This window comes from Nonomuraea sp. B19D2 (assembly GCF_040137845.1).
GTDB lineage: Bacteria > Actinomycetota > Actinomycetes > Streptosporangiales > Streptosporangiaceae > Nonomuraea.
Genome location: NZ_JBEFAK010000011.1, coordinates 1 through 115343, shown reverse-complemented (window position 1 = coordinate 115343; position 115343 = coordinate 1). Strand labels below are relative to the sequence as shown.

Genomic DNA, 115343 nt, shown 5'->3' with positions numbered 1-115343 from the left:
GGACGAAGCCTGCTTCTCCGCCGTGGAGCCCGGTGTCGAGTCGCTCTGCCCGAACGGCCAGACGTCCCAGACGGGCGCGGGCTCGGCCGCCGCCACGACGGCGAAGTGCCTGGCGGACGGCGTGAACCTGTGCGAGCACGGCAGCCACGTCGCGGGCATCGCGGCCGGCACCGGAGGGGTGGCGCCGGGCGCGAACATCGTGGCCGTGCAGGTGTTCAGCCGGGTCAACGACGAGGACGTCTGCGGCGAGCCCTCGTGCCTGCTGGCGTTCGAGTCGTCGCTGCGGCAGGCCATGGACTACGTGGCGACCCTGAACCAGCCGATCGCCGCGGTGAACCTCAGCCTGGGCGGCGAGCTCTCGGAGACCGGCTGCGACGCCAGCGAGGAAGGCGCGATCTTCAAACCGAAGATCGACGCCCTGCTGACCAAGGGCATCGCGACCGTGGTGGCCGCGGGGAACGAGTACTTCGAAGGGGCGTCGTACCCGGCCTGCATCTCCTCCGCGGTGGCCGTCGGGGCGAACGACAACAACGACGCCATCGCGGACTTCTCCAACCGCGGCGCCATCGTGGACCTGTTCGCGCCGGGCGTGGACGTCGAGTCGTCCGTCCCGGACAACCGGACGGCCGTGTTCAGCGGCACCTCGATGGCGACCCCGCACGTGGCCGGCGCGCTTGCGCTGATGAAGGCGGCCTCGCCGAACACGCCGATGGCCGATCTGATCAACACGCTGAAAACCACTGGCAGGCCGTACGCGTACCAGGCCAACGGTACGCAGGTCACCACGCCGCGCCTGGACCTGGCGGCGGCCCTGGCCGGGGCGTCGCCGCAGCCGACCATCACGCAGTCGCCGCCGGCCGAGGACGCCCCCGTGCCGGACCCGTCGGACAGCAGCGGCCCCAGCCCCGAGCCCGACGAGCCGAGTGACCCGGCGCCGGAGCAGCCCTCGGCCTCCAGCTCGCCGGTCCCGCTGCCCACGGTCACCGTGACCGTGACGGTCACGCCGACCCCGAAGGCCACCGCGCAGGTCTGCACGCGGGGCACCGCCGCGACGAAGCTGACGGCCGCCAATTGGGCCGCGGAGATCCACCGCAGCAGCGGCACGATCCCGGACGCCACGCTCACCTGCTACCTGAAGCTGATCGGCAAGTCGAGCAAGGTGTTCCCCGAGGTGACGAAGGCGTCCTCGCTCGGCAAGGCGTACCGGGTGCTGAAGAACACCAGGACCAGCAAGGCCAAGCTGGACAGCGCGCTGCTCACGACCTGGCTGAACTGGGCCCACGGCACGAACGGCACCACGAAGCTGACCGCCGCCGAGAAGGTGCGGCTGAGCGGCAAGTCGTCCGCTGCGGCGCTGAGGAAGGCGGCGAAAAACATTAAGTAGCGGGCTCTGAGCCCGCATGAAGCAAAAATGCCTCCAACGTTTCTCCGGTCCACATACGCCACTGACATCACTGTTGTCGCAGGTGGGGAAGTATGCGGCTGTACACGAGCCGGGATCCTGGAGGAACACGTGAGGCTACGATCTCTGCTGGGCGGCGCCCTGGCGCTGGTCGCGACGTCCGCCGTGCTCTGTGCCGCCCCGGCGCTCCTGGCCGAGACCGAGCCTCCGGCGCCCCGGTCCGGCGCGGGCAACGGGCCGCTCATCAGCCCCGCGCTCGTCGCGGAGGTACGGACGACGTCCAGGGTGCGCTCCATCATCCAGGTCAAGCCCGGGCAGAGCGTCGAAGCCGTCGCCAAGGACCTCGAGCAGGCCTCCTCGACCAGCCGGGTCCTGGAGGCCACGTCCTCGCCGCACTTCTTCGTCGCCGAGGTGGACAGCGCGACGCTCGCGAAGCTCGAGCAGGACGAGCGGGTCCAGGCCGTCTACAAGGACGAGCTGCGCACGCCCGCACTCGCCACCAGCACCGCCCTCATCCACTCGGATCGGGCGAACCAGGCGGGCTGGACCGGAAAGGGCACCACGGTCGCCATTCTGGACACGGGGATCGACCGGGACCATCCATTCCTCGCCGGCCGGATCGCTGACGAGGCGTGCTTCTCCTCCTCCGACCCCCGCGACGGCACCGTCTCGCTCTGCCCGAACAACCAGCACACTCAGACCGGCCCCGGCGCGGCCGACGCCGAGACGGCCCAGTGCATCGTCAGGGGCGCGAACGCCTGTTCCCACGGCACGCACGTGGCCGGCATCGCCGCCGGCCGGATGACCCCGGGCGCGCCCGCCAGCGGCGTCGCCCCCGAGGCGCGCATCCTGCCGATCCAGGTCTTCACCCGCATCGACAACGCGGCGACCTGCCTCATCGGCAACACTCCCCCGCCGTGCTTCCTCAGCTACATCTCCGACGAGAAGCTGGCGCTCGAGTACGTCGCGCGGGCGGTCACGACCCACAACATCGCCGCGGTGAACCTGAGCCTCGGCGGCGGCGGCCCGTTCACTCAGGCATGTGACGCGGACGCGGTCGCCGCCGCGGTCAAGCCCGAGTTCGACACGCTGGTGAGCCTGGGCGTGGCTCCCGTGGTGGCGGCGGGCAACAACGGCTTCGCGGACGGCATCGTCGCCCCCGCCTGCCTCTCCAGCGCCATCGCGGTGGGCGCCACCGACGACTACGACCGCCTGGCCGGCTTCACCAACCGGGGTTCGCTGCTCGACCTGTTCGCGCCGGGCGTGGGCATCACCTCCTCTGCGCCCGACGACACGTACGCGGTGCACAGCGGCACCTCGATGGCCGCGCCGCACGTGACGGGGATGTTCGCGCTGATGAAGCAGGCGTACCCCGGCTTCACGGTCGCGCAGAGCCTGCAGCACCTGCAGGGGACGGGCGCGGCGATCCGGTACTTCGCCGCAGGCGCCCCCGTGACCACGGCCAGGATCGACGCGGAGCACGCCACCGCGGCCGCCCACGCGTGATGCTCTGACATCAGTTGCCCCATTAACTACACTTCTGCAACAAACACCCCCGATCCCCCCGGAGGAACAGTTGAGACTCCCGTCTCTACTGGCCGGTGCCATCGCGTTAGCCGCTACCTCGGCCGCGCTGGTCGCCACACCCGCCCTCGCCGACCCCGACTCCAAGATCGACCCCGCGATCAACGCGAGCGGCGAGCACCGCGCCATCGTCCGCGTGCAACAACCCGCACAGGTGGCGTCCGTGCAATCCACCGCGGAGGCGGTCAAGCGGGACAAGAAGAACGTCTACGCGGAGCCACCCGCCGAGGTGGCGGGCAAGCTGGACTTCTTCGTCTACCGCGGCACCCGCGCCGAACTCGAGAAGATCGCCGAGCAGTCCGACGTCGTCTCCATCCGCAAGGACCGGCTCAACGAGCCCTCGCTGGTGGAGAGCATCCCGCTGATCGGCGCGGACCGTGCCCACCGGCAGGGCTTCACGGGCAGGGGCACGGCCGTCGCGATCCTCGACTCCGGCATCGACAACGACCACCCCGCCTTCGGCAACCGCATCGTCGCCCAGGCCTGCTTCTCGGCCGCCGACCCGGCCGACAACTCCACGCCGCTGTGCCCGAACGGCAGCCAGTTCCAGATCGGTGACGGCGCGGCCGACGCCGAGACGGCCGCGTGCATGACGGGCGCCCCGCAGCCCCAGTACGGCCTGTGCTACCACGGCACGCACGTCGCGGGCATCACGGCCGGCCAGGCCACCGCCGACTTCCCGGCCGCCGGCGTGGCGCCCAAGGCCAAGATCGTCCCGGTGCAGGTGTTCAGCCGCTTCGACGGCTCCCCGTACTGCGCCGGCCGCCCGGTCTGCATCCTGGCGTACGACTCCTCGATCCTGACCGGCATGGCGTACGCGGACCTGCTGGCCGACCAGTACGACATCGCCTCCGTCAACCTGAGCCTGGGCGGCGGCCAGTACACCGAGGCCTGCGACGAGGGCGACGGGGCCGACTTCAAGGCCGAGGTCGACAAGCTCCTCGCCAAGGGCACCGCCACGGTGGTCGCGTCGGGCAACAACGGCTGGGACGCGGCGGTGTCGTGGCCCGCGTGCGTCTCGAACACGATCGCGGTGGGCGCCACGGACAAGAAGGACGCGATCGCCTCCTTCTCGAACCGGGGGGCGCTGCTCGACGTGTTCGCGCCCGGGGTGGCGATCAAGGCGGCGATCACGGGGAACACGTACGCGACGCTGAACGGCACGTCCATGGCCGCCCCGCACGTGACGGGCGCCCTGGCCCTGCTCCACCAGAAGCGGCGCCACGTGGGGGTGGACCAGCTGGTCGACCTGTTGAAGCGCACGGGCAAGCCGATCACGTACACGAGCGCGGGGACGGAGGTCACGACGCCCCGCATCAACGTGTACGCGGCCCTGCACAGCCGCTAGGTCCGCACCGGGGCGACGGGCGGGTGATGCGCCCGTCGCCCCGGAAAACCGCTAGATCACTTCCCGGAGCACGTCGTCGACCGGGGTGGCGCTCACGCCGAGGATCTTCTCGGTCTCGGAGAAGTCGATGACGAAGGGGTGGCCGGGCTTCTCGAGCACTTCGTGCATTTCCGCCCAGAACGGCTCGGTGAACTCGAGCAGGGTCAGGTCGCGTTCGGTCATCGCCTCCATCCGCGGCTTCGGCGCCCCCGCGAGCTCGGCGAGTCGCCCCGCCAGTTCCCGCACCGACAGGGTCGAGGTGGGTACGTGCCAGGCCCGGCCGAACGCCTGCTCCCTGCGGCTCGCGGCGACCAGCGTACGCGCGGTGTCGCCGATCGCCGAGTAACTGTGCGGCACGTCGAGTTCCTGCGGCACCAGGGCAAGCCTGCCTTCAAGGACCTGCCGCTGCACCATGAGGCTGAACACCGAGAAGGCGCCGGCGCCGTAGAACTGGGCGGCCCGCACCTCGGTGACCTTCACCCCTGAGGCGGCGGCTTCCTCCCACACCAGCGCCCTGGCCCGCCCCTTGGGCCCGGTCGCGGTCAGCGGGAAGTCCGGCCTGATCGGCCCCTGCACCGGCCCGTAGGCGTAGAGGTTGCCGAGCATGACGTAGTCGGCCCCGGTCCGCCGCACCGCGCTGAGCAGCGACGCCGACAGGATCGGAAATTGCTCGGGCCAGGTGTGGTACGGCGGCGCGGCGGTGGTGAACAGCGTGTCCGCGCCCTCGGCCAGCTCGGTGAGCCGATCGGTGTCGGTCGCGTCCGCGGCTACCTTCTCGACGAGCGGGTGGTCGGGCCCGCCGCCGGCGCGGCTGATCATCCGTACCCGCTCGCCGTCCTCGGCCAGCAGCAGAGCGGTCCTCGACGCGGCGGCCCCGCGACCCACGATCACATGAAATTTCATGATTACAACGGTGCCGACCTGCGGCCTCGTAGCATAGAGGCCTGAATGCCAAGTATCCGGAGGATCTGGCCATGCACCGCATCGCCGCCGTCATCGTGCCCCCTGTGCTGAGCTTCGACATCTCGATCCCGCTCATGGTGTTCGACAACGGCTCCCACTACGACGTGCGCGTCTGTACGGCGCGGCCCGGCCGGGTGCCGACCGTCGGCGGTCCCGACGTGGTGGTGACGGACGGCCTGGAGGCGATGGAGGGCGCCGACACCGTGATCGCCGTCGGCAGCGGCGGCGAGCAGGCTCCCACGGAGGTCCTCGACGCCTTGCGGAAGGCCGCGGCCCGCGGAGCCCGGATCGCCTCGCTGTGCACGGGCGCATTCGTGCTGGCCCAGGCCGGCCTGCTCGACAGGCGCCGCGCCACCACCCACTGGGGGCTGGCCGGCGACCTCGCCGCCCGCTTCCCGTCGATCGATGTCCGGCCCGACGTCCTGTTCGTCGAGGACGGCGGCATCTTCACCTCGGCGGGCGCCGCGGCCGCCATTGACCTGTGCCTGCATCTGATCAGGCTCGACTACGGAGCGGCGGTGGCCAACGTGGCGGCGCGGCTCGCGGTCGTCTCCCCCGTACGGCCCGGTGGCCAGGCCCAGTTCATCGAGACGCCGCTGCCTCCCGAGCGCGGCACCTCACTCGCCCCCACCCGGGCGTGGGCGCTCGAGCACCTCGACCGCCCGCTCGCCCTGGCCGACCTGGCCGGTCACGCCAAGGTGAGCGTGCGGACGCTGACCAGGCGCTTCCACGCGGAGACCGGGCTGAGCCCGCTCCAGTGGCTGCTGCACCGGCGCGTGGACCGGGCCAGGGAACTGCTGGAGACCACCGAGCTGCCCATGGATCAGGTCGCCGGGAAGAGCGGTCTGGGCAGCGCGGACTCCCTCCGCAAGCACCTGGTCAGCCGGGTCGGGCTCACTCCCACGGCCTACCGTGCGAGCTTCACCCGGGTGGGGTGAGCGCGGGGTGAGCCGGCGGTGAGCCCTCCCGAGCAGGCTCTGCGTCATGAAGAACAGCAACATCCTGATCTCCGGCGCCTCCGTCGCCGGCCCCGCGCTCGCCTACTGGCTCCGCCGCCACGGCTTCAACCCCACGATCGTGGAGCGCGCCCCCGCGCTGCGCGACGGCGGCTACGCCGTCGACTTCCGCGGCGAGGCGCACCTGTCGATCCTGCGCCGCATGGGCATACTGACCGACCTCGAACGCGCCCGCACCGGCATGGGCTCCATGTCGTACGTCAACAGCGCGGGCAAGCCACAGGGCGAAATGCCCGCCGACCTCTTCGCCGGGGACATCGAGATCCTCCGGGGCGACCTGGCACGCATTCTCTACGACGCCACCAAGGAGCACACCGAGTACATCTTCGGCGACTCCATCACCTCGCTCGCCGAGGACGACCACGGCGTGACCGTCGCCTTCGAACGCACCCCGCCCCGCAGGTTCGACCTGGTGATCGGCGCCGACGGGCTGCACTCCAACACCCGCCGCCTGACGTTCGGGCCGGAGGAGCGGTTCGTCAAGCACCTCGGCGTCTACTGCGCGATCTTCACCACGGCCAACCACCTCGGGCTCGACCACACCGGGCACGCCTACCGCACCGCGGGCAGGCTGGTCGCGATGTACAGCTCCCGCCACAACACCGAGGCCAAGGCCGTCTTCTACTTCGGCTCCCCGCTGCTGGACCTCGACCGCCGCGACGTGGCCAGGCAGCAGGCCGTTCTCGCGGAGCACTTCACGGGCAACGGCTGGCAGAGCGACCGCCTGCTGCAGGACATGCGGCACGCGCCCGACTTCTACTTCGACTCGGTCGGCCAGGTCCGCATGGACTCCTGGACGCGAGGCCGGGTCGCCCTGGTCGGCGACGCCGCCTACTGCCCCTCTTCCCTGTCGGGCATGGGCACGGGGCTCGCCGTGGTCGGCGCGTACGTCCTGGCGGGCGAGCTGGCCGCCGCGCACGGCGACCACCATGTCGCGTTCGCCCGCTACGAGGAGGAGGTGCGTGAGTACGCGGCCGGCTGCCAGAAGATGGGCGACGGCGTCGCCAACCTCATGGTTCCGTCAAGCCGTTTCATGGCCGGGCTGCTCAACCGCTACTACAGGCTCATGCCCTACCTGCCGGGGAAGAACATGGTCTCCAAGATCGCCCGCAGGACCGCCGAGAACATCACGCTACGCGACTACAGGGACGTCGCCCGGCGATAGCGGTCACCGGGGCCCCACTTCCAAACAGCTGAGCGCATCTCAAATCGTGTCGCTTAGGGTGGCATCTATGGAGGCAGGCAAGGCGATCTTCGAAACCGTGGAAAAACTTCGCCAGCGGCGCACCGCCCCGCTGGTGCTGGAGCTCGATCTCACAGAGGGTCTCACCGAGGGCCCGCCGACGGACCCGCTCTCCGCGGTGCTGTCCATGCGCAAGACGCGCCTGTCCGACGTCCTGTCCGGCCTCAAGCGGGCCAGGCAGGACTCCAGGGTCAAGGCCCTGGTGGTGAAGATCGGCAGCAACCCGCTGGGCCTGGCCATGGTGCAGGAGCTGCGCCAGGCGGTGATCCACTTCAGAGCCTCGGGCAAGCTGACCGTCGCCTTCGCCGAGACGTTCGGGGAGTTCGGCGGCGGCACGGTGCCCTACTACCTGGCCTCCGCCTTCGAACGCGTCTACCTGCAGCCCAGCGGCGACGTCGGGCTGACCGGGGTGGCGCTGGAGCAGCGCTTCGTCAAGGGGGCGCTGACCAAGCTGGGAGTGGGGTACGAGGCGGGGCAGCGGCACGAGTACAAGACCGCCGTCAACACCTTCACCCAGGACCACATGACCGACCCGCACCGCGAGTCCATGAGCCGCATCGTCGAGTCGGTCACCGAGAGCCTCATCACGGGTATCGCCGACGGGCGCCGGCTCGACCCAGGCAAGGTCCGCGAGCTGATCGACCGCGGCCCGTTCACCGCCGGCGAGGCGGAGGAGGCCGGGCTGGTCGACCGGCTCGCGTACCGGGACGAGGTGTACGACGAGGTCAAGCAGGCGGCGGGCGACGACGCGCACCTCCTGTACGTGTCCCGGTACACCAGGGGCGCGGCCGTGAAGAAGCTGCCGCACCCGACGGCGGACGGGATCGCGCTCATCCACGGCACCGGCATGATCAGGACCGGCCGCAGCGGGCGCAGCCCGCTCGGCGGTGGCGGGGCGATGGGCTCCGACACGATCAGCGCCGCCTTCCGCGCGGCCAGGCGGGACCAGCACGTCAAGGCCGTCGTGTTCCGGGTGGACAGCCCCGGCGGCTCGTACGTGGCCTCCGACACGGTGTGGCGCGAGGTGATCCTGACGCGCAAGGTCAAGCCGGTGATCGTCTCCATGGGCGACCTGGCTGCCTCCGGCGGCTACTTCATCGCGATGGCCGCCGACGTGATCGTGGCCCAGCCCGGCACGCTGACGGGCTCGATCGGCGTGTACGGCGGCAAGCCGGTCCTTTCCGAAATGCTCGAAAAAATCGGGATAAATTCGGAAATGGTCGCCGAGGGGACCAACGCCGGCATGTTCTCCACCTCCCGCGGCTTCTCCCCCGAACAGTGGGAACGCGTGAACGCCTGGCTCGACCGGATCTACTACGACTTCGTGGGCAAGGTGGCTCAGAGCCGGGACCTCACCCGGGAGCGCGCGCACGAGCTGGCCCGCGGCCGCGTGTGGACCGGCGCCGACGCGCACGCCGGCGGGCTCGTGGACGAGCTGGGCGGCCTGGAGGACGCGCTGGCCCTGGCCAGGAAGCGCACCGGCCTCGCCGACGACGCCCCCGTCCGCACCTATCCTCGGCTCAACCCGCTGGAGCGGCTGCGCGGACCCGAGTCCAGCGAGGACAAGTCCGCCGCCCTGGCCCGGATCCGGCTCGACGCGTGGGGACCACTCGCCCGCCTCTCCGCAGAGCTCGGCCTCCCGGCCGCGGGTCCCCTTCTCCTGCCTGACTGGTACGTGCTCCGCTGACGCCTCGACCTGGGCGGATGTTGCGCATCACGTCCCTGCCGCACGGTAGCGGCCGCGGAGCCGTACCAGGGGTTGGAGCGATGGGTTGACGTAGGCGACGGAGACGACGGTGGCGACGAAGAGCGTGTGATCTCCGGCCGGGACCACCTTGGTGGTCTCGGCCTCCAGGGCGGCCACCCCGCCCTCCACCACCAGCGCGTCCGTGTGCTCGCCCCGATGGTGCGGAGTGCCCGCCAGCAGCAGCCGGGCGCTGGGCCGGCCGGCGGTGGCGAAACGGCTGGCGATGGCCGCCTGGCCGGACGACAGGAGGGAGGCCGCCCAGCGGTCCTGGCGGAGCAGGACCTCGTTGAGATAGCCGCCGCTGGCCAGGCTCACCAGCACGAGCGGGGGCTCCAGCGAGACCGACATCAGCGCCGACACCGTGGCGCCCAGGTCGTCGCGCCCGTCGCGTACGGTCACCACCGCCACCCCGGCCGCGAGCTGCGCCATCGCCTCCGTGAACTCGCTCACAGAGACAGTCTCCGCGAAGTCGCAGCGCAACCGGAACGTGAGGGCCCCCGACGAGCGGGAACCCTCACCGGCGTCAGCCGAGGCCGTTGGAGGTCAGCCATTCCTTGGCCACCGTGGCGGGCTCGTCCTTGTTGACGGAGATCTTCTGCATCATGTCCAGGAGGGACTGCGTCGACAGCTTCGCCGAGACGGCGTTCAGCGTGGTCTTGATCGTGTCGGTCGCGCCCGCCTTGAAGAGCAGCGGCGTCACGTTCTGGGCGGGGAAGATGTTCTTGGGGTCCTGCAGCGGCACGAGGTTGTTCGCCGTCATCTTGGGGTCGGTGGTGAACACGTTGCCGACCTGGATCGTGCCGTCCTTGATCGCGTCAGCGGTGGTCGGGCCCGTGGGCTTCCACTCCTTGAACTCGATCCCGTAGACCTCCTTGAAGCGCGCCTCCCACCGCTTCTTGAACTCGGGCGGGCCGCCCACGATGAAGTTCTTGGAGACCTTGGCCAGGTCCTCCATGGTGTTCAGCGACTGCTTGGTCTGGGTGTCCTTGGTGATCGACAGGCTGTCCTTGTCCTCGGCCGGCGAGGAGTCGAGGACCTCCAGCTCGGCCGGCAGCTTCTCCTTCAGCGCGGCGTTGACCTCGTCGGTGGTCGCGGCCGTGTTCTTCAGGTCGACGAAGGCCAGCAGGTTGCCGTTGTACTCGGGCACGATCGTCAGGCCGCCGCTCTTGACCTGGTCGTACACGGCCTCGCGGCTGCCGATGCGCACCTTCTCCTCGACCTGCACGCCCTTGGCCTCAAGCGCCTGGGCGTAGATGGAACTGAGCAGCGCGCTCTCGTCGAAGTCGAACGACCCGATGACGGCCTTGCCCCCGCCCGCGCCCGAAGCCGAACCACTGGGCGCCGCGCTCGAGGTGTCGAGCGGATTGCCTCCAGTGCTACCGCCGCCGCCACCGCAGGCGGCCAGCCCGAGCATCGCTGACATGAGCACCGCAGCGATGCCGTACTTGCGTCCCATTTCGATTTTCCCTTCTAAAGCGGGAGGTAATAGGGGAGACTATCGAACCTTCAGCCTCCGGCTCACCCCCGGGGAGACCGTCATTCTCTGGGCGAGCGTGAACAGTACCTGCACTACGAGGGCGAACAGCACAATCAGTACTGAACCCCCGACAACGCTCGCGTAATCCTTCGTCGCGAAACCGTCGATCACGTACCTTCCGAGGCCGCCGAGTCCCGTGTACGCGGCCACGGTGGTGGTGGCCACGACCTGGATCGCCGACAACCGGCAGCCCAGCAGGATCAGCGGCAGCGCGACCGGCACGAGCACCCGTCCGAGCACCTGCCCGCCGCGCAGCCCCATCCCGTACGCGGCGTCCCGCAGCTCGGGATCGACCCCCTTGATGCCCTCGAACGTGTTGACGAGGATCGGCGGGATCGAGAGCAGCACCAGCGGGATGATCACCGGCCAGATCGAGGCCGTGCCCAGCAGCAGCACGAACATCACCAGCAGGCCGAGCGTGGGCAGCGCCCTGGCCAGGTTCGCGGAGACGACGATGATCACCTCGCCCCGGCCCGTGTGGCCGATCACCAGCCCCAGCGGCACCGCGATCAGCGCGGCCAGCACCAGCGCCAGCGCCGAGAACTCGAAATGCTCCAGCAGGCGCATGGGGATGCCGGAAGAGCCCGACCAGTTGTCGCCGTTCCCGAAGAAGTCGGCCAGCCAGCCGAAGAACGCGGTCAGCCAGCTCACGAACCCGTCCCCTTTCGTGCCCGTACCCATGGAGTGAGCAGCCGCTGCGCCAGCACCAGCAGCCCGTCGGCGATCAGCGCCAGTGCCACGATCAGCACGATGCCGACGATCACGGGCGGCATGAACGGGTTCTGGTACGCCCGCGTGAACAGCCCGCCGAGCCCTCCTTGCCCGATCAGCGCACCCACGCTGACCAGGCTGATGCTGGAGACCGCCACCACCCGCAGCCCCGCCAGCACCACGGGGACGGCGATCGGCAGCTCCACCGCGATCAGCCTGCGCAATGGCGTGAACCCCATCGCGACGGCCGACTGCCGCACGTGGTCGGGCACCGAGCCCAGCCCGTCCACGACGGCCGGGATGAGCACGGCCATGCCGTAGAAGGTCAGCGGGATGATCACAGTGGTCTGCGACAACCCGGTCACCGAGATCAGCAGCATGAAGACGGGGAGCGAGGGAAGCGCGTAGACGACGTTCATGAAGCCGGAAGTGGGCTGGTAGAGCCAGCGCCAGCGCACGCAGGCGAGCCCCAGCGGCAGCGCGACGACCAGCGCGACCAGGATCGGCACCAGGGACATGGTCAGGTGGTCGATGAGCAGGTTCTTGATGCTGTCGACCCGGCCGGTGTCCCAGTTGCGCCCGATCCACTCCCAGATGGAAGGGGGACCGTCAGCCATCTGCCGCCTCCGCGAGCGCCTCGTCGAGCGCCTCCCTCGTGGCCACACCGACGACCTTGCCCTGGTCGTCCACGGCCACGGCGCAGCCGGACGGCGACAGCAGCGCCGCGTCGAGCGCCGTGCGCATCGAGTCACGCCCGTGCACGAAGGTCCCGTACGGCTCCAGCTCGTCGGGCCGCGACGCGGAGACCCACCCGGTCGGCCGGCCGTCCGCGTCCATGACGAGCCGCCACGGCTCGTCCTCGGTGCCGGTCAGGTCGGTACGCAACCGCAGCCCCTCCGTCGAGACGAACTGCAGCCGCCTGATCCCCCTGTCATGCCCGAGGAACTCCCGCACGAAGTCGTCGGCCGGTTCGGACAGCAGCGTCTTGGGGCTGGCGATCTGCGCCAGCTTGCCGCCCACCCGCAGCACCGCCACGCGGTCGCCCAGCTTGATGGCCTCGTCGATGTCGTGGGTGACGAACACGATGGTCTTGTTCAGCTCGGACTGGAGCCTGAGCAGCTCGTCCTGCAGGCTCGTGCGCACCACCGGGTCCACCGCGCTGAACGGCTCGTCCATGAGCAGCACGGGCGGGTCCGCGGCCAGCGCCCTGGCCACGCCCACGCGCTGCTGCTGACCGCCCGAGAGCTGGAACGGGTAGCGCCCGGCGAGCGCGGGGTCGAGGCCGACGCGTTCGAGCAGCTCCATGGCCCTGGCGCGGGCCTTCTTCTTGTCCCAGCCGAGCAGGTAGGGGACAGTGGCGATGTTGTCGACGATCTTCCGGTGCGGGAACAGCCCGGCCTGCTGGATGACGTACCCGATGCCGCGCCGCAGCGTCGGCGGGTCGATGCCCTGCACGGGCGTGCCGTCGAGGAGGATCTGGCCCTCGGAGGCGTCGATCATGCGATTGATCATCCGGAGCGAGGTCGTTTTCCCGCAGCCCGAGGGGCCGACGAGCACGGTGATCTCACCCGTGGGCGCCTCGAGGTCGAGGCGGTCCACGGCGACCGTTCCGTCCGGATAGCGTTTGGTGACAGCGTCGAATGTGATCACGCGCGAACTCTCGCTTCAGGCTCCTGTGGCAGGGGTCGCAGCCCCCTGCCACGACCGCCGCATGATCTCTTGGATGCACAGACTACGGCGGTCTGAAGCGCCCTGTCGTCCCCGGTACCGCCTGAAGCGTTTCAGTTGACCTGGATATTTACCCCAAATCCGGAACTGATAGTGCGCCGGACCATGGTGTGTTGGCATGATTACCTCCACGAACTTCTGACGCATACCTCCACAAAGTCCTGACGCGCATCCCTCACCCTCAGCGTCCGCCCAAAGCAAGAGGATCGGCCCGTGTCCCAGCCGCTCACCGATCAGCATCAACGCGCCGAGTTGATCGCAGAGCTCTACGACCGCCATGCCGCCGGGCTGTTCGCGTACTGCGCCGACCAGCTGGGCGACCTCGGCTCCGCGTCCGACGTCCTGGTGTCCCTGTTCTCCAGCGTCGCCGGGTTCCCCTCCCCCGCGGAGCCGCCCCGCGCCGCTCTCTACGCGTTCGCCCGCCGCGAGATCCACCGGCGGGACATCGTCTACGCGCCGCCCGCCGTCGACCCCCTGATCGACCCGGCCACCGCGCTGGTCGAGCGCACCCTGCGCGAGCTGCGTCCGCATCAGCGCGAGGTGCTGGTGTTGTGCGCGGTGTGCGGGCTGAGCAAGGCGGAGCTGGCGTGGGTGCTCGAGGTCGCGCCGGACACCGCCGAGGAGCTGGCGGTGGGCGCCGGCCAGCACTTCAGGCAGGCCCTGGGGGCGGCGCTCGCCTCGACGGGGGTCCGCATCCCCAAGCCGGTCGCCGACGTGTACGGCGCGCTGCAGGTCGCCCCGCTCCGCGACGTCCTCGGCCGCCTCCCCTGGCCCCAGCCGCCGGGCGCGCTCCGCATCCATTTCCTCGGCTCCCGTACGGCAGCCCCGGGCCCGCTGTTCGTCAAGCCCCGCTGGCCCAGCCCTCCGGTCTGGCCCCAGCCCCCCGTGACCGACCCGGACCCGGCGACCAGCACGGTCCTTTTCCCGGCGGAGCTCCTGACGCCACCCTCGGCTTCGCGGCCCACCGAACACGAGGCCACCACGGCCCCCATGCCCAAGCTCCGCGATTCCGCGGACTCGTCCCTGCCCCTCAGGGACCCGTTGGGTTCTGCCCCGCCCCTCAGGGATCCTCTGGCAGCCTTCGACGACACGCGGCCCTACCCGCGGAGCCCGCGGGGCTCTGTGCCGCCTGACGAGCGCCCGTTCTTCCTGGATCCGCCCGAGCCCGCCGGCGGCCTGGAGCCTTTCGCCACCGGCGACGTGATCTTACCCAAGGACGCCCCTGAGCCCTTCGCGACCGGCGACGTGCTCTTACCCAGAGACGTCCCGAAGCCGTTCGCGGCGGACGACGGTGACATCCTCGCCCCCAGAGACGTCCTGGTGCACAAGGGCCCGGCCCGACCGCTCCCGCAACCGCCGCGGACAGACGAGCCCACCCGCGATGCGGCACCGCTGTTCCGCCCCCGCACGAAGCCCTCCAGACGCACCGATCCGGCCACCCCGGCCAGGCCCACCGAGCCGATCTACCGGCTACCTCCGCACGACGAGGAACCCCCAACCGCCCCGCGCGAAGAAACCTCAGTAACCTTCACCTCGCGCACCTCGCGCGAGAAGCCCTCGACCGCGCACGGCTCCCGCGAAAAGCCCTCGACCGCCGGCACCTCACGCCAGAAGGCGCCCCAGAGCACCCCCGCTCCGTCCACTCCATCGGCCCTGTCCGCTCCCTCGGCTCCTTCTGCCCTGTCCGCTCCTTCGGCTCCTTCGGCTCCTTTGGCTCCTTCGGCTTCGCCGGCTCCACAGCCTTCTCTCCTGGCCCCGCGCCCGGTCCGTGCCCGGCCGATGCCCAAGAAGCGGCCGGAGTACCGGGCCCGGCCCGAGAAGGTACGGCGCCGCAAGGACCGGCATCTGGACTGGGCCTGGGAGGCCGTCGGGTTCCTGATCTGCGTGGCGATCGCAATGATCGTCTTCTTCTCCGTGCCCATGTTCGTGCATCCATGAGGACCTACCGCGCAGTACGTCTGAAGCGCAGACCACCGTGCCACCGCGCGATCTTCGCTATCAGGTGTAGCGATCACGCTGATCCACGACGACGAGCAGGCGGTGGGCGGCCGTCACTGCCGTGGCCGCCAGCCAGTCATACGCTCGCTGCTACGCGACCTTGATCGAGTGAGGTCCGACGCTGACGGTAATGTCCACCTAGTGCGGTGGCGTAAGCGCGGAGGGTCTCCAACTCCATGGCCGCGAGGTCACCGTTCTCGATCTGTGCTCCTTGAGGTGATGGCCGGCTACGTAGGCATTCAGTTCCGCCCTAGCCTGGGCCTGGCGTTCGGGGTCGGCAAGTTCAGGGTGGCGGCGGTGCGCCTCGGCGTTCCCCCGAGAGTCAGGACCACTTCGGCGACGGCGGCCTCATCCTGCTGCCCACGTCCGGCCACTCTCCGGGCCACGTGTGCGTGCTGCTGCGCCTGGATACCGGCAGCGTGCTGTTCATGGAAGACACTCTCTACACGCCGCCCCATCTGGCCACAGAGCAGGTAAGGCAGAGGACGATCGGCGGCGCCGACACCGCCCACGAGCTCGAGGCCGCCCGGCGCATCCAGCAGCTGCTGGCCTCGGATCCCAGGATCGTGCCGCTGTTCGCGCACGACAACAACCGCTACCAGTTCGACCTGGGTCGCCTCCGTGTTCGCTCAAGGGGTGCCGGGCGCGGCCGGGGCAGCCAGGTAGGAGCGGTCGAAGGCCGCCTGAGTACCGGCCCATGCGGTGTTGTCGGCTTGGTAGGCCGCTATGACGTCGCTGACCGTGGTGCCGGTCATGGTCGCGACGTGGTCCACCACGTCAGGTGAGAGGCCTTCGGTGCGGGCCAGGAACCCGATCGCCTCGGTGAGGTCGTCGTGGTCCTCGCGCAGGAGACGTTGTTCGATCCATCGGGTGAATCCGCTGTGGAAGCGGGTCACCGCAGCAGCTCGTTCGCACGTCATAGCTCCCTCTATGGGCCGATATGTCGGAAAGTATCCTTCCCTTTCGACACTGGTTAACGGAGGAACGTGACATGGACGAACAGCATTGGCTGGCAGACCGGTTCGCCGAGCATCGCTCGCATCTGCGCGCTGTGGCATTTCGGATGCTCGGCTCGCTGAGTGAGGCCGACGACGCGCTGCAGGAGGCCTGGCTGCGTGCCAGCCGCGCCGATGTCAGCCAGGTGGAGAACATGGCCGGATGGCTGACCACGGTAGTGGCTCGGGTGTGCTTGAACATGCTGCGCTCACGCGGTCAGCGCCACGAGGAACTGCTGGACATCCAGGCGGCCGATCCGCTGCTCGGCCCCGCGTCGGCGGGTATTCCCGAACAAGAGGTGGTGATGGCCGACTCGGTGGGGGTGGCGCTGCTGGTGGTGCTTGACACCCTGAGTCCGGCCGAGCGGCTCGCCTTCGTGTTGCACGATCTGTTCGCCGTGCCGTTTGAGGAGATCGCCCCCATGCTGGAGCGATCACCGGAGGCGACCCGGCAACTGGCCAGCCGTGCGCGTCGCCGTGTCAAGGGTGCCGCACCCGTGCCGCACGTCGATCTGACCCGTCAGCGGGAGATCGTCGAGGCCTTCCTGTCGGCCACTCGCGGCCAGGATTTCCGAGCGCTGATCACACTGCTCCACCCCGAGGTCACGCTCCGAGCGGACAGGGTCGTCATGCTGACCGCCGAACCCGTGGTGGTGGCTGGAGCCGAGCCCGTCGCCAAGGGCGCGATGGCCGCCATGCAGCGGGCCCAGTTCACCGGACCCGCCCTCCTCGACGGCGCCGTTGGCCTGGTGATGGCTCCCCACGGCCACCTGCGGGTGGCACTCACCTTCACGATCGTCGACGGCCTCATCACCGCCATCGACGTCATCGCGGAACCCGATCGTCTCGATCGACTCAATCTGGCAGTCCTCGACTGACAGAGGTGGGGAGGCGGATCGCTGCGATCCACCTCCTCACCGCCATGCATATGACGCACATCACAGCCACCGTCGGTCACATCGCCGAACGGCGGCGGGTCAAGGCAGTGACGGACTCACCGATCACCGCCGCTGCGGCCCTGCCCAGCGTCATCCAAGCAAGGAGCACCCATGGTTCACATCATCGTCACCGTTCTGGCCGCCGCCTGGGTGGGTTTCTCCGCCTACGCCATCCTCACCCGCGCCGCGTGGGTCGTCCAACCGCTGGAATCGTACGGTGTCCCCGCCTCATGGTGGCCCTGGCTCGGCGCCGCCAAGGCCGCAGGGGCAGCGGGCCTGCTGGTCGGCCTGTTCGTGCCTGTGATCGGCACCCTGGCCGGGATCGGCCTGGTGGTGTACTTCGTCGGGGCCGTTATTACGGTGCTCCGCGCCCGCTCCTACAAGACTGTCGTTTACCCGATCCTGTACCTCGTCCCGGTGGTCGCCGCCCTCCTGCTGGGAGCCGCCGCCTGAGCCCACAGCCAGAGCCCAGGCCGACTGTCCACCCAGAACCACCCCGGTTGTCCTCGCCGCGCGGGGGAAACCGGGGTTTCAGTTTTCATGACAGTGACCATCTGTCGCGAGCGGCGGGAAGTGATCACGTCCGATCCGGTCGGGTAGCCGGGAGGGATCTCACCTCCCGGCTCCCACAGATCCGTACGTAAACCTCTCGGTTTATACGGCTCTTGTCACCCTGGTCACCAGACGGCGGGCATGGTGGTGATCCAGCGCCAGTGCGCGTACAGCCTCGGGTACTGCTTGGTGACCCTCAGCCACGCCTGGTGGGCCTTCTTCCTCGCCCGCAACCGTTTGTACTTCGAGCGGACCCAGCGCATCAGATAGGCGTTGATGCGCGTCAGGAGCCGATACAGCTTCGACCGGTAAAACCGACCGTAGTACCGCATCCAACCCGCCACGATCGGATTGATCGCCTTGGCGAGTTCTTGCTCAGTGAGATTGACCCGCTGGTGCAGCCGCCATCCACGGACGACGGCACCGAGCCTTTTGAGGGCGTCATTGCTGATCGCAGGCAGGAAGCTGAGAAACCGCCTCCCGTACTTGTCCTGCGCCTGCCTCGGCTGGAACGTGAACCCCAGGAACGTGAACGCGACATGTTCGTACGAGCCACGCCGTGATTGGTCCTTGCAGTACACGATCCGGGTCTTGTCGGGATGCAGTCGCAGCCCAACGTCCTCCATCCTGTTCCCAAGCGCTGCCAGAACCCTGCGGGCCTGATCCTCGCTGCCGGCAGCGCTCCACCGCGTCCAGGGCCGATTTCCCGGGCCGGTAGCCGTAGGAGTCCTCATGGAAAACAGGATCCACGCGAATTCCCAGATGCCTGGCTACCACGGTCTGGGCAACCCGGTCGGCGACCGTGGGAATACCGAGCATTCTCATGCCGCCACCGTGCTGTTTCGGAATCTCCACCGCACGCACCGGAGGGGGAAAGTATGTCCCCGATGACATCCGATTCCAGATCTTGTACAGGTTTCCCTGAAGATCAGCCTCGAAGTCGTCGATGGACTGCCCGTCCACCCCCGGCGCACCCCTATTCGCCTTCACCTCACACCAGGACTCCCAGACCTCCCGCTTCGAGATATCGAACGGCTTGCCTTGCGCTTTCAGCTCGTCCACCCAGTTCCTCCCGGATATCCCGGTTGACCGACCGAACAACAGCCACGGATGACCCGGCCCCTTTGCTCCGCCCTCATTACAGGGGCATCGCCGCTACTACGAGCCGGTCCGCCGACGTGCCCCGCGACGGTACTCAAGGCCCTACAGGGCGCACCTGACTCGGGCACTCCCTCTCGCCACCCAGGAGGGTGATCAGTGTCGGGGCACGCCTTCTCACGTTCCACGCGGGAGCAGCAGACCGGACTCGCGTCGCCTCCATGCCGGGCACCGCCTGGCCAATAAACGGGCGCCCGCCAGACTTATCCCGGATCCGCTTCCACGCCCCAGTTTCGATGCCATCTGTAGATTTTCGACACGTCAGCAGCGATTCGCTTGCGCTCGCCTTTCCGGTCCCCACCTGACGCCTCGCAGGCGCCTTTTCCTCGATCGCTCACCACGACGGTCTTCAGCCAACGCAGCACGAGGCGGTTTGGAATCTCCCCCCGCAGGGCGACTCCGAAGGGCCATGACCTTCATCTCCCACGCAGCATTGCAATCAGAGATGTCTGCCTACATAACACTCCTCCTGCATTCGTGACACACGGAAGCGATCTTCCGGCACCTGTCGTCGATGCTGCTCAGCCGTACTCGTGAACACTCCCGGTTTGGCAGAGCGCGGAGGGGTTCCCCCGATGGGGGTCGCGATCCCCTTCCGCCCGGGCGGCTGAGGCCAGCTCCTCACGCGTGCACCGACGTCCGCCGTTCTTGACGGCGCGCTCGGATGGGCCGACGGGCTCGCCCATGGCCATGGGACACGGCCCAGCCGTTCGCCAAGCCGAAGATCCGGCAATCCTTGGGAGAGTGATGACGAGTCTTGCCAGTCTGGGGCTGACCGCCGAACAGGAACGTCTCTACCGGTATCTGCTGCGTCACCCGCATCCCGACCCGGACACCATCGACCTGGTCATGCCCGAGGCTCGCCGCGTGCTCGCCGAACTCGAAACGCTCGGCCTGATCGACGGGTCGATGACCTCGCTCGCCCCGGCCACCGCCATCGATCTGCTGGTACGGCGGCGCGTGGAGCAGGCCCAGTGTGACCTCGCTCAGCTGGCTGTGGCGTGGGACGTGCTCACCGAACTGACCGAGGAGCACCGCAGCGGCCGCCCCATCCATCTGGCCGAGCACATCCCGGACGGGCCGGCCGTCGTCCGGCGCATCTTCGGGCTCCTGGCCGCCGAGGCCGGCGACCTCGCACACCTGAAAGGGCGCGCGTTCTACGACGGAGCCGGTGACCTGCTGGCTCCTTTCGAGCGCCTCCTGCTGCGCGGGCTGCGCAGCCGTACCCTGTTCCCCGTCCAGGCGCTGGAAGATCCCGCCCAGGAGCCGTACGCCCGCAAGTGGCACGCCGTGGGCGACCTGCACCGGGTCACCCCCGAGCCGATCTGGGACCTGGCGATCGTCAACCGGTCGGTCGCCTTCGTCCAGGCCGACCCCGCGGACCCTGAGGCGGGCGCGCTGCAGATCCGCCAGCCCGGCGTGGTGGCCATGCTCGCCGACGTCTTCGACGGCATGTGGGAACGCGCCCGCGACCTGGACGACCTGCCCCTGTCCTCGATCGAGCAGCAGGTCCTGCACACGCTCACCCGCCACGACACCGACGAGGCCGCCGCCCGCTCACTCAACATCTCCGTCCGCAAGTTCCGCTCCCACGTCGCCGACCTCATGGCCCGTCTGGGCGCCTCCACCCGCTTCCAGGCCGCCCTGCTGGCCAAGGAACACGGCTGGCTATGACGCTCAAGTTCGTTGGGGCCGTGCTGGGCATGGACCGGGGCGGCTGATCTCCCGCAGCCAGCTCTGCCGGATCATCGAGATGTCCGGATCGCCGGGCCTGGCGGTGGGTTTGCCTCGCTTGCCCCGGGCGCCGAGATCGGCCAGGTCCAGCGTCAGCAGGCTTGCCGGCTCCACCCCGCGGAACCGGTCGAACGCCGCCACCACCCGGAACGTCTCGCGCAGCAGCGCATCGACGTTGGCCGTGGCCCGCCGCGGCGACGCCTCCAGCGACAACGCCGGGCACGGTAGCCGCAAACACTTCGCGCGCCTGTCCGGCGGCGATCTCTTCGGCGGACAGGGCGGCGAATGCCGCGCGGAACGCGCCGCAGAGCACGGTGATCGGGGCGCCTGGCGGCTGGGAGGCCAGTGCCTCGATGAGAGGCGGGAAGTTGTAGCCGCGCTCGCGGAAGAGCCTGAACGCTTCACGCAGGATCGTCCCCTGGTCCTGGCCTTCTTGCGTTTGCGCAGTCCGATCCCAGCCACGTAGAAAATCCTACCGCACACACAAATGACGGTATGCTCTCATAAAATAGCAAGCTCTCATATTCGTCGGATCAGGGAACTCGGAGGTGCCCGTCATGGGCCATGACATCAACGGCCTGCACCACGTCGGCCACATCGTGCAAGACATGGACCAGGCGATGGAGCGGTACCGACAGCTCGGCTTCACCGTGGCTGCCCCCGCCTATCCCGTCATGTCAGCCACACCGGAAGGCCCCGCGGAGCCGTTTGGCGTAGCCAACGCCCACGTGCACTTCCCGTGCAGTTTCGTCGAACTGGTGGCCGTCATCGATGACACCGGTCGCATGCCCGGCAACGCGCGCCCGATCCCGTTGCAGGTACCCGACGACAAGGTGCCGGGGCTGAGGGCCGCCATCCGCGCCACCGCAGCCAACATCACATCCTTTCTGCAACGCTTCCAAGGCGTACACATCGTGATCGCCGACACGCCCGACATCGACTGCGTGGCCGCACGGCTGACGGCCGATGGCGTCAGCCACGGTGGCGTGCATGACATCCAGCGGCCCGTCGAGACCCCCACGGGGACCACGATGGAGCCTGCTCGCTACCTGGAGATCTCCGACCCCGATCTGTCACCAGGACGCGTGCCGGAAGGCAGGATCGGGTTCGCCGAGAACAGGCCGGTCAAGGCGCCCCAGGACCAGCAGCACACCAACCATCCCAACGGCGCGACCGGGCTGGTCGAATGCGTGCTGTGCGTGGCCGACACGGCACTGCCCGAGTTGGAGCGCCGCTACGGAAGCTACTTCGGTCGGGCGCGACATGGTCGGGTAACGCGTTTCGACCGGGCGAACGTCACCGTCGTGGCCGCATCGGCGCTCGCCGACCTGCTGCCCGGTGAGCACCCGGCGGCCCTGCCGGCGTTTGTCGCCTACGCGGTAGCCGTACGCGACCTTTCCGCCGCCGAAAAGCTTCTGCGCGACAACGACGTCCCGGTCACCCGAACCGGCCCCGCGGAGATGTTCGTGCCCACCAGCGCCGCCCTGGGTGTCGCGATCATCTTCCGCCAGGACGGCTGAGGCCGCCGACTCACCCTCTGAACCCTCGTCATACGCGACGTGTCGGCCGGCATCGACCCCGGCCGACACGTCGCGCATGATGGGCGGGGCTGAATCGGTACTTTGCGCCCCTGCACCGGCATCCCGCTCTACCTGCTCATCCTGCTCGACGAGAAGTACGAGATCATCGAGGTGAAGGAGTTCCATCTCGATGCCGTAGCCTCCGAATACAGGCTTCATCGGGTACGCCAGTCAGACCTCGAACTGGAACTCCCTATCAGGATGACTATCCCGTTTCTCGCACTGACCGCTCCCTAAACGTTGCCCTGTGCCCGTTGCGTGCTCGTACGGTCGGTGACCGACGGGGACTCATGACCACTCGATCGGCATGTGCTCAGGCCGGCAGGCCACGGCCGCCCGAACGTTGTCATGCCCCCACCAGCGTCATGAGGTCCTTGAGGCCGGTTTCAGACTCGGCGGCCGGTATCAGGTTTCAACGAGCCCGGCGCACCGCCCGAATCGCTCATGTCAGGTCAGCGTGTGATCGTGTCGTTTCTCTGCCGTCGAAGACGGTCCGACACTCGGATAGCCGCTATGAGCCCAAAGTCTGCCGGAGCGGCTGGACTCGTTAAGAGTGATTAGTAGCGCTGAGGTCCGGGGTCAGGCACCTGATCTCTTCTGCGTGAGCGGAGTCGGCTGCAGACGTCAGAGACGAGCGTCAGGCGTTGATCGAGCTGCCGAGGGCGCTGCCCGCCAGCCAGTCCTCCCACGACTTGTCCCACGGCGTCGGACCGTTGCCGAACTGGAGCTTGCGCGACGTCCCCGTGACCTTGATGATGTCCCCGCGCTGCGTGAACTCGTAGAACCAGCGGGCGTTGGCGGGGCTGGCGTTCACGCAGCCGTGGCTGACGTTGCGGTTGCCCTGCGCGCCGGTCGACCAGGGTGCCGCGTGGAAGAACATGCCGCTGTAGGTCATCCTGACGTTCCACTTGGTGTGCGCGAAGTACTCGCCCGGCCTGCCGATGGTGGCCGAGTCCATGAGCATGTCCGCGGCCTTCTCCTGGGCGATCATGACGCCGGAGTAGCTCTCGTCGCCCGGCTTCCCCAGGCTGACCGGGATGGTCTTGACGACCTCGCCGTTCTCCCGCACGACCGCCTTGTGGGTCGAGTTGCGGATCTTGGTGATGTGCTCGGGCCCGACGGTGAAGGTCAAGCTGCGGTCCTTGGTGCCCCACAGGTTCCGTCCGACCCGCAGGCCGGCCAGGTGGGCTACCACTGTGACCTGCTCGCCGACCGGCCAGTACTCCCGCGGCCTGAACTGGACCTCCCGGTCGCTCACCCAGCTCCACGCACCCTCGACCGGCTTGGACATCCGCACCACCAGCGACCGCTCGACCGCGGCCCGGTCCTCGCGCGCGGCGACCGGCTGCGACAACAGGAGCTGCACAGGCATCCCGACGCCGACCTTCTCGCCGTCCAGCGGCGACATACCGCTCTCAAGCACCCGCTTCGGCTTGAGCGTGGTGAACTCGGCCTGCGCCGTGACCGGCTTTCCGTCCGTGCCGGTGGCCCGCACGCTCACCGTGTACGCCGTTGACGGCTTCAACGGCCACCTGGGCCGCCACGTCCCGTCCGCGCCCGTGCTCCCGCTCACCTCACGTCCCTTGGCGTCCGCGACGGTCACCTTGGCGACCCTGCCGTCGGTGATCTTGACGCCGATCCCGGTATCCGGAGGGACCTTCTCCGCGCCGTCAGCGGGCGTGATCGCCAGCTTGGCCGCCAGGCCCTGCTCCTGCTGCTTCTCGGGTGACGTGTTGGAGCCGCCCCAGGTGCAGCCTGAGGTCAGGAGCAGCACCACCGTGAACGTGCTGACGAATATGGTCCCGCCATTCCGCATCGCCGACGCCTCCAGACCCCCGACAAATAGGCATATTTCAGACTAGACAGTCTGTTAATGACACGGAGCGCATTATGCCCATAACTTTAGGTAATCATGCGGAGATGCCTCACCGAATGGTGACTCGATGCGAGATCCACCCTGAACGTGGCGTGCCGCCGGACGTTCCGGAGCTGGCCGACGCCGTCAGGTGGCGGCGCCGGCGCCGCGATGACTGCTTCGTCGCCGGCATACTGTGGCGCTGGCGGGATCACCGACGCAGATGCGTGGCAGCTATGCGGTACTTCTGCTCTGCCTGGGACAGCAGTCCGGCGCGATCCACGAACCTCCGAGCTGATCGGGGCGTTCGTAGCGCAGCTCGCCACTATTACTGAGGCACTTCCCTGCTGGTCAGCGGTCGCCTGGGACGGAGACCAGCTCCTCACTAGGATCACGGGACATGGAACCCCTGCAAGGGACCCGCGGCATCCTCTACGTGATCGCGTGCGGCGCGCCTGCCGCCGGCGATGTCCATCACCTGGTACCCCTTGCCCAGGCGGCTGGGTGGCGGGTGCATGTGGTCACCACGCCGATGGGCGAACGCTTCGTCAATGTTCCGGAATTGGAGCTCCTGACTGGGGACCTGGTCCGCAGCACGTATCGCATGCCGCAGGACCCCAAGGGCCTGCCTCCCGCCGACGCCGTGATCGTCGCTCCGGCCACCTTCAACACGATCAACAAGTGGGCGAACGGCATCGCCGACACCTTCGCCGTCGGGCTGCTGTGCGAGGTGATGGGGTTTGACGTCCCGATCCTGGCCGTTCCGCTGCTGAAGGACGCTCTCGCCCGGCACATCGCGTTCGAGCGGAGCCTGGACACGCTTCGGGAGATGGGCGTGCAAGTCCTGTTCGATCCGTCCACCCCGCCGCAGTCCCGCATGCCATCCTGGGAACGCATCATGCAGGAGCTGCACGCCGTTGTCGGGGAGCGACAGATGCAGGGGTGATGGCATGGACGCGCGCAGGGAGATCGGTCAGCGGATCGCCCGGGCACGCCGTCGCCGTGGACTGTCCCAAGCAGTCCTGTCCGGCCTCGTCGGCCGTTCCGAGAGCTGGCTGAGCCAGGTGGAGCGCGGGCAGCGCGCCGTGGACAACCACACCGTGCTCAACACTATCGCTGACATCCTCGGCCTGCCCGTAGACGAACTCACCGTGAAGAAGACGAACGCGATGACGCGCTACCAGGCAGCATCGGCCATCCGGCAGGCGATGATGAGCTACGACGGCCTCTCCTCCCTCATCGATCCCCAGCACGCCCAAGGCTCCCCCCGAGAGCATCGTGTGGCTGCGGCACGAGATCCGCCGCGTGAACCGCCTCTACCAGGCCACCCATTACGACGAGGCCGGCAGGCGGTTGCCTGGTCTGATCGTGGCCACCGAACTGGGGAGCCGCCATGCCCCCGCCGCCCAGCGCCAGGCGTACCAGACCCTTCGCTCGCTGACCTACCACTCCGCAACCACGACCCTGCGCCGCGTGGGAGAGGCGGAACTCGCCTGGGTAGCTGCTGACCGCTCGCTGGCCGCCGCGCAAGAAGCGGACAGGCCCCTCCTCGCCGCCGTGAGCGCCTACCGGCTCGGCTACGTCCTGGTACGGCTTCGTGAGACGGAACGCGCACTGCACCTGGTTCTCCAGGCGGCCGACGCGTTGCAGCGTGCCACCAGGCGCCCCACTCCGCGCACACTGCCCATCGTCGGCGCGCTCTACCTGGTCGCCGTAACCGCCGCCGCTGCCGCGTACGACCAAGCCTCGGTGCGCGCCTTCCTCGCCCAGGCTCGACAGGTCGCCGACACTCTCGGCGAAGACCGCAACGACTTCTGGACCGCCTTCGGCACGACCAACGTGACCATTCACGAGATCTCGGCGGCTGTCGAGTTCGGCGACACCCGGCGAGCGATCGACAGAGGCGAAACCCTCAACCTGGCACACCTATCTGGCGGCCTGGTCGGACGCCGCGCCCAAGTGCACCTGGACCTCGCCCCGCGCCTACGCCTTGCAGCGCAAGGACGCCGCGTCGGTCAACATGCTCCTCGAAGCCGAACGGCTCTCGCCCGAACTCGTTCGCTACGGCGGCCGTCCCCGCGAGTTGCTGACCCAACTGCTCAAGCGGGAGCACCGTGCCAGCACCCCGCAGCTTCGCGGGCTGGCTCGCCGGGTGGGCATCGTCTGACCCGCACTTTTGTGCGGCTTCTTGACCTTCACCGACGTGCGGGTTCCCCGTTGACCCGCGCCTACGGTTCCTCCTGCGTGGCGTGACCAGAGGCCACGTCCCCCGACAGGAGGGAACATCACATGCGGCACGAACAGAGAAACGCGCGGAATCGGTGCGCCTGCTGCCCCGAGCCGCGTCAACCGGTAGGCCTCGATCCCGCACGCGCGACAGTTCGGCCCCTCTCGGCGCTGGAAACCGCCGACAAACTCCGCGCGGCCTTGGCGCGCATGGAGATCTCCGCCGACGTCCACGAAGGGCGCGGGCTCGCGCTCGTGTCGGTGTGGACCGGGCTCGTGGTCTGGACGGATGGCTTCTGGTACCGGTGGTGGACCGGACGTCGCTCCAGGATGGGCCGCTGGTTGTACGCACATCATTCCGCCTTCGAGCCGGAGCGGGCCGCGCGCAGGATCGCTGCTCGGTATGCCGAACTCCGCCGAGTGGCCGTGGGTGTGTCATGACGGTTGGCGAAGGCTGCCTGAGTCCGCATGTACCCATGGCCCGACGTGATCACGTCCGCCTCACGTGGCTGGATCCATGTGGCGCCTTGGATCGCATCCGCGTCGTGGCATGGACGTGCACCTGCCGGGCCGTGTTCTACGAGCTGTGCGAGGGCGGCGGTCGGACACTCATCCGCCGCATCCTCCAGGCCGAAACCGGAGACGTGGTTCACGAGACCCACCAGTGCTCGATCGTTGAAGCTCGCGCGATCTGGGCGGCACTGCTGTCAGGAGAGGCCCGGTAGACAGGCACGGCGGCTGGGATTGCTCCGAGTGCCGTCCGGGTCGTACGTCAGCTCGTCTTCGACTTGCTGTCGATGCAGGATCCCGCCTCGGCTGACAGTGATGATCTACATGAGCGCTTCCCGCCAGAGTCTGACCCATCGTCTGACAGTGTGCTCATCGGCCAGCGAGTGGCCCACGGGCGTCTGTTCCAGGGTGGGCATCAGGCGCATCCCGGGACGAGCGCGAAGGCGATGCCCACCCGGAGTGGGGTCCAGCAGGCCGACCATCCCAGACAGGCGACGGGCGGGCGAGCCCCCACCTGCCCCAGTCTTCTCGCGTGTGCGTGAAGGATGTCACCCTCCCTCTGTAATCTCTAGGGGACAGGAAGGGAGCTGGCATGACTGCACAACCGCAGGATTTCGACTCCGTCGGTGCACCTCTGCCTGAGAAGAACCTGCGGACCATCCGTGCTGCGCTGGTCGTCCCAGAAGATCGTGAGGCTTTTGACGCCGGGCTCAAGGCCGTGCTCGACGAGGTCAGGGTGAGCCTGGATCTCGGAGCGCTGAACACCTTCGTGCACCGCTGGTGGATTTCCGCATGTGACACCGCCAAGGATCCCGAGGGGCGCCGACAGATGCACATCCGAGCCCAGCAGGCGCTGGCCGGCGAACCTGTGCCGCAGGGAAGGCCATGGCGGGAGATCCTTGCTGCTCGTGGGATCGATGTCTAGGTGTTCAAGCTCATCATCGATCCCGTAGCCGAGAAACAGATCGCCGCACTACCCGATCATGCACTACGTCCGCTCGCGGAGCTGTTCGCGCTGCTGGAGACTGCTCCTTGGAGCGGAGACCCGTACAACTCCAAGAACCCCAGAGCGAACATGCTTACCCATCCGTTCGGGGAACGTGGGCTCGCCACCTATGTGGTCCTGGACCGGCAGCGCGAGGTCTATCTCGTCCGCATCGAATGGCCGTAGGCCCGCGTCCGCTGCGTGCCCGTTCTCGTAGCGATCAGCGGGGACCCACGGATTCTCGGCCAGCGTCCGCCCAGATCAGCAATCCCTTGCGCAGAGGGCTTGATATCGCAAGAATTCCCAAGCTGACAGCACGGGTTCGATTTTCTCGTCGCCCGCGCTCAGAGCGAAGAGCCGGGGGCAGGGATTGATTTCCTACCTGGCTTTGTTTGTGGCAAGGGATCGTCTTCGACTTTCACAGGTGATCGTCGCCCCCAACGATGGGCCACTCGCTCCCAGGCCGATGTCGCCGCCGGCCAGGCTCCCGATGGTACGGTGGCCGTGATCGGTGCGGTTCCGAGCCGTGCTTGAGACCCGCTTCAGAGCTTGGTGTTCTTCCCGAGTCTCCCTCGGGCCTGAGTCATTACATCGGGATGAGGATCCTCAGCGAGAACCTGTAAGACGGTTTCCGGGGTGGTGGGCCATGCGGCCAGCCACCACCGTACGTTGACCGAGCGATCACGGGTCAGGCGTAGCAGTTCGCCATGAGGGAGCTTCCCTGATTGCACCGCGGCCGCGCGCACGGCTGCGGACCTGTCGTTGACGAGAAGGCGGTGCCAATCCATCGTGGTGAGCGGGTTCCGAGTCGCGCCGGCGCGGACCTTGGGATCGGCGTCAGCTATCAGAGTGGCGAGGATGGCCGGGTCATCGGTGTGCGCTGCCAGGCCCGCGCGGACATTTGGGGAGCGGTCTCCGGCGAGTGCCGCGTTCGTCTCCTCATCCAGTCCTCGGCTCTCGGCGAGCAACCGGCGCAGATCCTCGTCCGGGGACCGGCAGATGGCACGGTGGACCTCGACATCGGCGGCAGGATGGTCCGGCAGCGACCATCGGACCGACCCGTGAGGATCTTCCACCAAGGCGACCAGAACAACGGGTGGACAGGCGGGATTCTCAACAAGGATCTGACGGGTCTTCAGATCCGGGTCCCCGGCCAGTGCGCCAAACAATCCGTCCGGCGCGTCACGTCGAGCCGCCAGGGCACGCCTGACCGTGCGGGAGGGGTCCGCGGCCATGGCTTCGAGAATCTCTGGGGGTGTGGCGGGATCGCCTGCCACGGCCAGCCGGACCTCGACCTTCTTGTGGCGGGCGCGTACGTCCAGGTCAGCCTTGCCGATTGCGCTATCCGCTTCGGAAGCCATTGAGCCTAGCTGCACTGTTGAGTCCTTCCTTGAATTGAGCCGCATCATCGCAGCCGTCACTGACAGCGGGAGCGCCAGAAGGTGACAGCGTGAGAACCGCACAGCCCAGATCGGAAAGGTGTCAGTCCCTACTGCGAAGATCGCCCGGAGTTTGATCCTCCAGGAAAGGCGAGTCGATGAGCGACGCGACGGCAGCAGAGTACGAATGGCTTCATCAGGAGTTCACTGACGGTGCCGGCGACATCTGGCTCTGCATCAGCTTCGTGCAAGGCTTACTTCCCCGCGAGGTTCTGCGTCGGATCGATGTCATCCCCGGAACCGTCGGCGAATTCGGGGTCGAGGCTTATGCGGCGGATGGCGGAACGGCCCTGATCGACTACGGATGGGGCACGTCGGTGAACGCGGCACCAAGGCTGCTGTCGTCGGGCACGACCATGGCCACGGTGGTCGCCAACATCAAGAGCGACGACCTCAGCCTCCTCGTCGACGGGGGCTTGATCACCAAGCTTTGCCTGTACGCCTACTCCTTTCGCCACGGAGAAGTTCCCGAGCACCTCCTTCGTCACCTTCAGGAACTGGGCCTCGACAGGGATGATCTGACCGAAGACCCCATCCCCAGTGCTCTCGCCTTCGCGTCCCGCGCCACCGGTGTGCGTTTCACGCGCCGGCACTTCGCCCAAGACGCGCTGACCGGCGCAAGCGACCACCTCCAGTGACACCCGTACCGTTGCCACGTTTCCTCGCCGCCTACGTCGTGATCTTTATCATGTGCCAGATCCCTGCCGGAAAAGACGGGGAACCACGGTCACTCACGCTAAACGAGCAGCCGCGTCTACCTCGACCTGACGACGGGCAAGCTCTGGAGACGCAAGACGTGAATCCCGAGCTTTCCGCGGTGGTTAGAGAAGGTTGCCGTCCGCGCGGTCCATCGCCGACGCCTGCCGGAACCTGCTCGCGGTATCCAATTCAAGACACGAGCAGGAACGCCATGCGTCCACAGCGAAGCGTCTCGGGCTCAGACGGGTTCCCGGGGAGATTATCGGGCAACAGCGCTGATGACAGATGTCGCCGGCGATTATGCAACCTAAGTTGCCTTAATTTATGCAACCTCGGTAGCCTACACTGATGATGAGGAAGCGGGATCTGGAGCGGCGGATGCGCAAGCTCGCCAAGGAGTATGGCGTACCCGTTCACTCCACCGAAGGCGGCAGCCACACCAAGTGGCATGCCGGTTCGGAGGCGATGCCTGTGCCTCGCCACTCGGAGGTCAACGAGCGCACGGCGAAAGGAATCTTGGAGAACTGGGAGAGCATCCTCGCTGAGGTCGCGAAGGAGCAGGAGGAGCAGTGAGCAAGCGCGACGCCTACACCATCACCGCCAGTAGGAGCGACGGCTGGTGGGCTTTGACCGTCTCCGGACCGGGCCTCAAGCGCAGCTACCACACACAGGTGAAGCGCTTGGAGCAAGCTGAGGAGATGGCGCGTGACCTGGTGGCCACGATGCTGGATGTGGACGTCTCCGAGATTGACGCCGGCTTCGAATTGACTGTGGCCGACGATGAAGTGGCTACAGAACTGGAGGCCACGCTGGTGACCCGCCTCGCGGCGACTCTCGTCAAACAAAAGGCTGCAGAAGCGACGCAAGCTACGGCAGCTGATCTGGCGCGAAGAGGTTACGTCCACCGCGACATTGGTTACCTGCTTGGCATGTCACATCAGGCCGTTGGGAAGCTGCTGAACGAGGTGGAGAGGGGGACGGCCGCTTCTGCCGACGATGCCGGCACACGTTCCCAAGCGCTTTCCTCCCTTAAGGACATGTTCGATCGGCTTGCCATGACGCATGACACGGAAGCGCTGTTGAAGTCTTATCTGCTCGATGCGGCCGAAGGCGATCCAATGGATCTCAAGCTGGACAGGCTCAGGGCATTGGGAGAGCGGCTGCGCCATCGCAGACGGCGGAGGTTGACAGGCGCCTGAGCACGCAACTTATCAGCAGGTACATGGTCGGCTATAAGGCTTGTAGTTGCCGTCAATCCCCCAAAGGCTCAACGTCCGCGAGGAGATTCAGATGCCAACCCCAGAAACGACGCGGTATCAGAGGCGGGAGTACGGACCTCGGTGCCGCGAAGCTGGTTGGATGGGGCCCGGATCCAGCAGGCCAACCCGGTAACTGGGTAAGGGGTGGGCGATGGCGCCGCAAGGCGCGGGGGGTGCGCCGACAGGCGCCTCAATATGAAACGCCTGACCCCCCGAGCGCGGAGCGCCCCCTGGCGAAGACCTTTGCGCGCCGGCAGGCGCGGCCCGGGACGAGCGAAAGCGAGGCCCGTCCGGGGTGGGGTCCAGCAGGCCGACCACCCGGACGGGCAACGGGTGGGCGCTCGTCGGCCCACCTACCCGTTGGTTACTCGGCTGAGAGGATCAGGCCGCTTGTCGGTACGCCTGTGCCCGCCGTGACCAGTACGTTCCGCACGTTCGTGAGCTGGTTGGCCGCCGTTCCCCTGATCTGGCGTACCGCCTCCGCTATGCCGTTCATGCCGTGAATGTAGGCCTCCCCCAGCTGGCCCCCATGTGGGTTGACCGGGAGCTTGCCGGCCAGCTCTATGGTCCCCTCCCTGAGGAAGTCCGGGGCCTCTCCTCGGTCGCAGAAGCCCAGTTCCTCGAGTTGGGCCAGGACGAACGGGGTGAAGTGGTCGTACAGGATGGCCGTTTGGATGTCTTTGGGGGATAAGTCGGACATGTTCCAGAGTTGGCGGCCTACCAAAGACATTTCGGGGAGGCCTGTCATGTCGTCTCTGTAATAGCTGGTCATCATCATCTGGCCGGCGGCCGAGCCCTGCGCCGCTGCCGCGATGAGGGCGGGTGATCTGCGTAGGTCGCGGGCCCGCTCTGCCGACGTGACGACCAGGGCCACCGCGCCATCGCTCTCCTGGCAGCAGTCGAGCAGGTGCAGCGGCTCCACGATCCACCTGGACGCCTGGTGCTCCTCCAGCGTGATGGGGCGCTGGTAGAACCAGGCGGCCGGATTGGTGGCCGCGTGCCGGCGCATGGCCACCGCCACCCGGCCGAAGTCCTCCGAGGTCGCGCCGTACGCATGCATGTAGCGGCGCGCGAACATCGCCACCCACGCCGCGGGCGTCATCAGGCCGAACGGCACGTGCCAGCTCATCTCCAGGCCCTGCGAGGTGGGCTCGCCGGTCAGGCGGCTGTTGGGCTGGCCGAAGCGGCGGCCCGAGCGCTCGTTGAAGGCGCGGTAGCAGACGACCGTCCGCGCCGTTCCCGTGGCCACCGCCATGGCGGCGTGTGCCACGGTCCCGCAGGCCGCGCCGCCGCCGTACTCGACCCGCGAGAAGAACGTCAGGTCCCCGATCCCCGTCTCCCTGGCCACGGCGATCTCCTGGTTGGAGTCCTGGGTGTACGTCACCATGCCGTCCACGTCACCAGGTGACAGGCCCGCGTCGTCCAGTGCCGACAGCACGGCCTCGGCGGCGAGCCGCAGCTCCGAACGCCCCGACTGTTTGCTGAACTCGGTGGCGCCGATGCCGGCTATCGCTGTACGGCCGCTCAACACCGCGTACCCTCCTCGACCAGGGTGACGGTTCCTGTGGCGTGGTCCCCCAGGCTCACCTTGCCCCGTACCTCCACCGTGAGCCGGCCGTCCGCGCGTGACACGACCGTCCCGTTGAAGGACAAGCGGTCCCCCGCGTACGCCGGCACGCCCAGCTTGACCGCGATGCGCTCGATGACGGCCTCGGGACCCGCCCAGTCGGTGACGTACCGCTCGACCAGGCCCATGGTGGTCAGGATGTTGAGGAAGATGTCCTTCGAGCCCTGGGCCCGGGCGCCCTCGACGTCATGGTGGACCGGCGTGAAGTCCATGGTGGCCAGGGCCGTGGAGATGACCACGGTGGGCGTGAGGTCGATGGTCAGCTCCGGCAGGGCCGCTCCGATCTCCATCACGCCTCCCCTGTCGTCCACATCGGGAGGACGAGCTGGTCGTCCATCCGCCGGTACGTCACGCGTAACGGCATGCCGACCACCACTTCCTCGATCGGGCAGTCCACGACGTTTCCGACAATCCGTACGCCCTCCGGCAGCTCCACCACGCCCACCACGAACGGCGTCTCCCTGCCCGGCACCGGGGGGTGATGGTGGACGACGTAGCTGTAGAGGGTTCCCCGACCGCTCACGACCGTGTGGGAGCGGTTGGCCGAGCGGCAGCGGGGGCACATCGGGCCGGGCGGGTGGCGGAGCTCGCCGCAGTCGGCGCAGGTCTGGATGCGGAGCTCGCCCTGCTTCACGCCTTCCCAGAAGAACGCGGTGTCCTGGTTGATGGCGGGTTGGAGAGGGTACGTCCCGCCGCGTTCCCCGGCCCGTGGGCGAAATTTCAGGACCCGGAAGAGCATTTCGGCGACCGGCTCGTCGTCCTCGCTGCTGTACCAGGTGACCGTCCAGGTGGCGAAGAACCCCACCCCCAGAGCCGTCCGCTTGGGCCCGGCCAGGTCCGTGAACCGGGTGGCCGGGATCAGCCGCTCCCCGATCCGCGCGTACCGGTGGTAGGTCTGCTCGCAGTTCGTCGCCACCACGCCCGGGTAGCCGCTCGCGTCGAGCGCGGCCATCATGTCGTCCACCGGCGAACGGTCCTTGGCCGAACGCCGCACGCCCGGCATCGTCCACACCTGGGCCATCGCGGGTGGAGCGACCCCCTTCTCCAGGTACGCGGGGTTCTCGTCCCCCATGGCGTCCAGCCAGTGCCTGATCATGGGGGCGTTCACGGGGTCGCGCGCCGGCGTGCCGCGTACCTCCCCCAGCGCCGCCTGCTTGCCGGCCAGCTCGTGCAGCTCCTCGTCGCCCATGGGAAGAGTCATCGCGGCGGCCTCGGCAGGCTCAGGCCGAGCATGGCGATCAGCTCCCGCTGCACCTCGTTCACCCCGCCGCCGAACGTCAGCACCACCGCCCCCTTCACCCCGTGGTCCATGCGTTCGAGCAGCTCGGCCGTCTCCGGGTCGGACGGGTCTCCGTACCTGGACAGGATGTCGCCGACGAGCCTGCCGATCTCCTGCATGCGTTCGGAGCCGTAGATCTTGGTGGCCGAGGCGTCGGGCGCGCCCAGCCAGCCGAGGTCCATGTTCGCGGCGACCTGCCAGTTCAGCAGCTCGTTGGTGCGGAAGGCCGCCCACACTCTGGCCAGCGCCCGCCGTACGTCCGGATTCGCCGCCAGCCCCGTGCGGCGGGCCCAGGTGAGGAAGCGGTCATAGGTCTGCCCGAGGTTGCCTGCCGGGCCGAGCGTGACGCGTTCGTGGTTGAGCTGGTTGACGATCAGGTCCCAGCCCCGGTCCACCTCGCCGACCACCATGTTCACGGGGACGCGTACGTCGCTGTAGTAGGTGGCGTTGGTGTGGTGGCGGCCGTCCATGGTGACGATCGGCGTCCACGAGAAGCCGGGATCGTCCGTGGAGGCGATCATCATGGTGATGCCCTTGTGCTTCTTGGCCTCGGGGTTCGTGCGGGCGGCCAGCCAGATGTACTGGGCGTAGTGCGCGCCGCTGGTGAAGACCTTCTGGCCGTTGACGACGTAGTGCTCGCCGTCCAGCACCGCCGTGGTACGCAGGGAGGCCAGGTCGGTGCCGGCCTCGGGCTCGCTGTAGCCGATGGCGAAGTGGCACTCCCCGGCGAGGATGCGCGGCAGGAAGAGGTCCTTCTGCTCCTGCGTGCCGTACTGCATGAGTGTCGGCCCCACGGTCTGCACCGTGATGATCGGGTACGGGACGCCCGCCCGGGCTATCTCGTTGGCGAAGATCTGCTGCTCGAGGGGGCCGTAACCGCCTCCGCCGTACTCCTTGGGCCAGCCGAGACCCAGCTTGCCGTCGCGGCCGAGGCGGCGGCAGTGCTCCATGTACGCCTCGCCGAACGGGTCCTCGGCGATCTTCCTGCGGTCATCGGCGGTGAGGCAGCCCTGAAAGTACTCGCGGAGCTCGTCCCGCAGTGCGCGCTGGGCGGGGGTCAGGTCGATCAGCATCAGACGAGCGCTCCGATCAGGTCGAGCTGGGCGTCTGCGCCGCCGAGCAGGTGGGACAGGTGCTTGGCCTGGGCGAAGTAGCGATGCAGCGGGTACGTCACGTCCAGCCCCAGGCCGCCGTGCAGGTGCTGGCAGGTGTAGAGGGCCCTGAACGCCTCGCTGACGTGGTACGCGGCAAGCGCCAGGTCCTGGTCGGCCGGCAGGCCCTCCCCCAGGCGCCAGACCGCCGACCACATGGCCACGTCCAGGGCCCGCGCCGCGATGTAGACGTCGGCGATCTGCATGGTCACGGCCTGGAACTCGGCCAGCGCCCGGCCGAACTGCTTCCTCGTCCTGACGTATCCGGTGGTCAGCTCCAGGGCGCCGGCCAGCACGCCACTGGCCTGGGCGGCCACGGCCGCCATGAACAGCCGCCTGGCTCCGGTGACCGCCTCGGGGCCCGCGACCCGCTCGGCCGGGGTGCCGTCCAGCACGATTGTGGCGGCGGGCTCGCCGGTGGAGGTGTACTCCGGGGTGGCGGACGGCGACCCGACCAGGAACAAGCCCTCGTCGGCGCCGATCAGCACCGGGGCCTCGGGGTAGGGCACCGAGACCTTGCGGCCGGTCAACGCCCAGCCGCCGTCAACAGTCCTGGCGGCGGTCAGGGGCGGGTCGGCCAGTGCCCTCCCGGGCTCGCGAAGCGCGACAGTGGCCCCAGAGCTCAAGCGGCGCTGCTGGTCAAGGGTGCCGAAGTGGGCCAGGGTCAGCGTGCTCACCAACGTGGGCAGCGCGGGCACCGGGGCCGCGCGCGCACCCACCTCCCGCAGCACCACGGCCATCTCAACCGGCCCGAGCCCGGCTCCGCCCGCCTCCTCCGGCACGCACACGCTCATGAGCCCGGCCTGCCGCAATCGCTCGCCGTCCTCTTTGGCCAGCACCTCGGCCGCCAACTTCCGCAGGTCCTGTTGGGTTTCGTCCAGGTTGAAGTCCATTCACGTCTCCAAGAGGTGTTGCCTGCCGTGCCGTACGAACTCCTCCTCGATCCCCTTGACGTCCGCGTGGGTCAGCGGCCGGAGCCCCGAACCCGTGCGCCGCCAGACCGGGTCGGCGGTGCGCCAGCCCTCGCGGGCGAGGACCCGTTTGAGGACCTTGTGCGAGGGCGTCTGGGGCAGATCCCCAGAAAGGCGGATAAATCGAGGCAAGGACTTTGCACCCAGATCGCGGCGCGAAGCGAGGAACGCCGTGAACGCGTCCGGGTCGAAGCCGCCCTCCAGCACGAGCGCCGCCATGACCTGGTCGCCGGCCGCCGGGTCGGGCACCGGATAGACCGCCGCCTCCACCACCCCGGCGAACTCCCTCAGCGCCGCCTCGATGGGCGCGACGGCCAGGTTCTCGCCGTCCACGCGCAGGCGTTCGGTGCCGCGCCCGGCGAAGAACACGTAGCCGTCCTCGTCCGCGTACGCCAGGTCGCCCGACCAGAACGCGCCGTCCTTGATGCGCTCGGCGTCCGCCTCCGGGTCGTTGTAGTAGCCCTCGAACAATCCCGGCCCGGCGACGTTGACCAGCTCGCCGACGGCCTCCTCCGCGTTGAGCAGGCGGCCGTCCTCGATGCGGCCCGGCAGGCACGGGCTCCCGGTCACGGGGTTGAGTATCCGGACGCCTGCCGGCAGCCGCCCGAGGCATCCTGGCGGCCCGGACGGGTCGGGGCTGAGCGAGATGGCCGTCTCCGTGGAACCGAAGGCGTCGATCACCCGGCACCCGAACCGCTCCCCGAACCTCCTGGTCGCCACCGCGCTGCCCTCGTTCCCGAACGCGAGCCGCAGCGGATTGTCGGCGTCGTCCGCGCGTTCCGGAGTGGCCAGGACATAGGAGAGCGCTTTGCCGACATAGTGCAGGTACGTGCAGCCGTACCGTCTGATGTCCGGCAGCAGGCCCGACGCGGAGAACCGGCGCCGCAGCACCAGCGCCGCCCCCGACGCCACGGCCGGGGCGTAGGCGGCCATCAGGGCGCCGGAGTGGAACAGCGGCATCGAGCAGTACACGACGTCGGCAGGCGTGAGCCGCGCCCCCAGGCTCATCCCGGGCAGGGCGAGCTTGCGCTGTGTGATCCGCACGGCGCGGGGGCGGCCCGAGGTGCCGGAGGTGAAGATCAGCATCACGAGGTCCCCGGGCGCATCCTCCGGCGTGGCAGGCGGCTCGAGCCCGGCCGCGGACAGGGGCATCGCGTCCACCCCCAGCGCCTCGGACACCTGACCGGCCGCCGACGCATAGGGGTCGTCGGCCAGGAGCAGGTCCACATCGGTGGCGCGGGCGTCGCGGATCAGCTCATCGACCGACCGCGTCGGGTTCAGCGCGACGACCACGTGCCCGGACAGCGCCGCCCCGCCCACGAGGAACACCAGCTCCGGGACGTTCTCGCTGAGCACCCCGACGTGCAACCGGGCCCCATGCCCGGACAGCCAGGCCCCGGCAGCCCGGCAGGCGGCCACATGCTCGCGCCACGACCACGCCTTGTCCTCGAACATCAGCCCAGGTCGATCGTCCCCGGCCCGTGCGAGGAGCAGGGCCGCCAGCGTGTCCGCGGTCATCCAGGGCCTCCACCAAGCGCTCGGCCAACCGATCGCAAACTAGAACAGATTCTAATATCTGTCCAGTGCCACCCCATGCCGATAAGTCGGGACATATGCCTGTAACGCCGAAGACATGGGGCTATACGGCCACTTTGTGACCCGCGAGTAACAAGCCGCGATATCAAGAAATCAGATAACGTGTTCTTATGCGTACCACGCACGCGACGATCGCCGCGCCCTCCAGCGACACCGAGGGGACCATGGAGAGCCACCCCACGACGGGCGGGCACAGCGTCCGTACGCGCAGCCAGCACCAACGCCGCAAGCGCATCGTCCAGGCGGCCGCCGCACTCGCCTCGCGCGGCGGGGTCGAGGCCATGCAGATGCGCACGGTGGCCGAGCGCGCGGGCGTGGCGCTCGGCACCCTCTACCGCTACTTCCCCTCCAAGATGGACCTGGTGGTGGCGGTGGTCGGCGAGGAGATCGACCTGCTGGAAAGCAGCATCGAGCGCAGGCCGCCCGGGGCCGCCACCCCGTCGAGCCGCGCGGTGGACGTGCTGATGAGAGCGACGCGCGGGCTCATGCGCGAGCCGGAGCTGGCCGACGCGCTCATCCGCTCGCTGATCATGGCAGAGGTGCAGACGCCGTTCGGCGAGCGCATGACGGGGCTGCTGCTACGCGTCTCGGCCGACGGCCTGAGCCTCGAAGACGCGAGCGAGGAGCAGCTCGACCTCGCGGGCTCCCTGGCCAGCGTGTGGGTGCAGGAGCTCCTCGAGATGCTGCGCGGCCGCCGCACCTACGACCAGATCCAGCGCCGCATCGAAACCGCCGCGGCAAGGCTGCTCGCCGGCATCTGAGAGCGTCATTTCCCGCTGTGGGTAGTCGTCGCGAACGTACGGCGGTACGCATGTGGTGAGACCCCCACCGCGGCCTGCAGATGTTGCCTGAGGGAGGCCGGTGTTCCGAAACCGGCTCGGTCCGCGATGCGGTCCACCGGGAGATCGCTGGTCTCCAGTAGCTGTCTGGCCAGGGCGACGCGCTGCTGGATCAGCCACTGGCCCGGGCTCATCCCCACCTCCTGCCGGAAATGCCGGGTGAACGTGCGCCTGCTCATCCCGGCATGGCTCGCCAGGTCGTCCAACTGGAGCGGGGTGCCGAGCCGTTCCATGGCCCAGGCCCTGGTGGGGGCGGTGCCGACGCTGGACGGCTCGGGCACCGGGTGCTCGATGTACTGCGCCTGGCCGCCGTCCCGCCACGGCGGCACCACGCACATCCTGGCCACCTGGTTGGCGACCCGGCTGCCGTGGTCGCGGCGGACGAGGTGGAGGCAGAGGTCGACCCCGGCCGATGCGCCGGCCGAGGTCAGCACGTCGCCGTCGTCCACGAAGAGCACGTCCGCGTCCACCCGGACCTTCGGGAACGCGGCGGCGAACCGCCTGGCATCACGCCAGTGCGTGGTCGCCGGACGTCCGTCGAGCAGGCCCGCGGCCGCCAGCACGAACGTACCGAGACAGATGGAGACGATCCTGGCGCCGGGCCGGATCCTGGCGAGCGCTCCAGCGAGCGGGGCGGGCAGCGCGTCCTTGGTCGTGACCTCGGAGTACCATCCCGCGGCGGGCAGCACCACCGTGTCCGCACTCTCCAGCGCGCTCGCGTCGTGCTCGACCAGGACCGAGTAGTCGGCGGCGGTGGCGACGGGCCTGCCGTCGGGCGTGCAGGTGACCACCTCGTAGAGCGGCTCGCCGCCGGCGCCCTGCGCGACGCCGAAAATCCGGGAGGGAACGCTCAACTCGAACGGGATGATCCCGTCAACGGCGAGAACGACGACTCGATGCATGGCCCGATCTTTACACAGAATGGCCTTTGGGCCACTCGCGAGCTTGGCGCCTCTCTTAGCAGGCTGGTCCCATGAAGATGAAAGCGATCAGCCAGGACACCCTGGGTGGCCCAGAAGTGCTGAAGATGGTCGAGGTGGAAAAGCCGGTGCCCGGCCCGACCGAGGTGCTGGTGCGAGTCGAGGCGGCCGGGCTGAACCCGACCGACTGGAAGACCCGCGCGGGCGGCGGCTCCCTGACGGACGGGCCACCGTTCGTGCTCGGGTGGGAGGTCTCGGGCGTGGTCGAGGACTCCGGCGTCGGGCAGGCGCTCTACAAGCCGGGCGACGAGGTGTTCGGCATGCTGAAGTACCCGGACGCGCACGGTGCCTTCGCCGAGTACGTGACCGCGCCGTCCCGGCATTTCGCGCGCAAGCCCGCCAACATCGACCATGTCCATGCGGCGGGGATCCCGCTCGCGGGGCTGACCGCGTACCAGGCGCTCGTGGACGTCGCCGGGCTGAAGGGCGGGCAGCGCGTGCTGATTCACGCCGCCGCGGGCGGGGTGGGGCATCTCGCGGTCCAGATCGCCAAGGCGCGTGGCGCGTACGTCATCGGGACGGCCAGCGCGGCGAAGCACGAGTTCCTGCGCGATCTGGGCGCCGACGAGCTGGTCGACTACCGGAACGAGGACTTCGCCGAGGTCGTGCGGGACGTGGACGTGGTGCTCGACGCCATCGGCGGCGACTACGGCGCGCGCTCGCTGCGCACCATGCGGGCGGGTGGCACGCTCGTCTCGATCGTGCTCAGCAAGCTTGACGCGAGCGACCGGGCGAAGGCCGACGAGCTGGGCATCCGCTCGGCGACCATGCTGGTTGAGCCGGACCAGGCCGCGATGCGCGCGCTCGCGGCCCTGGTGGAGGCGGGCCGGCTGCGGGTGGAGATCGCCGCCGCCCTCCCGCTGGCCGAGGCCGCCAAGGCCCACGAGCTCGGCGAGACGAACCGCACCACCGGCAAGATCGTCCTCACTGTCGTCCACTGACCTCTGGGGGTCAGCGGCCCGCGTGGAGTGGGAGCTCGTCGTGGGCCTCCTCAGCAGGCTCAGGGCGTTCCGGCTTGAGCACCGTGAGCGCGATGACGAAGGACACCGCGACGAGGGCCGTCCCGATCAGGAACGCGAGCTGGTACCCGCCGGTCAGCGCCTCCGCCTCGGACCGGCCCTCGGCGGCGAGCCGGCCGGTCCGGGTGGCCGACAGCGTGGCCAGCACGGCCAGCCCCATCGCGGCGCCCACCTGCGTGGTCGTGTTCACCAGGCCCGAGGCCAGCCCGGCGTCGTCCCGCGTGGCGCCGGACATGGCCAGCGCGGCCAGCGCCGGGAACGCGCCGCTGATTCCCACACCGAGCAGCAGCGTCGCGGGCAGCACGGCCACCAGGTAACTCCCGCCCACCGGGACCCGGGCGAACAGCGCCAGCCCGGCGGCGATCAGCGCCAGCCCGCCCAGCAGGGTGGTCCTGGCGCCGAACCGGGTGACCAGCCGCTCGGAGTAACGCAGCGACAACACCCCCATCAGGACACTCTGCGGCAGGAACGCCAGGCCCGTGGCGAGCGAGTCGTACCCGAGCACCCGCTGCAGATACAGCGTCCCCAGGAAGAACATCCCGAACATGCCGGCCACGGTCAGCGCCTGGATGGCGTTCGCGCCGGAGACGTTCGCGGAGCGGAAGATCCGCAGCGGGACCAGCGGCTCGCGGGCCGTGGCCTCGCGCAGCACGAACAGCAGGAGCAGCAGAACGGAGGCGCCCCCGAGCGACAGCGTCTGCGCCGAGCCCCAGCCCAGCTCGGCGGCGGGCTTGACGATCGTGTAGACCCCCAGCATCAGGGCCGCGGTGATCAGTACGGCGCCCAGCAGGTCGGCGCCCCGGCCGAGGCCGACGCCCCGGTCCCTGGGCAGCAGCTGCATCGACGCCACCCCGGTGGCCAGCCCGATGGGGATGTTGACGAAGAAGATCCAGTGCCAGTTGATGCCCTGCGTGAGCACGCCACCGGCCAGCAGTCCGATCGAGCCGCCCGCGGAGGCGACGAAGCTGTAGAAGCCGAGGGCCTTGGCACGCTCGCGCGGCTCGGGGAACATGGTGACGATCACGCCCAGGATGACGGCCGAGGTCATCGCGCCGCCGACGCCCTGCACGAACCGCGCGGCGATCAGCACCTCCTGGCTGCCCGCCAGCCCGCACGCCAGCGAGGCCAGCACGAACACCGCCAGCCCGGCGAGGAAGACGCCCCTGCGCGAGGTCAGGTCCCCCAGCCGGCCCGCCAGGAGCAGCAGGCCCCCGAAGGCGATCAGGTACGCGTTCACGACCCAGGCGAGGCTGGACTGGGTGAAGCCCAGGTCGTTCTGGATCGCGGGCAGCGCCACGTTCACCACGGTGACGTCGAGGACGATCATCAGCATTCCGGTGCACAGCACGGCCAGCGCCATCCAGCGCGAAACGTTCGAAATCATGGTCATTCCCTTGGCCCGCAAATGGTTCGCCTTAATGGACCGGCCGTGCGGTGGAAACTCATCGGCTTGTCAGTGGCGAGGTCTATACAGAGAGGTATGACCGACAAGCCGACAACCGAGGAGTTCCTCCAGCAGGCTGATCCGATGCGGCGCGAGCTGCTCGCGCACTGCTACCGGATGATGGGCTCGGTGCACGACGCGGAGGACCTCGTCCAGGAGACGTACCTGCGCGCGTGGCGGGCCTACGACGGCTTCGAGGGGCGCTCCTCGCTGCGTACGTGGCTCTATCGCATCGCCACCAGCGCCTGCCTGACCGCGCTCGACAGCCGCGGCAGGCGGCCGCTCCCCACCGGTCTCGGCGCCCCCAGCACCGAACCGGCCGCTCCCCTGGTGCAGAACAACGAGGTGCCGTGGCTGGAGCCCGTGCCCGACGCGCTGGCGGGCGCGGCCGGCGACGACCCCGCCTCGATCGTGACCTCGCGCGAGAGCATCAGGCTCGCCCTCATCGCCGCGCTGCAGCACCTGCCGCCCCGGCAGCGCGCGGTGCTGGTCCTGCGCGACGTGCTCAAGTGGAAGGCCGCCGAGGTGGCCGAGGCGCTTGAGACGTCCACCGCGGCCGTCAACAGCATCCTCCAGCGGGCCCGCGCCCAGCTCAACCAGGTGCAGCCGAGCCCCGACGACCCGGTCGAGCCGCTGTCGCCCGAGCAGCGGGCCCAGCTCGAGCGTTACGTGGCGGCATTCGAGAACTACGACTTCGACAACCTGGTCTCCCAGTTCACCAAGGACGCGATCTGGGAGATGCCGCCCTTCGTCGGCTGGTACCAGGGGACGGAGACGATCGTGGAGCTCATGAAGACGCGGTGCCCCGCCAAGGGCCCCGGCGATCTCAAGCTGGTGCCGGCCGCCGCCAACGGGCAGCCGGCCTTCGCCATGTACTTGCGCGAGGACGGCGTCTACCGGCAGTTCTCGCTCATGGTGGTGACGTTCTCCGGGGAGCGGATCAGCCACGGCGTCATGTTCTTCGAGAAGAAACTGTTCGAGACGTTCGGCCTGCCGGAGGTGCTGGAGGGTTCCGCGACAAAGTAGAACGCGTTACAGTCGGTGCCAGAGCATCGTTCTGGAGGCGACTGTGGGCACACCTGTGATCGTCGAGGCCGTTCGCACTCCCATCGGCAAGCAGGCGGGCTGGCTGGCCGGGCTCAAGCCACAACAGGTCCTGGCCACCGCGATGAACGGGCTCGTCCAGCGCTCGGGGATCGATCCTGCGGTCGTCGGCCAGGTCTTCGCCGGGTGCGTGACGCAGGCGGGCGAGCAGGGCGGGCACGTCGGGCGATACTCGTGGCTGTATGCCGGGCTGCCGTACACGGCCGGGGTGACGACCGTGGACGCGCAGTGCGGGTCGTCGCAGCAGGCGGTGCACCTCGCGGCGGCGTTGGTGAGCTCGGGCGTGATCGAGGCGGGCATCGGGTGCGGCGTCGAGGTGATGAGCCGGGCCCCGCTCGGCAGCAACGTGGCGCCGGCCAGGGCCAAGCCGGACGACTGGAGCGTCGACCTGCCCGACCAGTTCACCGCCGCCGAGCGGATCGCGCGGCGGCGCGGGCTGACGCGGGAGCGGCTCGACTGGTTCGGGGCGCGCTCGCAGCGGCTGGCGGCCAAGGCATGGGCCGACGGGCGGTTCGAGCGGGAGATCGTACCCGTCGGGGACGTACGCAGGGACCAGGGACTACGCGAGACCACGGTCGAGACACTGGCCAAGCTCAAGCCCGTCGCCGAGGGCGCGCTGCACACCGCGGGCACCTCGTCGCAGATCTCCGACGGCGCCGCGGCCGTGCTGGTGATGAGCGAGGAGGCGGCCGCACGGAACGGGCTGCGGCCCAGGGCGCGGATCCTGGCGCAGGCGCTCGTGGGCGCGGAGCCGCACTACCATCTGGACGGGCCGGTGGAGGCCACGGCCAAGGTGCTGGCGGCGGCCGGGATGACGATCGGCGACATCGACAGGTTCGAGGTGAACGAGGCGTTCGCGTCGGTTGTGCTGTCGTGGGCGAGCGTGCACGAGCCCGACTTCGACCGCGTCAACGTCAACGGAGGCGCCATCGCTCTCGGGCATCCGGTCGGCGCCACGGGCGCGCGGCTGATCACCACGGCGCTGCACGAGCTGGAGCGCTCCGATTCGGCCACCGCCCTGGTCACGATGTGCGCCGGCGGTGCGCTGGCCACGGCCACCGTCCTGGAGCGGGTCGGTTAGCACAACGAGATGGGGCGCATGAAGAGCAGACGCAGGCCGTACTCCGAGCAGCGGCCGCAGGACCTCGGCGGCGGGGTGTGGAGCGTGCCGGTGCCGATCCCGGGCAATCCGCTCGGCTACACCCTCGTCTACGCCCTCGAGTCGCCCAAGGGGCCGGTGCTGGTCGACGCCGGGTGGAACCATCCGGACGCCTGGGAGGCGCTCAGCGGCGGGCTCGCGGCGCTCGGGCTCGACGTGAGCACGGTACGCGGGGTGGTCGTCACCCATTTCCATCCCGACCACGCCGGGCTCGCCGGGCGGGTCAAAGAGCGGTCCGGGGCGTGGATCGCCATGCACGAGAATGACGCGGCGCTGGTCAGGCTCATGCACGAGTATCCGCCCGACGAGCACGAGAGCTTCCAGTCCGACATGCTCAGGCGGGCGGGCGCCGACCCCCGCGAGGTGCGGCAGGCGGTGAGCCGCCCGACGCCGCCCGCCCTGCCCGACCGCGAGCTGCGCGACGGCGACCTGGTGGACCTGCCGGGGCGCAAGCTGCGGGCCGTGCACACGCCCGGCCACACCCCCGGGCACATCTGCCTGCACCTGGAGGACGCTGACCGGCTGTTCACCGGCGACCACGTCCTCCCCGACATCACTCCCCACGTCGGGATATATCCGTACGACCGGGACGATGTCGATCCATTGGGTGACTTCCTGGACTCCTTGGCCCGGGTCGGCGAGCTGGGGCCGCTCGACGCCCTCCCCGCACATGAGTGGATATTTCCGGATGTGGCCGCGCGAGCCGCCGAGATCCGCCACCATCACGAGGAGAAGCTCGAACGGCTGCGCGCCCTCCTGGCCCAGCGGCCGGAGCCGCAGACCATCTGGGAGGTCGCCGCGATGATGACGTGGAACAGGCCATGGGACGACCTGTCCCCCATGCTGAGAGGCATGGCGGCCGGAGAGGCGGCGGCGCACCTGCGCGCCCTGGAGGCCAGGGGTGAGGTTCGCCGGGTCCCCGGTGTCGATCCGGTCCGCTTCCAGGCTCTAGACTCCTAGACATCCGATGTCTAGGGAGAGAAGCGTGGCGGTCACCGACGCGGCCATCGACAAGATCAAGCAGATGATCGTCTCCGGCGAGCTGGCTCCAGGCGACCGGCTGCCCAAGGAGGCCGACCTCGCCGAGCGCCTCGGCCTGTCACGCAACTCGCTGCGTGAGGCCGTACGCGCACTGTCCCTGATCAACGTGCTCGACGTACGTCAGGGCGATGGCACGTACGTCACCAGCCTGGAGCCGCGCCTGCTGCTCGACACCATGTCGTTCGTGCTCGATCTGCACCGCGACGACACGGTGATCCAGTTCTTCGAGGTCAGGCGCATCCTGGAGCCGGCCGCCACGGCGATGGCGACCGAGCTGATGACCGATGAGGACATCGCGGAGCTGCGCATGATCCTCGAGTCGCTGCCCGCCGAGCCCACGGTCGAGGAGCTGGTGGCCAACGACCTCCAGTTCCACCACCGGATCGCGCGGGGATCGGGCAACAGCGTGCTCTGCTCGTTCATCGAGAGCCTGTCAGGTCCGACCACTCGGGCCCGGATCTGGCGCGGGCTCACGCAGGAGGGCGCGATGGAGAAGACGCGGGAGCAGCACTCCGCGATCTACGAGGCCATCGCCGCCCGCCAGGCCGACGTCGCCCGCTCCTGGGCGACCGTGCACGTGGCGGGCGTGGAGTCGTGGCTGCGCAAGGCGCTGGAGCTGGACTGATCACCGGGCACATGCCGTCGTACGGCGCTGTGGCTGCTCAAGGACCTCGAAACCCGTTCACGAGGCTTTCACGACGTTGAACGAGATGGGCGGGAGCACCACGTTCAGCCGGTCCCCGTCGATCGTCGCGCCGACGACCGCGGCGGCGGCCACGTCGTACTCCTCCTCGATGATGCGCGGCGCGTGCGCCCAGTCGAGGCTGCCCTCGCCGCCGAACAGGCTGTGCGACCAGACGTTCCACTCGTCGAAGGAGACCTTGAGCCGCTTGCGGCTGCCGAGCTTGGCCGCCACGTGGTCGGCCGTCGCCACCACGCCCTGGATCTGCTGCTCCATCTCCACCGCCGAGGCCAGGTTGGCCCATCTTTACATCGTTGTATTCAACGTTGTAAAGAACCGCATACACTTTCTGCCCATGGACAAAGCTCGCGTCGGCCTCAAGGACGTGGCCCGCCTGGCCGGCGTCTCGGTGAAGACCGTTTCCAACGTGGTGAACGGCTACGTGCACGTCACACCGGCTACCAGGACCCGGGTCGAGGCGGCCATCAAGGAGCTCGACTACCGGCCCAACCTGTCGGCCAGGAACCTGCGGCAGGGCCGCACCGGGATCATCGCCCTGGCCGTGCCCGAGCTGGACACCCCGTACTTCGCGGAGCTGGCCAGGTTCGTGGTGGCGGCGGCGGAGGAGCGGGGGCTGACGGTGCTGATCGACCATACGGGCGCCTCCCGCGAGCGGGAGCAGCTCGTCGCCGAGGGCTTCCGCGCCCGCCTGATCGACGGCCTGATCTTCAGCCCGCTGGCCCTGACGCCCGAGGACCTGGCCGCCCGCATGGACGACACGCCGATGGTGCTGTTGGGCGAGCGGATCTACGAAGGTCCGGCCGACCACATCGTGGTGGACAACGTGGCGGCGGCCAAGGAGGCGACCCTGCACCTGGTCTCGCTCGGCCGCCGCCGCATCGCCGCCATCGGGGCCAAGGACGACGAGGCGGCGGAGACGTCCCGGCTGCGCCTCGAGGGCTACCGCCGGGCACTGGAGGAGGCGGGGCTGCCGCAGGACGACCGGCTGGTGGTCCCCGTGGAGGCGTACCACCGGGCGGACGGGGCCCGCGCGATGGCCGAGCTGCTCGACTCCGGCGCGGCGCCCGACGCGGTCTTCTGCTTCAGCGACCTCCTGGCCCTGGGCGCCCTGAGGACCTTGCTCGAGCGCGGCCTCGCGGTGCCGGGTGACGTGGCGCTGGCCGGCTTCGACGACATCGAGGACGGCCGGTACGGCACCCCCACCCTGACCACGATCTCCCCCGACAAGCAGGCGATCGCCGGCCAGGCGGTGGACCTGCTGGCCGAGCGCATGGCCGACGTATCCAGAGAGGCACGTGAGATCCGGGTGCCGTACCGGTTGATGATCCGGGAAAGCACGGGCGGGTAGTACCCCTGTCGTGTCCGACAAACTGGAGCGATACCGGAGTAAACGCGACGCCAGCCGCACCCCCGAGCCCATCCCCTCGTCGCCGCCCTCCACCGGAGCCGGCAACGCGTTCGTCATCCAGGAGCACCACGCCCGCTCCCTCCACTGGGACCTGCGCCTGGAGCGCGACGGCGTCCTCGTCTCCTGGGCCGTCCCGAAGGGCCTGCCTGCCGACCCCGGCACGAACCACCTGGCCGTGCGGACGGAGGACCACCCGATGGAGTACCTCACGTTCCACGGCGAGATCCCCAAGGGCGAGTACGGCGGCGGCACGATGACCATCTGGGACACCGGCACGTACGAGACGGAGAAGTGGTCGGACCGCGAGGTCAAGTTCGTCCTGCACGGGAAACGAGCCTCCGGGCGTTTCGTGCTCTTCCAGACGCGGGGGAAGAACTGGATGATCCACCGCATGGACGCCCTGGCCCGGGACCCGTTCCCGCAGGTCGGGCCCATGCTTCCCACGGAACGCGCCAAACCGCCGAAAGACGTCTCTGCCTACGCGTTCGAGTTCGCGTGGGGCGGGCGGCGCCTGCTCGTGCCCATCGAGGGCGGGCGCACCACGGCCGCGCGCGAGCATCCGTGGCTGCGGGAGCTGGCGAGGTCGTTCGGCAGCCGCACGGCGATGCTGGACGGGGAACTGGCCACGCTGGGGGGCGCCGAGATCCTGGTGTTCTACGACCTGCTGTACGACGACGGCCATTCGCTGGTCGGCCAGCCGTACACGGTCCGGCGGGCGGCGCTGGAGGCGCTGGAGCTGGCGGGCGGCCACTGGCAGACCGCCCCGTCGTGGCCGGGCGAGGCGGACCCCGTACGCCGGGCCGCCCGCGAGCAGGGCCTGCCCGGGATCGTGGCCAAGCGCCTCGACTCCCCGTACGAGCCCGGGCCGTCGAAGTCCTGGCTGTTCCTCCCCTCCTGACCCCGACCCGGGCGGACCGGGGCGCGGTGCGTGGCGACCCCTCCGCTGTCGAGCCGCGGTAACGACCTTGACCTCAGCGCCACGGCCGCCGCTCGCGAGGGACGGCCGCACGCCCGCCCGCCGATGGGACAGCGAGCCGCCCCACTCCGGAGCAGCCGCGGCGTCCGGCGGCAGCGCCGTCGCCGGGCCTGGCCAGGGACGGCCCTACCGTCCGGCGGCCGTAAAGCCCTGCGGCCTCAGCCGGCCCCTTCCGACGACAGCAGGCCCTCCGACTTCAGCTCCTCCCACACCTCGTCCGGGACCGGGCGGGACCACAGGGCTGCGTTCGTGGTGACCTCCTCGGGCGAGCGGGCGCCCAGGACGACCGAGGCGACGGCCGGGTGGCACAGGGGGAAGGCCATGGCCGCCTGGGGCAGCGTGACGCCGTGGCGCTCGCAGACCTCCGCGATCCTCGTCGCCTTCTCCAGCAGCGGCGCCGGAGCGGGCTGGTAGTTGTACGTGCCCGACGGCCGCGGCGTGGCCAGGATGCCGCTGTTGAAGACGCCCGCCGCCAGCACCCTGACCCCGCGCCGGACGCACTCCTCAAGGAGCGGCAGGCCGGACTGGTCGAGCAGGGTGTAGCGGCCCGCGAGCATGACGACGTCGATGGAGGTCTCCTGGACGAAGCGCAGCGGCGCCTGCCACTGGTTCATCCCGACGCCGATCGCCTTCACCACGCCCTGCGCCCGCAGCTCGGCCAGCGCCGGGTACGCCTCCGCGAGCGCCTGCTCGAGGTGGTCATCGGGGTCATGGATGAGTGCGATGTCGACGGACGGGAGCCCGAGGCGGGCCAGGGACTCCTCCAGTGACCTGCGTACGCCGTCGCCGGAGAAGTCCCACACCCGTTGGAGCTCGGCGGACACGTCGAAGCCCTCGTCGTCGCGGCCGCCCTGCGATGGCGCGGGCACCAGCAGGCGCCCGACCTTCGTGGAAAGGACGTAGCCCGAGCGGCCTTCGAGAGCGGCGCCGAGGCGGCGCTCCGAGAGGCCGAGCCCGTAGTGGGGCGCGGTGTCGAACAGGCGCACCCCGCTGTCCCACGCCGCGTCGATCGTGGCGCGCGCCTGCTCCTCCGGCACCTCCTGGAACAGGTTGCCGATCGGAGCCCCGCCGAAGCCGTGACGCGACAACTCGAGCCCGCCGGCCCGAGACCCACCTTCGGAGCCGGTCCGAGGCTCATCGATCCCGCTCAATCCTGTGCCTTTCCGCCCGCGATCCGGCTGATCATCAGTGCAACGAGGATGATCCCGCCGTAGATCACCGGCTGCCAGAAGCCCGAGACGCCGATGAGGGTCAAGATGTTCTGGACAAGACCGATCACCAGCACGCCGGTGAGCGCCCCCAGGATCGTGCCCTTGCCGCCGTCCATGCTCACGCCGCCGATGACCGCCGCCGCGAACACCATGAAGATCCATCCGACACCCTGGTTGTTGCCGATCGCCCCGAGGCGGCCGGTCTCCAGGATCCCGGCCAGCGCCGCCAGCGTGCCGCCCAGGATGAACACCCCGTACAGCACCCGATCCACCCGGATGCCGGCGGCGCGGGCAGCGTCGGCGTTGCCGCCGATCGCGTAGAGCGCGCGGCCGAGCCTCAGGTAGCCCAGGCCGAAGATGCCCGCCGCGAACAGCGCCCCGGCGATCCAGATGGCGGCGGGCAGGCCGAGCCACACGGCGCTGCCCAGGTAGAGGATCGAGTCGGGGAGCTGGAAGAGCGTCTTGCCCTCCGTCGGCCCCTGCAGGAAGCCGTGCAGGATGATCAGCATCGCCAGCGTGACGATGAACGCCGACAGCTGGAACCTGATGATCAGGAAGCCGTTGAACGCCCCGATGGCCGCGCCGATCAGCAGGGCCAGCGGGATCACCAGCGCGCCCGGCAGCCCGATGCCGAAGCCGCCGGCCGCCGCCGGGATCACCAGCATCACCGCGATGGCCGGCGCGGTGCCGACCGTCGACTCCAGCGAGAGGTCGAACTTGCCGGCGATGAGGATCATCGCCTCCGCCAGCACGAGGAGCGAGATCGCCGCCTGCTGCTGGAGCACGTTCGTGAGGTTGCCCGCCGTCAGGAAGGTCGGGTCGAGGAACGCGCCCACGACGAGCAGGATCACGATCACCGGCACCAGCGTCAGGTCACGGAACCTGGCCAGGCGCACCCGAGGGGCCGGCGCAGTCAAAGTGGTCAATCTTCTATGCCTTCCATCACGGCCACGAGCTCGTGGTCCGTCCAGCCACGCGGCACGTCCTTCACGACCCTGCCGTGGAACATCACCAGCACCCTGTCGCAAATGCGCAGGTCGTCGAGCTCATCGGAGACCACCACGGCCCCGGCTCCGCGCTCGACTGCGTCCTCGACGGCGCCGAGCAGGGCCTGTTTGGCCTTGACGTCGACGCCGGCGGTCGGGTTGATCACGACCAGTACGGTCGGGTCGTCCACGAGCGCCCGCGCGAACACCACTTTCTGCGCGTTACCTCCGGACAGATCGCCGACCGGCTGGTCGGGCCCTTCCGTCTTGATGTCGAGGTTTTTGATCAGCTCGCCGGCCTTGGCCCGGCGGCGCGCCGGCGACACGATCCCATACCGGCCCAGCTTGCGGGCGATCGGGAACGTGGCGTTCTCCCCCACCGAGAGCAGCGGGACGAAGCCCTCGTGGTGGCGGTCCTCCGGCACGAACCCGAGGCCGGCCCTCATGGCGGCGGGCACGTCACCCGGCTTGACCTGGGTGCCGTTGACCGTGACCGTGCCGGAGTCGGCTTTGCGCAGCCCGACCAGGGTCTCGGCCAGGCCGACCTTGCCGCTGCTCGCGGATCCGGCCAGGCCGACGACCTCACCCGATTTAACGGAAATATCAACATCTGCGTAGCGGCCGCCGAGCGAGAGGCCCTCGCCCGACAGCACCACCGTGGCGCCGGGCGTGCGGGCGCGCGACTCGTACGCCACCGTGGCCTCGCCCGTCATCGCGGCGACCAGCTCGTCGTGCGGGAGGCCGGCCACCGGCCTGGTCACGATGTGCCGCGCGTCGCGGAAGACCGTGACGCTCTGGCAGATCTCGTAGACCTCGTCGAGGTGGTGGGAGATGTACATCATCGTGACGCCCTGCTCGCGCAGCGAGCGCATGCGGGCGAACAGCCGCTCGATGGCCGGCCCGTCGAGCCTGGCGGTCGGCTCGTCGAGGATGATGAACCTGGCGCCGAACGACAGCGCGCGGGCGATCTCCACGAGCTGGCGCTGCTCGACGGTCAGGTCGCCGGCCAGCGCCTGCGCGTCGACGTCCACCTCGTACGTCTCCAGCAGCTCGCGAGCCCTGGTCCGCAGCGCCCGCCAGTTGATCTTGGCGCCCATGGTCGCCTGGCGGTTGAGGAAGAGGTTCTCCGCGACCGTGAGCGCAGGGATGATCGTGGACTTCTGGTAGACGCAGGCGACGCGCTGCCGCCAGGCGTCACGGTCGGCGAGGGCGGGCGCCGGCTCTCCCGAGAACAGCACCTCGCCCTCATCGGCCGGCTGGAGCCCGGTGAGGATCGACACCAGGGTGGACTTCCCCGCGCCGTTCCTGCCGACGAGCGCATGGGTCTCGCCCTCGGCGATCGCGATCCCCGCGCCGTTGAGCGCGACGGTCGGGCCGAAGCGCTTGACGACATTTCGAGCTTCAACGTGATTTTTCATCACTTGACCTGATTACCCCAAAGGCTCTTGTCGTCCACGTTGTCCTTTGTCACGAGCGGCGCGGCGAGCTGGTCCTCCAGGCCGTTCGGGAGCTGGATGATCGTGCTGTCGTGGTCGGTCGGGCCGGGCTTGAACGTCTTGCCCTCCAACGCGGCCTTGGCGTAGAAGAGCGCGTACTTGGCATACAGGTCGGCCGGCTGCGACACCGTGGCGTCGATGTCGCCCCTGCGGATCGCCTCGTACTCCTGGGGGATGCCGTCGTTCGACACCACGAAGATGTGCTTGGGGTCGCTCGGCGGGAAGAGCAGACCCTTCTGCTTCAGCGTCTGCAGGGTCGGGGCCAGGTGGGCGCCGCCGGCGTGCATATAGATGCCCTTGATGTCAGGGTTCTGCTCGAGGCGGGTCTGCAACATGGACGCGGCCTTGCTGCCCTCCCACTCGGTGGGCTCGCTGAACACCGTGATGCCGGGGAACTTGGTCTTCATGCACTCGAGGAACGCCTCCGACCTGTCACGGCCGTTGATCGAGCTGAGCGCGCCCTGGAGCTGCACGACCTTGCCCTTGCCGCCCAGCTTCTGTCCGAGGAACTCGCAGGCCTTCGTCCCGTACGCGCGGTTGTCGGCGCGTACGACCATGTAGACCTTGCCCTTGTCCGGACGGGTGTCGACGGTCACGACGGGGATCTTCTTGTTCTCCAGCTGCTGCAGGAGGTTGGCGACTGCGCCGGTGTCCTGCGGGGCCATGACGATCGTCTTGGCGCCCTGACCGATCAGCGCCTGCACGTTGTTGACCAGCTTGGCCACGTCGTTCTGCGAGTTGGTGGGGGTCATGAGGTCCACCTTGAGCTCGCCGGCCATTTGAGGGACGTACTTGATGTAGGAGTTCCAGAAGTCGGAGTCGGCCCGCGGGTGGTCAATGCCGATCTTCCCGCCGCCGCCACCTCCTCCCGTCGTTGCGCCGGAGCCACACGCGGTGACGACCGCCAAGAGGGCCGCCGCCGCGACCGCCGATCCGAACTTCATGGGGGGTTACCTTTCTTAGTGGTTTGCCCTGATCCGGAGCCCCTGCATGCCGCCGTCGACCGCGAGCGCGGTCCCGGTGGTCGCGCCGGCTTCTGGGCTGGCGAGGTAGGCGATCGCCGCGGCGACCTCCTCCGCGCTGACCAGGCGGCCCATTGGCTGCCTGGCGTTGAGTGCGGCCCGCTCCGCCTCGGGGTCGTCGGCCGTGTCGAGCAGCCTGCCGACCCACGGGGTGTCCGCGGTGCCCGGGTTGACGCAGTTGACCCGAATGCCCTCATGGATGTAGTCCGCGGCCATCGCGAGCGTCAGCGACAGCACCGCGCCCTTGGTCGCGCTGTAGAGCGCCCGCTGCGGCAGCCCGGCGGTGGCCGCGACCGAGCAGGTGTTGACGATCGAGGCGTGCTCGGACCTCCTGAGGTACGGCAGCGCCGCCCGCGCGACCCGGACCATGCCGAGCACGTTGACGTCGAACACCTTCTGCCACTCGCTGTCCGGGTTGTCCTCGATGGTGCCCTGCGCGCCGATGCCCGCGTTGTTGACGAGCACATCGATGCCGCCCAGGCGGTCGGCGGCCTCCGCCACCGCGGCGCGCACCCCCGCGTCATCCGTCACGTCGACCTTGATCCCGATGAACGGCTCGCCGGGCGGGTTGACGTCGAGGCAGGCGACCTTCATGCCGCGCTCGGTGAGCAGGGTGGCCGCGGCCAGGCCGATGCCCGAACCGCCGCCGGTCACGATCGCTTTCAGGCTCACACGTCCCTCCAGACCTCGCCGCCGGGGAACGTGTGGGCGGCAATCGACTCCGCGTGCATCTCCGCGCTGAAGCCGGGCTTGGACGGTGCCACGTACCTGCCGTTGCGAATGACGACCGGGTCCACGAAGTGCTCGTGGAGGTGGTCGACGTACTCGATCACGCGGTTGTCCATGGAGCCGGTGACGGCCGCGTAGTCGAACATCGACAGGTGCTGCACCAGCTCGCACAGCCCGACACCGCCCGCGTGCGGGCACACCGGCACGCCGAACTTGGCCGCCAGCAGCAGGATCGCGAGGTTCTCGTTGACGCCGCCGACCCTGGCCGAGTCGATCTGCAGGTAGGAGATGGCGTTGGCCTGCAGGAGCTGCTTGAACACGATGCGGTTCTGGACGTGCTCGCCGGTGGCCACCGGGATGGGCTCGATGCCCCTGGCGATGGCGGCGTGGCCGAGCACGTCGTCGGGGCTGGTCGGCTCCTCGACCCAGTGGGGGTTGAACTCGCGCAGCGCGTTGATCCACTCGATGCCGGAGCCGACGTCCCAGCGCTGGTTGGCGTCGACCGCGATCGGGAAGTCGGGGCCGCAGACCTCGCGGGCCACCCTGAAGCGGCGCCGGTCGTCGTCGAGGTCGGCGCCGACCTTGAGCTTGATCTGCTTGAAGCCCTGGCTGAGCGCCTCCTTGCACAGCTTGCGCAGCTTCTCGTCGCCGTAGCCCAGCCACCCGGGGGACGTCGTGTAGGCGGGGTAGCCGTCCTCGATGAGCCGGCTTATCCGCTCTTCCTTCCCCTCCTCCGCGTCTCTCAGAATCTGAAGGGCTTCGTCGCGCGTCAGGGCGTCGCTCAGGTAGCGGAAGTCGACGAGATCGACGATCTCCTCGGGGGACATCTCGGACAGCAGCCGCCACAACGGCTTGCCCGCCCGCTTGGCCTTGAGGTCCCACAGGGCGTTGACCACGGCGGAGATCGCCATGTGCATGACGCCTTTCTCCGGGCCCAGCCAGCGCAGCTGCGAGTCGTTGACCATGTCCTTGTAGAGGGTGCCGAGGTCTTCGACGTCCCTGCCGAGCACGTAAGGCCGGAGCGCGCTGATGGCCGCGGTCTGGATGTCGTTGCCGCGCCCGATCGTGAACGCGAACCCGTGCCCCTCGAACCCGTCGTCGGTCTTGAGCACGACATAGGCCGCGGAGTAGTCGGGATCGGGATTCATCGCATCCGAGCCGTCGAGCTCGCGCGAGGTCGGGAAGCGCACGTCGTGCGTGTCCATCCCGATGATCCGGTACGAGCCTGGAGTCGTCATGCCTGCCCCACCGTCTGGCGCTGCCGCCCGAGCCCTTCGATCTCCAGCTCCATCACGTCACCCGCACGCAGGTACGGCTGCCCCGGCATGCCCATCGCCACGCCGGCGGGCGTGCCCGTGTTGATCACGTCGCCCGGCTCCAGGACCATGAACTGGCTCAGATAGCGCACGATCTCGGCCACATCGAAGATCATGTTCTTCGTGTCGCCATCCTGGCGCGTCTCGCCGTTCACCCAGAGCCGCAGGGCCAGGCTCTGCGGGTCGGCCACCTCGTCCGCCGGCACCAGCCAGGGGCCGAGCGGGTTGAACGTCTCGCACGACTTGCCCTTGTCCCACTGGCCGCCGCGTTCGAGCTGGAACTCGCGCTCGGAGACGTCATTGGAGATCGCGTACCCGGCGATCACACCGAGCGCCTCCTCCCGGCTGCCCAGGTAGCGGGCCTCCTGCCCGATGACGATCGCCAGCTCCACCTCCCAGTCGGTCTTCACGCTGCCCCGGGGGACGAGCACCTCGTCGTACGGACCGATGACGGTGTTGGGCGCCTTCATGAACACGACCGGCTCGGCCGGCACATCCAGCCCGGACTCGGCGGCGTGGTCGCTGTAGTTCAGGCCGATACAGACGACCTTGCCTGGACGCGCGACCGGGGCGCCGATGCGCAGCTCCTCGGCGTCTACGACGGGCAGGGCACCGCGCTCGAGCGCGTCCCGGACGCGCGCCACTCCCCCGGAAGCGAGGAAAGCCCCATCGATCTCGGGCTCTCCGATGTCGCGCAGGTTACCGGCATCGTCCATGACCACCGGACGTTCCTGACCGACAGGTCCTACTCGCAGCAGCTTCACACCGCATCCTTCACATATACATCGGATGTCTCGTTTCATGATGCTCGTGCGACCAGCCGGAGGATGTCAAGGGTGCCGAGTGGGATACATCCGATCCGTGACCTCGAAAGACATCCCCAAGAGCCGGTCAACGCCTGTGAATCGACTTAACCGCTCCGATGGCTGCGTTCACATACACGAATGTACGCCCTCCAAAACATCGGAGGTAAAACCCGCCCCAAGGCGCGCCGCCGGAGCGGTTGCGCGCAGGTCACGGCTGCGACCAGTACACCTACCCGCAATCAAAACGGCACACCCACGCCCCTACCCCGCGATCCGGCTTTCGAAGATCGCCAAGCCGCCGATCGACCCGAACAGACACCACGCCGCACCCACCTCAGACGACGTCAGGTCACCAGAGACCCACAAAGCCCTGTCGGCGCCCGCAACTCATTGCCGCCGCCACATGCAGCCATCACGCAACTACATTCCTCCTTGACGACCGTACAGGGACGTAATAGAACACGTTTCAATAGGCATTTAACCAAGCGCTTGATCAAGAGGGTGAATCGGGTGCACATCGACCTCGTCGACAGGGACATTTACGCGACAACCGGACCACCACTCGAACAGCTAGCCTGGCTTCGCGCGAACTCCCCCGTTCACTGGCACGAGGGCGCGCCCGGCTTCTGGGCCGTCACCCGATACGAGGACGTGGTCCACGTATCGCGGCACTCGGACATGTTCTCCTCGCACAGGAAGCTCGCCCTGTTCGAAGAGCTGACCCAGGAGCAGATCGATCTTCAGCGTCACATGATGCTCAACCAGGACCCGCCCGAGCACACGAAACGGCGTTCCCTGGTCAACCGGGGCTTCACCCCGCGCACGATCGGAGCTCTCGAAGAGCACATCCGTGACATCTGCGACGACCTCCTCGACAAGTGCACCGGCGAGATCGACTTCGTCACCGAAGTCGCCGCGCCGCTGCCTCTGTATGTGATCTGCGAGCTGCTCGGCGCGCCCGTGGCCGACCGCGACAAGCTCTTCACCTGGTCCAACCGCATGATCGGCAGCCAGGACCCCGACTACTCGGAGAGCCCCGAGGAGGCGTCGGCCGCCGCCATGGAGGTCTACGCCTACGCCAACGAGCTCGCGACGCGGCGCAGGGACACCCCGAAGAACGACATCGTCACCAAGCTGCTCCAGCCCGACGAGCATGGCGAGACGCTCGACCAGAACGACTTCAACCTCTTCATCCTCCTGCTGGCGGTGGCCGGCAACGAGACCACCCGCAACGCGGCCTCTGGCGGCATGCTCGCCCTCTTCGAGCACCCGGACCAGTGGGACCGCCTGGTCGCCGACCCCACCCTCGCCAAGACCGCCTCCGACGAGATCGTCCGCTGGATCTCCCCGGTCAATCTCTTCCGCCGCACCTCCACCACCGACCAGGTGCTGGGCGGGCAGGAGATCAAGGCCAACGACAAGGTCGTCGTCTTCTACGCCTCCGCCAACCGCGACGCCACGGTCTTCCCCCACCCCGAGGTCTTCGACATCACCCGCGACCCGAACCCGCACATCGGCTTCGGCGGCGGCGGCGCCCACTTCTGCCTCGGCAACCACCTGGCCAAACTCGAACTCCGCATCCTCTTCGAACAACTGGCCCGCCGCCGCCCCAACCTCCGCCAAACGGGCCCGGCGCGCCGGTTGCGCTCGAACTTCATCAACGGCATCAAGGAACTCCCCGTCGCGGTCGGGTAATCGGACGCGGGAACGGCGGCGGGCGGCGCGGATGCGGCGGAGGATACGGTTGGTGCGTTCCGGTCCGGGCTGCCAGCCGCGCTCGATCAGGGCGTCGGCCACGTGTTGGAGGAGGTCGGCGAGCTGGCCGGGGATGACGTCCCGCCGGACGGCGATCACGCGCCAGCCCCGTCGCCGGAGCTCCGCACGGCGATCGGCGTCGCGTTGCTGGTCGGCAGCCGCGGTGTGGTGCTCCTGGCCGTCGTACTCGACTGCGATCTTGAACTCCTCCCAGCCCAGATCGAGGTACGCGAACCGGTCTCCGTCCAACTCGACCCTGATCTGGGTGGCGGGCCTGGGAAGGCCGCCCTCGACGAGGATGCCCCTGAGCCAGCTCTCTCTGGGAGAGGCGGCGCCCCGGTCGGCCAGTCCGAGCGTGTCACGCAGCCGCCAGGAGTTGAACGGGCGATGCCACAGGGCTTCGAGATCGACACCCCTGCGGGCGAACTGGTCGAGGATCGCCACCGCCTCCATGCGCGGCAGCCAGCGGGCGCAGTCGAGGGCTGTGCGCTCCATGGTGGTGAGGCGGACGCCTTTGTGCGTGGTGATGTCCTCGGGCGGAAGGGGTGCCATGTAGGTGACGCAGCCGGGGAGCGCCAGATGGCTGGGGCCGGTCAGCTCTATGGGCCAGTCAGCTTCCGAGGCTGCCAAGACGTTCAGGCCCCAGATGTGCGCGGCCGTCTGGCGGCAGGCGACGGCCTGCGGGACCGCTCGGGTGACTCGGCCGGCGCGCTCGATCACGGAGGGGCGAAGGGCCGCAAGCGGATGGTCATCCTCCTCTCGGATGGGCGGCGTGTCATCGGGAGGCGCCGCCTCGGAAGGGAGCGCCTCGGAAGGGAGCGCCTCGGAAGGGAGCGCCTCGGGAGGGGGTGCTCCTTCGGGCCGGGCACCGACCGGCTCTCCTCCAGAGGCGTCGGGGTCGATGGTCGGATTGCTCTGGAAGGCCATGCGTGCGGCTGCGCTGAGGGTGAGTGGCGAGGGCGAGAGGTGGGGCTGAGGCATGGCGCCTAGGGTGCTACGGCGGGCTATCCCGCCGGGCGACCGAATGGGGTTCTGTGGACGACGTCGACTTTTCCACAATCAGGGAGGCGCTGCGGGCCGCCTGGCACCGCCCCTTTCGCTGACGATCGCCTCATGTTTGTGGCAGAGCTTGCGTTGAACGGCGACTGAGAGGGTTAGCCGGCCCGCTCTTTTGTGGGGTCTCCACAACGCAGCAGCCCAGCCATGCGCGATGCGGGACATTGGTATATCTGGCGGCAATCGAGCAGGGTTGAAACAGGTGCAGGCGACGCTCCGGAACCCGGACGTCGCCTCATGCGCGTAGAGGTATTGGGAGGCTCAGCCGGTGTTCAGTCGTGTCGCCATCGTCAATCGTGGAGAGGCCGCGATGCGGCTCATCCACGCCGTCCGTGATCTTTCGGCGGAGACCGGGACGCGGATCGAGACGGTCGCCCTCTACACTGACGCCGACCGCAACGCGACCTTCGTCCGAGAAGCGGACATCTCCTACTCGCTGGGTCCCGCCTCGGCCCGCCCGTACCTCGACCACGCCGTCCTGGAGCAGGCGCTGATGGAGACCGGGGCCGACGCCGCGTGGGTCGGCTGGGGGTTCGTCGCCGAGGATCCGGCGTTCGCCGAGTTGTGCGAGAAGATCGGCGTCACCTTCGTCGGGCCGAGCGCGGAGGCGATGCGCAAGCTCGGTGACAAGATCGGCGCCAAGCTCATCGCCGAGGAGGTCGGCGTCCCGGTCGCGCCGTGGAGCCGCGGCGAGGTCGCCACCCTCGAGGACGCGCTGCGCGCCGGCGACGAGATCGGCTATCCGCTGATGCTCAAGGCGACCGCGGGCGGCGGCGGGCGCGGCATCCGCATGGTCGCCTCGAAGGAGGAGCTGGCCGACGCCTACGAGCGCACCAGCCTGGAGGCGCTTCGCGCATTCGGCTCCGGCGTGGTCTTCCTGGAACGCCTGGTCACCGGCGCCAGGCATGTCGAGGTCCAGGTCATCGCCGACGGGCAGGGCACCGCGTGGGCGCTGGGCGTCCGTGACTGCTCAGTGCAACGGCGCAACCAGAAGATCATCGAGGAGTCCGCCTCGCCGGTCCTGTCGATCGAGCAGACCGCCGAGCTGAAGGAGTCGGCCGAGCGGCTCGCGGTGGCCGTAGGCTACTGCGGCGCCTGCACCGTCGAGTTCCTCTACCATCCCGGCGAGAAGCTGTTCGCCTTCCTCGAGGTCAACACCCGGCTGCAGGTCGAGCACCCGATCACCGAGATCACCACCGGCACCGACCTGGTCCGGCTGCAGTTGCACGTGGCGAGCGGCGGGAGGCTGGAAGGCCCCCAGCCGGTCGAGGCCGGCCACGCCGTCGAGGCCCGGCTCAACGCCGAGGACCCCGACCGTGACTTCGCGCCCGCCCCGGGCCGTATCGCGCGCCTGGTGCTGCCCACCGGGCCCGGCATCCGCGTGGACACCGGAGTCAGCGAGGGCGACACCATCCCGGCCGACTTCGACTCGATGATCGCGAAGATCATCGCCTATGGTCGCGACCGCGAGCAGGCGCTGGGCCGGCTGCGCCGCGCGATGGCCGAGACCACGGTGATCATCGAGGGCGGCGCCACCAACAAGAGCTTCGTGCTCGATCTGCTCGACCAGCCGGAGGTGATCGACGCGAACGCCGACACCGGCTGGATCGACCGTGTGCGTGCCGCGGGCCGCCTGGTCAGCCACCGGCACTCGGCGATCGCCTTGGCCGCCGCCGCGATCGAGGCCTACCAGGACGAGGAGGAAGTCAGCATCCAGCGGCTGCTGTCCACCGCGCACGGTGGGCGCCCGCAGGTGCAGCACGACTCGGGCCGCCCGCTGGAGCTCAAGCTCCGCGGCGTCGGCTATCGGGTGAGCGTGGCCCGGGTCGGACACAGGCGGTTCCGCGTCGGCATCTCCGCAGGCGGTGACGTACACCCGGCGGACGTCTCGGTCGAGCGGTTCGACGCGCACAGCGGCCACATCGTGGTCAACGGCCGCCGGTTCCGGCTGGTGTCGGCCACGCACGGGCCGATCCACCTGGTCGAGGTGGACGGCGTGACGCACCGGATCAGCCGCGACGAGGGCGGTGTCGTCCGCTCTCCCGCGCCCGCGCTGGTGGTCGCGACACCGCTGTCGGCCGGCGACGAGGTCGAGTCGGGCGCGCCGATCCTGGTGCTGGAGAGCATGAAGATGGAGACGGTGCTGCGCGCGCCGTTCCGCGCCCGCGTCCGTGAGTGCTCGGTGTCGGTGGGCAGTCAGGTCGAGACCGGCGCGCCGCTGATGCGGCTGGAGCCGCTGCCCGACGGGGGCGCCAAGGAGGCGGAGTCGCCCGCCGGAGCCGTCGAGATCGAACTGCCCGCGGAGCCCGCGGGGGCAGCCGCGGCCGAGCAGCTCGAACGCGGCCTGCAGGACCTGCGCAGCCTGCTGCTCGGCTTCGACGCCGACCCACACGACCGCGAGCGGGTGCTGCCGGCCTACCTGGCCGCACGCGCCGAGCTGAGTGAGCGGCCGATCAAGGGCGAGCTGGACCTGCTCACCGTGTTCGCCGACCTGTCCGAGCTGAGCCGCAACAAGCCGGGCGGCGAGCTCAGCGTGGAGCCTGACAGCCAGGTGCACAGCCCGCGCGAGTTCTTCCACAGCTTCCTGCAGAGCCTCGATGTCGAGCGCGCCGGCGTCACGGAAAGCTTCCAGGCCAAGCTCACCAAGGTCCTGGCCCACTACGGCATCGCCGACCTCGAGCGCACGCCGGAGCTGGAGGCCGCAGTTTTCCGGATCTTCCTGGCCCAGCAGCGGATGAGCACCGGCGTCGCGATCGTGTCGCAACTGCTGCGCCAGTGGCTGGCCGACGCGCCGCCGTTCGAGCCACTCAGCGAGCGCGCAGGGCTCGCCCTCGAGCACCTGGTCGAGGCCACACAGGTGCGCTTCCCCACGGTGTCCGACCTGGCCCGCGGCGTGGTGTTCCGCTGGTTCGCCCAGCCGCTGCTGCGCCGCAACCGCGCCAAGGTCTACGCCGCGGTACGCAAGGAGCTGCGTCACCTGGACCGCAACCCGGACGCGCCGGACCGCGCCGAGCGGATCCAGGTCATGGTGGCCAGCGCCGAGCCGCTGGTCCGTCTGATCGGTCAGCGGATCGGCCGGCCAGGACGCGACCACGCGCCGCTGCTGGAGGTGCTGACCCGCCGCTACTACGGCAACCGCGGACTCGCCGAAGTCACCGCGGTCGACGCCGCCGGTTGCCGGCTCGTCACCGCCGAGCACACCGGGCCGGGTGGGGCGACCCGCGTGGTCACCACCGCCGTCGACATCGCCGCCCTGCCCGACGCCATCGGCGCCGTCGCCACGTTCGCCGCCGACGTCGCCGGGCAAGAGCTGGTCGCCGACCTCTACGTCACGTGGGAGGGCCAGCCGGACGCCGACACGATGGCGGTGCGGCTCGGACAGCTCCTCGCCGAGCACGCGCAGCCTGAGGGTGTCCGCCGGATCACCATCATCGTCGCCGGCACCAGCGGCGCCGTGATGCACCACCACTTCACCTTCCGGCCCGACGGCGCGGGTTTGGCGGAGGACCGGCTGATCCGCGGCCTGCACCCGCAGATCGCACAGCGCCTGCAGTTGCAGCGGCTGCGCGAGTTCGACCTCACTCGGCTGCCGTCCGCGGACGAGGAGATCTATCTGTTCAAGGCCGTCGCGAAGAGCAACCCGGCCGACGAGCGACTCATCGCGATGGGCCAGGTCCGCGACCTGACTCCGCTGCGTGAGGCCGACGGCAGGCTGGTCGCGCTGCCCGCGGTGGAGGACGCGCTCGCCGCGGGCCTGGACGCGATCCGCAACATCCAGGCGCAGCGCCCCCAGGGCAAGCGGTTCGACACCAACCGGATCATGATGTACGTCTGGCCGTCGACCGAGCTGTCCACCGACGAGCTGAACGCGCTGGTCCATCGCATCCTGCCGACCACGGCGGGCGCGGGGCTGGAGGAGGTCCAGTTCGTGGCCCGCCAACGCAACACCGCCGGCGAGCTGAGCGAGGTCGCCGTGCGGATCACCCTCGACCCGGGCAACGGCGCGAGCCTGGAGGTCGGCAAGCCGTCGACGGAGCCGGTGCAGCCGCTGGACGACTACCGCCAGAAGGTGCTGCGCGCGGCCCGGCGCGGGAACGTCTACCCGTACGAGCTGACCGGCCTGCTCGCCGGGCCGGCGGGCAGCTTCGTCGAGCACGACCTCGACGACCACGGCGCGCTCGTGCCGGTGGACCGGCCGAAGGGGAAGAACTCCGCGGCGATCGTGGCAGGCGTCGTCACGACGCCGACCGAGCGGCACCCCGAAGGCGTCACCCGCGTGGTCCTGCTCGGCGATCCGACGAAGGCGCTGGGCGCGCTGTCGGAACCGGAGTGCGCGCGCGTGATCGCCGCGCTCGACCTCGCCGAGCGGATGCGGGTCCCCCTGGAGTGGTTCGCGCTGTCGGCGGGCGCGCGGATCTCGATGACCTCGGGCACCGAGAACATGGACTGGGTCGCGGCCGCGCTCAAGCGGATCGTCACCTTCACCCAGGACGGCGGCGAGATCAACATCGTGGTCGCCGGAATAACCGTGGGCGCCCAGCCGTACTGGAACGCCGAAGCGACAATGCTCATGCACACCAAGGGCATCCTGGTGATGACGCCGGACTCGGCGATGGTGCTCACCGGCAAGCAGTCCCTGGACTTCTCCGGCGGCGTGTCGGCCGAGGACAACTTCGGCATCGGCGGCTACGACCGCGTCATGGGGCCCAACGGCCAGGCACAATACTGGGCGCCCAACCTGCCGGCCGCCCGCGACGTGCTGATGGCGCACTACGACCACACCTACGTCATGCCCGGTGAGACAGCGCCGCGGCGGGGCCGCACCACCGACCCGGCCGACCGCGACGTCTCCGAGTTCCCGCACGCGATCGCCGGCAGCGACTTCACCACTGTCGGCCAGATCTTCTCGGCCGAGCACAACCCCGACCGCAAGAAGCCGTTCGACATCCGCACGGTGATGCGCGCACTGTCCGACCAGGACCACCCGGTGCTGGAGCGCTGGGCAGGCATGGCCGACGCGGAGACGTCCGCGGTGCAGGACGTGCACATCGGCGGTTGGCCGGTCTGCCTGATCGGCATCGAGTCGCGGTCGGTGCCGCGGCGCGGCTTCCCGCCCACTGACGGGCCGGACACCTACACCGCGGGCACGCTGTTCCCGCGGTCGTCGAAGAAGACCGCACGGGCGATCAACTCGGCGTCCGGCAACCGGCCGCTGGTGGTGCTGGCGAATCTGTCCGGGTTCGACGGCTCGCCGGAGTCGATGCGCAAGCTCCAACTGGAGTACGGCGCGGAGATCGGCCGGGCGATCGTCAACTTCGACGGGCCGATCGTGTTCTGCGTGATCTCCCGCTACCACGGCGGCGCGTTCGTGGTGTTCTCCAAGGCGCTCAACCCGAACATGACCGTGCTGGCGCTGGAGGGCTCGTTCGCCTCGGTGCTCGGCGGCGCCCCGGCGGCTGCCGTGGTGTTCTCCGGCGAGGTGAACAAGCGCACCGCGACCGATCCGCGGGTGACCGGACTGCAGACGCAGGTCTCGGCAGCCAGCGGCGCCGAGCGGGCGGCGCTGCACGCCCAGCTCGCCGAGGTGCAGTCCGCCGTCCGGGCGGAGAAGCTCGCCGAAGTGGCCGCCGAGTTCGACCGGGTGCACAGCATCCAGCGCGCGGTCGAGGTCGGCTCGGTGGACGCGATCATCAGCGCCGCCGAGCTGCGGCCGCGGATCATCGAGGCCATCGAGCGCGCACTGATGCGATGAACGTCTGATCGCTCCTGATCCGGCCCGCCGGCGCGACCTCACGCGCCGTCACGGGCCGGACTTCTGGAAAGGCGCTCAGTCCATGAAGATCGGCTGCCAGTCGGCTACCTCGTGGTAGCGCCGCAGCTCCGCGACACCCGACAGGAACCCGCCCCACGCCGCGTACGGCGGCCGCTCCGCGTCGAACCCGCTCTGCACCAGCGTCAGCCGGGTCTTCCCCTCGGACCCCTCCAGCTCCCACGTCCCGACTCCGGCGCCGCCCCAGTCCACGGAGAACTTACGACCGGGCTCCAGCTCGAGCACCTTGGCCGGGCTCGGGTCGTTCGCCAGGCCGCCCATCGCGAAGCGGCCGCCCACGTACGGCTCGATCTCGATGGGGTATCCGAACCACCGCGTCACCACCTCCGAGTCGATCAGGGAGTCGAACACCTGCGACGGCGAGGCGTCGATCGTGACCTCGGCACGCAGGTCGGCGGAGGTGTAGTCGGCCTTGGGCGTGAGCTCACGCCCCTCGAAGTGCTCGGCCAGGTTGGCGAGGGCCTGGGCCCAGTACGTCTGCAGCACCCCCCGGATGCTCTTGCCGGTGATGACGTCCTGGAAGTCGAAGTGGGTCTGCGACAGCGACACGACGGTCGTGTCGCCGTCCTCCTCCAGCCGGAACTCGGTGGTGGTCTCCTCGCCGTCCAGTAACCACGCGAACCGCACCGTACGCTCGTCGGCGTGCAGCAGCCGCTGGTGCGGCGCGTCCCCCTCAGGGGTGGTACGCCCCCAGAACCCGAACCGGCCGGGCAGCTCCACCTCGGCGTGCTCGGCGAGCCAGATCCGCAGCGTGGCCGGGTCGGTGAGCGCCTGGCGCACCTCCTTGAGGGGCGCCTGAACGCGGGCACGGACAATCATGGGCTCGGTCATGGTCACTTGCTCCTCTGACTACTCTGACGACTCTGACGACTTCGGTGGCGCTTTGGGATAGCAGGCCACGGCGAGCTTGAACGCGTCCCCTTCAGCCCCGCCATACCGCGTGAACAGGTCCTGCAGCATCGCCTGGAGATCGTTCAGGAACTCATGGCGTTTCTCGGGCCGCACGTGGATCTCCCCGGACAGCCCGACCGACGGCAGCTCGGGCGCGTTCCTGTCGAGTGCCGCGACGTCCGCCTGGACCTCCTCCATGAGGTCCAGCAGATAGCCGAGGCTCAGCTCGTCGCGCGCCTTGCGCAGCCCGATCCGGCCCACCAGCCGGGGTGACAGCCAGTACGAGCGCGCGCCGGCCTGGTAGATGCCCTCGTGGATCCCGCGCACCTTGCGCTCCGACACCAGGTCCACGAGGCCCGCCTCGACCAGCCGCTTGACGTGGTAGTAGACCCGCTGCGGCGTCTGGCCGAGCCGTTCGGCGACCTCTGAGCAGGTGCGCGGCTCGGCCAGCTGCCGCAGCACCTCCACGCGCTGCGGCTTGAGCAGTGCCTCGGCCTGCTCGATCTGTTCCAGGTACAGGACGTCTCTCATCGCAAAAACAATCCTTTACGTAAAAAACTAGTTTGTCAATGGGCCATGGACAACGAGTGCGTGGCGCATGAGTGATTCACCGCTGGGCGACGACGTGCCGGTCAGCGAGGAGCGCGCGTGGAGATCACGGCCAGGAGTCGTCGTCGGGATCGGCGCCGTCGGACAGCAGCCGCAGATCGGACTCGACCATCATCGCGACCAGCTCGTCGAACGACACACTGGGCTCCCATCCCAGCTGCGCCCGCGCCTTCTTCGGGTCCGCGCACAACAGGTCCACCTCGGCCGGACGGTGCAGAGTCTGGTCCGTCACCACGTACCGCTCCCAGTCCAGCCCCGCGGCCGCGAACGCCGCCTCCACCAGCTCCCTGACCGACTTCATCCGCCCCGTCCCGATCACGTAGTCCTCGGGATTGGCCGCCTGCAGCATCAGGTGCATGGCCTTCACATAGTCGCCGGCGAACCCCCAGTCCCGGCGCGCCTCCAGGTTCCCCAGCCGCAGCTCCGTGGCCAGTCCCAGCTTGATCCGCGCCACCCCCAGCGACACCTTCCTGGTGACGAACTCGGCCCCCCGGCGCGGCGACTCGTGGTTGAACAGGATCCCGGACACGGCGAACATCCCGTACGACTCTCGGTAGTTCTGCGTGAGGAAGTGCCCGTACGCCTTGGCCACCCCGTACGGCGAGCGTGGATGGAAGGCGGTGCGCTCGGTCTGCGGCGTCTCGCTGACCTGGCCGAACATCTCGGAGGACGAAGCCTGATAAAAGCGGATCTGTCCGGATGCGCTCGAGCCACCCCGCGACACCCCCGAGCACACCCGGATCGCCTCCAGCATGCGCAACACGCCCATCCCGGTCACCTCGGCCGTGAGCTCCGCCTGCTCCCACGACATCGGCACGAACGAGATCGCCCCCAGGTTGTACACCTCGTCCGGCTGAACCCGTTCCACCGCCGAGATCAGGGACCCCTGGTCCAGCAGGTCTCCCCGCACCACCTGCACGTCGGAGAGCAGCTTGCGCATCCGGGAGACACGCGGGTTCGCCTGGCCCCGGGCCAGCCCCCAAACCTCATAGCCCTGCTCGAGCAGGTGCTCCGCCAAGTAGGAACCGTCCTGGCCGGTGATGCCGGTAATCAGAGCGCGCCTGGCCAAGGGTTCCTCCAACTATCGCCTACCGCATCCCTTTGGGACGGGAATGTACAGGTAAGCGCGCCGACAGAGCATCAGGACACCTAGAACCTGTTCCACCGAACCACGCTCGGTTACAGTAACGTCGCAGTTCGCACGGCGTGTGACAGCTAATGTGAACAATTCCAGGCGACCTACCGAATGGTAGCCTTCTCGGACTAAGGTCATCTTCACGGTACACGCCCGCCTCTGGGCAAAACCGGCGGAGAAAGGGGTGTCCGTGCAGGAGGAAAACGGCAAGCTGCGGATCGCGCTGCTGTCGTACCGCAGCAAGCCCACCTGCGGGGGCCAGGGCGTCTATCTCCGCCACGTCAGCCGCGAGCTGGTCGCGCTCGGCCACCACGTCGAGGTGTTCTCCGGACAGCCCTATCCCGAGCTGGACGAGGGCGTCATCCTGCGCGAGGTGCCCAGCCTCGACCTCTACCGCGACGAGGACCCCTTCAGAACCCCCAAGCTGCACGAATACCGCGACTGGATCGACTGGCTAGAAGTCGGGACGATGTGGACGGCCGGGTTCCCCGAGCCGCTGACGTTCACGCTGCGGGCCTACCGCGAGCTGAAGAAGCGGGTCGGCGACTTCGACGTCGTCCAGGACAACCAGACCCTCGGCTACGGCCTGCTGGGCATCCAGCGGATGTTCCCCGTGGTCGGCACCATCCACCACCCGATCAGCGTCGACCGGCGCATCGAGCTCGAGGCCGCCACGGGCGGGAAGCGGCTGAGCCTGCGCCGCTGGTACGGGTTCGTGAAGATGCAGGCCCGCGTCGCGCCCCGGCTGAGCCCGATCCTCACCGTCAGCGAGTCGTCGCTGGCCGACATCCACCGCGACTTCAACGTCCCTCAGGCGAACATGCGCCTGATCCCCCTCGGCGTCGACACCCGCTACTTCCACCCGCGCCCCGACAAGCCCAGGCGCAAGGGCTCGATCGTGGCGGTGGCCAGCGCGGACTCGCCCATGAAGGGCGTCTCGACGCTGCTGCGGGCGGTCGCGAAGCTCGCCACCGAGCGCGACGTGCACCTCACCGTCGTCAGCCGCCCCACCCCCGGCGGCCCGACCGAGCAGCTCGTCCAGGAGCTGTCGCTGGAGGAGCGGGTACGTTTCGTGCACGGCATCTCCGACGAGGAGCTGGGCGAGCTGATCGCCACCTCGGAGATCTCGGTCGTCCCCTCGCTCTATGAAGGCTTCTCGCTGCCCGCCGTCGAGCACATGGCCTGCGGCACGCCCCTGGTGGCCAGCCGTACGGGGGCGCTGCCCGAGGTCGTGGGCGATGCGGCCATCCAGGTGGCCCCGGGCGACCCCGAGGAGCTGGCCACGGTGCTGCGCCGCCTGCACGACTCCCCCGAGGAGCGCGAACGGGTGGGCAAGGCCGGATACGACCGCGTCATGGAGCGCTACACCTGGCACGTCGTGGCCAAGAGAACCGTCGAGGCGTACCGCGAGGCCATCGCGAATCACAAGAGGAGAGGCTGACCAGTGCTGACCGTGGACTTCGCCCGGCTTCCCGTCGGCCCCGGCGTGCGCGTGCTCGACCTGGGCTGCGGCGGCGGCAGGCACGCCTTCGAGGTGCTGCGCCGGGGGGCGGACGTGATCGCGTTCGACATGGACCAGTCCGAGCTGGACGGCGTGGCGGCCATGTTCGCGGCGATGGACAAAGAGGGCGAGGTGCCCTCGGGCGCGAGTGGTCAGATCGTCCAGGGCACGGCGCTGGACATGCCGTTCGAGGACGGCAGCTTCGACCGGGTCATCGCGGCCGAGGTGCTGGAGCACATCCCTGACGACATGACGGCCATGCGCGAGATCTTCCGGGTGCTCAAGCCGGGCGGCACGGCGGCCGTGACCGTGCCGAGCTTCCTGCCCGAGCGCATCTGCTGGGCGCTGGACGAGGCCTACCACACGGCCCCCGGCGGACATGTCCGGATCTACACGCTGGCCGAGCTGTCGGCGAAGCTGAAGGCCACCGGGTTCGAGATCGGCCCGCACCACCACGCGCACGGCCTGCACGCGCCGTACTGGTGGATCAAGTGCGCCGTCGGCGTCGGCAACGACGACCACCCGCTCGCCAAGGCGTACCACGAGCTGCTGGTCTGGGACATCATGAAGCGCCCCGCGGCGACCAGGATCGCCGAAGCCGTGCTCAACCCGATCATCGGCAAGAGCGTGGTCCTCTACGTCAGGAAGCCATGATCTCCCCCGCGGAGGTCGTGCGGACGGCCGCGAGCATCGCGGTGATACAGCAGGGCGACGGCGGCGTGCCGTGGCCGGAGGGGCACGTCGACGCGTGGAACCACGTCGAGTGCCTGATGGCCATGTCCGTCGCGGGCCTCGAGGAGCCCGTACGGCGCGGCTACGCGTGGCTGGCCCGCCACCAGCGCCCCGACGGCTCCTGGCCGATGAAACTGGTCGACGGCCTGCCCACGGAGCTGGGCGGTGAGACCAACCACGCCGCCTACGTCGCCGCCGGCCTCTGGCACCACCACCTCGTCACCGGCGACCAGGCGTTCACCGAGGAGCACTGGCCCATGGTCAAGGCCGCGCTCGACTACGTGGCGGGGCTGCAGAGCGAGCGGGGCGAGATCGTCTGGGAGCGCGACGCCCACGGCAGGGCCTCGACGTACGCGCTGCTCACCGGCTGCTCGTCCATCCATCAGGGGCTGCGCTGCGGCGTGCTGCTCGCGGAGCACCTGCAGGACCCGCAGCCGCACTGGGAGCTGGCCGCAGACCGGCTGGCCCACGTGCTGGCGGCCCATCCCGAGGCGTTCACCGACAAGAGCCGCTTCTCGATGGACTGGTACTACCCGGTGCTCGGGGGCGCGGTGCGCGGGCAGCAGGCGTTCGAGCTGCTGGAACGGGAGTGGGCGACGTTCGTGGTGCCCGGGCTCGGGATCAGGTGCGTCTCCGACCAGCCGTGGGTGACGGGGGCGGAGACGTGCGAGCTGGTGCTGGCGCTCGACGCGCTGGGGGACCGGGAGCGGGCGGTCACGTTGTTCGGGGACGTGCAGCATCTGCGGCACGAGGACGGCTCGTACTGGACGGGGTGGCAGTTCGCGAACCGCAAGCACTTCCCCCACGAGCGATCCGGGTACACGGCCGCCGCGGCCGTCCTGGCGGCGGACGCGCTGCTGGAGCTGACGCCGGGCTCGGGGCTGTTCCGGGACATCGCGGGAACGTCGGTGTCCGACCCGGAGACCTGCGGGTGCGCCGGCGCCGGGCTCGTACGCCTCGAGGACCTCTGACCCAGCCTGATCCATCGGGCCTGATCCATCGGGCACAAGCGCTTTTGCGGGTTCTTTGCCCCCGAAATCCGGTGCGCCGCCGATGATCGGCGCAATGGGCTTACTAGCTTCTGAGTGACTCGTACGAGGCGTCTTCGGGGGAAGCGTGGGCGACGCGGGCACAACAATGTTCTTGGACCAGGTCAGGACCGAGCCGACATTGTCCATCGCGACGGGGCTGCGGAGGTTCCTGGCCAAGGATCCGCTGGAGTCCGATCTGAGCCGGCGACGGTTCCGGCTCAGAGCGGGATCCTCCCGGACGGCATTCACCAACGCCGAAAGATCGTACGTCTTCGGCTTCAACGCGGTGATGTCCCGGGAAGTTGACAAGATTGAGGACATCGCGGCTGAGCAGCGGCCCTTCGGCTACGAAGGGGCTGCGGCCGCCTGCACCGTACTCGACCTGCTCACGCTGACACGGGGCCGGCGCCTGCACGAGCTGCTCACCGGGCCCGCCCAGCATCACCGCCACGCCGCCTACCTCGGAACCGGTCGCGCGTACGCCCTGCTGTGGCTGCGGCCCGTACGAGGCGCGCGGCGGGCCCATCCGCTGCTGCGGTGGCTGGCGGTGGACGGGTTCGGCTTCCAGTGGAGCATGACCAGGGCCGATCGCATGGTGGGCGAGCGCACGATGCCCGACCTGCTCACCAGGGCGCACTGTGCGGTGTTCGACCAGGGGCTGGGCCGGCTGCTCTGGTACCACGACTGCGCCTCGCCCGACGACGTCGCCGCCAGGGTCGGCGGGTACCCGCCGGGGCGGCGGGCCGACCTGTGGAGCGGGGTCGGGTTCGCGGCCACGTACACCGGCGGGGCCGAGTCCGACGAGCTGTGGTGGCTGGCCGAGCACGCCGGGGCCGACGGGTTCCGCGCCCATCTGGCGCAGGGGTGCGCGTTCGCCGTGGCCGCCAGGCTGCGGTCGGGGACGCTGCCGGACCACACGTCGCAGGCCGTGCCGATCCTGGCGGGGGCCGACCCGGAGGAGGCCGCCTCGTGGACGGACAAGGCGCTCATCGCCCTCGGGCACGAGGCGCAAACCCACGAGGACTTCCTGCACTGGCAGTCCCGGACCCGCCGTTCCTGGACCCGCCGCCACCGTCACTGAGCGGGATCACATGCCCGGGCCGACGCGTTCCAGCACGCGCAGCGAGCCCTCCGCCGACACCTCCCTGAACGCCCCGGACCGCAGCGCCCGCTGATAGATCCGGTACGGTGCCTGCCCCCCATCGGCGGGATCGGGATAGACGTCGTGGAAGACAACAGCTCCACCCGCTACGACGTGCGGCGCCCACCCCTCGTAGTCCCGGGTCACCGGCTCCTCGGAGTGTCCCCCGTCGATGAACAGCATGCCCAGGGACGTGTTCCAGAGCGCGGCCACCTGCTCCGACCGGCCCACGACGGCGATCACCTCGTCCTCGAGCCCGGCCGCCGCGATCGTCGCCCTGAACGTCGGCAACGAGTCCATCTTCCCGAACCGGGGATCCACCAGCGTCGGATCGTGATGGGCCCACCCGGGCTGGATCTCCTCCGAGCCCCGGTGATGGTCCACGGTGACGACCACGGACCCGACCTGCCTGGCCGCCGCGCCGAGGTAGATGGCCGACTTGCCGCAGTAGGTGCCGATCTCGCAGATCGGCCCGAGCCTGCCGTACTGGCGGGCCGCCTCGAACAGCGCCAGCCCCTCGTTGCGTGGCATGAATCCCTTGGCGTGCTTGGCTGCGTGGAGCAGCTCTGACGGCATCGACATAGGGATGCACCCTAGCCGAACCGAATAACATTCCAGGAGGCCCTTGCAGGGCACTTCTGAAACCTGTTCTACTTGCACCGTGAATCAGCGCGCTCGCATCGCGATGTCGGACGACGACGTCACCGCGTTCCTGGAGGGCTCACGCAAGCTGCAGCTGGCCACCATCAATCCGGACGGCATGCCGCACCTGGTGACCATGTTCTACGGGCTCGACGGGGGACGCATCGCCTTCTGGACCTACGCGAAATCCCAGAAGGCCCGCAACCTGGCGCGCGACCCCCGGGTGAGCTGCCTGGTCGAGACCGGTGACGATTACGGCGAGCTGCGCGGCGTCCTGGTGTACGGGAAGGCCGAGTGGCTGGACGGCCGCGACCGCGTCATGGACGTCGGCATGATGGTCGCCCGCCGGATGACGCCGGGCGTCCCGGACGAACTGCTGCGCCCGTACGTGGAGAAGACCGGGCAAAAGCGGATTGCGTACGTCGTCGAGCACACCAAAGTGGTCTCATGGGATCACAGGAGGCTCACATGAAAGTCAAGTTGGACGAGCTGGTCTGCGAGGCCAACGCCGTCTGCATGGGGCTCGCGCCCGAGGTGTTCGAGGTGGACGACGACGACCAGCTCCACATCCTGCTGCCGGAACCACCCCCGGAGATGCAGGACCGCGTCCGCCACGCGGTCAGGTCCTGCCCCAAAGCCGCTCTGTCCCTCGAGGAATAGCCCTACGCCTGAGTTCGAGGAGGAACCCCCATGCGCGCCGCGATCCTGCACGCCGTAGGCACCGACAAGCTGGACATCCGCGACGACGTCACCCTGGCCCCCGTCGGGCCGGCGGACGTACGCGTACGGATCAAGGCGACGGGCGTCTGCCACTCGGACCTGTCGGCCATGACCGGCATCCTGCCGCAGCCCGTGCCCCTGGTGCTCGGGCACGAGGGCGCGGGCGAGGTGGTCGAGGTCGGCGAGCACGTCACCTCACTCAAGCCGGGCGACCACGTGGTCATCAACTGGCGGCCGGGCTGCCAGGAGTGCGACCTGTGCCTGGGCGGCCAGCCGTACCTGTGCATCAAGTACGTGGTCGAGGCGTTCAGCAAGGGCAACTTCCGGTTCGGGGGCGACGGGGCGACGGCGTTCGGGATGGCCGGGTGCGGCACCTGGGCGGAGGAGATCGTCGTGCCGTGGCAGGGCGCGATCAAGATCGACGATGACGTGTCCTGGGAAGCGGCGGCCCTGATCGGCTGCGGCATCACGACCGGCGTGGGCGCCGCGATCAACACCGCCAAGGTACGCCCGGGCTCGACTGTCGCGGTGATCGGCTGCGGCGGCGTCGGCCTGTCGGTCATCCAGGGCGCCCGCGTCTCCGGCGCCAGGACGATCCTCGCGGTCGACCCGCTGGAGTCCAAGCACGAGCTGGCCAAGAAGGTGGGCGCGACACACGCGGTCACCCCGGAGCAGGTCCCGGACGCCATCAACGAGCTCACCGCCGGCGCGGGCTTCGACTACGGCTTCGAGGTGGTCGGCAAGTCGGCCACGATCCAGAGCGCCTGGCAGATCACCCGGCAGGGCGGCGACGTCATCGTGGTCGGGGCGGGCGCGGTGGACGACATGGTGTCGATCTCTGCGTTCAGCCTGCTGTTCGAGGGCAAGAACCTGCTGTCCAGCCTGTACGGGGAGGCGGACGTACGCCATGCCTTCCCCTACTTCGCCAAGCTCCACAAGGCCGGCAAGCTGGACCTGGAGTCGATGATCAGCTCCCGCATCCGCCTGGCGGACCTGAACGACGCGGTGGAGGCGTTGCGGGGCGGCGAGGTCCTCCGCCAGATCGTCCTCATGGACTGACCAACCACGGCGAGGGAAAAGGGGGGCGGAGCTTCAGCACGCCCCCCTTGTCGTGTCCTCCCTCTGGACAACAGCGGCAGACAGATGATCCAATTCCTGGCTACTGTTACTCTCGTGGCCATCCGGCCTACCGCGCGTGACGATGGTGTGCAAGATCTGGGGTGGTTCGCCCCGGCATGAGACATCCCCTCACGAGCCACCAGGGAGGCGGAGGAAGTGGGGCTGGACGGAGATGCGGGCAACCGGGGCAGCCAGGACGGTCGGGAGAGCAAAGAGCACGAGCAAATACTTGGCGGACGGTTCCGGGTGGAACCTGGGGAGAGCATCCCTGAGGGCCGAGGCGAGGTGCTGTACGCCTACGACGAGGAGCTGGGCCGCCCTGTTGTGCTCAAGCGCACTCATTCAGGCGAGGCCCGGGCTTTAGCCAGGCTCGTCCACCGGCACATCGTCACCGTCTACGACGTCCTGACCGTGAATGAGGGTCCTTGGGCCGGCACGTGGCTGGTCATGGAGCATGTGCCGAACGGCAGCCTGTCGGACAAGAGATTCTCCCACCGGGAAGCGGCCCGGATCGGCGCGCAGATCGCCGACGCGCTCACAGCACTGCACCGCAAGGGGCTGGTCCACTGTGACGTGAAGCCCGCCAACATCGTCATGGACGCCGACGGGGCGGCGAAGCTCACCGACTTCGATGCCGCGCGGCGGCTCGGCGGCGCGGAGACGATCTCTCCCGACCGCCCGATCTCCTACACGCCCGACTACGCCGCAGCCGAGATCGTCCGTGGCAACCCGGGTACGGCCTCCGACGTGTTCTCCCTTGGCGCCACCGTCTATGCCCTGGTCGCCGGGGGCCCGCCACGCCCCTGGGCGCGCGGCGACGGGCCAACCGAGGAAGCACACGACGGCGATCCGGACGACCACCGGCAAGTCGTGGGGTGGGGGGCGCACCACGGTCTCATCGAGATGGCCGCCGATATCGGGCCGCTGCGCCCGGTGCTGACGGCGATGCTCCAGACCGAGCCGGACAACCGGCCCACTGCCGCCGAAGCCCGCGTCGCGCTGCGCGACATCGCCGACCCACCCTCGCCGTGGCGTAAGGCCCGCGATGCCGCCAGGCGCCGATGGCCGGCGCTCGCCTCGGGTGCGGCCGCCTTGGCGCTGGCCACGGCCGTGATCGTCGGGATCGCCGACCGTGATGATCCGCCCGCCGTTCCCGCTACTGCCTCGTCGCACGCGCCTTCCGGCTCGGCCGGTGAGAAGGTGGTGACGGGTCCGCGGATCGTCGCGTCCAAGGGCCCGTCGACGACCTTTGGCAGTTGCCGGAAGAACTGCGCCTTCATCGAGTTCCGTGCCACCGGCCTCAAGCCGGGCACGAAATATCGTTTCAGGCCGTACACCAGCAATTGGGGGGCATTCAACCCTGGGGCGGGCTTGACCACCGACGAGAACGGCGAGCAGCACTCAGACGGGAAGTTCCCGTGCAGCGCGGTCGGCCAGAAGGTGTGGATCGTCGCCGAAGGGCCGGACGGGGAACGAGTCGTGTCGAACAAGTTCGTCTGGGCGCCTGGATGACGCGGTAGACGGCGTGCATGCGTTTCGGAAGATCACGCAGTCAAAGATGCACAGTTCCGGAGCACATGCTCTGTTATTATCGTAGCGATGCCTCGCGCTCTGTTCCGCCGCCGTCCGCGCCGAACTGATGGACAAGGATCCGACATCACAGTGATCGCCGTAAGAAGATCAGCGGCCCTGGTCGCGCTCGCGCTGACCGCCGCCTGCTCGGCGCAGGCCGGCAATCGGCAGGCCGACGACAGGGTGCTGCGCGACCCCTCGAAGTGGCCGCTCGCCGGGCTGTCCACGGCCACGGCGACCAAGGACGAGCTGCCGACGGACGCCGAACGGGCGCTGGCGCGGGTCAGGGTCGGTGGTCACGACCTCGTCGCGTGGATCCACACCCGGGGCGTGTGCGGGCTCAGCGAACAGGGCGACAGTGACGGCGGCTGGTCGTTGTCCACGCGGCTTGACGAACCCGGCACCACGACCACGCCTGAGGAGGGCTTCGCGGGCCCGGCCGAGCCCGCTGTCGTGAGCGGGTACGGAGAGAGCGAGGTGATCTTGTTCTGTACGCCCACCCGCATGTTGGTCAAGGTCAAGACCAAGAGCACCAAGGTCAAGCTGGACGGGCACGCCGCCGCGCAGGTGTCCGGTGACGGCGTGTCGGTGGTCGTCGGCACGCCCGCAGCCCGCAAGGAGTCGCTACCTCAGGCGACGGTGGAGGCGTTGCAGGCCGGCGAGGTCCTCCGCCAGATCGTCCTCGCGGGCAACTGGCGAGCGGAGCGAGCGGGGTTTTGGGGATCGAAAGGGGGCGGAGCTCCCTTGGGAGGCGCTGTCTGAAACCCTGAAGGCGCGCAGCGCCCCCCTCTGTGGAAGGCCTTGCTGTTGGCGGCCCCTACGTCGTGGAGAAGGCGGCGTCGAAGGCGGTGGCCGGCGGGGTGATGGAATTGAGCTTGCGGATGTACGCCAGGGCCTCCCTGGCCCCATCGAGCCGGTCCATCCCCGCGTCCTCCCACTCGATCGAGATCGGCCCTTCGTACCCGATCGAGTTGAGGGCACGGAAACAGTCCTCCCACGGCACGTCGCCCCGCCCCGTGGAGACGAAGTCCCAGCCGCGCCGCATGTCCGCCCACGGCAGGTGCGAGGACAGGCGGCCCTTTCGGCCGTCGCCGACGCGCATGCGCGTGTCCTTGCAGTCCACGTGGTAGATCCGGTCCTTGAAGTCCAGGATGAACCCCACCGGGTCCAGGTCCTGCCAGACCATGTGCGACGGGTCCCAGTTCAGGCCGAAGGCGGGGCGGTGGCCGATCGCCTCCAGTGTCCGCTGGGTGGTGTAGTAGTCGTACGCGATCTCGCTCGGATGGACCTCGTGGGCGAAGCGCACCCCGACCTCGTCGAAGACGTCGAGGATGGGGTTCCAGCGGTCCGCGAAGTCCTGGTAGCCGGCCTCCACCATCGAAGCGGGCACCGGCGGGAACATGGCCACCGTGTGCCAGATCGACGACCCGGTGAAGCCCACCACCGTGTCCACGCCCAGCAGCGAGGCCGCTCGGGCGGTGTTCTTCATGTCCTCGGCCGCGGCTTGGCGGACCGACTCGGGGTCGCCGGAGCCCCAGATGCGGGCGGGCAGGATGGCCTTGTGGCGCTCGTCGATGAGGTCGCAGACGGCCTGCCCGACGAGGTGGTTGGAGATGGTCCAGACCTTGAGCCCGTGCTTGTCGAGCTGGGCGCGCTTCTGCTCCACGTACGACGGGTCCGCCACGGCCTGGGCCACGTCGAAGTGGTCGCCCGAGCAGGCGATCTCCAGGCCGTCGTAACCCCACTCGGCGGCCAGCCTGCACACCTCCTCGAACGGCAGGTCGGCCCACTGCCCCGTGAACAGGGTGACAGGTCGCATGAGTCAGTCCTCCACGTTCGTGTAGCGGCTGCCCTCAGCCGCGCTCTGCTCGACCGCCTCCAGCACCCGCTGCACCCGCAGCCCGTCCGCGAACGACGGCGACGGGTCGGCTCCGGTGGCGATCGCCTCCAGGAAGTCCTTGATCTCGTGGGTGAAGGTGTGCTCGTAGCCGAGCCCGTGCCCGGGCGGCCACCAGGCGCCCACGTACGGATGGTCGGGTTCGGTGACGAGGATCCGCTCGAAACCGCCGCCTCCGGAGCTGAACCAGAGCTCGTTCATGGCCTCGAAGTCGAACGCCAGGCTGCCGAGCGAGCCGTTGATCTCGATGCGCATCGCGTTCTTGCGGCCGAAGGCGAAGCGGGTTGCCTCGAACGAGGCCAGCCCCCCGCCCGACAACCGGCCGATGAACAGGGCGGCGTCGTCCACGGTGACCTGACCCATCGAGTCCGCCCGCGAAGCGCCCAGGCCCGCGGACTCCGCAGCGAGCGGCCGTTCCTTGATGAACGTCTCCGTCAGCGCCGAGACGCCCACCAGCGTCTGCCCGGTGATGAACTGCGCCGCGTCCACGATGTGCGCGCCGATGTCGCCCAGCGCGCCGGACCCCGCCTTGTCCTTCTGCAGCCGCCAGACCAGCGGGAACTCGGGGTCGACGATCCAGTCCTGCAGGTACGCGGCCCGCACGTGCCTGATCTCGCCGATCCGGCCCTCTTCGACGAACCGGCGGGCGAGCGCGACCGCGGGCACCCGCCGGTAGTTGAACGCCACCATGCTCTTGCCCGGCGCGGCGGCCGCCGCCCGGACCATGGCCTCGGCCTCCTCGACGGTGTTGGCCAGCGGCTTCTCGCAGAGCACGTGCTTGCCTGCCTGCAGCGCGGCGATGGCGATCTCGGCGTGCGTGTCGCCGGGCGTGCAGATGTCGACGATCTGCACGTCGTCACGCTTGATCAGCTCTCTCCAGTCCGTCTCGACGCCGGCCCAGCCGAGCTGCGCCGCGGCGGCCTGTGTGCGCTCCTTCGACCGGCCGGAGATCGCCGCCATGTGCGGCGTCAGCGGAAGGTCGAAGAAGGCTCCCACGCTCCGCCAGGCCTGGGAGTGAACGCGGCCCATGAAGGCATAGCCGATCATGCCCACGCCGATGGTGGTCTTGTCTGACATGCAACCCCCGATCAGGATTCGAAGCCGAGCGCCAGGTACTTCTCGACGTTCTCCTTGGTGATGGTCTCGGATGCGAGCGTGATTGACTGCGGAACCTGGTTCTCCACCAGATCACTCATGCCCTTCCCCTGTGCTATCAGACGCGCCAGCTTGATCGCAGAGGAGGCCATCGTGGGGCTGTAGGTGACCGTGGCCTTAAGAACGGAGGTGCCCGACTGGATCTCTTTCATCGCGTTCAGCGAACCGGCGCCGCCGACCATGATGAACTCGTTCCGGTTCGCCTCCTTGATGGCGGCGAGCACGCCGACGCCCTGGTCGTCGTCGTGGTTCCAGAGCGCGTCGATCTTCTTGTGCGCCTGGAGCAGCGACGTGGCCACCTGGTTGCCGGTCTCGACCGTGAACTTGGCGTCCTGCTTGGCCGTCACGCTGAACCCGTACGTCTTCAGCGCGTCGGCGAACCCCTTGCTGCGGTCCTGCGTCAACGGCAGCGTGGCGATGCCCTGGATCTCGACGATGACCGGGTTGGCCACGCCCTTGTCCTTGAGCTGCTTGCCGATGAAGTGCCCGGCCGCGACGCCCATGCCGTAGTTGTCGCCGCCGATCCAGGTCCGGTACGCCAGCTTGTCGGGGAAGACGCGGTCGAGGTTGATGACCGGGATCCCCGCCTGGGTCGCCTGCAGCGCGACCTGGTTCAGCTGCTGGCCGTCGTTGGGCAGGATGACCAGCGCGTTCACCTTGGCGGCGATGAGCGACTCGACCGCCGAGATCTGCTGGTTGATGTCGTTGGTGGGTTCGACGGGCTTGAAGTCGACGTCGGAGTACTGCTTCGCGGCGCTCTCGGCGTTCTTGGCGATGGCCGCGATCCAGCCGTGGTCGGCGGCGGGCGCCGAGAAGCCGATCGTGACCTTCTGGCCGGGCTGGTCGTTGCCGCTCGCGGCGGGGGCGGGAGCGGGGGCCGCGCTGGAGGGCGCCGCCGCGGGCTCGTTGCTGGTGCAGCCCGCCGCTAAGAGTACGGCTCCGCCGACGAGGAATCCCCTGCGCGCGACGTTCTCACTCATGGTGCTCTCTCCTTCAGGTTCCGCCGCTGGAGAAGGACGGCGACGACGATGATCAGGCCCTTGGCGATGAGCTGGTCGCTGGTGTTGAGCCCGTTGAGAATGAACAGGTTCGTGATGAGCGTGAAGATCAGCAGGCCCAGGATCGAGCCCACGATCGTGCCCCGGCCCCCGGTGAGCAGCGTGCCGCCGATGATCACGGCGGCGATGGCGTCGAGCTCGTACAGGTCCCCGTGGGTGGACGAGCCCGCCGTCGTACGCGCCATGATCAGGATGGCGGCGATGCCGCAGCACAGCCCCGACAGGGCGTAGAGCAGCATCGTGTGCCAGCGCACGTCGATCCCGGCGAGCCTGGCCGCCTCGGGGTTGCCCCCGACCGCGTACGTGCGCCGCCCGAACGTCGTGCGGTTGAGCACGATCCACCCGAGCACCACGACCAGGGCGAAGATGTAGACCAGCAGCGGGATGCCGAGCACGCGCGTGGTGGACAGGTCCACGATGGCGGCGTTGCCGGTCTGGATGAGCTGCGTCTTGCGGTCGGACATGCGCTGCGCCAGCCCGCGGGCGGCGACGAGCATGGCCAGCGTGGCGATGAACGGCACCAGCCGCCCGTAGGCGATGAGCAGGCCGTTGACCAGCCCCGCTCCCGTGCCGACCAGGATGGCGCAGATCGCCATCACCACCGGCCCGTACCACTGGGTGGCGAGCGTCGTCGCCCAGACCGAGGCCAGCGCCATGACCGCGCCCACCGACAGGTCGATGCCGCCGCCGATGATCACGAACGTGGCCCCGACCGTGATCACGCCGATCGTGGCGGCCAGGGAGAGGATGCTGACCAGGTTGGAGGTGGTGGCGAAGTTCTCGGGCCTGGTGACCAGGCCGACGACGACCAGCAGCGCCAGGGCCGCCAGCAGCCCGAGATGCCGCATCTCCCCGAGGCCGCCGAAGCCGCGCGACGGCGGGGGCGCGGCCACTCCGGGCAGCGGCCGCTCCGTTGTGGGCTCGCTCATCACGCCGCCCTCCCATTCATGATCATGTCGAGTACGCGGTGTTCGTCCAGCTCCGCCGCATCGCCCTCGTGGATGACCGTGCCCTCGCGTAACACCAGCACCCGGTCGGCGAGGCCGAGCACCTCGGGCACCTCGCTGGAGACCAGCAGCACGCCGATGCCCTGCTCGGCGAGGTCGCGGATCACCGCGTACAGCTCGGCCCTGGCGCCCACGTCCACGCCCCGGGTCGGCTCGTCGAGCAGGAGCAGCTTGCGGCCGCCGAGCAGCCAGCGGGCGAGCACGGCCTTCTGCTGGTTGCCGCCTGAGAGCGTTCTGATCGGGCGTTCCGGGTCGGGTGGCCGGATGTCCAGCATTTCGGACAGGCGCTTGGCCTCGTCCCGCTCGCGTTTGCGGTCGATCCAGCCGAACCTGGCGAACCCCGGCAGGCTGCCGAGCGTGATGTTGGCGGTGACGCTCTGGTCGAGGAGCAGGGCCTGGGCCTTGCGCTCCTCCGGGGCTAGGCCCATGCCGCGCTTGACCGTGCCGACGACACTGCGGCGAACGGGCTGCCCGGCGAGCAGGACGCGCCCGGAGGAGGGGCGGGCGCCGTACACGGCCTCGAGGATCTCCGAGCGCCCTGAGCCCACGAGCCCGGCCAGCCCGACGATCTCGCCGGCCCGCACGGAGAACGAGACGCCGGAGAAGACGCCCGGCGAGGACAGGCTCTCGGCCCTGAGCACCTCCTCCCCCGGCGAGCGCTCGGCCCTGGGCGGGAAGACGTACTCGACGTTCCTGCCCGTCATGAGGGAGACGATCTCCGCGGTCGGGGTGTCGCGGGCGGACAGGCCGACCGCGACCGTGCGGCCGTCCTTGAGCACGGTGACCCGGTCGCCGATCTCGCGGATCTCCTCCAGGCGGTGGGAGATGTAGACGACGGCCACGCCCTGGTCGGTGAGCGCGCGGATGATGCGGAAGAGGTTCGCGACCTCGTCGTGGGCGAGGGCGGCGGACGGCTCGTCCATGATGATCAGGCGGGCGTCGTGCGAGAGCGCCCGCGCCATGGACACGACCTGCTTGGCCGCCGGCGACAGCCGCCCCACCTCGGCCGACGGGCGGATCTCCGGGTGGCCCAGCCGCTCGAGCACCTCGCGGGCCGCGCGCCTGGCGGCCGGCCTGTTCACGAAGCCGAAGCGGGCGTGCTCGTGGCCGAGGAAGATGTTCTCGGCCACGCTGAGCCCGTCCACCAGGTCGAGCTCCTGGTAGATGGTGGCGAAGCCGAGCCTGATGGCGTCTATGGGGCTGCTCGGGCGCACTTCCTTCTCGTTGAACGAGATCGTGCCCTCGTCCGGCTGGTGGACGCCGGCCAGCACCTTGATCAGCGTGGACTTGCCTGCGCCGTTCTGGCCGAGCAGGCAGTGCACCTCGCCCGCCCGTACGTCCAGGTCGACCCCGTCCAGCGCGCGCACGCCGGGAAACTGCTTGACGATGCCCTTCATGACCAGCATCGGGAGGTCCCTTTCAGGCGTTGACGATGCGGTTGATGTTGTCCGGTGAGAGGTAGTGCTCGATGGCGAGGATCCCCGCCCCGAGCGCGGCCGCGTTGATGCCCGTACGGCTCGGTTTGATGGACAGGTGGTGCGTGGCCAGCGGGAGCGACCTGCGGTAGACCGTCTCCCTGATGCCGGCCAGCAGGTGTTCGTGCACCCGCGACAGCGCGCCGCCGATGACGATGACCTCGGGGTTGAAGAAGTTGACCAGGCTGGCCAGCACCTCGCCGATGAGCCGGCCGGCCTCCCTGACCAGCCGCAGCGCCTGGGTGTTGCCCGCCTGTACGAGCGCCACGACGTCGCCTCCCGACTCGGCCGGGAGGCCCAGCTCGGTCAGCCGCCGCGCGATGGCGGCCCCGCCGGCCACCGCCTCCAGGCAGGCGCTGTTGCCGCACCGGCAGCCCGCGTCCTCGTGGCCGCTGACCCGGATGTGGCCGATGTCGCCGGCCGAGCCCTGTGCGCCCCTGTGCAGCTTGCCCTCGGCCATGATGCCGCAGCCGATGCCGGTGCCGACCTTGACGAACAGCAGGTGGTTGGTGTTCGGGAACGAGTGGCGGTGCTCGCCCAGCGCCATCACGTTGACGTCGTTGTCGACCAGCACCGACACACCGCCGAAATACTCGGGGATGGGGTAGTCGTTCCAGCCCGGCATGATCGGCGGATTGTTCGGCCGCCCCGTGGCGAACTCCACCGGCCCCGGCACCCCGATCCCCATCGCGCGCAGCGCCGAGCGCGGCCGCCCCACCTCGCCGAGCAGCCGGTCGATCCGCTGGTCCACGTGGGCGAGCACGTTGTCCGGCCCTTCGCCGATCAGCAGCGCGTCCTCGCACTCGGTCAGCACGTTGCCTGAGATGTCCATCAGCGCGACCCGGCAGTGGGTGGCGCCCAGGTCGACGCCCGCGAAGGCGTGATCCTCGGTCTGCAGGCGCAGCTGGCGCGGCGGCCGGCCGCCGGTGGACTCGCCGCTCTCGGTCTCCTCGACCAGGCCACGCTCGATCAGCGCGTCAACGCGCTGGGAGATCGTGGACCTGGCCAGGCCGGTGAGCCTCGCGAGGTCGGAACGGGTGGTGGCCGAGCCGGCACTGATCAGCGTCAGCACGTCCCCGGCGGATCCCAGCTGGGGGGTCATGTGGCGACAATAAGATCACCTATGCGGCAAATCAAGAGTGAGGATCGACCAAACTCCCCTAACTTCCGCCGAAGATCGAACAAAGACTGATTTGTCAGACTCTTCGGGAAACAGAAGTCCCCGACGCCGCCGGGCCTCCGCGCGCCGGCGTCGGGGACTTTTGAGAGTCAGAGCATCGCCTTCATCGAGTCGGCGGCCGTGAGGACGTAGGGCTGTTCGGCCATGACGGCCTCCCAGTTGCCCGCGACGGCCTCGGGCGTGAGGTCGTCGGTCTTCCAGCCGGGCCCCTCGGCCACGAACACCCGGGCCACCCGGCCGCCGCCGACGCTGAACACCTCGCCGCTCGCCTCGCACGTATCGTGCACGAGGTACGCCACCAGCGCGCTCACCCGCTCGGGCGTGAACTTGGCCTCGAACTCGGCCGGCAGCAGCGACTCCGTCATCCGGGTCCAGGCGATGGGCGCGATCGCGTTGGCCTTGATGCCGTTGCGGGCGCCCTCGATGGCGAGCGTCTTGGTCAAGCCGACGAGGCCCATCTTGGCGGTGGAGTAGTTGGCCTGGCCGAAGTTGCCGAACAGGCCGGCCGGGCTGGAGGTGTTGACGATGCGGCCGTAGCCGGCCGCCTTCATCAGCGGGTAGGCGGCCTGGCTGACCAGGTACGAGCCGCGTACGTGCACGGCGAGCACGCCGTCGAAGTCCTCGACCGTCATCTTCCCGAACGACTTGTCCCGCAGGATGCCCGCGTTGTTGACGACGATGTCCACCTTGCCGAACGCGTCGACGGCGGCCTGCACGATGGCCCTCGCGCCCTCCGGCGTGGCGACGTTGTCGGCGTTGGCGACGGCCTGACCGCCGTTCTTGGTGATGAGCTCGACCACGTCGGCGGCGGGCCCGGCGGAGGCGCCAGTGCCGTCGAGCGCACCGCCGAGGTCGTTGACGACCACCTTGGCGCCCCGCTCGGCCAGCAGGAGCGCGTGCGACCTGCCGAGACCGTGCCCGGCCCCCGTGATGATCGCGACCCTGTCATCGAACCGAAGCATCGAACCTCCCAAGCAGGAGAACAACATTCTGTTACAAGCACGATAACCGGCTCACGGCAGGCGCCACAGGTCCGGCTCGCCGGGCTCCCTGCGTACCCGGCCCCTGGCCGCCAGCCACACCAGATGGGCCAGCGTCTCGTTGTTGGCCGAGCGCCGCATGAACGACGGGATCGTCTCCCACGGCCGCGACCACGTCAGGCGGGTGGCCGCGTCCCAGCACGTGACGCCGTCAAGGGAACCAACGACCTGCTCGATCTCCGCCAGCCGCGCGTCGTGGTGCGCCATCACGTGGTCCACCCGCTCGGCCAGCTCCAGGAACCGGTACTCGTGCGCCGGCAGCACCTCGTCCACGTCGAGCTTGCGCACGGCGGCCAGCGAGTCGAGGTAGTCGGCCAGCGGATTCGGCCTCGACTGGGGATGGACGGAGACGATGGGCGTGATCTTCGCCAGCACGTGGTCGCCGGAGAGCAGCAGCCTGCGCGAGGGCGAGACGAAGCACAGGTGACCCGGCGAGTGGCCGGGCGTCCAGACGGCCCGCAGGTCCCAGCCGGGCAGGCCGAGCTCGTCGCCGTCCTCGACCAGGCGGTCGGGCCTGGCCATCGAGACCACATGCCTGATCATCATGGACGCGCCCGCCAGCTCGTCCAGCGTCAGCGGCGGCACGCCGCAGCGGGCCAGCAGCGCGCGTTCCCGTTCGACGAGGGAGTCGATGACCTCGTCGTCGTAGCGCTCCCGGATCAGGCGCGCGTCGGCCGGATGCAGGGCGATCCAGGCGCCCGACGTCTCGCGGACGCGCCCGGCCAGGCCGTAGTGGTCGGGGTGGATGTGGGTGACGAGCACGCCCTTGACGTCAGTGATCGCGTATCCGGCCACGCCGAGGCCGGCGACGAGCGCGTCGTACGCCTCGTCGGTGTTCCACCCGGCGTCGACGATCGCCACCCCGTCGGGCAGCTCGAGGGCGTAGACCAGCACGTACCTCAAGGGGTTGACGGGAATCGGGACCGGGATCGACCACAGCCCTGGACGTACTCGCTCGACCTCGGGAACCGCCCCGCCCACCCACGCCTCCCGCTGCGCCTGGCTGGCGGGGGTAACCACAAATTTCACCACAATCCCGAATATAGTTCTGTATCAGAACCATGTTCTACTAGGGGTATGAAGCTGAGCGGCGAGACCTCCCGTAATGGCCGCTTCAACCGGCAGCCGAACCGTTTCACCGACCGCCTCGACTCTCCCGAGCCGGGCCGCTACCGCCTCTACGCCTCCTATGCCTGCCCGTGGGCGCAGCGCGTGCTGATCGTCAGGAAACTGCTGGGCCTGGAGGACCTGCTCGACGTCACGATCGTCGACCCCATCCGCGACGAGAAGGGCTGGCGGATCCCGGGCGGCGACCCCGAGTACCTGTCGGAGCTCTACCACGCGAGCGACCCCGGCTACACAGGCCGCTACACCGTTCCCTGCGTCTGGGACACCGAGGACAAGCGGATCGTCACCAACGACTTCCCGCAGATCACGCTCGATCTGGAAATGTCCTGGGGCACCTCTCCCAACCTCTATCCGGAACGCCTGCGCCCCGACATCGACATCATGAACGACCGCCTCTACCACGGGCTCAACAACGCGGTCTACGAGGCGGGCTTCGCCCGTGGCCAGCAGGCGTACGAGGAGGCGGTGGCGCGGGTCTTCACCACGCTCGACTTCCTCGAGGTGCGCCTGACCGAGTCGGAGTACCTCTTCGACACGCTCACCGACAGCGACGTGCGCCTCTACACGACGCTGGCGAGGTTCGACGCGGTCTACTACGCGCACTTCAAGTGCTCGGTCCGGCGGCTGGTCGACTATCCGGCGCTGTGGGCGTACGCGCGCAGGCTGTACGCGATCCCGGCCTTCGGCGAAACCACCGACTTCGACCACATCAAGCGGCACTACTACATCACCCAGACCAACATCAACCCGACAGGGATCGTGCCTGTGGGCCCGGAGATCGACTGGAGCCTGTAGGGGCGGGCATCCGCACGAACAGCAGGGCCGAGACCAGCATCACCGGAGCGGCGGCGGCCCAGGCGACGGCCGGGCCCGCCTGGGTGGCCAGGGCGCCCAGCGTGAGGTTGGCCACGACGCCGCCGGACTGCAGCGACAGCGAGCTGGTCGAGGTGACGGTGGTGCGCTCGGCGGCGCTGACCGCGTTGTGGGTCATCTCCAGGCAGAGCAGGCCCGTCACGGAGAGCCCCACGAACAGCGTCACGTACGCCAACCCGGCGCTCACCAGCCCGGCCGTGCCGCCCAGCCCCGACGAGGCGGCCAGCGACCCCACGGACAGCGCCGCCAGCACCGACCCGGCCATCGCGCCCCTGGCCGAGCCGCCGGCCAGCCGCGCCGCGCGGGGCGCGAGGGCGCTGCCCGCCGCGCTGCTCGCGAACCCGAGCGCCGCGACCACGGCGTAGGCCAGGCTGCCGCGCTCGGCCGTGCCCGCCAGCTCGGCCAGCCGCCCCGGGGTGAGCAGCTCGATGCTCATCAGCACCACGCCCGAGCTCGCCGCCGCCGCCATCAGGCGGCGCAGCACCGGGCCTCCCGCCGCCAGCCGGACGCCCGACACGACCGTGGCGGGCACCTCGCGCAGCACGCTCGCCAGCGACCTGCGCGCGTGTGGCGGCTCGGGCATCGCGAACACCACCACGACCAGCAGCACGGCCGCCGCCATCGCGCCCAGCAGGGGCGGCGCGGCCAGCGGGAACATCAGCGAGGGCGGCACCAGCAGCGGGACGGCCCCGCCCGTCAGCACGCCCAGGCACAGCGCCACCGACTCCATCGCGCCGCCCCTCGCCAGGCCCGGCTTGAGATCGGCGTCGCGGCCCTCGATGCCGTGGAGCGTGTCGACGTACCAGGAGGTGGCGGGGCCGCTGGACAGCGCCCTGGCGACACCCTTGAACACGCCGCTCACCAGGAACATCCAGAACGTCGTGGACACGCTGATCAGCGCGAGCGCCGCCACGGTGCACGCGGCGGAGGCGGCCAGCACCATCCGCCGGCCGATGACGTCGGCCAGACCGCCCGTGGGCAGCTCCAGGCTCACGGTGACGACCGAGAACACCGTCACCGCCAATCCCACCTCGGCCAGGCTGAGCCCGCGCGCGGTCATCAGCAGCACCATGGTGGCCACCATGAGCCCCAGGGGCAGCCAGGTCAGGAAACTGACGAGCATGTAGCGGCGTAACGCCGAGCGTGCGGTCATCGGTTCTCCCGGGGTGATCGGGGGACGGCGCCGTGCCAGGCACTGACCTGCCTGGCCTCAGGGTCACCGGCGTACTTGGCGGCGAGGTCGTGCAGCAGCTCCTCGGCCTTCCGGTTAAACTCGCGCAGCGCGGCGGGCGGCAGCGAGACGATGTGGTCGCTCATCCCCGCCGTGTCGACCCAGTCGCGGGACCACTCGGCGACGTCGAACTCCTCCATCACCCGCCGGACCATCTCGGCCTGCCGCAGGTGCATGATCCTGACCGCCTCGCGCCCCTCGGCGGTGGCGGACATCTCGACGGCGTCCCACGAGGTGTAGTTGTGGCGGGCCCGCCAGCGGCGCTCGCGCCCGTCGCGCCGCTCGGGGTCCTCCTCGATGAAGCCGTACTTGAACAGCTCGCGCAGGTGATAGCTGGTCGAGCCGGAGCTCTCGCCGACCTTGCGCCCGAGCTCGCTCGCCGTCGCGGGGCCGTCGGTGCGCAGCAGGCCCAGGAGGCGCACCCGCAGCGGGTGGGCGACCGCCTTGAGTACCTGCGGATCACTGATCTTGTATTGCTCCTCCATACGGCTCACGATAGACCGCAAAGATAATTTTGCAAAGGGAATTTTGCGACTTTCGGCGCTCCTAGACTGTGGGAATGCTTGACGACATCTGGGTGGACGACTCCGTCTTCGCACTGCGGCCCGACTTCGCGGTGCTGATCGTGACCGCGCACGGCCTGCACAACGGGCCCACGGACGACCGGTCCCGGGCGTGGCTGGCGGCGGCCTCTGAGCTGGAGGTGCAGTCGGACAAGATCGACGCCTGGAAGGACGCGTACCGTGCGTTCGGCGCCAAGCCGCAGCGGACCCGGCCCTCGGTCGACGCCCTCACCCGCAGGATGCCGCCGCCGGAGATCAACCAGGTCGTGGACGCGTACAACTCGATCAGCGTGAAGCACGCGCTGCCGATCGGCGGCGAGGACCTCGACCACTACGCCGGCCCGGCCCGGCTGGTCAGGGCGACCGGCGACGAGGCGTCCGAGGAGGCGCTCGGCACGCCCGAGCCAGGCGAGGTGATCTGGCGCGACGACGTCGGCGTCACCTGCCGCAGGTGGAACTGGCGCCAGGTGGTGCGCACCCGGCTCACCGAGGAGACGACGAACGCGATCTTCCTGCTCGAACGCCTCGAGCCGATGTCGCTGGAGGAGCTCAAGCAGGCGGGCGAGGAGCTGGCCGACCTGCTGTCCGAGTTGTCCCCTCAGGTGCGGATTGCAAGCAGGTTGCTGTCCAGCGGGAAATAAACGTCGCGTAGCGGTGTTGATACCAAAGAGTAATAATTGCGGCACCACCTGGACTGACTAGGGGGGCGTGACGTCTTTGCTCTCTCCTGAGAGGATCGTGCGAGGCGTCACAGCCTCTTCGGCGCACGCCGCCGGTCCGGGCGAGTAGCCTTGGACAGGTTCTCTAACATCAACGCCGATCTGCGGAAGAGGGCGATTTCCGCCGTGTCGTCTGAGTCGTCGCGGACAAACCCGCTGGCAAGCTTTGGTCAGAACGAGTGGCTTGTCGACGAGCTGTACCAGAAGTACCTCCAAGATCCCGAGTCTGTCGACAAGGCCTGGTGGAACTTCTTCGCTGACTACAACCCTGATTACGGACCGGGCCGGGCGGCACCGGGTAGGGAGGCGGCGAACGGCAGTGTGACCGCTCCCGCTCCCCCGCAGACGCCGCCCAAGGCCCCGCCGGCGGCCGAGAAGCCGAAGCAGCCCGCCCCCTCGGTGCCCAAGGGCGCCGAGGAGGTCAAGCTGCGCGGCGCCGCGGCCCGCACGGCCGCCAACATGGACCTGTCGCTGACGGTCCCGACGGCGACCAGTGTGCGCGCGATCCCGGCCAAGCTGCTGATCGACAACCGCATTGTGATCAACAATCACCTCAAGCGGGGTCGCGGCGGGAAGGTGTCCTTCACCCACCTGATCGGCTTCGCGATCGTCAAGGCCCTGCGGGCCATGCCGGAGATGAACCACTCCTACACGGAGGTCGACGGCAAGCCGACGCTGATCAAGCCCGAGCACGTCGGGTTCGGCCTGGCGATCGACGTGCAGAAGAGCAACGGCGAGCGCCAGCTCCTCGTGCCCTCGATCAAGGGCGCGGAGGAGATGGACTTCCGGCAGTTCTGGATGGCGTACGAGGAAATCGTCCGCAAGGCCCGCGCGGGCAAGCTGGGCGTCGACGACTTCGCCGGCACCACGATCTCGCTGACCAACCCCGGCACGATCGGCACCGTCCACTCCGTGCCGCGCCTGATGCCCGGCCAGGGCACCATCATCGGCGTCGGCGCGATGGAATACCCCGCCGAATACCAGGGGGCCTCGCCGGACACGCTCTCGCGCCTGGCCGTCTCCAAGGTCATGACGCTGACCAGCACCTACGACCACCGGATCATCCAGGGCGCCCAGTCGGGCGACTTCCTGCGCCAGATCCACCGGCTGCTGCTGGGCGAGGACGGCTTCTACGACGAGGTCTTCGAGGCGCTGCGGATCCCGTACGAGCCGGTCCGCTGGGTGCAGGACGTCTCGGCCTCCCACGACGACGACGTGTCCAAGTCCGCCCGCGTGATCGAGCTGATCCACGCCTACCGCGTGCGCGGCCACCTGATGGCCGAGACCGACCCGCTGGAGTACAAGCAGCGCAAGCACCCCGACCTCGACATCCAGTCGCACGGGCTGACGCTGTGGGACCTGGAGCGCGAGTTCGCCACCGGCGGTTTCGGCGGCCGTGCGCTGATGAAGCTCCGCGAGATCCTCGGCGTGCTGCGCGACTCCTACTGCCGCACGGTCGGCATCGAGTACATGCACATCCAGAACCCCGAAGAGCGGGCCTGGATCCAGGCGCGGGTGGAGAAGCCGCACAAGTCGCCCGAGCGCGACGAGCAGCTCAACATCCTGTCCCGGCTCAACACCGCCGAGGCGTTCGAGACGTTCCTGCAGACGAAGTTCGTCGGCCAGAAGCGCTTCTCCCTGGAGGGCGGCGAGTCCCTGATCCCGCTGCTCGACTCGGTGATCAGCGACGCCGCCGACGAGGACCTCGACGAGGTCGTCATCGGCATGGCCCACCGCGGCCGGCTCAACGTGCTGGCCAACATCGTCGGCAAGTCGTACGCGCAGATCTTCGGCGAGTTCGAGGGCAACATCGACCCGCGCACGGCGCACGGCTCCGGCGACGTGAAGTACCACCTCGGCGCGACGGGCACGTTCACCGCGCCGAGCGGCAAGACCATCACCGCCTCCGTGGTCGCCAACCCCTCCCACCTGGAGGCGGTCGACCCGGTCCTCGAGGGCGTCGTCCGCGCCAAGCAGGACCTCCTGGAGCGCGGCGAGGAGGGCTTCACCGTCTTTCCCGTCCTCATCCACGGCGACGCGGCCTTCGCCGGCCAGGGCGTCGTGGCCGAGACGCTCAACCTGTCGCAGCTGCGCGGCTACCGCACCGGCGGCACCGTGCACGTGGTGGTCAACAACCAGGTCGGCTTCACGACCTCGCCCGCCTCGTCCAGGTCGTCGGTCTACGCGACCGACGTGGCCCGGATGATCCAGGCCCCGATCTTCCACGTCAACGGCGACGACCCCGAGGCCGTGGTGCGCGTGGGCCAGCTGGCGTACGAGTTCCGCCAGGCGTTCCGCAAGGACGTCGTGATCGACCTCATCTGCTACCGCCGCCGCGGCCACAACGAGGGCGACAACCCCGCCTTCACCCAGCCGCTGATGTACGACCTGATCGACGCCAAGCGCTCGACCCGCAAGCTCTACACCGAGGCGCTGATCGGCCGGGGCGACATCACGGTCGAGGAGGCCGAGCAGGCGCTGCGCGACTACCAGGCCAAGCTGGAGCAGGCGTTCACGGAGACCCGCGAGGCGGCGAAGAAGCCGGCCGAGGCGGCCGCGATGCGCGTGCCGCCCACCGAGGTCGTCAAGTGGTCGCATGACGAGACGCCGACCGCGATCAGCGACGAGACGCTCAAGCGCATCGTCGACACCCAGCTCAACCTGCCCGACGGCTTCACGCCGCACCCGCGCCTGGCGCCGGTGCTGCAGCGCCGCGGCCAGATGGTCGAGCACGACACGATCGACTGGTCGATGGGCGAGACGCTGGCCTTCGGCTCGCTGCTCATCGACGGCCACCCGGTGCGCCTGGTGGGCCAGGACTCGCGCCGCGGCACGTTCACGCAGCGCCACGCGGTCCTGGTCGACCGGATGACCGGCGCCGACCACACGCCGCTCAAGACCTTCAACCAGGGCACCACGAAGTTCTACGTCTACGACTCGCTGCTCAGCGAGTTCGCGGCGCTCGGCTTCGAGTACGGCTACAGCGTCGTCCGCCCGGACGCCCTGGTCGCCTGGGAGGCGCAGTTCGGCGACTTCGTCAACGGCGCCCAGACGATCATCGACGAGTTCATCTCGTCGGGCGAGCAGAAGTGGGGCCAGAAGTCCTCGGTCGTGCTGCTGCTGCCGCACGGCTACGAGGGCCAGGGCCCCGACCACTCCTCGGCCCGCATCGAGCGGTTCCTGCAGGTCTGCGCGCTCGACAACATGACGGTCGCGCAGCCCTCCACCCCGGCCAACTACTTCCACCTGCTGCGCTGGCAGGTGGAGTCGCAGCGGCACAAGCCGCTGGTGGTCTTCACGCCCAAGTCGCTGCTGCGCCACAAGGCGGCCACGTCCAAGGCGTCCGACTTCACCTCCGGCACCTTCCAGCCGGTACTCGGCGACACGTCCGCCGACCCGGCCAAGGTCACCCGGATCGTGCTGACCTCCGGCAAGCTCTACTACGACCTGGCCGCGGAGCGGGAGAAGACGGGCCGCGACGACGTCGCGATCGTCCGGCTCGAGCGCCTCTACCCGTTCCCGGGTGAGGAGCTGGCCGCCGAGCTGGCGCGTTACGGGGCGCAGGCGGAGCTGCTCTGGGCGCAGGACGAGCCGGCCAACATGGGGCCGTGGCCGTTCCTCACGCTGAAGCTCGCGGAGGACCCGCAGGCGGTGGGCGGCCGCCCGGTGCGCCGCGTCTCGCGCCGGCACAACAGCTCGCCGGCGACGGGGTCGCACAACACGCACGACACCGAGCTCGAGGACATCCTGCACGAGATCTTCGGCTGAGCCAACGCAAAACAAGTGAGCCCCCAGCCCCGGCTGGGGGCTCGCTGCCGTTTCAGGAGGAATGGAGAGAGATGTACTTCACGGATCGGGGGATCGAGGAGCTCGTCGAGCGGCGGGGCGAGGAGGAGGTCAGCCTGCTGTGGCTCGGTGAGCGGTTGCGCGAGTTCGTCGACCTCAACCCCGAGTTCGAGACCCCGATCGAGCGGCTGGCCACGTGGCTGGCGCGGCTGGACGACGACGAGGACGACGACTGATCTCGGCCAAACGCGATACATCTTGAGATTCCGCCGAACGCGACATATCGTGTCAGGTGTAGATACGGTCGCCAGAAGGGCGGGGGATCAATGCAACAGTGGACGATCGAGGCACCGGAACAGCTGACGTTCGGCTCAGTGAAGTCGCTCGACGTCCGCATCGTCGCCGGCCGGCTGGACGTGCTCGCCAGCGACGGCCCGCCCACCGTGGAGGTGGCGGAGATCGAGTCGGCCTCCCCGCTGCTGGTGACGTACGACGAGGACACCGGGGAGCTCTCGGTCGCCTACAAGGACCTCACCTGGGACGGCCTGCTCGGCTGGTTGCGGCGCGACCGGCGCCGGACGGTCCTGACGATCGCCGTACCCAAGGACTGCACGGTCAACGCCGGGGTGGTCTCCGCTCCTGCCGTGGTGGCCGGGTTCGAGAACATGACGCAGGTCAGGGGCGTGTCCGGGGAGATCGTGCTCGACGGCGTCAGCGGCGACGTGCACGCCACGACCGTCTCGGGCCCCGTGGAGAGCCGGGCCATGGACGGCGACCTGGCGTTCAAGAGCGTCTCGGGCGACCTGACCGTGGCCGACGGCACCCCGCGCAGGCTGAGGGCGAACACCGTGTCCGGCCGGATCACGGCCGACCTGGCCCTACGGCCGACCGGCTATGTGACGCTCAACAGCGTCTCCGGTGACATCCTGGTCAGGCTGCCGGAGAACGTGGAGGCGGACGTGAGCGTGAGGTCCACCTCAGGCAGGCTGGTCAGCACGTTCGGCGAACTGTCCAACACGAACGGCCCCGGCACCAAGTCGATGTCGGGCCGGCTGGGCGGCGGCATGGCGTCGCTGTCGGCGACCACGATCTCCGGCGAGGTCGCGCTGCTCAAGGGGGAGAAGGAATGAGCCCTGTCTTCGGTCACGGCCGGCTCCGGCTGTACCTGCTCAAGTTGCTGGAAGAGAGCCCCCGTCATGGCTACGAGGTCATCAGGCTGCTCCAGGACCGCTTCCTCGGCGTCTACTCGCCCTCTCCCGGCACGATCTACCCGCGTCTGGCCCGCCTGGAGGAGGAGGGCCTGGTGACGCACGAGGTGGTCGAGGGCAAGAAGGTGTTCTCGATCACCGACAAGGGCCGCGAGGAGCTGAACGCCCGGCTCGACGAGCTCGACGACCTCGAGCAGGAGATCTCCGCCTCGGTACGCGACATCGCCCGCGAGGTCAAGGAGGACGTCCGCGACACGGTCAGGTCGTTGCGTGACGAGCTGACCCGGATGGCCAAGGACGTTCGCACGGGGGCCACGGAGGACACCAAGCGGCTCAAGGAGCAGCAGCAGGCGGACTTCAAGCGGCTCAGGGAGCAGCAGAAGCGGCAGTGGATGGAGCACGCCAACCACTGGCAGGACGAGGGAGAGCGGCTCACCAGGGAGTGGCGCAGGATCTGGTCCGAGGTCTGGTCCACGCTCGGCGGGGCCTCCAAGAGCCATGCCGACCTCGACGCGGAGCTCGGCGAGCTGCTGGCCGACTTCATCGCCCAGGCCCGCCAGGAGGCCTCTGAGGCCCGCCTGACGCCGGAGAAGCTGGCGGAGCTGCGTACGACGCTCGACGACGCGAGCCGCCGCGTCCGCGACATCCTCGAACGCTGACCCGCACCCGGCCTCATGCCGAGCGGAGCTGCCGCTCCAGGCGGCGCGAGCTCCGTTCGGCCTTGCGGGCGTGGTAGGCGATGGGCATGTACCGCAGGCGTTCGGGCAGGCGCGGCGTCAGCACGGCCACGGCGTGCCCGAGATGCCGTAGCCGCCGCTCCTCCCGTGCCGTCCAGCGCAGCCCCAGTTTCCGCCGCACGGCGGGCGGCAGGGTGCCCACAGTCACGAAGTGGTTGAACTCCCCCGATCCGGCCCCAACCGGCGTCCAGAGCCGGCGCAGCGGCCTCGGCAGCCCGGGCGGCGCCGGCGTGCCACGCAGGACGGACAGCACGTCGAGCGCGCTCGGATGGGCCTCCAGCCGGTGGGCCACCATCTCGTCGAAGTACCGCCAGAACCCCTCCAGGTCGCTGGGCATCTCGCGCTCCGGCACCCGCAGGATCGCGCCGAGCTGCCGCGACTCGGCATAGAAGCGCCGCTGCTGCTCGACGGTGAACGGGGTGCCGAAATAGCGCCGGAGCGTGATGAACCGCTCGAACAGCGACAGGTGGACCCACGCCCATGCCTCGCCGTTCAGCGCGTGATACGGCCTGCCGCGCTCGTCCACCCCGCTGATCGGCTTGTGCAGCTCTCTGAGCCGCTGGCCCTCGGCCGGGCCGTCCGCCCCGCCGTACACCCATTTCTGGATGGAGACGAGCGTGCGGGTGAGCCGCCCCCACGGGTCTTCCTTGTACGTGGAGTGCTCGGCGACGGCCGCGCCGACGGCCGGGTGCATCGTCTGGATGACCAGCGCGCTGCCGGCGACCAGCAGGTTGCGGTATTCGCCGGCGGTGTCCCAGTGCATCGAACCTGGGCCGAAGGGCTCGACCTCCATAGTGACGGCCTCCCGGGTGAGACAACTCCCCTCATGCTTGTATCACCCGGGAGCCGCCGAAGTAACCCATCACTTATTCATACGGCAAAAACGATCTTTCCGAAGATCTCCCCTGCCGCCATGGCGGCGAACCCGTCACGCGCGTCCACCAGCGACAGCACCCGATCGACGGCAGGCCGCACGCCGGTCTGCTCCAGGAAGACCGCCAGCCGCTGCAGCTGGTCCCGCGTGCCCATCGTGGAGCCGATGACGGACAGCTGCAGGAAGAAGACCCGGTTCAGGTCGGCGGGCGGGACCGCGCCGCTGGTGGCGCCGGAGACGACGATCCGCCCGCCGGGTTTGAGCGACTTGAGCGAGTGGTCCCAGGTGGCCTGCCCGACGGTCTCCATGACCGCGTCGACCCGTTCCGGCAGCCGCGCGCCCGACTCGAACACCTGGTCCGCGCCGAGCTCCCGGGCACGTTCGCGCTTCTCCTCGGAACGGCTGGTCGCCCAGACCCGGTAGCCGCCGGCCCGGCCGAGCGCGATCAGCGCGGTGGCGACGCCACCGCCCGCTCCCTGCACCAGCACGGTGGAGCCGGGCTCGAGCCCGGCCTTGTCGAACAGCATCCGGTACGCGGTCAGCCAGGCCGTGGGCAGGCAGGCGGCGTGCTCGAAGCTGAGCGCGGGCGGCTTCGGCACGAGGTTTCGGCGCGGCACGGCCACGCGCTCGGCGAACGTGCCGTCGTGCAGCTCGGACAGCAGCGTGCGCCTGGGATCGAGCGTCTCGTCCGCGCCGGTGCCGATCACGGAGTGCACGATGACCTCGTTGCCGTCCTCGTCCACTCCCGCCGCGTCGCAGCCGAGCACGATCGGCAGCCGGTCCTGCTTGATGCCGACGCCTTTGAGCGTCCAGAGGTCGTGGTGGTTGAGCGCGGCCGCCCGCACGGAGACGGTCGTCCATCCGTCCGGGACCTTCGGCTCCGGATGCTCGCCGAGCGTCAGCCCGGCGAGTGGGTTGTCGGGGTCGGTCTGTGTGGCGGTTACGGCGAACATGGCCGCACCCTACTTCAGCGCGCTCGCCCTGCCTCGGACCGCCTTACTTCAGGGTGACGCGGATTCCCTCGATCGCCTTCGTCCTGAACGGCTGCGACCCCGTGACGGCGACCAGCACGTCACCCCGGCACACCCGGTCGGCTGTCCGCCCTCGCCCTCTGATCACCGCCGGCACCAGTGCGCGTTTCTTGCACTCCGGGGTGGGCACGAGCGCGACCATGTCCCCCATGCCATCGCCGAACCAGAGCTGCGGCCCCACCGGCTCCCCCTGCACGCTCTCCCCCGGCTTGGCGAGCCGCACGGGCTCCTTGGCCGACAGCACGAGGTAGCCGTCCTTCGTCACCTTCCCCTTCAACCCTTTCGCGAGCGCCATCCGCTGGTCGAACGTCAGCCCCCGCCCCCGGTCGTACATCGCCAGCCGCCACCGCCCGAACGCGAACAGCAGCACCTGCCCGTAGTATTCGCTGGCCACCCGACGGGGCCAGAGGGTGACGTTGGGCGTGTAGTTCCTGATCGGCTCGCCGCCCCTGGTCACCTCGGACTCACCGCTGTACGGGGCGGTGAACTGCCGGTGCTGCCCGTCGATCCAGGCGCCCTGGGACGGCCGCGACTCCATCTCGCCGAGGCCCAGCTCGGCCGGATAGCGCACCTCGGCCCGCACCCCGTGCGGGAACACCACGTCGATGACCTCGTCACCGCCCTTGGCCCTGGCCGGGGCGTTGAGGATGTTGGGGGCACCGCCGATCCCGGTGAGCGATCTGCTGGGCTCGGGTGCCGGGGTCGCCGACGGCTGCGGCCCGGGATCCCGGCTGGCGAACAGGCTGACGATCGGGACCAGTAAGAGCCCAAGCAGCACGACCAGCCCGATCCAGCGGCGGCGGCCACGCCCGCCTTGCTCGATGACGTCGAACCGGTCAGCCACGACGTTCCTCGCCGAGTAGTGAGGGCTCGCGCCCTTTCACCTCAGTTCAGTTGAGCGGCGACCTCCAGCGCAAGCCCTGGAACCTCGCGAAGTCCTTGTCGCAGGACACGAATTCGCAACCGTGCTCGATGGCGAGTGCGGCGAGGTAGGCGTCTGGGATGAGCTTTCTTCTGGCGTTCGTCTGACGGCAGAGTCTCGTGAAGATCTCCCAGTGCCGCTCGCCAGGATTGACGATCACGGCGTGTGGCTGGTTGCGTATCTGGCCGACGTAGTCGAGGATCTCGTCCATGGTTGGAGGGGGGTCATAGAGCGCGTCGACGCTCAGGACTCGGATGACCCCGTTGATCACGTAATCGGTGACCGCGTAGGCGGAGTCGCCGTTGACGAGCTCGTCGACCAGCTTGTGGCAGGCAGCGTGATCGGGGGCCTCCCTGCGGAAGGCATTGATGAGGACGTTGATGTCACTGAGCAGCATCGGCCTGCACCTTCAGGTAGCGCTCGATGTCGTTCTGCTCGATGAGGTCGTAGATGAACTCCGGCGTGAGCTCGATTCCCGGCTTGAGCCGGCTTCCAGAAGTGATCAGCTCCACACGGGGCCGCTCAGCGACCTCCGTGGACCGGTTGAGCAGTTGCCTCAAGGCGTCCTCCATCACTGAGTTGAGACTGCGTCCGTTACGTGCCGCGTACGCCTTCGCCTCGTTGAGGAGCGTCTCGTCGATGCGCACCGTTGTCCTCCGCATGACTCCAGCGTCCGCCGGTGACATAAAAATGTCAACACCGGATAGTAGTCACGCGATCACAGATTTGGCATCTACTTTAGGTCACCAAGCGGCTACATTGACCTTCCCGCCGCTCGCAAGCCGCACCCGCTGCCCCACCAGCTCCCGCGACTCGGCATCCGCCAGCAGCCCGGCCGCCTCCACCACGGCATAAGCCCGCCCACCAGGCACATCGACCACCAGAACACCCCGCTCGGCGACCCCGTCCCGCCCGTGCGCGACCGTGTACCCGGCCACCACTCCCTCCCCGTCAAAGGAGTCCACGAGAGGCACCTCCTCGGCCACGGACACCGGAGCCGCGCTCCCCAGCCGCCCACCCGGCTCGCTGGACCACACCGCGTACGTGTGCTTCGTCAGATGCATCCCCACCCCGCTCACCAGCCCGTGCCCGGGCCGCGCCCGCAGCAGCCCCGCCATGGTCGCCGTCGAGTGCAGCACGTAGTCGCTGGCCGGCCCACCCGCGTACGGCAGCCCGCCGGTGACCGTGAGCCCGCGCGGATCCAGCGGGTCGAGCCCGATCGCGTCGCACGCCTGCCGCAGCGCGACCGCGAAGCAGCTGTAGACGTCCAATGCGTCCATGTCGTCCAGTCCGAGCCCGGCCCGGAGGAAGGCGGCCTCGGCGACCTTGCCGATCGCCTCCGAGGCGCCGAGCGCGGGCCGCGCGCCCACCTCCCAGGTGTCCTCCCCGTACGCCCATCCGCGCAGGTACACGCGCCGCTCCGCGGGCACCCCGAGCCGGTCGGCCAGCCGGGTGCTGGCCAGGACGACGGCCGCCGCCTGGTCCACCTCCAGCACCGCCACCGTGTTCCTGGTGTAGGGCCAGCCGACGAACCGGTCGCCGCGCGCGAGCTCGCCGGCAGTGCGGACGGTCCTGCGCCAGGCGTACGGGTTCGCGGCGGCCACCTCGGTCATCGGCGCCATCATCCGGCCCCTGTCGCGCATCTCCTCCTCGACCGTGAGGCCGAACGCCGCCCGCCGGGCCGTCTCCATGATCGCGTAGGTGTGCACCGGCAGGAACAGCCCGTGGGCCAGCGCGGACGGGTGCGGCGGGCGTTCCCACCCATATGGGGGCTTGGGCACGGCGGGATGGCTCCACGGCACATGCTCGCCCGCGTTCCTGTACGCCCTGCGCGTCGCGAGCGCCTCGGCCCCCGCGACCAGCGCGGAGTCGATGTCGCCCGCCGCGATCCTGGCCGCGGCCTCGCCGATGAGCGACTGCGGAGCCGTACCGCCAACCCTGGAGTACGCGCGGTGGCGCGGCGTGGCGCCGAGGCGCTCGGCGAGGCGGCCGACCGGGGAGTCGTACTGCCAGGAATCGCTGTAGACGATCTGGACCGAGTCGAGCCGCTCGACGGGGAGCCGGGCGTCAGCGGCGGCCGCGCGGGCCGTCTCCTCCCACAGATCGAGCGGTTCTGGGCCGGGCTGCTCGCGAATAGTGAGTTGCGCGATGCCGATGAGACAGGGCGTGCGAGGATCCATGAAACCATCTAACCAGAACAAGATTCGGGTCGCCGTGGAGTGGCATTTGATAATGCGAGTTACCACTGTTACCACAGACAAACAACCGCTGCCGCCACCTGCGGAGATGCCAATCAGTAATACATGCGATTTCGCTATCTCTATAACGGAATGGAACCGGGCCATGCTTTTTCACGTCGTTTCATGGCCACCCGCCCGCGCCATTCATTAACGTTCCGATCGTTTTCCTGGCCCACCGGGGCGCAGTACCCCGCTCTGGGCCGCCGAAAGCTGAGAGGAGCCCCATGTTTTCCCGAGCAAGGCACATCGCGATCCCGCTCGCCGGCCTGCTGGCCGTCGGGCTGGCCGTCGGCATGGTCGGCGGCACCGCGGCGAGCGCGGCCGCACCCTCCGAGGTCGTCTCCCAGAACGCCGCCACCCCTGCCGAGCAGGCGGTCCAGTTCTGGACGCCCGACCGCGTCAAGCTGGCCACCGACCACGACGACGGCCTCGACCTCACCTCCAAGGGCGTCAAGGGCACCAACGACACCCCCGACGGCCCTGCCGGATCCGTCCCGCCGATGGGCGAGGAGAAGACGAAGGCCAAGAAGAGCAAGCACGTCAACCTGCCGAACACGGTCGGCCGCGTGTTCTTCACGCTGCCCAAGGCCGACCCGCGCAACCCGAAGAACTGGCGTTACTGCTCCGCCAGTTCGGTACAGGGCAAGTACCGCAACCTCGTGGCGACCTCCGCCCACTGCGTTTACGACACCAGCAAGAACACCTTCTACGACAACTGGATCTTCATTCCGTCGTACTGGGACGGCAACAATGCCTGGGAGGGCAAGGCGCCCTACGGCATTTACGCCGCCAAGACGTTCAACGCGCACGACGACTTCGTGGTGAAGGAGGACTACGACTTCGACTACGCGTTCGTCAACGTCTACAACGGCATCAAGGTCAACTGGGAGAAGGTCAACGGCCGCTGGCAGTGGACCGTCAAGAACGTCGGCCGGCTCGGTGACAACGTCGGCGGACAGGGCTTCACCTGGAACAGGAGCACGAAGCTGAACGTGTTCTCGTTCGGGTACCCGGCGGGCGAGCACCCCGACGGCGACAAGCCGTACACCGGCCGCACGATGAAGTTCTGCTACGGCAAGACCAAGCCCATGCCCGAGGCCCGCAAGTACAACCTGCAGGAGCACATCGGCTTCAAGTGCTCCTTCACCGCCGGCGCGAGCGGCGGACCGTTCCTCTACAACTACAAGAGCGCGTCGCGCACCGGCTACCTGGTCGGCGTCAACAGCGTCGCGTGGGACACCGACGGCAACGACCGCTACGACCACATCTCGTCGCCGTACTTCAACACCGACACCTACAAGGTCTACAAGGCAGCCGCCAACCGCTGGACCGGCAACTTCCGCTGATCAGGTCGGCACCCTGGGCCCCGGTTCCGCGGGAACCGGGGCCTTCCCCTAACGCGTCAATGAGGCGTTCGCCACTGGAGCGGCGCGGAATCGCCGCAATTCAACACATACCCGCACCCGCTCTGACCTGCGGAAACAGCGTGACCCATGATCATTTAGCGCTTGTCTGACGGTGCTCTTATAGCGCACCATGCACCCTTGATCAGGTAACGAATCTCTATCCTGGCTGCAATACCACCTATACATCTGGAAAAATCCACCCTTACAACCCTAAGAAAGGCATATTCATGATCCCCCGGGCCAGGCACTTGGTGGCGGCTGCGCTCAGCAGCGCGCTGCTGATGCTGCCCGCCTTCACGGGGGTAGCGAACGCCGCGCCCGACAGCAGGGTGTTCGCCGTCACGCTGGCCAAGACCCCGGTGGACGTGAAGCGGGTCGCCGACTACTGGCAGCCCGCCCGGCTCAAGAACGCCGACCCGGCCACGCCGGGCGCCGCAGCCACGCCCGCGCCGTCATCGTCCCCCGCCCCCTCCTCCCCCGCCGTGGAGGTCCCGTCCCCGGTCACGCGGACGACCGCCGCGCAGCCGGTGGCGCCGGTGCTGCCGCGCAAGCGCACAGCCGCGACGACCATGGGCAAGGTCTTCTTCCGGTTCGGGGACAAGGAGTACTGGTGCTCGGCCAGCGCCATCGCGGCCAAGAACCGCAGTGTCGTCGCGACGGCCGCGCACTGCGCGTACGACCCGCGCCAGGCCAAGGCGGCCGACTACTGGATCTTCGTCCCCAATCCCGGCGAGAACGGCGAGACGCCCGACGGCATCTACGTGGGCGCCTCGGTCAGCATGCACGAGGACTGGTCCGGCAAGGGCGACTACGACTTCGACTACGCGTTCGTGACCGTGCACCGCGGCTTCAAGTGGGTGCCCAAGAACGGCGGCTACGTCATGCAGGACGTGGGCCGGCTCCAGGACAACGTGGGCGGCCAGGGCATCGAGCTCAACAAGAAGCCGGGCACGTACTCGGTGGCCGCGTGGGGCTACCCCGCCGGCGCGCAGCCCGACGGCAGCCACCCGTTCGACGGCAAGAGCCTGAAGACGTGCAGGCAGGGCCCCACCCGCTGGACCTCCGCCGTCAGCCTCGACCTGCAGAAGGGCGTACAGCTGCTGTCGTGCGACTTCAGCCCCGGCGCGAGCGGCGGCCCCTGGCTGATCGGCTACAACCCGGACCGCGGGCTCGGCAGCCTGAACGGCGTCAACAGCCTGACGTGGAACAGAGATGCCAAGGACTGGTACGACGCGGTGTCGTCCCCGTACTTCGACACCACCACCGGAGAGATCTACCGACGCGCCGCCGCGCAGACCACGCCCGGAAAAGTGACGTAAATCACAGCAACCGATCAGTCACTGCTCGTGATCAGCCAATCCTTTGTCTCGGCAAGGTCACGACGCCTCTTGGGAGCGTTGCAATGATCTACCTGAAATTCCCACCCACATGGTCAAACCTGTAAATTCCGGGCTGTCCGTTTGCTGAGTTATGGGGGTGCACGAGGCGCCTCCGGTCAGCGCAACCTGGAGTTACCTTGAAGCGAATCCTTCTTCCCGCCGGTGGGGCCGTTCTGGCTACCGGCCTGCTCGCCGTGGGTCTGACCGGTACTGCGCAGGCTGACGGGGACGTCTCGCACGACCCCATGGCCAACAACACGTCCGAGGCGGTCTCCGTCGCCTCCTTCTGGTTCGGCGCGAACAGGGCCGCGCTCCGCCAGGCGACCCAGTACACCTGGGACGCGAAAGAGGTCCGCAAGGTCGTCTCCAAGGGCGGCTACACCCCCGACGGCAGCCCCGGCACCACGGCGCCGACCGGCTCGTCGAAGCCGACCGGCTCGGCCCAGAACGTGAACCTCCCCAAGACCATCGGCAAGGTCTTCTTCGTCGACGGCTCGGGCAAGTACCGCTGGTGCTCGGCCACCTCGATCCAGTCGAACTACCGCAACCTGGTCGCCACGGCCGCCCACTGCGTGTACGACACGGACAGCAACAGCGCGCTCCTGGACAACTGGATCTTCGTCCCCGGCTACTACGAGGCCAAGACCCCGTTTGGGATCTACGTGGGCAAGCAGGCCTTCACCCACTACGACTTCGACACGTACGAGGACTACGACCGCGACTACGCGTTCGTGACCGTCTACAACGGCGTCCAGCTCGAGGGCATCAAGGCCGTGGACCGCAAGGCCTTCCAGAGCTGGACCGGCCCGAAGCGCGCGTGGGGCGGCCGCTACTACATCCTGGTCTCGAAGGACGTCGGCCGCCTCGGCGACGTCGTCGGCGGCCAGGGCGTCGCCTGGAACCAGCCCACCGGCAAGGCCGTCCGCGCCTTCGGCTACCCGGCGGCCCCGCACCCGGACGGCAACAAGGTCTACAGCGGCGTCACGCCGAAGCACTGCTACGGCAAGACCTCCGCCAAGGCGGTCGGCGCGCCCTGGCTGAAGATCGAGGAGCACATCGGCCTCAAGTGCGCCGTGACCCCCGGCTACGACGGCGGCCCCTGGCTCTCGAACTACAGCAACGCGAAGCGCCTGGGCTACGTGAACGGCGTGACCAGCACCTTCGCGGACCAGGACGGCAACGACCGCATCGACTACATCACGTCGCCTTACTTCGACGGTGAGACGGCCGCGGTGTACAACTCGGCCAAGAACGTGTGGTCCGGCAAGATCGTCGGCCCGAACGGCGAGCTGTACAAGTAACCCCTTCCAGGGAAACGGCGAGGGCCTCAGCACCAACGAGGCCCTCGCCATAGCCTTTTCCGGAGCCGGAAAAGCACGGCCTTCCGCTTCGGGGGCGCTTCGCGCCTATGGAGCTCCAGACAGCGCCTCCCAGGAGGCTCACGCCCCCTTCAAACCTTCGCTCGCTCCGCTCGCCAGTCACCCGCCCGTTGCCCAGTTATTGGGTTGGCCTGCTGGAGCCCGCCCCGAGCGGTCCTGTCGCGAGGGTTGTTCTCATCAGGGCTCCGCCCAAAGCGAGGGGCTCCCGCCCCTCCCGCACCCCGACGTGAGCCTGTGAAGCGCCCGGTCATTGCCTTCGACCATCGAATAGGCCCCCGACGAAGTCGGCCCAGCACGACGGCGAGAAAGGTCTTGAACTCCCGACGCTCGCACAGGGCCATTGCCGGGTCGCGATGCAGGCTTCGTCGCGAACGGGCACATTGGAGGCATGGACTCCAGCGCCCGCTACGCCGGCCATCGCGCGTACCTCGTGCCCACCGATCTGTGCGAGCTGACAGGCCCGGCCACGGGCGTCGTGGAGCTACCCACCCGGTTGGACTGGTCAGAACAGCGTCTCTACGACCTGTCAAACAACGGCCACGTGGGCTTGATGTACGAACGCGTGATCCGCGAAGCCACCCAATTTAATGACTTGCGAGCCTACCTAAACCACGAAACGCTGATTCGGGTCTGGCCATGCCTCTTCTTGCCAGCCGAAGCCAGACACAGGTGGGAAACACAGTTTTCGGAGCTACGGCGAGCCGCGTTCCGCCACGTCCACCACTGCCGCTCACACATGCTGACGTAGCCGGCACTAACTGCGCTATCCGCCAGCTTCGTTGAACAGGTCCTGGATGGTCTGAGCGGTGGCCGCGCGCGTGACCCAGGTTTCGAGTTGGGCAAGGTCGGCGCAGGCGTTGATCCGGGCACGTGCGTCGTCCGGAACCTCAAGGCCGCGGGCAGCCAGCACTAGCAGCACCGACCTGGCAGCCTCTTCCGCCTTGCCTTCCACCATGCCTTCCACCTTGCCGCGGCCGAAGTGTTCTCGGGCGAAGGGACTGTAGACCGGCCAGCGGGTGGACGCGGACTTCATGATCTCCTCCATGAGGCGGCGGATCTCGGGCACGGACATGCTGTATGCGTATTCATAGTAATCCGGAGAGTGTTCATCGTTCACGTCGGCCAGGGCAGCGGTGAACGCCTCGACGACCTTGCGGTCGCGGCCGTGGACCATGACCGACATGGCCGCGAGATCTATGTGGGCGGCGGCCTCTTGGGGGTCGACGATGGCCGGGATCTCATCCGGCCCCAGCACCCAGGGCCGCAGGCGGTAGCCGGTCAGCCCGGACTCGATCGGCTGTGCGTAGTGGGCGGCGACCTTGCGGTCGGGGCAGATGACCAGGACCGAGACGTCGCAGCCCAGCATCAGCCACAGGGCGGCGGCGTAGCGGGCGAGCTGGCGGGGATCCTTGGTCTTGTCCTGCTGGATCTCCACGATGATGGCATGGACTGAGGACTTTGCGGGGGTCCCAGGGCGATGACGAGATCGGGCTCGATGTCGTCGGAAGGACGGGTATTGAAACTGGCCTTCTCCACCCGCAGCAAAGTGTCGGGCAGGTCCACCCCCATGAAGTCACGCAGGATCTCCACCGCCAGTTGAGGGCGGTCGGCGAACAGATTGATGAGGGCATCATGTCGAGGGGACGGCATGTCGCTGATTGTTACATAGCAAGCACGGATAGTGTCGAGAATTGCTCGCCAGGCTTGCCGCAGTCATTGGCCATGAAGACGTACCGGAAGTCGGCATGCACATGCGACGGCTCCCCTTCGGCCGGGTCAGCGGAAACCGCGTGGACCTTGATGTCCACCGGAATGTCGTCGTCCGGCACCGCAGGGATCGTGTCATACCAGGCGGCGCCGAACACCGCCTCAAGCCCGCGCAACGCGGCGCCGTACATGCCCGCCCAGGGCCTGCACGTAGCGGGTGATGGCCTCCACGGTGGACACCTCACCGCGTTCGATCTGGGAGACCCGGCTCTTGGTCACTCCCATCAGGTCAGCGACCTCAGTCTGTGACAGGCCCAGGCTCTTGCGCCGTTCGGCCAGCCGGTAACCATCGATGTAGGCCTGATTGCGCCGCCGCGCCTCATCCACAGCCTCCTCCCCGCCGGAGGTGGCCACGATATCGGCGCGGACGTCGCTCCACTTGGGAAAATTCGTCATCAGCCCTTCTTGGATTGGTTGGAGGCGTTGCCGGCCAGGCATTTCCTCAAGATCGACGAGTATGTCGGGCTGCTCGCGGAACACACTGCCGCGCTCAGCGAGCCCTATGCCCGCTACCTGGGGCGACGGAGTTCGAGAGCTGCGGCCCACCCTCGACGGTGCTGCCATACGCATAACGTACTGGCTCACGCCGAACCCCTTCGCGGTCCTGCTAACCGTCCTCCGCAAGACGAGAATGCGGGAGGACGCCGAAGTCACGTGCGCCAAGCTCGCTCAGAAGGTCTGCGAGGCCGAACACGGTCCAGCACACGAGGAGTTCATCCGTACCCTTGAGGAAGGAGAGGTGGAGCAATGAGCCACAGCCGCTGGAAGACCTTGCGCGAACGCAAGCTCGCCGCGGGTTTCACCGAGTCGGAGGACGTGGCCGAGGCTCGTCGCAAGATCCGGCTGTCCATGGCCCTGGCGAAGGCGGTGTACGATCGGCGCACCGAACTCGGGCTCACTCAGACTGAATTGGCCGGCCGCGCGGGCCTCACTCAGGCGAAGGTCTCCCGAATGGAAGGCTCTGACACCGTCCCCACACTGCCGCTTCTCGCCAAGCTGGCCGAGGCCCTTGACGCCACCCTTAACATCTCCCTCGAAAACGACGACACCCAGGTGAGCTTCACCGGACACCGCACCAACGCGGCCTGAGCAGTCCAAGCACTCCGCGCTGTACTTCGGCGGTGTGACGGGGATTCGAATAGACGAAAGTATGACTGCGGCCACGGCACACGGTATGAGGCGTATCTCAAGGAGTTGCCATGAGCACCGAGTTTCACGCCTATACGCGTGAGGAGTTCATCACCGAGCTCGTCCACCCCGACGACCGCCAGGCGTCGCAGGAGGCGCGGGAGCGCCGGTTGGCCCAGGTCCGTGGAGGGTTCCTGGCCGACATGCGCGAGAAGGTCGGGCTAACCCAAGCCGAGGTGGCCCAGGCGATGGGGGTGTCCCAGCAGCGCGTCTCCGCGATCGAAAACGGGTCCATCGCCGAACTGGCCACCCTCAGCCTGTACATCCATGCCCTGGGCGGAGAACTGAAGGTCATCGCCGACTCCGGGGACACCTGGCAACGCGTCGCCTGACCGGATCCGCCAAGGCCCCGGACCGGTCAGGATCGAAGAGACGAGCCCCACGACCCGCATAACGGGCGGCGAGTCCGCCGTCGGGGCTGATGAACAAGACCGTGACGTCACAGCTCGGGTGCACCCACTCGGCGGCGTGCGTCCTTCCGAGTCCAGCCTTTGAGGGGGATCGCGCACCCCACCGATGAGGTGGGGCGCAGGACCCCGGCGCTATGCTTCGGCGATCCACGATTCATGGCCCTGGCCAGCGCCCTATGCCACACGCTGCTTGCCCCCACCGGCTTCACCAACAAGAGCCTTCGCGTCTTGATGACCGGACTGCTCGGCACCACCAGCTACAGCACGGGCCAGATGATCTACGACCTGCGCCGCCTACGGCTCAAAGGACTGATCCGCCGGCTACCCCAATCCAACCGCTACGTCCTGACCGAAGAGGGCGTGCGCATCGCCATCTGCTACGGGCAAGATCTACAACCAGCTACTCTTCCCGCTGACCACCGTCGATCAAGCCGCATACACGCCGCCCGAACTCCGAGCCGCACTCAAGACCATCACCCGGCACGTCGACGACTACGCCGCCCAAGCTCGACTCCCTCGGGCGTCGTGAAACTTGACACAAACGTCCAGAAAACGCGAGACCAAAGATCGCCAGCCTCCGGCTATGACGACACCACAACCGCACGTATGGCATGTGGGAGCATCGGAGCCTCCGACCCATCGCGCTCCTCACACTGTTATTGATCTTCAGCGTCGCGATTCCCCGAGAGAAGGAGTCGCAAAGCTGAGGCAGCATAGACGTCGCGCAGCCGGTGTCCGCCACACAGTTCGGCGATCCCCCGGGCCCACACTTGGCTTGAGTTATGAGGTTGAGGTCGAGCCATCGAGACCAACCGGGCCGTTGCCCGCTGTAATCAGCTCGTGACAAAAGAGCCTCTGTCGCCCATTGCGCTGGTCATCTAGTATCGCGTTGGCCTTACTCGATCTTGACGGAGGAGTTCGAGTGCATATCCCTTGTAAAGCTGGCTCTATCATGGCCACGTATTGGCAGGGCAAGTTACGCTCAGCGGTTATCGTAGGATCCACAGCAGCACTACTCTTAGGGACCGGACATGTAGCTGAAGCTGCCACGCCACCCCCTCAAACCCTGACGCTTAGCTCCCACACCAAACCGCAACCCGTTGCTGAACGGCCTGATCGCGTTTCTGCAGCTTTGAGTGCTCGCTTACAGGGAAGCCGCGTTGTCGTTACGGACGAGACGACCGAGAGCACGATTACCTACGTCAACCCTGACGGCACTATTACTTTGGAAGCCTCCAATGGCCCGTCTAGAATCAAGCAGAGCGATAAGTGGACGCCTATCGACACCACGCTGGTGGCCACTGAAGGCGCGCTGAAGCCGCGGGCAGCATTCGGCGGCTTAGAGATTTCCGGCGGGGGCGATAAGAAGCCGCTAGTAAAGCTTGTTCCGGAGTACGGAAAGGAATTTACTCTCAACGCGCCAGCGGCGCTCCCCGTTCCTACGATACAGGGAAATAAGGCCGTATTCACCGATGCGGCCGGACCGGGCGCCGACATTGTCGTTACGGCGCTGCCTGCTGGCGTGCAGCATGACGTGGTTCTCCGACAACGACCAACCGGACCCGTCCAGTTTAGGTTTCCCATTCAGAATAAAGGCCTCTCCTTATCCGAGACCAAGGAGGGAATCCTTCATATATCGGCCGACAAGGGGAAGGTAGTCGCAGCAGCGCCCCGGCCTTTCATGTTCGACGCCGCCAAGACACCAGTTCGACCAAAGGACTCCTCTCTCGCGAAGTCTGCCAGGGTCGGCGATATCGACGTTCAAATTAGCAAAACGGGAAACGGCAGCCAGGAGTTGCTGCTCTTGCCCGATCCAAAATTCCTAATGGATCCAGCAACAACCTACCCTGTCACAGTCGATCCAGCCATCACGTTGCCGCTTGAAAACGGCCGTTCAATCCACTCACCCTGCCCCAACGGCAAGGTGACAATGAGCCCCACAGTCGAAGTCAGTATGGCGGCCTCGATCTGTTCCGACGACTGGTCCGCCAAGGTGTTCTACCGATCGCTGCTCAACTTCGACACCACCTCCCTGGTGGGGCAACAGATCGTGAACGCCCGTCTGGATCTTGCTGGTGACCTGTGGAACTGCCCAACAGGACAGCAGTTGATGGTTGAGCGCGTCACTACCACATGGGATCCTGACTGGGTCTTTTGGAATAACCAGCCCGCGGTGACCAGCGATGGTGCGGTCACCTCGACTCCGCCGTCCATCTGTACTCCTGCATCGGCTCCGGCCGCTGATGTGCCGTGGAGCGTCGCCATCACGGATATCGCCAAGGCATGGGCCACAGGAGCCGAGGCGCACGGCCTCAGGCTGCGAGCTGTCATCGAGGACATAAGCCGACCAACCTTCATTTGGGATTTCTTTCAGACTCAGGCTGATCAGCCGAAGCTCGTCGTAACGTACGGCGCCACCCCTTGGGTCGAGCATTTAAGGACCGTTCCGGTGGCCAGCCCGACTCGCCAACTGCGATGGACTGCGGGACAAGAACCGCAGATCAGCGGACGCCTGTACACCACCACCACCCGGCCCACTCTGCACAGCGGCGTCCGCGGGACGGGGGCGACGCTACGGGCGGACTTCGAGGTTGAGCACGATCCCGCTGCCAGCGGTCAGGGAAGCGGCCTCATCTGGTCAGGCAGCGCCAACAACGTACCCACCGGAGAGGTGGCGAAGATCACCCTTCCTGAGGGAACGCTCCAGGACGGGTGGCGGATTCGCTGGCGCAGTCGCGCGGTGGACGGAGACCTCGAATCGGCCTGGTCCCAATGGCAACCGGTAAGCATCGACGCGACAAGGCCTGAGGTGCCAGACGTATGGTGCGCTGGCACCTCTGGTGAGGGCGCATGGGGCCCACGAGGTGAAACCAGTTGTTCCTTCTCATCGCCCTCGAGGGACGTCACGGAGTACTTGTGGGAGTTCGATAACCCTGTCCCCACCAAGATCGAGGAGGCGGGTATCTGGGAAGACTCTTTGGGTGAGACCAGGACAATCAAGCAGGGCCTCACCGACGGCTGGCACACACTGTATGTGCGAACGCGCGACAAGGCGCATAATTTGTCGGACGTTGTGGCATACAGGCTGGGCATCGGTCCTGGTGGTCTCGTGACAGCGCAAAAGCAGACCCAGACCCACCGTACGATAACTCTCGACTCGGCAGCTCCTTCGACCCGTAACGGGGTCACTTACGAGTACACGACGAGCACCATGCCGTGGGCGACATGGAGCGATGTACCACCCCAGGATGTCTTCGCGCCGGGGAGCGCGACGCCGATCGGTTCCTGGCCTCAGGCCCGCACCGATACATCGCAGAACTTCAGTGCCCTGTTATGGGATCTCGCCAAGACTCTGAAAGGAAGCCAAGAGACCGAGGGCGTCGTTCGCCTTCGCGCCTGCTTCTCGGGTGGTGGAACGACGGAGGAATGCTCTGGCCCGATCGGAGTTTCGCTCAGTCGATCCGCGATCAGCGACAGCCATGCCATCAGCAACATCGGCCCTGGCAGCGTGGCGCACCTTAACGGGGACTTTCATCTGAAAAGCACTGACGCCTCCGGTTTCGGCGTTCAGGTAGTCCGTACACACCGATCACTCAGTCCCGAATTTGAGTCGTCGGTGCCGGACGAATCCAGAATCTTCGGCCCAGGTTGGCAGGCTGGCTTCCCCGCAGCTCCCTCATGGGTGTCCTCCTACGTTCCGTCGGATGCCAGTCAGAAGGGCTGGATCCAGCTCATCGGGCCGGACGGGTCCACGTACACGTACACCAATAACGGCACCGTTTACACCGGGCTCGGCGAAGCGGCCGATGGCACGTCCATCTCTGTCACGAATGAGGAACTGACGGTCACGGATCGCGCGGGCGCGAAGACCACCTATGTGAAGGTCAACGAACGATGGGTGGTTGCCCGTACTGAAGGGCCGGCGGCTGAATCCGCAGTGACTTATTTCCGTGATGCCAAGGCCAGAATTACCCGAATCCTGACACCTACGGCTGCCGGCGTCCAATGTGGTGCGACACTCACGCCGGGCTGCCGCACGCTTGAGCTGTCGTACGCCGCCGCGACGACCGCAACAGGGGTGTCCTCTGGCTGGGGTGACTTCAAAGATCAAATAAAAAGCGTGTCGCTGACCGCGTTTGATCCGGAGACCAGCGCCATGAAGACCGTTGGCCTCGCAACATATTCTTATGACTCCTCGGGGCACCTGCGCCAGGTTACTGATCCTCGTACGAACCTCGCTACGATTTACTACTACACCGGCGAGGGTCGGATCTCTCAGATGACGCCGGCCGGGCTGGCACCATGGCGTATCGAGTACGACAACGCAGGCCGTCTAGCGCATGTGCAGCGAGAGGGTGGAGAGATCGATCCCACCTGGGCGGTGGCTTATGACATTCCCATCGGCGGATCAGGTGCGCCCATCGATCTCACGGCCGCGCAGACGGCGAAGTGGGGACAGGTCGTCGGCCTGCCCGTCACTGGAACGTCTCTCTTCCCAGCCTCGCATCTTCCTCCGCGCGGCACCGACGGTGCCTACAACTCGACAGCGGCAGATTGGGAGTATGCGTCGCTTGTATACAGTGATGTGAACGGTCGAGCCGTCAACACCGCCAAATACGGTGCAGGGGCATGGCAGGTCAGTGCGACTAGATATGATGACAAAGGTAACGTCGTCTGGGATCTGACTCCCGGCAACCGGGCGCAGGCGCTGAACCCTACAGAAGACACGGACCTGTATGTCGCCACCCGCGGTGATAGCGCGGAACGCGCGAACCTGCTTGCCAGCACTTCCACTTACACTGCGGACAAAGACCTGCTGTCTACCGAAGGCCCCGTAAGAATGGTGCGGCTGAAAGGCGGCGAGTTAGTATCGGCGCGCCAGCGGACAACTAATACGTACGACGAGGGCAAGCCGTCATCATCGATGGACTACCACCTCGCCACCACCACAAAGATCGACCCGATCGTGATCGACGGCACGGCTGTTCCCGCTGGAGTCGATACGCAGACGATCACAATGGATTACGACCCCATCCAATCAGGAGACGCCTCAGGCTGGACCTTGCGCAAGGCAACCAGCACGACGACCCCCGTACAGGGCCAGGACGCTATCGTAAATCGCGTCCGCTATGATGCGGCCGGACGCGAGATTGAGCGCCGAACACCGGGGTCCAACGGCAGTGACGCCGGCACGACGGTGTTCCAGTACTTCACTGCGGGAGCGCATCCGACGACCGCCGCCTGCGGCAATAAACCAGAGTGGTCAGGTTGGCCCTGCCGGGTGGGTCCTGCGGCTCAACCGTCTGGGAATCCGCTTCCAGCCCGAGAAAGCGCGTATACCTACTATGGCGACACAGCGATTCGCACAGAAGTCGCCAATCAGATGACACGAATCCTCACCTTCACTCATGATGCGGCCGGACGGGTGACCAAGTCGCAGGCGCAAGCCACTCCGGCAGGTGAGGGTGGGGCGGCGGTCCCGGAGACAACCTACAGCTTCGACCCAGCTACCGGACTGCCCACAAAGACCTCCAGCGCTGGAGGCGATACAGTGAGCGTAGAATACGATAGTTTTGGCCGAGCCGTATCCACGACCGATGCCACCGGAAACGTCTCCACCGTCACCTTCAACGTGGACGGACAGATCGCCACCACCCATGATGGGAAAGGGCTGATCACCTTTACGTATAACGGTGTGGATGCCGGCGGCGGGGCAGAGCGTCGCGGCCTCATGACCCGGGTGGACAGCGGAGGAGGGGGCACCTTCACTGGCGCGTACGATCCGGATGGGCGCCTCACTCGTCAGGTCTATCCAGGCGGGCTGACCGGTACAGCGCGCTATGACAACACTGGAACCCAGGTTGCGCTGACCTACGCCAAAAACAACGTATCTTGGCTGAGCTTCACTGCCGTACCGGATAATCACGGTCGTGTCGCCAACCGGCAGGGACCGGGAGGCAGCGATCAGAACTATGACTACGACGAAGTCGGTCGCCTGGTGAAGGTTACTGACAGTTACGCGGGCACTTGTGCTACCCGCGTGTACGGATTCGATGCCAACACCAACCGAACCAGCCTGTCCGCTTATCCAAGCGGTGACGACGGCCAGTGCAGCACGTCCACCACGCCAAGCGTGCAACGGTACGACTACGATCAAGCCGATCGCATCATCAATGCAGGCTACAGCTACGACGATTTAGGACGCACCACACGCATTCCGGCCGCCCACGCGACCGGTACAGGTGACGTCTCTATCGGCTACTTCGCAAACGACCTCGTCGCCTCGCTGACACAGGAGACACGGTCCACCAGCTTCACTCGGGATCCGCTCGGTCGTGTCAAAAGCATGACGAGCAGCGGAGGCCCGCGCCCCGGGACGGTCGTTCATCACTACAGCGGGGCCGAGGACAGCCCCGCGTGGACCACCGAGGTCGACGGGTCCTGGACACGTAACATCGTCGGCCTGGCCGGTATGGCGGCAATTCAAAAGCAAGACGGAACCATCGCCCTGCAACTGGCCAACATGCATGGAGACATCGTGGCCACAAGCCGCGCCGAAGACACTAATGGCGTGGCGGACTACTCCGAATACACCGAATACGGAGCGCCTCGCACGTCAAACGCCGCCGATGCTACGCGGTACGGTTGGCTGGGCAGCAGGCAACGGGCTTCCGACTCTATCGGCGGATTGGTTCAGATGGGCGTACGCCTATACAACCCTGCCACCGGCCGTTTCATGCAAGTCGACCCCGTCATGGGCGGCAGCGCCAATGCGTACGATTACTGCAGCGCCGATCCCATCAATAAGCTGGATCTGGCCGGGACTGACGAGTACCTGGGTGGCCATGGCGAGTGGTCGGACATCACTCACGAGAGGGGAACGACCGAGGAAGCTATAATCGAGGCCGGACAGGGAGTTACATGTGCGGTAGTTAAAGCTGGCGCCGCATGTATAATAGTAGACTTTGATCTCGAAGTTCACGATTATTATCGTACACATACGCAGATAAATCATTATCAAGAAAGTCGGCAAGTCACCGTCTGGGTATGCAAGGGTAAGATCACGGGTCCGCTTGGCGGCTGTGGAGCAGGGGTCAAGCCTGTCGCGAAACAGATAACCGAGACCAGAAGACGTACCGAAACCATCGTGACCAGCTATCACAAGAAAGTGTCCATTCATCGCTGGACGGCCGGCGGTAAGACCGTGATGACGCGAGTCATCGACACGGGCTGGCTGCGGACGGGCCGAAAGGTCTCGTACTCCTATACGGCATGGGTCCGTCCTCACGGGCCATACTGACATTGGGTAAACGACATCCATCGAACAGCGCTCCACAAGCAGGAGCGCTGTTCGTGTCGATACCTTCAGGCCGGTACCAGTTCCTTCGACACCGACTGGCGCGCATGTCGATTCGACTGGACATCGTGGCAAATCGATGCAGGATTGAGTCATGGACCGTAGAGAGATCGCCCGGCTGAGAGCTCAGCGCGCTGTGCGCCGTGCGTTCCGGCACAAGCGGTACGTCAACCGAGCTCTAAGGAAGGCGAAGATTATAGTCGCTGCTGTTGTCATGCTATTTCTAGTGGGTGCCGCGTTTGTGCTTGAGATCACGAAAGGCTGGTGATCAGATCATTGCATTTACCGAAAAGTGCATCCATGCAGGTCAAACGGTATTCACTCGAGTTTTGCCATCTCCGCGATCTTGAAGGGCCGCGCCCGGGGAGATGGTGTTTGAGAAGGTCACCCGTAATCGGTGACTATTAGGAAGCAATCGCCTCAATAGTCACTTTAGCATCGTTTGTCTTGTTTTTGGAATCGGGTGAATCGGTGTTCTTGCGACACTCGG

Annotated in this window: 103 protein-coding genes and 2 pseudogenes (1 of these 105 running past the window's edge); 54 read left to right on the top strand and 51 right to left on the bottom strand. The window is 68.3% G+C overall.

Annotation, left to right across the window (positions count from 1 at the left end; genetic code table 11):
• The 3 genes from ABN273_RS21700 to ABN273_RS21690 all read left to right on the top strand — a co-directional run.
• Positions 1-1384, top strand: partial view of a S8 family peptidase gene (locus ABN273_RS21700; protein ID WP_349450766.1) — the 3' portion only. 485 nt of this gene lie to the left of the window's left edge; only the last 1384 of its 1869 coding nucleotides appear in the window; its start codon lies off the left edge, out of view; its stop codon occupies positions 1382-1384.
• A gap of 129 nt (positions 1385-1513) precedes the next feature.
• Positions 1514-2908 (top strand): S8 family peptidase, encoded by a 1395-nt coding sequence (locus tag ABN273_RS21695; protein ID WP_349450765.1) that lies wholly within the window; start codon positions 1514-1516, stop codon positions 2906-2908.
• 70 nt (positions 2909-2978) lie between these two features.
• The gene (locus ABN273_RS21690) at positions 2979-4334 is read left to right on the top strand and encodes a S8 family peptidase (protein ID WP_349450764.1); all 1356 of its coding nucleotides are present in this window, start codon (positions 2979-2981) and stop codon (positions 4332-4334) included.
• Positions 4335-4385: 51 nt separating this feature from the next.
• On the opposite strand, the gene ABN273_RS21685 is transcribed toward ABN273_RS21690, so the two are convergent.
• A complete protein-coding gene (locus tag ABN273_RS21685; RefSeq protein WP_349450763.1) occupies positions 4386-5276 on the bottom strand; it encodes an NAD-dependent epimerase/dehydratase family protein in 891 nt (296 codons plus the stop codon).
• Positions 5277-5347: 71 nt separating this feature from the next.
• Here ABN273_RS21685 and ABN273_RS21680 point away from each other — a divergent pair, with 71 nt between their 5' ends.
• The 3 genes from ABN273_RS21680 (at position 5348) to sppA (ending at position 9282) form a co-directional block, all read left to right on the top strand.
• On the top strand, positions 5348-6274 hold the full coding sequence (locus ABN273_RS21680) for a GlxA family transcriptional regulator (protein ID WP_349450762.1): 927 nt from the start codon (positions 5348-5350) through the stop codon (positions 6272-6274).
• A gap of 46 nt (positions 6275-6320) precedes the next feature.
• Positions 6321-7517 (top strand): FAD-dependent monooxygenase, encoded by a 1197-nt coding sequence (locus ABN273_RS21675; RefSeq protein WP_349450761.1) that lies wholly within the window; start codon positions 6321-6323, stop codon positions 7515-7517.
• Between the two features lie 67 nt (positions 7518-7584).
• Positions 7585-9282 carry a signal peptide peptidase SppA gene (sppA, locus tag ABN273_RS21670; protein WP_349450760.1) on the top strand — a complete coding sequence of 566 codons (1698 nt, stop codon included), beginning with the start codon at positions 7585-7587 and terminating at the stop codon, positions 9280-9282.
• 27 nt (positions 9283-9309) lie between these two features.
• Here sppA and ABN273_RS21665 read toward each other — a convergent pair whose 3' ends face one another.
• The 5 genes from ABN273_RS21665 to ABN273_RS21645 all read right to left on the bottom strand — a co-directional run bounded on the left by ABN273_RS21665 (position 9310) and on the right by ABN273_RS21645 (position 13240).
• Complete coding sequence (locus ABN273_RS21665; RefSeq protein WP_349450759.1) at positions 9310-9792, bottom strand: flavin reductase family protein; 483 nt, start codon at positions 9790-9792, stop codon at positions 9310-9312.
• Positions 9793-9865: 73 nt separating this feature from the next.
• Complete coding sequence (locus ABN273_RS21660) at positions 9866-10798, bottom strand: ABC transporter substrate-binding protein (protein WP_349450758.1); 933 nt, start codon at positions 10796-10798, stop codon at positions 9866-9868.
• A gap of 39 nt (positions 10799-10837) precedes the next feature.
• Positions 10838-11530 carry an ABC transporter permease gene (locus ABN273_RS21655; RefSeq protein WP_349450757.1) on the bottom strand — a complete coding sequence of 231 codons (693 nt, stop codon included), beginning with the start codon at positions 11528-11530 and terminating at the stop codon, positions 10838-10840.
• Complete coding sequence (locus ABN273_RS21650; RefSeq protein ID WP_349450756.1) at positions 11527-12207, bottom strand: ABC transporter permease; 681 nt, start codon at positions 12205-12207, stop codon at positions 11527-11529. Before ABN273_RS21650 ends, ABN273_RS21655 begins: the two co-directional genes overlap by 4 nt.
• Positions 12200-13240 (bottom strand): ABC transporter ATP-binding protein, encoded by a 1041-nt coding sequence (locus ABN273_RS21645; RefSeq protein WP_349450755.1) that lies wholly within the window; start codon positions 13238-13240, stop codon positions 12200-12202. Before ABN273_RS21645 ends, ABN273_RS21650 begins: the two co-directional genes overlap by 8 nt.
• Before the next feature lie 291 nt (positions 13241-13531).
• On the opposite strand from ABN273_RS21645, the gene ABN273_RS21640 reads away from it, so the two are divergent.
• Entirely contained in the window at positions 13532-15256 is a 1725-nt protein-coding gene (locus ABN273_RS21640) for an RNA polymerase sigma factor (RefSeq protein ID WP_349450754.1), read from the top strand.
• A 689-nt stretch (positions 15257-15945) separates the two neighbouring features.
• Here the strand turns inward: ABN273_RS21640 and ABN273_RS21635 are convergent.
• Entirely contained in the window at positions 15946-16236 is a 291-nt protein-coding gene (locus ABN273_RS21635) for a hypothetical protein (RefSeq protein ID WP_349450753.1), read from the bottom strand.
• A gap of 71 nt (positions 16237-16307) precedes the next feature.
• On the opposite strand from ABN273_RS21635, the gene ABN273_RS21630 reads away from it, so the two are divergent.
• Positions 16308-17189 (top strand): sigma-70 family RNA polymerase sigma factor, encoded by an 882-nt coding sequence (locus ABN273_RS21630; RefSeq protein ID WP_349450752.1) that lies wholly within the window; start codon positions 16308-16310, stop codon positions 17187-17189.
• Between the two features lie 171 nt (positions 17190-17360).
• Positions 17361-17702 (top strand): DoxX family protein, encoded by a 342-nt coding sequence (locus tag ABN273_RS21625; RefSeq protein WP_349450751.1) that lies wholly within the window; start codon positions 17361-17363, stop codon positions 17700-17702.
• Positions 17703-17926: 224 nt separating this feature from the next.
• On the opposite strand, the gene ABN273_RS21620 is transcribed toward ABN273_RS21625, so the two are convergent.
• Positions 17927-18427 carry a group II intron maturase-specific domain-containing protein gene (locus ABN273_RS21620; protein WP_349450750.1) on the bottom strand — a complete coding sequence of 167 codons (501 nt, stop codon included), beginning with the start codon at positions 18425-18427 and terminating at the stop codon, positions 17927-17929.
• A 1279-nt stretch (positions 18428-19706) separates the two neighbouring features.
• Here ABN273_RS21620 and ABN273_RS21615 point away from each other — a divergent pair.
• The gene (locus ABN273_RS21615) at positions 19707-20633 is read left to right on the top strand and encodes a helix-turn-helix transcriptional regulator (protein WP_349450749.1); all 927 of its coding nucleotides are present in this window, start codon (positions 19707-19709) and stop codon (positions 20631-20633) included.
• A 3-nt stretch (positions 20634-20636) separates the two neighbouring features.
• Here the strand turns inward: ABN273_RS21615 and ABN273_RS21610 are convergent, their stop codons facing one another.
• Positions 20637-20906: a hypothetical protein gene (locus tag ABN273_RS21610; protein ID WP_349450748.1), complete on the bottom strand. Its 270-nt coding sequence runs from the start codon at positions 20904-20906 to the stop codon at positions 20637-20639.
• A 344-nt stretch (positions 20907-21250) separates the two neighbouring features.
• On the opposite strand from ABN273_RS21610, the gene ABN273_RS21605 reads away from it, so the two are divergent.
• Together ABN273_RS21605 and ABN273_RS21600 are read left to right on the top strand one after the other, a co-directional pair.
• Entirely contained in the window at positions 21251-22213 is a 963-nt protein-coding gene (locus tag ABN273_RS21605) for a VOC family protein (RefSeq protein ID WP_349450747.1), read from the top strand.
• A gap of 102 nt (positions 22214-22315) precedes the next feature.
• Positions 22316-22510, top strand: a complete 195-nt coding sequence (locus ABN273_RS21600) for a hypothetical protein (RefSeq protein WP_349450746.1) — start codon at positions 22316-22318, stop codon at positions 22508-22510.
• 400 nt (positions 22511-22910) lie between these two features.
• Here ABN273_RS21600 and ABN273_RS21595 read toward each other — a convergent pair whose 3' ends face one another.
• Positions 22911-24089 (bottom strand): L,D-transpeptidase, encoded by a 1179-nt coding sequence (locus tag ABN273_RS21595; protein ID WP_349450745.1) that lies wholly within the window; start codon positions 24087-24089, stop codon positions 22911-22913.
• Positions 24090-24528: 439 nt separating this feature from the next.
• Here ABN273_RS21595 and ABN273_RS21590 point away from each other — a divergent pair, with 439 nt between their 5' ends.
• From ABN273_RS21590 to ABN273_RS21560, 7 genes and pseudogenes are all read left to right on the top strand, one after another.
• On the top strand, positions 24529-25074 hold the full coding sequence (locus ABN273_RS21590; protein WP_349450744.1) for a flavoprotein: 546 nt from the start codon (positions 24529-24531) through the stop codon (positions 25072-25074).
• A gap of 4 nt (positions 25075-25078) precedes the next feature.
• Positions 25079-25216: pseudogene (locus ABN273_RS21585) on the top strand (helix-turn-helix domain-containing protein); the annotation flags it as partial.
• A 217-nt stretch (positions 25217-25433) separates the two neighbouring features.
• Positions 25434-26381 carry an XRE family transcriptional regulator gene (locus ABN273_RS21580; RefSeq protein ID WP_349450937.1) on the top strand — a complete coding sequence of 316 codons (948 nt, stop codon included), beginning with the start codon at positions 25434-25436 and terminating at the stop codon, positions 26379-26381.
• Between the two features lie 183 nt (positions 26382-26564).
• Entirely contained in the window at positions 26565-26795 is a 231-nt protein-coding gene (locus ABN273_RS21575; RefSeq protein ID WP_349450743.1) for a hypothetical protein, read from the top strand.
• Between the two features lie 86 nt (positions 26796-26881).
• Positions 26882-27079, top strand: coding sequence for a hypothetical protein (locus ABN273_RS21570; protein ID WP_349450742.1), 198 nt, complete (start codon positions 26882-26884; stop codon positions 27077-27079).
• A 377-nt stretch (positions 27080-27456) separates the two neighbouring features.
• Positions 27457-27789, top strand: a complete 333-nt coding sequence (locus ABN273_RS21565; RefSeq protein WP_349450741.1) for a DUF6247 family protein — start codon at positions 27457-27459, stop codon at positions 27787-27789.
• Positions 27790-28035, top strand: coding sequence for a hypothetical protein (locus ABN273_RS21560; RefSeq protein WP_349450740.1), 246 nt, complete (start codon positions 27790-27792; stop codon positions 28033-28035). It abuts the gene before it with no gap.
• Positions 28036-28391: 356 nt separating this feature from the next.
• Here the strand turns inward: ABN273_RS21560 and ABN273_RS21555 are convergent, their stop codons facing one another.
• Positions 28392-29210, bottom strand: coding sequence for a hypothetical protein (locus ABN273_RS21555; RefSeq protein ID WP_349450739.1), 819 nt, complete (start codon positions 29208-29210; stop codon positions 28392-28394).
• A 176-nt stretch (positions 29211-29386) separates the two neighbouring features.
• Between ABN273_RS21555 and ABN273_RS21550 the strand changes: the two genes are divergently transcribed.
• From ABN273_RS21550 to ABN273_RS21540, 3 genes are all read left to right on the top strand, one after another.
• The gene (locus tag ABN273_RS21550; protein ID WP_349450738.1) at positions 29387-29926 is read left to right on the top strand and encodes a DUF6461 domain-containing protein; all 540 of its coding nucleotides are present in this window, start codon (positions 29387-29389) and stop codon (positions 29924-29926) included.
• 409 nt (positions 29927-30335) lie between these two features.
• Positions 30336-30560: a hypothetical protein gene (locus ABN273_RS21545; protein WP_349450737.1), complete on the top strand. Its 225-nt coding sequence runs from the start codon at positions 30336-30338 to the stop codon at positions 30558-30560.
• Entirely contained in the window at positions 30557-31186 is a 630-nt protein-coding gene (locus tag ABN273_RS21540; protein WP_349450736.1) for a hypothetical protein, read from the top strand. The genes ABN273_RS21545 and ABN273_RS21540 overlap by 4 nt, the downstream gene beginning before the upstream one ends.
• 424 nt (positions 31187-31610) lie before the next feature.
• On the opposite strand, the gene ABN273_RS21535 is transcribed toward ABN273_RS21540, so the two are convergent.
• Genes ABN273_RS21535 through ABN273_RS21510 form a run of 6 tightly spaced genes read right to left on the bottom strand, consistent with a single transcriptional unit; the run spans position 31611 to position 37792 of the window.
• Positions 31611-32774, bottom strand: a complete 1164-nt coding sequence (locus tag ABN273_RS21535; RefSeq protein ID WP_349450735.1) for a lipid-transfer protein — start codon at positions 32772-32774, stop codon at positions 31611-31613.
• Complete coding sequence (locus ABN273_RS21530) at positions 32771-33163, bottom strand: MaoC family dehydratase (RefSeq protein ID WP_349450734.1); 393 nt, start codon at positions 33161-33163, stop codon at positions 32771-32773. The genes ABN273_RS21535 and ABN273_RS21530 overlap by 4 nt, the downstream gene beginning before the upstream one ends.
• Positions 33163-34074, bottom strand: a complete 912-nt coding sequence (locus ABN273_RS21525; protein WP_349450733.1) for a bifunctional MaoC family dehydratase N-terminal/OB-fold nucleic acid binding domain-containing protein — start codon at positions 34072-34074, stop codon at positions 33163-33165. The genes ABN273_RS21530 and ABN273_RS21525 overlap by 1 nt, the downstream gene beginning before the upstream one ends.
• Positions 34071-35225 (bottom strand): acyl-CoA dehydrogenase family protein, encoded by a 1155-nt coding sequence (locus ABN273_RS21520; protein ID WP_349450732.1) that lies wholly within the window; start codon positions 35223-35225, stop codon positions 34071-34073. Before ABN273_RS21520 ends, ABN273_RS21525 begins: the two co-directional genes overlap by 4 nt.
• On the bottom strand, positions 35225-36196 hold the full coding sequence (locus ABN273_RS21515) for an acyl-CoA dehydrogenase family protein (protein ID WP_349450731.1): 972 nt from the start codon (positions 36194-36196) through the stop codon (positions 35225-35227). Before ABN273_RS21515 ends, ABN273_RS21520 begins: the two co-directional genes overlap by 1 nt.
• A complete protein-coding gene (locus tag ABN273_RS21510; RefSeq protein WP_349450730.1) occupies positions 36197-37792 on the bottom strand; it encodes an AMP-binding protein in 1596 nt (531 codons plus the stop codon).
• A 188-nt stretch (positions 37793-37980) separates the two neighbouring features.
• On the opposite strand from ABN273_RS21510, the gene ABN273_RS21505 reads away from it, so the two are divergent.
• Positions 37981-38631, top strand: a complete 651-nt coding sequence (locus ABN273_RS21505; RefSeq protein ID WP_397147535.1) for a TetR family transcriptional regulator — start codon at positions 37981-37983, stop codon at positions 38629-38631.
• Positions 38632-38636: 5 nt separating this feature from the next.
• On the opposite strand, the gene ABN273_RS21500 is transcribed toward ABN273_RS21505, so the two are convergent.
• The gene (locus ABN273_RS21500) at positions 38637-39611 is read right to left on the bottom strand and encodes a GlxA family transcriptional regulator (protein WP_349450729.1); all 975 of its coding nucleotides are present in this window, start codon (positions 39609-39611) and stop codon (positions 38637-38639) included.
• A 77-nt stretch (positions 39612-39688) separates the two neighbouring features.
• On the opposite strand from ABN273_RS21500, the gene ABN273_RS21495 reads away from it, so the two are divergent.
• Positions 39689-40630, top strand: coding sequence for an NADP-dependent oxidoreductase (locus tag ABN273_RS21495; RefSeq protein WP_349450927.1), 942 nt, complete (start codon positions 39689-39691; stop codon positions 40628-40630).
• Between the two features lie 10 nt (positions 40631-40640).
• On the opposite strand, the gene ABN273_RS21490 is transcribed toward ABN273_RS21495, so the two are convergent.
• Positions 40641-42092: an MFS transporter gene (locus tag ABN273_RS21490; RefSeq protein ID WP_349450728.1), complete on the bottom strand. Its 1452-nt coding sequence runs from the start codon at positions 42090-42092 to the stop codon at positions 40641-40643.
• A 96-nt stretch (positions 42093-42188) separates the two neighbouring features.
• Between ABN273_RS21490 and ABN273_RS21485 the strand changes: the two genes are divergently transcribed.
• From ABN273_RS21485 to ABN273_RS21470, 4 genes are read left to right on the top strand one after another with little or no spacing between them, the layout of a single operon-like run.
• Positions 42189-43178 carry a sigma-70 family RNA polymerase sigma factor gene (locus ABN273_RS21485; protein WP_349450727.1) on the top strand — a complete coding sequence of 330 codons (990 nt, stop codon included), beginning with the start codon at positions 42189-42191 and terminating at the stop codon, positions 43176-43178.
• Positions 43179-43221: 43 nt separating this feature from the next.
• Positions 43222-44337 (top strand): steroid 3-ketoacyl-CoA thiolase, encoded by a 1116-nt coding sequence (locus tag ABN273_RS21480; protein ID WP_349450726.1) that lies wholly within the window; start codon positions 43222-43224, stop codon positions 44335-44337.
• Between the two features lie 18 nt (positions 44338-44355).
• Entirely contained in the window at positions 44356-45375 is a 1020-nt protein-coding gene (locus ABN273_RS21475) for an MBL fold metallo-hydrolase (protein ID WP_349450725.1), read from the top strand.
• 25 nt (positions 45376-45400) lie between these two features.
• Positions 45401-46081 (top strand): FadR/GntR family transcriptional regulator, encoded by a 681-nt coding sequence (locus ABN273_RS21470; RefSeq protein WP_349450724.1) that lies wholly within the window; start codon positions 45401-45403, stop codon positions 46079-46081.
• Positions 46082-46138: 57 nt separating this feature from the next.
• Here ABN273_RS21470 and ABN273_RS21465 read toward each other — a convergent pair whose 3' ends face one another.
• The gene (locus tag ABN273_RS21465; protein ID WP_349450723.1) at positions 46139-46414 is read right to left on the bottom strand and encodes a hypothetical protein; all 276 of its coding nucleotides are present in this window, start codon (positions 46412-46414) and stop codon (positions 46139-46141) included.
• 79 nt (positions 46415-46493) lie between these two features.
• On the opposite strand from ABN273_RS21465, the gene ABN273_RS21460 reads away from it, so the two are divergent.
• Together ABN273_RS21460 and ABN273_RS21455 are read left to right on the top strand one after the other, a co-directional pair.
• On the top strand, positions 46494-47507 hold the full coding sequence (locus ABN273_RS21460; protein ID WP_349450722.1) for a LacI family DNA-binding transcriptional regulator: 1014 nt from the start codon (positions 46494-46496) through the stop codon (positions 47505-47507).
• Positions 47508-47517: 10 nt separating this feature from the next.
• Positions 47518-48465, top strand: a complete 948-nt coding sequence (locus tag ABN273_RS21455) for a DNA polymerase ligase N-terminal domain-containing protein (protein WP_349450721.1) — start codon at positions 47518-47520, stop codon at positions 48463-48465.
• A 236-nt stretch (positions 48466-48701) separates the two neighbouring features.
• Here ABN273_RS21455 and ABN273_RS21450 read toward each other — a convergent pair whose 3' ends face one another.
• From ABN273_RS21450 to ABN273_RS21420, 7 genes are read right to left on the bottom strand one after another with little or no spacing between them, the layout of a single operon-like run.
• Positions 48702-49631: an aldo/keto reductase gene (locus tag ABN273_RS21450; protein WP_349450720.1), complete on the bottom strand. Its 930-nt coding sequence runs from the start codon at positions 49629-49631 to the stop codon at positions 48702-48704.
• Positions 49632-49690: 59 nt separating this feature from the next.
• Positions 49691-50680, bottom strand: a complete 990-nt coding sequence (locus tag ABN273_RS21445; RefSeq protein WP_349450719.1) for an ABC transporter permease — start codon at positions 50678-50680, stop codon at positions 49691-49693.
• Positions 50677-52158 (bottom strand): sugar ABC transporter ATP-binding protein, encoded by a 1482-nt coding sequence (locus ABN273_RS21440; protein WP_349450718.1) that lies wholly within the window; start codon positions 52156-52158, stop codon positions 50677-50679. The genes ABN273_RS21445 and ABN273_RS21440 overlap by 4 nt, the downstream gene beginning before the upstream one ends.
• The gene (locus tag ABN273_RS21435) at positions 52158-53180 is read right to left on the bottom strand and encodes a sugar ABC transporter substrate-binding protein (protein WP_349450717.1); all 1023 of its coding nucleotides are present in this window, start codon (positions 53178-53180) and stop codon (positions 52158-52160) included. The genes ABN273_RS21440 and ABN273_RS21435 overlap by 1 nt, the downstream gene beginning before the upstream one ends.
• Positions 53181-53195: 15 nt before the next feature.
• Positions 53196-53930, bottom strand: coding sequence for an SDR family NAD(P)-dependent oxidoreductase (locus ABN273_RS21430; RefSeq protein WP_349450716.1), 735 nt, complete (start codon positions 53928-53930; stop codon positions 53196-53198).
• The gene (locus ABN273_RS21425) at positions 53927-55225 is read right to left on the bottom strand and encodes an L-fuconate dehydratase (protein WP_349450715.1); all 1299 of its coding nucleotides are present in this window, start codon (positions 55223-55225) and stop codon (positions 53927-53929) included. Before ABN273_RS21425 ends, ABN273_RS21430 begins: the two co-directional genes overlap by 4 nt.
• A complete protein-coding gene (locus ABN273_RS21420; protein WP_349450714.1) occupies positions 55222-56067 on the bottom strand; it encodes a fumarylacetoacetate hydrolase family protein in 846 nt (281 codons plus the stop codon). The genes ABN273_RS21425 and ABN273_RS21420 overlap by 4 nt, the downstream gene beginning before the upstream one ends.
• A 552-nt stretch (positions 56068-56619) precedes the next feature.
• On the opposite strand from ABN273_RS21420, the gene ABN273_RS21415 reads away from it, so the two are divergent.
• Positions 56620-57804, top strand: a complete 1185-nt coding sequence (locus tag ABN273_RS21415; protein WP_349450713.1) for a cytochrome P450 — start codon at positions 56620-56622, stop codon at positions 57802-57804.
• Between the two features lie 156 nt (positions 57805-57960).
• Here the strand turns inward: ABN273_RS21415 and ABN273_RS59530 are convergent.
• Positions 57961-58317: pseudogene (locus ABN273_RS59530) on the bottom strand (putative endonuclease domain-containing protein); the annotation flags it as partial.
• Positions 58318-59188: 871 nt separating this feature from the next.
• On the opposite strand from ABN273_RS59530, the gene ABN273_RS21405 reads away from it, so the two are divergent.
• Complete coding sequence (locus tag ABN273_RS21405; protein WP_349450711.1) at positions 59189-64672, top strand: ATP-binding protein; 5484 nt, start codon at positions 59189-59191, stop codon at positions 64670-64672.
• Positions 64673-64747: 75 nt separating this feature from the next.
• Here the strand turns inward: ABN273_RS21405 and ABN273_RS21400 are convergent, their stop codons facing one another.
• The 3 genes from ABN273_RS21400 to ABN273_RS21390 form a co-directional block, all read right to left on the bottom strand.
• On the bottom strand, positions 64748-65581 hold the full coding sequence (locus ABN273_RS21400; RefSeq protein ID WP_349450710.1) for an SRPBCC domain-containing protein: 834 nt from the start codon (positions 65579-65581) through the stop codon (positions 64748-64750).
• Between the two features lie 18 nt (positions 65582-65599).
• Positions 65600-66172: a helix-turn-helix domain-containing protein gene (locus tag ABN273_RS21395; RefSeq protein WP_349450709.1), complete on the bottom strand. Its 573-nt coding sequence runs from the start codon at positions 66170-66172 to the stop codon at positions 65600-65602.
• Between the two features lie 124 nt (positions 66173-66296).
• A complete protein-coding gene (locus tag ABN273_RS21390; protein ID WP_349450708.1) occupies positions 66297-67319 on the bottom strand; it encodes a GDP-mannose 4,6-dehydratase in 1023 nt (340 codons plus the stop codon).
• Positions 67320-67575: 256 nt separating this feature from the next.
• On the opposite strand from ABN273_RS21390, the gene ABN273_RS21385 reads away from it, so the two are divergent.
• The 4 genes from ABN273_RS21385 to ABN273_RS21370 all read left to right on the top strand — a co-directional run bounded on the left by ABN273_RS21385 (position 67576) and on the right by ABN273_RS21370 (position 71730).
• Positions 67576-68826 carry a glycosyltransferase family 4 protein gene (locus tag ABN273_RS21385; protein WP_502911095.1) on the top strand — a complete coding sequence of 417 codons (1251 nt, stop codon included), beginning with the start codon at positions 67576-67578 and terminating at the stop codon, positions 68824-68826.
• A gap of 3 nt (positions 68827-68829) precedes the next feature.
• Entirely contained in the window at positions 68830-69540 is a 711-nt protein-coding gene (locus tag ABN273_RS21380; RefSeq protein ID WP_349450706.1) for a class I SAM-dependent methyltransferase, read from the top strand.
• Positions 69537-70589, top strand: a complete 1053-nt coding sequence (locus ABN273_RS21375) for a prenyltransferase (RefSeq protein WP_349450705.1) — start codon at positions 69537-69539, stop codon at positions 70587-70589. The genes ABN273_RS21380 and ABN273_RS21375 overlap by 4 nt, the downstream gene beginning before the upstream one ends.
• A 172-nt stretch (positions 70590-70761) precedes the next feature.
• The gene (locus ABN273_RS21370) at positions 70762-71730 is read left to right on the top strand and encodes a DUF1702 family protein (RefSeq protein ID WP_349450704.1); all 969 of its coding nucleotides are present in this window, start codon (positions 70762-70764) and stop codon (positions 71728-71730) included.
• Positions 71731-71736: 6 nt separating this feature from the next.
• Here the strand turns inward: ABN273_RS21370 and ABN273_RS21365 are convergent, their stop codons facing one another.
• Positions 71737-72366 carry a class I SAM-dependent methyltransferase gene (locus ABN273_RS21365; RefSeq protein WP_349450926.1) on the bottom strand — a complete coding sequence of 210 codons (630 nt, stop codon included), beginning with the start codon at positions 72364-72366 and terminating at the stop codon, positions 71737-71739.
• An 85-nt stretch (positions 72367-72451) separates the two neighbouring features.
• On the opposite strand from ABN273_RS21365, the gene ABN273_RS21360 reads away from it, so the two are divergent.
• From ABN273_RS21360 to ABN273_RS21340, 5 genes are all read left to right on the top strand, one after another.
• The gene (locus ABN273_RS21360; protein ID WP_349450703.1) at positions 72452-72904 is read left to right on the top strand and encodes a pyridoxamine 5'-phosphate oxidase family protein; all 453 of its coding nucleotides are present in this window, start codon (positions 72452-72454) and stop codon (positions 72902-72904) included.
• Positions 72901-73092, top strand: coding sequence for a ferredoxin (locus tag ABN273_RS21355; protein ID WP_349450702.1), 192 nt, complete (start codon positions 72901-72903; stop codon positions 73090-73092). The genes ABN273_RS21360 and ABN273_RS21355 overlap by 4 nt, the downstream gene beginning before the upstream one ends.
• A gap of 30 nt (positions 73093-73122) precedes the next feature.
• Positions 73123-74211 (top strand): Zn-dependent alcohol dehydrogenase, encoded by a 1089-nt coding sequence (locus ABN273_RS21350; protein WP_349450701.1) that lies wholly within the window; start codon positions 73123-73125, stop codon positions 74209-74211.
• Positions 74212-74517: 306 nt separating this feature from the next.
• Positions 74518-75783 (top strand): serine/threonine-protein kinase, encoded by a 1266-nt coding sequence (locus ABN273_RS21345; protein WP_349450700.1) that lies wholly within the window; start codon positions 74518-74520, stop codon positions 75781-75783.
• 150 nt (positions 75784-75933) lie between these two features.
• On the top strand, positions 75934-76605 hold the full coding sequence (locus tag ABN273_RS21340; protein WP_349450699.1) for a hypothetical protein: 672 nt from the start codon (positions 75934-75936) through the stop codon (positions 76603-76605).
• Between the two features lie 55 nt (positions 76606-76660).
• Here the strand turns inward: ABN273_RS21340 and ABN273_RS21335 are convergent, their stop codons facing one another.
• The 8 genes from ABN273_RS21335 to ABN273_RS21300 form a co-directional block, all read right to left on the bottom strand.
• Positions 76661-77662, bottom strand: a complete 1002-nt coding sequence (locus ABN273_RS21335; RefSeq protein ID WP_349450698.1) for a sugar phosphate isomerase/epimerase family protein — start codon at positions 77660-77662, stop codon at positions 76661-76663.
• A 3-nt stretch (positions 77663-77665) separates the two neighbouring features.
• Entirely contained in the window at positions 77666-78817 is a 1152-nt protein-coding gene (locus ABN273_RS21330; protein ID WP_349450697.1) for a Gfo/Idh/MocA family protein, read from the bottom strand.
• Positions 78818-78828: 11 nt separating this feature from the next.
• Positions 78829-79875: an ABC transporter substrate-binding protein gene (locus ABN273_RS21325; RefSeq protein WP_349450696.1), complete on the bottom strand. Its 1047-nt coding sequence runs from the start codon at positions 79873-79875 to the stop codon at positions 78829-78831.
• Entirely contained in the window at positions 79872-80882 is a 1011-nt protein-coding gene (locus ABN273_RS21320; RefSeq protein ID WP_349450695.1) for an ABC transporter permease, read from the bottom strand. Before ABN273_RS21320 ends, ABN273_RS21325 begins: the two co-directional genes overlap by 4 nt.
• Entirely contained in the window at positions 80882-82366 is a 1485-nt protein-coding gene (locus tag ABN273_RS21315; RefSeq protein WP_349450694.1) for a sugar ABC transporter ATP-binding protein, read from the bottom strand. The genes ABN273_RS21320 and ABN273_RS21315 overlap by 1 nt, the downstream gene beginning before the upstream one ends.
• A gap of 13 nt (positions 82367-82379) precedes the next feature.
• Positions 82380-83537, bottom strand: coding sequence for an ROK family transcriptional regulator (locus ABN273_RS21310; protein ID WP_349450693.1), 1158 nt, complete (start codon positions 83535-83537; stop codon positions 82380-82382).
• 167 nt (positions 83538-83704) lie between these two features.
• Positions 83705-84577 carry an SDR family oxidoreductase gene (locus ABN273_RS21305; RefSeq protein ID WP_349450692.1) on the bottom strand — a complete coding sequence of 291 codons (873 nt, stop codon included), beginning with the start codon at positions 84575-84577 and terminating at the stop codon, positions 83705-83707.
• Positions 84578-84628: 51 nt separating this feature from the next.
• The gene (locus ABN273_RS21300; protein WP_349450691.1) at positions 84629-85687 is read right to left on the bottom strand and encodes an MBL fold metallo-hydrolase; all 1059 of its coding nucleotides are present in this window, start codon (positions 85685-85687) and stop codon (positions 84629-84631) included.
• Positions 85688-85732: 45 nt separating this feature from the next.
• Here ABN273_RS21300 and ABN273_RS21295 point away from each other — a divergent pair, with 45 nt between their 5' ends.
• Positions 85733-86578 (top strand): glutathione S-transferase family protein, encoded by an 846-nt coding sequence (locus ABN273_RS21295; protein ID WP_349450690.1) that lies wholly within the window; start codon positions 85733-85735, stop codon positions 86576-86578.
• Here the strand turns inward: ABN273_RS21295 and ABN273_RS21290 are convergent.
• Together ABN273_RS21290 and ABN273_RS21285 are read right to left on the bottom strand one after the other, a co-directional pair.
• Complete coding sequence (locus ABN273_RS21290; RefSeq protein ID WP_349450689.1) at positions 86526-87809, bottom strand: MFS transporter; 1284 nt, start codon at positions 87807-87809, stop codon at positions 86526-86528. The genes ABN273_RS21295 and ABN273_RS21290 overlap by 53 nt on opposite strands.
• Positions 87806-88372 carry a helix-turn-helix domain-containing protein gene (locus ABN273_RS21285; RefSeq protein WP_349450688.1) on the bottom strand — a complete coding sequence of 189 codons (567 nt, stop codon included), beginning with the start codon at positions 88370-88372 and terminating at the stop codon, positions 87806-87808. The genes ABN273_RS21290 and ABN273_RS21285 overlap by 4 nt, the downstream gene beginning before the upstream one ends.
• Positions 88373-88446: 74 nt before the next feature.
• On the opposite strand from ABN273_RS21285, the gene ABN273_RS21280 reads away from it, so the two are divergent.
• The 5 genes from ABN273_RS21280 (at position 88447) to ABN273_RS21260 (ending at position 94822) form a co-directional block, all read left to right on the top strand.
• The gene (locus ABN273_RS21280; RefSeq protein WP_349450687.1) at positions 88447-89091 is read left to right on the top strand and encodes a B3/B4 domain-containing protein; all 645 of its coding nucleotides are present in this window, start codon (positions 88447-88449) and stop codon (positions 89089-89091) included.
• 204 nt (positions 89092-89295) lie between these two features.
• The gene (locus ABN273_RS21275; protein WP_349450686.1) at positions 89296-92937 is read left to right on the top strand and encodes a multifunctional oxoglutarate decarboxylase/oxoglutarate dehydrogenase thiamine pyrophosphate-binding subunit/dihydrolipoyllysine-residue succinyltransferase subunit; all 3642 of its coding nucleotides are present in this window, start codon (positions 89296-89298) and stop codon (positions 92935-92937) included.
• Between the two features lie 71 nt (positions 92938-93008).
• On the top strand, positions 93009-93191 hold the full coding sequence (locus tag ABN273_RS21270) for a DUF6104 family protein (protein ID WP_349450685.1): 183 nt from the start codon (positions 93009-93011) through the stop codon (positions 93189-93191).
• A 90-nt stretch (positions 93192-93281) separates the two neighbouring features.
• Complete coding sequence (locus tag ABN273_RS21265; protein ID WP_349450684.1) at positions 93282-94085, top strand: DUF4097 family beta strand repeat-containing protein; 804 nt, start codon at positions 93282-93284, stop codon at positions 94083-94085.
• Complete coding sequence (locus ABN273_RS21260; RefSeq protein ID WP_349450683.1) at positions 94082-94822, top strand: PadR family transcriptional regulator; 741 nt, start codon at positions 94082-94084, stop codon at positions 94820-94822. Before ABN273_RS21265 ends, ABN273_RS21260 begins: the two co-directional genes overlap by 4 nt.
• A 13-nt stretch (positions 94823-94835) precedes the next feature.
• On the opposite strand, the gene ABN273_RS21255 is transcribed toward ABN273_RS21260, so the two are convergent.
• The 6 genes from ABN273_RS21255 to ABN273_RS21230 form a co-directional block, all read right to left on the bottom strand.
• Entirely contained in the window at positions 94836-95693 is an 858-nt protein-coding gene (locus tag ABN273_RS21255) for an oxygenase MpaB family protein (RefSeq protein WP_349450682.1), read from the bottom strand.
• A gap of 77 nt (positions 95694-95770) precedes the next feature.
• Positions 95771-96727, bottom strand: coding sequence for a zinc-binding dehydrogenase (locus ABN273_RS21250; protein WP_349450681.1), 957 nt, complete (start codon positions 96725-96727; stop codon positions 95771-95773).
• Between the two features lie 43 nt (positions 96728-96770).
• A complete protein-coding gene (locus tag ABN273_RS21245) occupies positions 96771-97649 on the bottom strand; it encodes a hypothetical protein (protein WP_349450680.1) in 879 nt (292 codons plus the stop codon).
• Between the two features lie 46 nt (positions 97650-97695).
• On the bottom strand, positions 97696-98124 hold the full coding sequence (locus ABN273_RS21240; RefSeq protein WP_349450679.1) for a type II toxin-antitoxin system VapC family toxin: 429 nt from the start codon (positions 98122-98124) through the stop codon (positions 97696-97698).
• Positions 98111-98374, bottom strand: a complete 264-nt coding sequence (locus tag ABN273_RS21235) for a hypothetical protein (protein WP_349450678.1) — start codon at positions 98372-98374, stop codon at positions 98111-98113. Before ABN273_RS21235 ends, ABN273_RS21240 begins: the two co-directional genes overlap by 14 nt.
• 96 nt (positions 98375-98470) lie before the next feature.
• On the bottom strand, positions 98471-99907 hold the full coding sequence (locus tag ABN273_RS21230; RefSeq protein WP_349450677.1) for an acetyl-CoA synthetase: 1437 nt from the start codon (positions 99905-99907) through the stop codon (positions 98471-98473).
• Between the two features lie 284 nt (positions 99908-100191).
• Between ABN273_RS21230 and ABN273_RS21225 the strand changes: the two genes are divergently transcribed.
• The 4 genes from ABN273_RS21225 (at position 100192) to ABN273_RS21210 (ending at position 104879) form a co-directional block, all read left to right on the top strand.
• Positions 100192-101313 (top strand): trypsin-like serine peptidase, encoded by a 1122-nt coding sequence (locus tag ABN273_RS21225; RefSeq protein WP_349450676.1) that lies wholly within the window; start codon positions 100192-100194, stop codon positions 101311-101313.
• 287 nt (positions 101314-101600) lie between these two features.
• Positions 101601-102692 (top strand): trypsin-like serine peptidase, encoded by a 1092-nt coding sequence (locus tag ABN273_RS21220; RefSeq protein WP_349450675.1) that lies wholly within the window; start codon positions 101601-101603, stop codon positions 102690-102692.
• Positions 102693-102889: 197 nt separating this feature from the next.
• On the top strand, positions 102890-104053 hold the full coding sequence (locus tag ABN273_RS21215; RefSeq protein WP_349450674.1) for a trypsin-like serine peptidase: 1164 nt from the start codon (positions 102890-102892) through the stop codon (positions 104051-104053).
• A gap of 466 nt (positions 104054-104519) precedes the next feature.
• A complete protein-coding gene (locus ABN273_RS21210; protein WP_349450673.1) occupies positions 104520-104879 on the top strand; it encodes a hypothetical protein in 360 nt (119 codons plus the stop codon).
• 15 nt (positions 104880-104894) lie between these two features.
• Here the strand turns inward: ABN273_RS21210 and ABN273_RS21205 are convergent, their stop codons facing one another.
• The 3 genes from ABN273_RS21205 to ABN273_RS21195 all read right to left on the bottom strand — a co-directional run bounded on the left by ABN273_RS21205 (position 104895) and on the right by ABN273_RS21195 (position 106294).
• Positions 104895-105566, bottom strand: coding sequence for an RpnC/YadD family protein (locus ABN273_RS21205; RefSeq protein ID WP_349450672.1), 672 nt, complete (start codon positions 105564-105566; stop codon positions 104895-104897).
• Positions 105567-105792: 226 nt separating this feature from the next.
• Entirely contained in the window at positions 105793-106029 is a 237-nt protein-coding gene (locus ABN273_RS21200; protein ID WP_349450671.1) for an NUDIX hydrolase, read from the bottom strand.
• A complete protein-coding gene (locus ABN273_RS21195) occupies positions 106001-106294 on the bottom strand; it encodes a helix-turn-helix domain-containing protein (protein ID WP_349450670.1) in 294 nt (97 codons plus the stop codon). Before ABN273_RS21195 ends, ABN273_RS21200 begins: the two co-directional genes overlap by 29 nt.
• Before the next feature lie 351 nt (positions 106295-106645).
• On the opposite strand from ABN273_RS21195, the gene ABN273_RS21190 reads away from it, so the two are divergent.
• From ABN273_RS21190 to ABN273_RS21180, 3 genes are all read left to right on the top strand, one after another.
• Positions 106646-106987, top strand: coding sequence for a helix-turn-helix domain-containing protein (locus ABN273_RS21190; RefSeq protein WP_349450669.1), 342 nt, complete (start codon positions 106646-106648; stop codon positions 106985-106987).
• 110 nt (positions 106988-107097) lie between these two features.
• Positions 107098-107418 carry a helix-turn-helix domain-containing protein gene (locus ABN273_RS21185; RefSeq protein ID WP_349450668.1) on the top strand — a complete coding sequence of 107 codons (321 nt, stop codon included), beginning with the start codon at positions 107098-107100 and terminating at the stop codon, positions 107416-107418.
• Positions 107419-108628: 1210 nt separating this feature from the next.
• A complete protein-coding gene (locus tag ABN273_RS21180; protein WP_349450667.1) occupies positions 108629-114796 on the top strand; it encodes a DNRLRE domain-containing protein in 6168 nt (2055 codons plus the stop codon).
• Positions 114797-115343 lie beyond the last annotated feature (547 nt).

Excerpts from the sequence above, each read along its gene's own strand:
- ABN273_RS21305 (WP_349450692.1), bottom strand. The coding sequence starts at position 84,577 with ATGCTTCGGTTCGATGACAGGGTCGCGATCATCACGGGGGCCGGGCAC.
- ABN273_RS21460 (WP_349450722.1), top strand. The coding sequence starts at position 46,494 with ATGGACAAAGCTCGCGTCGGCCTCAAGGACGTGGCCCGCCTGGCCGGC.
- ABN273_RS21310 (WP_349450693.1), bottom strand. The coding sequence starts at position 83,537 with ATGACCCCCCAGCTGGGATCCGCCGGGGACGTGCTGACGCTGATCAGT.
- ABN273_RS21510 (WP_349450730.1), bottom strand. The coding sequence starts at position 37,792 with ATGACCGCGGACACGCTGGCGGCCCTGCTCCTCGCACGGGCCGGGGAC.
- ABN273_RS21505 (WP_397147535.1), top strand. The coding sequence starts at position 37,981 with ATGCGTACCACGCACGCGACGATCGCCGCGCCCTCCAGCGACACCGAG.
- ABN273_RS21395 (WP_349450709.1), bottom strand. The coding sequence starts at position 66,172 with ATGAGAGACGTCCTGTACCTGGAACAGATCGAGCAGGCCGAGGCACTG.
- ABN273_RS21255 (WP_349450682.1), bottom strand. The coding sequence starts at position 95,693 with ATGGAGGTCGAGCCCTTCGGCCCAGGTTCGATGCACTGGGACACCGCC.
- ABN273_RS21615 (WP_349450749.1), top strand. The coding sequence starts at position 19,707 with ATGACGAGTCTTGCCAGTCTGGGGCTGACCGCCGAACAGGAACGTCTC.
- ABN273_RS21295 (WP_349450690.1), top strand. The coding sequence starts at position 85,733 with ATGAAGCTGAGCGGCGAGACCTCCCGTAATGGCCGCTTCAACCGGCAG.
- ABN273_RS21185 (WP_349450668.1), top strand. The coding sequence starts at position 107,098 with ATGAGCACCGAGTTTCACGCCTATACGCGTGAGGAGTTCATCACCGAG.
- ABN273_RS21250 (WP_349450681.1), bottom strand. The coding sequence starts at position 96,727 with ATGTTCGCCGTAACCGCCACACAGACCGACCCCGACAACCCACTCGCC.
- ABN273_RS21270 (WP_349450685.1), top strand. The coding sequence starts at position 93,009 with ATGTACTTCACGGATCGGGGGATCGAGGAGCTCGTCGAGCGGCGGGGC.
- ABN273_RS21490 (WP_349450728.1), bottom strand. The coding sequence starts at position 42,092 with ATGATTTCGAACGTTTCGCGCTGGATGGCGCTGGCCGTGCTGTGCACC.
- ABN273_RS21590 (WP_349450744.1), top strand. The coding sequence starts at position 24,529 with ATGGAACCCCTGCAAGGGACCCGCGGCATCCTCTACGTGATCGCGTGC.
- ABN273_RS21605 (WP_349450747.1), top strand. The coding sequence starts at position 21,251 with ATGGGCCATGACATCAACGGCCTGCACCACGTCGGCCACATCGTGCAA.
- ABN273_RS21675 (WP_349450761.1), top strand. The coding sequence starts at position 6,321 with ATGAAGAACAGCAACATCCTGATCTCCGGCGCCTCCGTCGCCGGCCCC.
- ABN273_RS21680 (WP_349450762.1), top strand. The coding sequence starts at position 5,348 with ATGCACCGCATCGCCGCCGTCATCGTGCCCCCTGTGCTGAGCTTCGAC.
- ABN273_RS21495 (WP_349450927.1), top strand. The coding sequence starts at position 39,689 with ATGAAAGCGATCAGCCAGGACACCCTGGGTGGCCCAGAAGTGCTGAAG.
- ABN273_RS21365 (WP_349450926.1), bottom strand. The coding sequence starts at position 72,366 with ATGCCGTCAGAGCTGCTCCACGCAGCCAAGCACGCCAAGGGATTCATG.
- ABN273_RS21355 (WP_349450702.1), top strand. The coding sequence starts at position 72,901 with ATGAAAGTCAAGTTGGACGAGCTGGTCTGCGAGGCCAACGCCGTCTGC.
- ABN273_RS21375 (WP_349450705.1), top strand. The coding sequence starts at position 69,537 with ATGATCTCCCCCGCGGAGGTCGTGCGGACGGCCGCGAGCATCGCGGTG.
- ABN273_RS21660 (WP_349450758.1), bottom strand. The coding sequence starts at position 10,798 with ATGGGACGCAAGTACGGCATCGCTGCGGTGCTCATGTCAGCGATGCTC.
- ABN273_RS21520 (WP_349450732.1), bottom strand. The coding sequence starts at position 35,225 with ATGCTGATCGACCTGACCCCCGCCCAGCGCGCACTGCGGGACGAGCTC.
- ABN273_RS21555 (WP_349450739.1), bottom strand. The coding sequence starts at position 29,210 with ATGGCTTCCGAAGCGGATAGCGCAATCGGCAAGGCTGACCTGGACGTA.
- ABN273_RS21240 (WP_349450679.1), bottom strand. The coding sequence starts at position 98,124 with ATGCTGCTCAGTGACATCAACGTCCTCATCAATGCCTTCCGCAGGGAG.
- ABN273_RS21335 (WP_349450698.1), bottom strand. The coding sequence starts at position 77,662 with ATGCGACCTGTCACCCTGTTCACGGGGCAGTGGGCCGACCTGCCGTTC.
- ABN273_RS21475 (WP_349450725.1), top strand. The coding sequence starts at position 44,356 with ATGAAGAGCAGACGCAGGCCGTACTCCGAGCAGCGGCCGCAGGACCTC.
- sppA (WP_349450760.1), top strand. The coding sequence starts at position 7,585 with ATGGAGGCAGGCAAGGCGATCTTCGAAACCGTGGAAAAACTTCGCCAG.
- ABN273_RS21550 (WP_349450738.1), top strand. The coding sequence starts at position 29,387 with ATGAGCGACGCGACGGCAGCAGAGTACGAATGGCTTCATCAGGAGTTC.
- ABN273_RS21280 (WP_349450687.1), top strand. The coding sequence starts at position 88,447 with ATGCTTGACGACATCTGGGTGGACGACTCCGTCTTCGCACTGCGGCCC.
- ABN273_RS21320 (WP_349450695.1), bottom strand. The coding sequence starts at position 80,882 with ATGAGCGAGCCCACAACGGAGCGGCCGCTGCCCGGAGTGGCCGCGCCC.
- ABN273_RS21315 (WP_349450694.1), bottom strand. The coding sequence starts at position 82,366 with ATGCTGGTCATGAAGGGCATCGTCAAGCAGTTTCCCGGCGTGCGCGCG.
- ABN273_RS21230 (WP_349450677.1), bottom strand. The coding sequence starts at position 99,907 with ATGGATCCTCGCACGCCCTGTCTCATCGGCATCGCGCAACTCACTATT.
- ABN273_RS21630 (WP_349450752.1), top strand. The coding sequence starts at position 16,308 with ATGGACGAACAGCATTGGCTGGCAGACCGGTTCGCCGAGCATCGCTCG.
- ABN273_RS21635 (WP_349450753.1), bottom strand. The coding sequence starts at position 16,236 with ATGACGTGCGAACGAGCTGCTGCGGTGACCCGCTTCCACAGCGGATTC.
- ABN273_RS21465 (WP_349450723.1), bottom strand. The coding sequence starts at position 46,414 with ATGGAGCAGCAGATCCAGGGCGTGGTGGCGACGGCCGACCACGTGGCG.
- ABN273_RS21435 (WP_349450717.1), bottom strand. The coding sequence starts at position 53,180 with ATGAAGTTCGGATCGGCGGTCGCGGCGGCGGCCCTCTTGGCGGTCGTC.
- ABN273_RS21650 (WP_349450756.1), bottom strand. The coding sequence starts at position 12,207 with ATGGCTGACGGTCCCCCTTCCATCTGGGAGTGGATCGGGCGCAACTGG.
- ABN273_RS21325 (WP_349450696.1), bottom strand. The coding sequence starts at position 79,875 with ATGAGTGAGAACGTCGCGCGCAGGGGATTCCTCGTCGGCGGAGCCGTA.
- ABN273_RS21200 (WP_349450671.1), bottom strand. The coding sequence starts at position 106,029 with ATGTACGGCGCCGCGTTGCGCGGGCTTGAGGCGGTGTTCGGCGCCGCC.
- ABN273_RS21575 (WP_349450743.1), top strand. The coding sequence starts at position 26,565 with ATGGAGATCTCCGCCGACGTCCACGAAGGGCGCGGGCTCGCGCTCGTG.
- ABN273_RS21265 (WP_349450684.1), top strand. The coding sequence starts at position 93,282 with ATGCAACAGTGGACGATCGAGGCACCGGAACAGCTGACGTTCGGCTCA.
- ABN273_RS21440 (WP_349450718.1), bottom strand. The coding sequence starts at position 52,158 with ATGAAAAATCACGTTGAAGCTCGAAATGTCGTCAAGCGCTTCGGCCCG.
- ABN273_RS21195 (WP_349450670.1), bottom strand. The coding sequence starts at position 106,294 with ATGACGAATTTTCCCAAGTGGAGCGACGTCCGCGCCGATATCGTGGCC.
- ABN273_RS21500 (WP_349450729.1), bottom strand. The coding sequence starts at position 39,611 with ATGCATCGAGTCGTCGTTCTCGCCGTTGACGGGATCATCCCGTTCGAG.
- ABN273_RS21565 (WP_349450741.1), top strand. The coding sequence starts at position 27,457 with ATGACTGCACAACCGCAGGATTTCGACTCCGTCGGTGCACCTCTGCCT.
- ABN273_RS21545 (WP_349450737.1), top strand. The coding sequence starts at position 30,336 with ATGATGAGGAAGCGGGATCTGGAGCGGCGGATGCGCAAGCTCGCCAAG.
- ABN273_RS21190 (WP_349450669.1), top strand. The coding sequence starts at position 106,646 with ATGAGCCACAGCCGCTGGAAGACCTTGCGCGAACGCAAGCTCGCCGCG.
- ABN273_RS21400 (WP_349450710.1), bottom strand. The coding sequence starts at position 65,581 with ATGACCGAGCCCATGATTGTCCGTGCCCGCGTTCAGGCGCCCCTCAAG.
- ABN273_RS21225 (WP_349450676.1), top strand. The coding sequence starts at position 100,192 with ATGTTTTCCCGAGCAAGGCACATCGCGATCCCGCTCGCCGGCCTGCTG.
- ABN273_RS21625 (WP_349450751.1), top strand. The coding sequence starts at position 17,361 with ATGGTTCACATCATCGTCACCGTTCTGGCCGCCGCCTGGGTGGGTTTC.
- ABN273_RS21330 (WP_349450697.1), bottom strand. The coding sequence starts at position 78,817 with ATGTCAGACAAGACCACCATCGGCGTGGGCATGATCGGCTATGCCTTC.
- ABN273_RS21425 (WP_349450715.1), bottom strand. The coding sequence starts at position 55,225 with ATGACGACTCCAGGCTCGTACCGGATCATCGGGATGGACACGCACGAC.
- ABN273_RS21290 (WP_349450689.1), bottom strand. The coding sequence starts at position 87,809 with ATGACCGCACGCTCGGCGTTACGCCGCTACATGCTCGTCAGTTTCCTG.
- ABN273_RS21620 (WP_349450750.1), bottom strand. The coding sequence starts at position 18,427 with ATGGAGGACGTTGGGCTGCGACTGCATCCCGACAAGACCCGGATCGTG.
- ABN273_RS21485 (WP_349450727.1), top strand. The coding sequence starts at position 42,189 with ATGACCGACAAGCCGACAACCGAGGAGTTCCTCCAGCAGGCTGATCCG.
- ABN273_RS21260 (WP_349450683.1), top strand. The coding sequence starts at position 94,082 with ATGAGCCCTGTCTTCGGTCACGGCCGGCTCCGGCTGTACCTGCTCAAG.
- ABN273_RS21595 (WP_349450745.1), bottom strand. The coding sequence starts at position 24,089 with ATGCGGAATGGCGGGACCATATTCGTCAGCACGTTCACGGTGGTGCTG.
- ABN273_RS21530 (WP_349450734.1), bottom strand. The coding sequence starts at position 33,163 with ATGGAGATCGGAGCGGCCCTGCCGGAGCTGACCATCGACCTCACGCCC.
- ABN273_RS21525 (WP_349450733.1), bottom strand. The coding sequence starts at position 34,074 with ATGACTCTTCCCATGGGCGACGAGGAGCTGCACGAGCTGGCCGGCAAG.
- ABN273_RS21210 (WP_349450673.1), top strand. The coding sequence starts at position 104,520 with ATGGACTCCAGCGCCCGCTACGCCGGCCATCGCGCGTACCTCGTGCCC.
- ABN273_RS21685 (WP_349450763.1), bottom strand. The coding sequence starts at position 5,276 with ATGAAATTTCATGTGATCGTGGGTCGCGGGGCCGCCGCGTCGAGGACC.
- ABN273_RS21350 (WP_349450701.1), top strand. The coding sequence starts at position 73,123 with ATGCGCGCCGCGATCCTGCACGCCGTAGGCACCGACAAGCTGGACATC.
- ABN273_RS21220 (WP_349450675.1), top strand. The coding sequence starts at position 101,601 with ATGATCCCCCGGGCCAGGCACTTGGTGGCGGCTGCGCTCAGCAGCGCG.
- ABN273_RS21515 (WP_349450731.1), bottom strand. The coding sequence starts at position 36,196 with ATGGACTTCAACCTGGACGAAACCCAACAGGACCTGCGGAAGTTGGCG.
- ABN273_RS21285 (WP_349450688.1), bottom strand. The coding sequence starts at position 88,372 with ATGGAGGAGCAATACAAGATCAGTGATCCGCAGGTACTCAAGGCGGTC.